103 protein-coding genes and 2 tRNA genes (1 of these 105 only partly in view) are annotated in these 115,343 nt (G+C 62.3%); 65 read left to right on the top strand and 40 right to left on the bottom strand.

The genetic code is table 11. The features are described from left to right. Positions 1–1,958, bottom strand: partial view of a hypothetical protein gene (locus VUN82_06485; GenBank protein ID XAS73484.1) — the 5' portion only. It extends 265 nt beyond the left edge of the window; 1,958 of the gene's 2,223 nt are visible here — the first part of the coding sequence; it begins with the start codon at positions 1,956–1,958; its stop codon lies beyond the left edge, outside the window. Positions 1,959–2,068: 110 nt separating this feature from the next. Between VUN82_06485 and VUN82_06490 the strand changes: the two genes are divergently transcribed. After that, positions 2,069–3,370, top strand: a complete 1,302-nt coding sequence (locus VUN82_06490) for a sugar ABC transporter substrate-binding protein (protein XAS73485.1) — start codon at positions 2,069–2,071, stop codon at positions 3,368–3,370. A 68-nt stretch (positions 3,371–3,438) separates the two neighbouring features. On the opposite strand, the gene VUN82_06495 is transcribed toward VUN82_06490, so the two are convergent. The 5 genes from VUN82_06495 to sdhC all read right to left on the bottom strand — a co-directional run bounded on the left by VUN82_06495 (position 3,439) and on the right by sdhC (position 7,836). Next, positions 3,439–4,212, bottom strand: coding sequence for an alpha/beta fold hydrolase (locus tag VUN82_06495; protein XAS73486.1), 774 nt, complete (start codon positions 4,210–4,212; stop codon positions 3,439–3,441). Between the two features lie 128 nt (positions 4,213–4,340). Then, positions 4,341–5,123 carry a succinate dehydrogenase iron-sulfur subunit gene (locus tag VUN82_06500; GenBank protein XAS73487.1) on the bottom strand — a complete coding sequence of 261 codons (783 nt, stop codon included), beginning with the start codon at positions 5,121–5,123 and terminating at the stop codon, positions 4,341–4,343. Then, positions 5,123–6,922, bottom strand: coding sequence for a succinate dehydrogenase flavoprotein subunit (gene sdhA, locus VUN82_06505; GenBank protein ID XAS73488.1), 1,800 nt, complete (start codon positions 6,920–6,922; stop codon positions 5,123–5,125). The genes VUN82_06500 and sdhA overlap by 1 nt, the downstream gene beginning before the upstream one ends. 98 nt (positions 6,923–7,020) lie before the next feature. Beyond that, positions 7,021–7,497: a succinate dehydrogenase hydrophobic membrane anchor subunit gene (locus tag VUN82_06510; GenBank protein ID XAS73489.1), complete on the bottom strand. Its 477-nt coding sequence runs from the start codon at positions 7,495–7,497 to the stop codon at positions 7,021–7,023. A 3-nt stretch (positions 7,498–7,500) separates the two neighbouring features. Further along, positions 7,501–7,836, bottom strand: a complete 336-nt coding sequence (gene sdhC / locus VUN82_06515; protein ID XAS74629.1) for a succinate dehydrogenase, cytochrome b556 subunit — start codon at positions 7,834–7,836, stop codon at positions 7,501–7,503. A 309-nt stretch (positions 7,837–8,145) separates the two neighbouring features. On the opposite strand from sdhC, the gene VUN82_06520 reads away from it, so the two are divergent. The 16 genes from VUN82_06520 to eno all read left to right on the top strand — a co-directional run bounded on the left by VUN82_06520 (position 8,146) and on the right by eno (position 24,961). After that, positions 8,146–9,279 (top strand): sugar phosphate nucleotidyltransferase, encoded by a 1,134-nt coding sequence (locus tag VUN82_06520; protein ID XAS73490.1) that lies wholly within the window; start codon positions 8,146–8,148, stop codon positions 9,277–9,279. Between the two features lie 108 nt (positions 9,280–9,387). Then, complete coding sequence (locus VUN82_06525) at positions 9,388–10,593, top strand: amidohydrolase (GenBank protein XAS73491.1); 1,206 nt, start codon at positions 9,388–9,390, stop codon at positions 10,591–10,593. 113 nt (positions 10,594–10,706) lie between these two features. Next, positions 10,707–11,141: a MarR family transcriptional regulator gene (locus VUN82_06530; GenBank protein XAS73492.1), complete on the top strand. Its 435-nt coding sequence runs from the start codon at positions 10,707–10,709 to the stop codon at positions 11,139–11,141. A gap of 55 nt (positions 11,142–11,196) precedes the next feature. Further along, on the top strand, positions 11,197–11,628 hold the full coding sequence (locus tag VUN82_06535; protein XAS73493.1) for an organic hydroperoxide resistance protein: 432 nt from the start codon (positions 11,197–11,199) through the stop codon (positions 11,626–11,628). Further along, a complete protein-coding gene (locus VUN82_06540) occupies positions 11,625–12,647 on the top strand; it encodes an NADP-dependent oxidoreductase (GenBank protein ID XAS73494.1) in 1,023 nt (340 codons plus the stop codon). The genes VUN82_06535 and VUN82_06540 overlap by 4 nt, the downstream gene beginning before the upstream one ends. A gap of 119 nt (positions 12,648–12,766) precedes the next feature. Next, entirely contained in the window at positions 12,767–14,017 is a 1,251-nt protein-coding gene (locus VUN82_06545; GenBank protein ID XAS74630.1) for a BMP family ABC transporter substrate-binding protein, read from the top strand. A gap of 183 nt (positions 14,018–14,200) precedes the next feature. Beyond that, positions 14,201–15,721 carry an ABC transporter ATP-binding protein gene (locus VUN82_06550; GenBank protein ID XAS73495.1) on the top strand — a complete coding sequence of 507 codons (1,521 nt, stop codon included), beginning with the start codon at positions 14,201–14,203 and terminating at the stop codon, positions 15,719–15,721. After that, positions 15,711–17,072, top strand: coding sequence for an ABC transporter permease (locus VUN82_06555; protein ID XAS73496.1), 1,362 nt, complete (start codon positions 15,711–15,713; stop codon positions 17,070–17,072). The genes VUN82_06550 and VUN82_06555 overlap by 11 nt, the downstream gene beginning before the upstream one ends. Continuing rightward, positions 17,069–18,358 carry an ABC transporter permease gene (locus VUN82_06560; GenBank protein ID XAS73497.1) on the top strand — a complete coding sequence of 430 codons (1,290 nt, stop codon included), beginning with the start codon at positions 17,069–17,071 and terminating at the stop codon, positions 18,356–18,358. The genes VUN82_06555 and VUN82_06560 overlap by 4 nt, the downstream gene beginning before the upstream one ends. 3 nt (positions 18,359–18,361) lie before the next feature. After that, the gene (locus VUN82_06565) at positions 18,362–18,766 is read left to right on the top strand and encodes a cytidine deaminase (protein XAS73498.1); all 405 of its coding nucleotides are present in this window, start codon (positions 18,362–18,364) and stop codon (positions 18,764–18,766) included. Beyond that, positions 18,763–20,073, top strand: a complete 1,311-nt coding sequence (locus VUN82_06570; GenBank protein XAS73499.1) for a thymidine phosphorylase — start codon at positions 18,763–18,765, stop codon at positions 20,071–20,073. The genes VUN82_06565 and VUN82_06570 overlap by 4 nt, the downstream gene beginning before the upstream one ends. An 11-nt stretch (positions 20,074–20,084) precedes the next feature. Beyond that, complete coding sequence (locus tag VUN82_06575; GenBank protein ID XAS73500.1) at positions 20,085–20,753, top strand: DedA family protein; 669 nt, start codon at positions 20,085–20,087, stop codon at positions 20,751–20,753. 193 nt (positions 20,754–20,946) lie between these two features. Beyond that, complete coding sequence (locus VUN82_06580; GenBank protein XAS74631.1) at positions 20,947–21,669, top strand: DedA family protein; 723 nt, start codon at positions 20,947–20,949, stop codon at positions 21,667–21,669. Positions 21,670–21,745: 76 nt separating this feature from the next. Then, positions 21,746–22,888, top strand: coding sequence for an adenosine deaminase (locus VUN82_06585; GenBank protein ID XAS73501.1), 1,143 nt, complete (start codon positions 21,746–21,748; stop codon positions 22,886–22,888). Beyond that, positions 22,866–23,564, top strand: coding sequence for a MazG nucleotide pyrophosphohydrolase domain-containing protein (locus VUN82_06590; GenBank protein XAS73502.1), 699 nt, complete (start codon positions 22,866–22,868; stop codon positions 23,562–23,564). Before VUN82_06585 ends, VUN82_06590 begins: the two co-directional genes overlap by 23 nt. Before the next feature lie 116 nt (positions 23,565–23,680). Beyond that, positions 23,681–24,961 carry a phosphopyruvate hydratase gene (gene eno, locus VUN82_06595; protein ID XAS73503.1) on the top strand — a complete coding sequence of 427 codons (1,281 nt, stop codon included), beginning with the start codon at positions 23,681–23,683 and terminating at the stop codon, positions 24,959–24,961. 167 nt (positions 24,962–25,128) lie between these two features. On the opposite strand, the gene VUN82_06600 is transcribed toward eno, so the two are convergent. Further along, the gene (locus VUN82_06600; GenBank protein XAS73504.1) at positions 25,129–25,500 is read right to left on the bottom strand and encodes a hypothetical protein; all 372 of its coding nucleotides are present in this window, start codon (positions 25,498–25,500) and stop codon (positions 25,129–25,131) included. On the opposite strand from VUN82_06600, the gene VUN82_06605 reads away from it, so the two are divergent. The 7 genes from VUN82_06605 (at position 25,499) to VUN82_06635 (ending at position 31,631) form a co-directional block, all read left to right on the top strand. Continuing rightward, a complete protein-coding gene (locus VUN82_06605; GenBank protein ID XAS73505.1) occupies positions 25,499–25,963 on the top strand; it encodes a septum formation initiator family protein in 465 nt (154 codons plus the stop codon). The genes VUN82_06600 and VUN82_06605 overlap by 2 nt on opposite strands. 68 nt (positions 25,964–26,031) lie before the next feature. Further along, positions 26,032–26,715, top strand: coding sequence for a DUF501 domain-containing protein (locus VUN82_06610; protein ID XAS74632.1), 684 nt, complete (start codon positions 26,032–26,034; stop codon positions 26,713–26,715). Then, a complete protein-coding gene (locus VUN82_06615) occupies positions 26,712–27,668 on the top strand; it encodes a Ppx/GppA phosphatase family protein (GenBank protein ID XAS73506.1) in 957 nt (318 codons plus the stop codon). Before VUN82_06610 ends, VUN82_06615 begins: the two co-directional genes overlap by 4 nt. Continuing rightward, positions 27,665–29,038: a S8 family serine peptidase gene (locus VUN82_06620; GenBank protein ID XAS73507.1), complete on the top strand. Its 1,374-nt coding sequence runs from the start codon at positions 27,665–27,667 to the stop codon at positions 29,036–29,038. The genes VUN82_06615 and VUN82_06620 overlap by 4 nt, the downstream gene beginning before the upstream one ends. Before the next feature lie 38 nt (positions 29,039–29,076). Continuing rightward, entirely contained in the window at positions 29,077–30,534 is a 1,458-nt protein-coding gene (locus VUN82_06625) for an FAD-dependent oxidoreductase (protein XAS73508.1), read from the top strand. Between the two features lie 64 nt (positions 30,535–30,598). Next, positions 30,599–31,519 carry an N-acetyltransferase gene (locus VUN82_06630; protein XAS73509.1) on the top strand — a complete coding sequence of 307 codons (921 nt, stop codon included), beginning with the start codon at positions 30,599–30,601 and terminating at the stop codon, positions 31,517–31,519. Positions 31,520–31,557: 38 nt separating this feature from the next. Next, positions 31,558–31,631, top strand: a tRNA-Leu gene (locus VUN82_06635). Positions 31,632–32,087: 456 nt separating this feature from the next. On the opposite strand, the gene VUN82_06640 is transcribed toward VUN82_06635, so the two are convergent. Beyond that, positions 32,088–32,405, bottom strand: coding sequence for a DUF6221 family protein (locus VUN82_06640; GenBank protein ID XAS73510.1), 318 nt, complete (start codon positions 32,403–32,405; stop codon positions 32,088–32,090). Between the two features lie 33 nt (positions 32,406–32,438). On the opposite strand from VUN82_06640, the gene VUN82_06645 reads away from it, so the two are divergent. After that, the gene (locus VUN82_06645) at positions 32,439–32,732 is read left to right on the top strand and encodes a hypothetical protein (GenBank protein ID XAS73511.1); all 294 of its coding nucleotides are present in this window, start codon (positions 32,439–32,441) and stop codon (positions 32,730–32,732) included. A 165-nt stretch (positions 32,733–32,897) separates the two neighbouring features. Here VUN82_06645 and VUN82_06650 read toward each other — a convergent pair whose 3' ends face one another. Further along, entirely contained in the window at positions 32,898–33,800 is a 903-nt protein-coding gene (locus VUN82_06650; GenBank protein ID XAS73512.1) for a hypothetical protein, read from the bottom strand. A 226-nt stretch (positions 33,801–34,026) separates the two neighbouring features. Here VUN82_06650 and VUN82_06655 point away from each other — a divergent pair, with 226 nt between their 5' ends. Both VUN82_06655 and VUN82_06660 read left to right on the top strand, forming a co-directional pair. Further along, positions 34,027–34,626, top strand: coding sequence for a hypothetical protein (locus VUN82_06655; protein ID XAS73513.1), 600 nt, complete (start codon positions 34,027–34,029; stop codon positions 34,624–34,626). Positions 34,627–35,029: 403 nt separating this feature from the next. Further along, positions 35,030–36,385: an ABC transporter substrate-binding protein gene (locus VUN82_06660; GenBank protein XAS73514.1), complete on the top strand. Its 1,356-nt coding sequence runs from the start codon at positions 35,030–35,032 to the stop codon at positions 36,383–36,385. Between the two features lie 190 nt (positions 36,386–36,575). Here the strand turns inward: VUN82_06660 and VUN82_06665 are convergent, their stop codons facing one another. From VUN82_06665 to VUN82_06680, 4 genes are all read right to left on the bottom strand, one after another. Continuing rightward, on the bottom strand, positions 36,576–37,346 hold the full coding sequence (locus VUN82_06665) for an ABC transporter ATP-binding protein (protein XAS73515.1): 771 nt from the start codon (positions 37,344–37,346) through the stop codon (positions 36,576–36,578). After that, positions 37,343–38,293 carry an ABC transporter ATP-binding protein gene (locus tag VUN82_06670; protein XAS74633.1) on the bottom strand — a complete coding sequence of 317 codons (951 nt, stop codon included), beginning with the start codon at positions 38,291–38,293 and terminating at the stop codon, positions 37,343–37,345. Before VUN82_06670 ends, VUN82_06665 begins: the two co-directional genes overlap by 4 nt. 119 nt (positions 38,294–38,412) lie before the next feature. Further along, positions 38,413–39,381, bottom strand: coding sequence for a branched-chain amino acid ABC transporter permease (locus VUN82_06675; GenBank protein XAS73516.1), 969 nt, complete (start codon positions 39,379–39,381; stop codon positions 38,413–38,415). Positions 39,382–39,390: 9 nt separating this feature from the next. Then, complete coding sequence (locus tag VUN82_06680; GenBank protein ID XAS73517.1) at positions 39,391–40,788, bottom strand: branched-chain amino acid ABC transporter permease; 1,398 nt, start codon at positions 40,786–40,788, stop codon at positions 39,391–39,393. Between the two features lie 277 nt (positions 40,789–41,065). Between VUN82_06680 and VUN82_06685 the strand changes: the two genes are divergently transcribed. After that, on the top strand, positions 41,066–41,989 hold the full coding sequence (locus VUN82_06685) for a Bax inhibitor-1/YccA family protein (GenBank protein ID XAS73518.1): 924 nt from the start codon (positions 41,066–41,068) through the stop codon (positions 41,987–41,989). Positions 41,990–42,086: 97 nt separating this feature from the next. On the opposite strand, the gene VUN82_06690 is transcribed toward VUN82_06685, so the two are convergent. The 3 genes from VUN82_06690 to galT are packed head-to-tail and all read right to left on the bottom strand — an operon-like array spanning position 42,087 to position 45,697. Further along, a complete protein-coding gene (locus VUN82_06690) occupies positions 42,087–43,325 on the bottom strand; it encodes an acetyl-CoA C-acetyltransferase (protein ID XAS73519.1) in 1,239 nt (412 codons plus the stop codon). A gap of 54 nt (positions 43,326–43,379) precedes the next feature. Beyond that, a complete protein-coding gene (gene galK / locus VUN82_06695) occupies positions 43,380–44,540 on the bottom strand; it encodes a galactokinase (protein XAS73520.1) in 1,161 nt (386 codons plus the stop codon). Further along, entirely contained in the window at positions 44,537–45,697 is a 1,161-nt protein-coding gene (gene galT / locus VUN82_06700; protein ID XAS73521.1) for a galactose-1-phosphate uridylyltransferase, read from the bottom strand. The genes galK and galT overlap by 4 nt, the downstream gene beginning before the upstream one ends. A 101-nt stretch (positions 45,698–45,798) precedes the next feature. Between galT and VUN82_06705 the strand changes: the two genes are divergently transcribed. Genes VUN82_06705 through VUN82_06720 form a run of 4 tightly spaced genes read left to right on the top strand, consistent with a single transcriptional unit; the run spans position 45,799 to position 49,956 of the window. Then, positions 45,799–46,749 carry an aldose 1-epimerase family protein gene (locus tag VUN82_06705; protein XAS73522.1) on the top strand — a complete coding sequence of 317 codons (951 nt, stop codon included), beginning with the start codon at positions 45,799–45,801 and terminating at the stop codon, positions 46,747–46,749. A 57-nt stretch (positions 46,750–46,806) separates the two neighbouring features. Further along, positions 46,807–48,087 carry an AI-2E family transporter gene (locus VUN82_06710; protein ID XAS73523.1) on the top strand — a complete coding sequence of 427 codons (1,281 nt, stop codon included), beginning with the start codon at positions 46,807–46,809 and terminating at the stop codon, positions 48,085–48,087. A 3-nt stretch (positions 48,088–48,090) separates the two neighbouring features. Further along, complete coding sequence (gene ilvA, locus VUN82_06715; protein XAS73524.1) at positions 48,091–49,329, top strand: threonine ammonia-lyase; 1,239 nt, start codon at positions 48,091–48,093, stop codon at positions 49,327–49,329. 12 nt (positions 49,330–49,341) lie between these two features. Continuing rightward, positions 49,342–49,956 (top strand): rhomboid family intramembrane serine protease, encoded by a 615-nt coding sequence (locus tag VUN82_06720; protein ID XAS73525.1) that lies wholly within the window; start codon positions 49,342–49,344, stop codon positions 49,954–49,956. A gap of 132 nt (positions 49,957–50,088) precedes the next feature. On the opposite strand, the gene greA is transcribed toward VUN82_06720, so the two are convergent. Next, positions 50,089–50,583: a transcription elongation factor GreA gene (gene greA / locus VUN82_06725; protein XAS73526.1), complete on the bottom strand. Its 495-nt coding sequence runs from the start codon at positions 50,581–50,583 to the stop codon at positions 50,089–50,091. A gap of 151 nt (positions 50,584–50,734) precedes the next feature. Next, positions 50,735–51,193, bottom strand: coding sequence for a DUF4307 domain-containing protein (locus VUN82_06730; protein XAS73527.1), 459 nt, complete (start codon positions 51,191–51,193; stop codon positions 50,735–50,737). A 77-nt stretch (positions 51,194–51,270) separates the two neighbouring features. Here VUN82_06730 and mca point away from each other — a divergent pair, with 77 nt between their 5' ends. The 3 genes from mca (at position 51,271) to VUN82_06745 (ending at position 54,722) form a co-directional block, all read left to right on the top strand. Further along, positions 51,271–52,176 (top strand): mycothiol conjugate amidase Mca, encoded by a 906-nt coding sequence (mca, locus tag VUN82_06735; GenBank protein XAS73528.1) that lies wholly within the window; start codon positions 51,271–51,273, stop codon positions 52,174–52,176. 109 nt (positions 52,177–52,285) lie between these two features. Then, positions 52,286–52,585 (top strand): hypothetical protein, encoded by a 300-nt coding sequence (locus VUN82_06740; protein XAS73529.1) that lies wholly within the window; start codon positions 52,286–52,288, stop codon positions 52,583–52,585. Beyond that, positions 52,563–54,722, top strand: a complete 2,160-nt coding sequence (locus VUN82_06745; GenBank protein ID XAS73530.1) for a thioredoxin domain-containing protein — start codon at positions 52,563–52,565, stop codon at positions 54,720–54,722. Before VUN82_06740 ends, VUN82_06745 begins: the two co-directional genes overlap by 23 nt. Here the strand turns inward: VUN82_06745 and VUN82_06750 are convergent. Continuing rightward, positions 54,715–55,356, bottom strand: a complete 642-nt coding sequence (locus VUN82_06750; protein XAS73531.1) for a hemolysin III family protein — start codon at positions 55,354–55,356, stop codon at positions 54,715–54,717. The two genes, VUN82_06745 and VUN82_06750, sit on opposite strands and share 8 nt — an antisense overlap. Positions 55,357–55,508: 152 nt before the next feature. Between VUN82_06750 and VUN82_06755 the strand changes: the two genes are divergently transcribed. Both VUN82_06755 and VUN82_06760 read left to right on the top strand, forming a co-directional pair. Continuing rightward, positions 55,509–56,270 (top strand): isoprenyl transferase, encoded by a 762-nt coding sequence (locus VUN82_06755; GenBank protein XAS73532.1) that lies wholly within the window; start codon positions 55,509–55,511, stop codon positions 56,268–56,270. 236 nt (positions 56,271–56,506) lie between these two features. Then, positions 56,507–57,901, top strand: a complete 1,395-nt coding sequence (locus VUN82_06760; protein ID XAS73533.1) for a PhoH family protein — start codon at positions 56,507–56,509, stop codon at positions 57,899–57,901. Between the two features lie 107 nt (positions 57,902–58,008). Here the strand turns inward: VUN82_06760 and VUN82_06765 are convergent, their stop codons facing one another. Further along, complete coding sequence (locus tag VUN82_06765) at positions 58,009–58,653, bottom strand: GNAT family protein (GenBank protein XAS73534.1); 645 nt, start codon at positions 58,651–58,653, stop codon at positions 58,009–58,011. Positions 58,654–58,728: 75 nt separating this feature from the next. Further along, positions 58,729–59,454 (bottom strand): hypothetical protein, encoded by a 726-nt coding sequence (locus tag VUN82_06770; protein ID XAS74634.1) that lies wholly within the window; start codon positions 59,452–59,454, stop codon positions 58,729–58,731. 155 nt (positions 59,455–59,609) lie between these two features. Here VUN82_06770 and VUN82_06775 point away from each other — a divergent pair, with 155 nt between their 5' ends. The 3 genes from VUN82_06775 (at position 59,610) to VUN82_06785 (ending at position 61,273) form a co-directional block, all read left to right on the top strand. Continuing rightward, entirely contained in the window at positions 59,610–60,155 is a 546-nt protein-coding gene (locus tag VUN82_06775) for an A24 family peptidase (GenBank protein ID XAS73535.1), read from the top strand. Positions 60,156–60,288: 133 nt separating this feature from the next. After that, positions 60,289–60,792 carry a hypothetical protein gene (locus tag VUN82_06780; GenBank protein XAS73536.1) on the top strand — a complete coding sequence of 168 codons (504 nt, stop codon included), beginning with the start codon at positions 60,289–60,291 and terminating at the stop codon, positions 60,790–60,792. Positions 60,793–60,796: 4 nt separating this feature from the next. Further along, positions 60,797–61,273 (top strand): NUDIX domain-containing protein, encoded by a 477-nt coding sequence (locus VUN82_06785; GenBank protein XAS73537.1) that lies wholly within the window; start codon positions 60,797–60,799, stop codon positions 61,271–61,273. 1 nt (position 61,274) lies between these two features. Here VUN82_06785 and VUN82_06790 read toward each other — a convergent pair whose 3' ends face one another. The 5 genes from VUN82_06790 to VUN82_06810 all read right to left on the bottom strand — a co-directional run bounded on the left by VUN82_06790 (position 61,275) and on the right by VUN82_06810 (position 66,611). After that, the gene (locus VUN82_06790) at positions 61,275–62,936 is read right to left on the bottom strand and encodes an MDR family MFS transporter (GenBank protein ID XAS73538.1); all 1,662 of its coding nucleotides are present in this window, start codon (positions 62,934–62,936) and stop codon (positions 61,275–61,277) included. Next, positions 62,933–63,601 (bottom strand): TetR/AcrR family transcriptional regulator, encoded by a 669-nt coding sequence (locus VUN82_06795; protein ID XAS73539.1) that lies wholly within the window; start codon positions 63,599–63,601, stop codon positions 62,933–62,935. Before VUN82_06795 ends, VUN82_06790 begins: the two co-directional genes overlap by 4 nt. A 140-nt stretch (positions 63,602–63,741) precedes the next feature. Continuing rightward, positions 63,742–65,169 (bottom strand): class II fumarate hydratase, encoded by a 1,428-nt coding sequence (locus VUN82_06800; GenBank protein ID XAS73540.1) that lies wholly within the window; start codon positions 65,167–65,169, stop codon positions 63,742–63,744. Positions 65,170–65,256: 87 nt separating this feature from the next. Next, positions 65,257–65,871, bottom strand: a complete 615-nt coding sequence (locus VUN82_06805) for a carbonic anhydrase (GenBank protein XAS73541.1) — start codon at positions 65,869–65,871, stop codon at positions 65,257–65,259. 56 nt (positions 65,872–65,927) lie between these two features. After that, a complete protein-coding gene (locus VUN82_06810; protein ID XAS73542.1) occupies positions 65,928–66,611 on the bottom strand; it encodes a DUF4245 domain-containing protein in 684 nt (227 codons plus the stop codon). Between the two features lie 201 nt (positions 66,612–66,812). Between VUN82_06810 and glpX the strand changes: the two genes are divergently transcribed. Continuing rightward, positions 66,813–67,835: a class II fructose-bisphosphatase gene (glpX, locus tag VUN82_06815; protein XAS74635.1), complete on the top strand. Its 1,023-nt coding sequence runs from the start codon at positions 66,813–66,815 to the stop codon at positions 67,833–67,835. Positions 67,836–68,570: 735 nt separating this feature from the next. On the opposite strand, the gene VUN82_06820 is transcribed toward glpX, so the two are convergent. Genes VUN82_06820 through VUN82_06840 form a run of 5 tightly spaced genes read right to left on the bottom strand, consistent with a single transcriptional unit; the run spans position 68,571 to position 74,164 of the window. After that, positions 68,571–69,506, bottom strand: a complete 936-nt coding sequence (locus VUN82_06820; GenBank protein ID XAS74636.1) for a peptidoglycan bridge formation glycyltransferase FemA/FemB family protein — start codon at positions 69,504–69,506, stop codon at positions 68,571–68,573. Positions 69,507–69,508: 2 nt separating this feature from the next. Beyond that, positions 69,509–70,759: a mannose-6-phosphate isomerase, class I gene (manA, locus tag VUN82_06825; GenBank protein ID XAS73543.1), complete on the bottom strand. Its 1,251-nt coding sequence runs from the start codon at positions 70,757–70,759 to the stop codon at positions 69,509–69,511. Between the two features lie 53 nt (positions 70,760–70,812). Next, positions 70,813–72,453, bottom strand: a complete 1,641-nt coding sequence (locus VUN82_06830; protein XAS73544.1) for an LCP family protein — start codon at positions 72,451–72,453, stop codon at positions 70,813–70,815. Positions 72,454–72,464: 11 nt separating this feature from the next. Continuing rightward, positions 72,465–73,028 carry a 5-(carboxyamino)imidazole ribonucleotide mutase gene (gene purE / locus VUN82_06835; GenBank protein ID XAS73545.1) on the bottom strand — a complete coding sequence of 188 codons (564 nt, stop codon included), beginning with the start codon at positions 73,026–73,028 and terminating at the stop codon, positions 72,465–72,467. Beyond that, a complete protein-coding gene (locus VUN82_06840; GenBank protein XAS74637.1) occupies positions 73,025–74,164 on the bottom strand; it encodes a 5-(carboxyamino)imidazole ribonucleotide synthase in 1,140 nt (379 codons plus the stop codon). Before VUN82_06840 ends, purE begins: the two co-directional genes overlap by 4 nt. A 228-nt stretch (positions 74,165–74,392) precedes the next feature. Between VUN82_06840 and VUN82_06845 the strand changes: the two genes are divergently transcribed. After that, positions 74,393–74,959 (top strand): GtrA family protein, encoded by a 567-nt coding sequence (locus VUN82_06845; GenBank protein ID XAS73546.1) that lies wholly within the window; start codon positions 74,393–74,395, stop codon positions 74,957–74,959. A 2-nt stretch (positions 74,960–74,961) separates the two neighbouring features. Here the strand turns inward: VUN82_06845 and VUN82_06850 are convergent, their stop codons facing one another. After that, a complete protein-coding gene (locus VUN82_06850; protein XAS73547.1) occupies positions 74,962–75,657 on the bottom strand; it encodes a TIGR03089 family protein in 696 nt (231 codons plus the stop codon). Positions 75,658–76,022: 365 nt separating this feature from the next. Here VUN82_06850 and VUN82_06855 point away from each other — a divergent pair, with 365 nt between their 5' ends. The 4 genes from VUN82_06855 (at position 76,023) to VUN82_06870 (ending at position 82,616) form a co-directional block, all read left to right on the top strand. Then, complete coding sequence (locus VUN82_06855) at positions 76,023–76,568, top strand: WhiB family transcriptional regulator (protein ID XAS73548.1); 546 nt, start codon at positions 76,023–76,025, stop codon at positions 76,566–76,568. Next, entirely contained in the window at positions 76,568–79,954 is a 3,387-nt protein-coding gene (locus tag VUN82_06860; protein XAS74638.1) for a glycosyltransferase, read from the top strand. Before VUN82_06855 ends, VUN82_06860 begins: the two co-directional genes overlap by 1 nt. Beyond that, positions 79,947–81,626 carry a DUF5719 family protein gene (locus VUN82_06865; GenBank protein ID XAS73549.1) on the top strand — a complete coding sequence of 560 codons (1,680 nt, stop codon included), beginning with the start codon at positions 79,947–79,949 and terminating at the stop codon, positions 81,624–81,626. Before VUN82_06860 ends, VUN82_06865 begins: the two co-directional genes overlap by 8 nt. A gap of 87 nt (positions 81,627–81,713) precedes the next feature. After that, positions 81,714–82,616: an IS982 family transposase gene (locus VUN82_06870; GenBank protein XAS73550.1), complete on the top strand. Its 903-nt coding sequence runs from the start codon at positions 81,714–81,716 to the stop codon at positions 82,614–82,616. A gap of 42 nt (positions 82,617–82,658) precedes the next feature. On the opposite strand, the gene VUN82_06875 is transcribed toward VUN82_06870, so the two are convergent. Continuing rightward, positions 82,659–83,177, bottom strand: coding sequence for a metallopeptidase family protein (locus VUN82_06875; protein XAS73551.1), 519 nt, complete (start codon positions 83,175–83,177; stop codon positions 82,659–82,661). Between the two features lie 111 nt (positions 83,178–83,288). Here VUN82_06875 and VUN82_06880 point away from each other — a divergent pair, with 111 nt between their 5' ends. The 5 genes from VUN82_06880 to VUN82_06900 all read left to right on the top strand — a co-directional run bounded on the left by VUN82_06880 (position 83,289) and on the right by VUN82_06900 (position 87,805). Continuing rightward, the gene (locus tag VUN82_06880; GenBank protein ID XAS73552.1) at positions 83,289–83,696 is read left to right on the top strand and encodes a DUF3499 domain-containing protein; all 408 of its coding nucleotides are present in this window, start codon (positions 83,289–83,291) and stop codon (positions 83,694–83,696) included. Between the two features lie 143 nt (positions 83,697–83,839). Next, positions 83,840–84,058, top strand: coding sequence for a Trm112 family protein (locus VUN82_06885; GenBank protein XAS73553.1), 219 nt, complete (start codon positions 83,840–83,842; stop codon positions 84,056–84,058). 46 nt (positions 84,059–84,104) lie between these two features. Beyond that, positions 84,105–85,583, top strand: coding sequence for an adenosylhomocysteinase (gene ahcY, locus VUN82_06890; GenBank protein ID XAS73554.1), 1,479 nt, complete (start codon positions 84,105–84,107; stop codon positions 85,581–85,583). A gap of 146 nt (positions 85,584–85,729) precedes the next feature. Then, positions 85,730–86,950: an Ig-like domain-containing protein gene (locus VUN82_06895; protein ID XAS73555.1), complete on the top strand. Its 1,221-nt coding sequence runs from the start codon at positions 85,730–85,732 to the stop codon at positions 86,948–86,950. A gap of 30 nt (positions 86,951–86,980) precedes the next feature. Then, positions 86,981–87,805, top strand: a complete 825-nt coding sequence (locus VUN82_06900) for a pentapeptide repeat-containing protein (GenBank protein ID XAS73556.1) — start codon at positions 86,981–86,983, stop codon at positions 87,803–87,805. A 108-nt stretch (positions 87,806–87,913) separates the two neighbouring features. On the opposite strand, the gene VUN82_06905 is transcribed toward VUN82_06900, so the two are convergent. Further along, on the bottom strand, positions 87,914–88,717 hold the full coding sequence (locus VUN82_06905) for an RDD family protein (GenBank protein ID XAS73557.1): 804 nt from the start codon (positions 88,715–88,717) through the stop codon (positions 87,914–87,916). 129 nt (positions 88,718–88,846) lie between these two features. Here VUN82_06905 and VUN82_06910 point away from each other — a divergent pair, with 129 nt between their 5' ends. Together VUN82_06910 and VUN82_06915 are read left to right on the top strand one after the other, a co-directional pair. Next, positions 88,847–89,842: a stage II sporulation protein M gene (locus VUN82_06910; GenBank protein XAS73558.1), complete on the top strand. Its 996-nt coding sequence runs from the start codon at positions 88,847–88,849 to the stop codon at positions 89,840–89,842. 154 nt (positions 89,843–89,996) lie between these two features. Further along, positions 89,997–91,103 carry a TIGR01906 family membrane protein gene (locus VUN82_06915; GenBank protein XAS73559.1) on the top strand — a complete coding sequence of 369 codons (1,107 nt, stop codon included), beginning with the start codon at positions 89,997–89,999 and terminating at the stop codon, positions 91,101–91,103. 11 nt (positions 91,104–91,114) lie between these two features. Here VUN82_06915 and VUN82_06920 read toward each other — a convergent pair whose 3' ends face one another. Beyond that, a complete protein-coding gene (locus VUN82_06920) occupies positions 91,115–92,947 on the bottom strand; it encodes an AMP-dependent synthetase/ligase (protein ID XAS73560.1) in 1,833 nt (610 codons plus the stop codon). A gap of 10 nt (positions 92,948–92,957) precedes the next feature. Then, a complete protein-coding gene (locus VUN82_06925) occupies positions 92,958–94,793 on the bottom strand; it encodes a phospholipid carrier-dependent glycosyltransferase (protein XAS73561.1) in 1,836 nt (611 codons plus the stop codon). Between the two features lie 163 nt (positions 94,794–94,956). On the opposite strand from VUN82_06925, the gene rsmI reads away from it, so the two are divergent. After that, on the top strand, positions 94,957–95,802 hold the full coding sequence (gene rsmI, locus VUN82_06930; GenBank protein XAS74639.1) for a 16S rRNA (cytidine(1402)-2'-O)-methyltransferase: 846 nt from the start codon (positions 94,957–94,959) through the stop codon (positions 95,800–95,802). Positions 95,803–95,962: 160 nt separating this feature from the next. After that, positions 95,963–97,444, top strand: coding sequence for an NAD-dependent succinate-semialdehyde dehydrogenase (locus VUN82_06935; GenBank protein ID XAS73562.1), 1,482 nt, complete (start codon positions 95,963–95,965; stop codon positions 97,442–97,444). Positions 97,445–97,575: 131 nt separating this feature from the next. Here VUN82_06935 and VUN82_06940 read toward each other — a convergent pair whose 3' ends face one another. From VUN82_06940 to VUN82_06950, 3 genes are read right to left on the bottom strand one after another with little or no spacing between them, the layout of a single operon-like run. Further along, positions 97,576–100,071, bottom strand: a complete 2,496-nt coding sequence (locus tag VUN82_06940) for a DUF3488 and transglutaminase-like domain-containing protein (protein ID XAS73563.1) — start codon at positions 100,069–100,071, stop codon at positions 97,576–97,578. Next, positions 100,068–101,621, bottom strand: coding sequence for a DUF58 domain-containing protein (locus VUN82_06945; protein XAS73564.1), 1,554 nt, complete (start codon positions 101,619–101,621; stop codon positions 100,068–100,070). The genes VUN82_06940 and VUN82_06945 overlap by 4 nt, the downstream gene beginning before the upstream one ends. Positions 101,622–101,633: 12 nt before the next feature. After that, positions 101,634–102,722 carry an AAA family ATPase gene (locus VUN82_06950; GenBank protein ID XAS73565.1) on the bottom strand — a complete coding sequence of 363 codons (1,089 nt, stop codon included), beginning with the start codon at positions 102,720–102,722 and terminating at the stop codon, positions 101,634–101,636. Positions 102,723–102,880: 158 nt separating this feature from the next. Here VUN82_06950 and VUN82_06955 point away from each other — a divergent pair, with 158 nt between their 5' ends. From VUN82_06955 to VUN82_06980, 6 genes are all read left to right on the top strand, one after another. After that, entirely contained in the window at positions 102,881–103,777 is an 897-nt protein-coding gene (locus VUN82_06955; protein ID XAS73566.1) for a TatD family hydrolase, read from the top strand. A 294-nt stretch (positions 103,778–104,071) separates the two neighbouring features. Next, positions 104,072–105,214: a transglycosylase family protein gene (locus VUN82_06960; GenBank protein XAS73567.1), complete on the top strand. Its 1,143-nt coding sequence runs from the start codon at positions 104,072–104,074 to the stop codon at positions 105,212–105,214. A gap of 26 nt (positions 105,215–105,240) precedes the next feature. Further along, positions 105,241–106,122: a 16S rRNA (adenine(1518)-N(6)/adenine(1519)-N(6))-dimethyltransferase RsmA gene (gene rsmA, locus VUN82_06965; GenBank protein XAS73568.1), complete on the top strand. Its 882-nt coding sequence runs from the start codon at positions 105,241–105,243 to the stop codon at positions 106,120–106,122. After that, positions 106,119–107,111, top strand: coding sequence for a 4-(cytidine 5'-diphospho)-2-C-methyl-D-erythritol kinase (locus tag VUN82_06970; protein XAS73569.1), 993 nt, complete (start codon positions 106,119–106,121; stop codon positions 107,109–107,111). The genes rsmA and VUN82_06970 overlap by 4 nt, the downstream gene beginning before the upstream one ends. A 36-nt stretch (positions 107,112–107,147) precedes the next feature. Further along, positions 107,148–108,977, top strand: coding sequence for an ABC-F family ATP-binding cassette domain-containing protein (locus VUN82_06975; protein ID XAS73570.1), 1,830 nt, complete (start codon positions 107,148–107,150; stop codon positions 108,975–108,977). Positions 108,978–109,316: 339 nt separating this feature from the next. Next, positions 109,317–110,533 (top strand): IS3 family transposase gene (locus VUN82_06980; protein ID XAS73571.1). Its coding sequence is split into 2 segments (ribosomal slippage): positions 109,317–109,581 and positions 109,581–110,533, totalling 1,218 coding nucleotides; the frame shifts between segments, so codons are not numbered across the junction. Between the two features lie 295 nt (positions 110,534–110,828). Here VUN82_06980 and VUN82_06985 read toward each other — a convergent pair. Next, positions 110,829–111,428 (bottom strand): TetR/AcrR family transcriptional regulator, encoded by a 600-nt coding sequence (locus tag VUN82_06985; protein XAS74640.1) that lies wholly within the window; start codon positions 111,426–111,428, stop codon positions 110,829–110,831. Between the two features lie 263 nt (positions 111,429–111,691). Here VUN82_06985 and VUN82_06990 point away from each other — a divergent pair. The 4 genes from VUN82_06990 (at position 111,692) to VUN82_07005 (ending at position 115,247) form a co-directional block, all read left to right on the top strand. Beyond that, a tRNA-Gln gene (locus VUN82_06990) sits at positions 111,692–111,763 on the top strand. Positions 111,764–111,887: 124 nt separating this feature from the next. After that, entirely contained in the window at positions 111,888–113,393 is a 1,506-nt protein-coding gene (gene glmU, locus VUN82_06995; protein ID XAS73572.1) for a bifunctional UDP-N-acetylglucosamine diphosphorylase/glucosamine-1-phosphate N-acetyltransferase GlmU, read from the top strand. Continuing rightward, a complete protein-coding gene (locus tag VUN82_07000) occupies positions 113,390–114,370 on the top strand; it encodes a ribose-phosphate diphosphokinase (protein ID XAS73573.1) in 981 nt (326 codons plus the stop codon). The genes glmU and VUN82_07000 overlap by 4 nt, the downstream gene beginning before the upstream one ends. Before the next feature lie 304 nt (positions 114,371–114,674). After that, positions 114,675–115,247, top strand: coding sequence for a 50S ribosomal protein L25/general stress protein Ctc (locus VUN82_07005; GenBank protein XAS73574.1), 573 nt, complete (start codon positions 114,675–114,677; stop codon positions 115,245–115,247). The last annotated feature ends 96 nt before the right edge of the window (positions 115,248–115,343 follow it).

Genomic DNA, 115,343 nt, shown 5'->3' on the forward strand with positions numbered 1-115,343 from the left:
GGGTAGTCCCAACCCCAGGTGCTGTCCCAATCCCAGTCCGCCAGGACATCCGACAGGGTGGCGCGCATGATGTCCGGATCAATCAAGTCCGTCCGAGGCAGGACGCCAAGCGCGCAAAGCATCGAAGGGTGGTCCGTGCGGATGGTGAAGGGCTCCACGTCGATCGCAGCGTAAACGCCGTCGATCACGCGTGGCGGCACCATACCATCTGCCACGTCGGACCATGCCTGCACAGGGTCCAGACCCAGCCGATCGCGCCAGGCAGTAGCGGTCCGCAGGCCCCACTGCCAGTAGGCCAACTCAAACGTGGGATTAGTGACTTTGGCCCGGATCGAGCCATAGCTTTCCTGTGCCGGAATCAAGGGCGGCCCCAACTCGAACCCACGCGACGTGGGATGTGCAAAGTCGGCCATGAAGGCCGCTGACTCAAACACGATCTCCGAAAATTCTTCCAACACCTCACGCCGGGGATTTGCCCGGTACACAAGCTCGGCCAAATGTATGGGGTGTGGCTGCTGCCAGATCAGGAATGTCCCGATGGGACTTGGGCTTTCCCTGCCGTCCGGTCCGATCTGCTTGGGCCAGCGGACGCCGTCGAATCCCTGGGCCTTTGCAGTTTGGCGGGATACTTCCAGGACACTCGAGTACCACCGTAGCGATGGCAAGAGCAGTTCCACACGGTTCCAAAGCGCAAAGTGCGCGGCATGCCACCAGTGCATCTCCAGGTGGAAGCGGCCACGCCAGGAGTTGCACACGAGTCCGGTTTCCTGCGGAGGTAGCGAACCTGAGCAATTGATCGCCGTCAGATACTGGGAAAGGACAATCCTTCGCTCCAATTCCTTGGCCCTGGGATCCTCGGTCGCATTGAGCTCGATCGCCCCGCCCGAGGACCAGAACCCAGGCCAATAGACCTCGGAAGCTGCGATCACGCTAAGGGCAGGTGAAAGCTCGACGCCGGTCCGGTCAGTGGCTGCATAGCTCACCGCGGGTGTGGTGGCTGTTCGCCTGTTGTTGCCTCGAGGGATACAGTCGCCATCTCCGGCGGAAAGGAATGCGATAGAGAAGTCCAACACCTCGTTGGTGTCCGGACCTCCGGCCGTAGCAGGAGCTACTTGGAGTTGGTGCTGTTCGGTCTGTTCCACTGTCAGGTTTTGGCCGGTGATGACAACCTGATAGCGGGCTTCGTCCAGCTCGCGGTGGACTGTCCATGTTTCGCAACGATCGTGCTCTTCAGACGTCGCCGGGCGGTCAAGCGAGGTGGTGTGGGCGTCCGGATTGTTCCAGTCAGCCGCGTCATGCCACGCCTCGGAGCCGTAGGGGAAACCGACGCCCACAACCAAGCCGGCACCAAGCGCCGTCGATTCCACGCGGAAGCCGAGCTCATCAGCGTCGGGGTGGCACGCCGTCGTGACCTTGACGGGGTGTCCGGCCAAGGTGAATCGGCTGGTCACCACTCCCGACCATAAATCGAGTGTTTGTTCGGTGTCGGTGATCTCCGCTTCAAGGATGGAGCGCACCGTGCCATTCTCCAGCCAGCGGAAGCCGATGCGCCCCAGGTCCAGCCGATGCTGGTTCGCCCGGAGCCAGGTCTCAGCGGGGGAGGTGTCAGTCTCGCGATCGTTGACGATGCCACCCACCATGTCCACGTAGGGCACTGGGCCACGGGGGGAATCGTAGAGGACGGTCGAGCCGGCCAGGTCGAAGGGCTGTGCGGGCGGCACCGAGTGCCAACCCCATTGTGACTGTGTTCCCAGAAGCGTGCCCGGTGGGAGGTCGTCACGGGCGCCCACGGGGTAGGTCCCGGGAAAAGTTTGCAATCCGGTGAGATCCAGTGTGAACGCGAATTCGCCATTGCCGACCGAAACAGGACTCCGTGGGTCAAGGCGTTCCTGGCGGACATTGTGGCGCTGGACAAGTGCCTTGCGGTCGATGGCTGGGGACTCGGACCTCTTGGGCACGGCGGACTCCTTAGTAGCTCAAATAGTTCATATCCCAAACTATTGACGAATATACACTGCCTTGATACGTTTCAGGAACCGTTTTCTTGAGCCTGAAAGAAGCTTACCCAATGACGCGTAGATCTCTCCGTACTATCCGGAAGTCAATAGCTTTCGTAGCAGCCGTCGGCATGCTGGGGCTCACCGCAGCCTGCTCCAGCCCCTCATCCAACCAGCCCGAAGACGGCCCCGTGGAAATCCGGTTCTCATGGTGGGGCAACGCCACCCGTGCCGAACTGACCAACAAGGCCATCAAGGAGTTCGAGGCTGCCAACCCCAACATCAAGGTCAAGCCGGAGTATGGCGACATAGGAGGCTACTTCGACAAGCTCGCTACCCAGGTGGCAGCAAACGACGCCCCCGATGTCATCACCATGGGCGGTGCCTACCCGGCCGAGTACGCCAATCGCGGGGCCCTGCTGGATCTGTCCAAGGTGGACGGCTCACTCGACCTCTCCAAAATGGATCAGGGAGCCTTGGAAAACGGGCAGGTCCAGGGCAAGCAGTACGGCGTCTCCACTGGTGCCAATGCCTTGGCCATCGTAGTGAACCCCGCTGTTTTCCAGGCTGCAGGCGTTGCCCTGCCGGACGACAGCAAGTGGTCCTGGGATGACTTCGCAAAGACCGCCGAAGACATCACAGCCAAGAGCCCCAAGGGAACATACGGCACAGCCACCGTCCTTACGCATGACTCGCTGGATGCCTTCGCCCGCCAACGTGGCAAGTCGCTGTACACTCAGGACGGCCAGCTGGGACTGGACAAGGAAACCGTGCAGGACTACTTCGACTTCTCGCTCAAGCTCAGCGAGTCAGGCGCTGCCCCCAGCGCTTCGGAAACCGTGGAGAAACTCAACGTCAGCACTGAACAGACACTTATGGGCATGGGGCAGGCCGGCATGATGCTCACTTGGTCCAACTCCCTGACCGCACTCAGCAAAGCCTCCGGCGCTGAGCTGAAGCTGCTGAAGTTGCCTGGCGAGACGCCCACGCCCGGCATCTGGCTGCAGTCATCGCAGTTCTACACCATCTCCGCGCGTAGCAAGCATACGGATGCCGCTGCCAAGCTGGTCAGCTTCCTGGTGAACAATGAGGCCGCAGCAAAGATCATCCAGAGCGACCGTGGCGTGCCCAGCAACTCCGGCATGCGTACGGCCATCAAGGATCTGCTCACGCCGCAGGGCAAGGCCGAGGCCGCCTACATCGACCAGATCGGGAAGATGGACTTCGCCCCTACGTTCATCGGTCCTACCGGTTCAACAGCAGTCTCCGAGATTACAGCTCGCATCAACACCGAAGTCCTTTTCAAGCGGCTGACCCCGGAGAAGGCCGCCGAACAGTGGCTTAGTGAGAGCAAGGCCGCCATCGGCAAATAGGACAACGCGGGGTCACTTGTGGTCCCTTCCAGAGGGAAACATGGGCCATAAGTGGCCCCGCGTTGGTTTTAGGCGTCGCGGACTTCCAGATAGGGATCCGCCCAGGCGCTGATAATGCGTGCCACCCGGGCGGCCTGTCCCTTGCCCGTCAGGAGGTGCTCACTGCCCTCAAGCGAAATGAAGCTGCGGGGATGCCGCGCTGTACGGAAGATCTCGCTGGCGTTGTCGATGCCCACGGTGTTGTCGGTGGGGGAGTGCATCACCATTAACGGTTTGTGGAGAGTGCGGATGCAGTCGCGCAGGTCAGCACGTTCTACGTCCTCCACAAAGTGCCTGCGGACCTCCATGGGGCGGCCGCCGAGGTCAACCACGGCGCTGCCGTCACGCAGGATGGAGTCAATCTCGGCGTCGAACATGTGCTCAACGTGCTTTGGCTCGTAAGGTGCGCCCACGGTCACCACGGCGTTGAGGTCAGGGATATCGCGCGCAGCGGCCAGCACAGCGGCGCCGCCAAAGGAGTGGCCCACCAGCAAGGAGACCGGCCTGTCCTGCTCCCGCATGAAGGCGGCGGCGAGGATGGTGTCAGCCACCTTGACGCTGAAAGATCCCGCGGACCATTCCCCGGCAGAACCACCCAGGCCAAGGTTGTCGAACCGGAGCATGCCAACACCCTGTTCCGCGAGCCCTTTGCAGATCCGGGAAGCAGCCGGGCTGTCCTTGCCCAGGGTCAGGCCGTGCGAGTATACGCCCCAGCCGCGGACAGGCCCCTCAGGCACGTCCACGATGCCGGCGAGGGCATCACCCGTGCTTCCGGTGAAAGTGATCTTCTCAGAGCGTGGCACTCTGGTCTCCTTGCTTTTGCGGCTACCGGCCGGGGCGAGGTAGGCCAAATGATCAACGACGACGGCGCCACGCACCAAAAGTGGTGGGCGGCGCCGTCGTCGTGTGGTTCCTTAGCGGGACCGGCGAACTAGATCTTGCGGGCCAGGATGGCCTGCTTGACCTCGGCGATTGCCTGGGTCACCTGGATGCCGCGGGGGCATGCTTCCGAGCAGTTGAAGGTGGTGCGGCAACGCCACACGCCTTCTTTGTCGTTCAGGATCTCCAGGCGCATGTCGCCTGCGTCGTCGCGGGAATCGAAGATGAAGCGGTGTGCGTTGACGATTGCGGCCGGACCAAAGTACTGGCCGTCGGTCCAGAAGACCGGGCAGGACGAGGTGCAGGCAGCACACAGGATGCACTTGGTGGTGTCGTCAAAGCGCTCACGGTCCTCAACGGACTGCAGGCGCTCCTTGGTGGGCTCGTGGCCCTTGTTGATCAGGAACGGCATGACTTCGCGGAAGGACTGGAAGAAGGGTTCCATGTCCACAATCAGGTCCTTCTCCACAGGGAGGCCCTTGATCGGCTCGACGGTGATGGGCTTGGTGGTGTCCAGGTCCTTCAGCAGCGTCTTGCAGGCGAGGCGGTTGCGACCGTTGATGCGCATGGCATCCGAACCACAGACACCGTGGGCGCAGGAGCGGCGGAAGGAAACGCTGCCGTCGATCTCCCACTTGACCTTGTGCAGGGCATCCAGAACGCGGTCCGTGCCGTACATGGTCAGTTTGTAGTCATCCCAGCGTGCTTCGTCCGAGATCTCCGGATCGTAGCGGCGTACGCGGAGCGTGATGTGGAAGGTGGGAATTTCACCGTCGCCCGCAACGCTTGCCGGGAGCTCGATCTTGGAAGCGGGCTCTGCCATTTCGGTCGTCATTAGTACTTACGCTCCATCGGCTCGTAACGGGTGAAGATGACGGGCTTCGTCTCAAGACGGATGCCCGCAACAGATTCCGCCGAGGAGTCGACGGTGACGGAAGAGTCCAGGTAGGCCATGGAGTGCTTCATGAACTTTTCGTCATTGCGGTCCGGGAAGTCTTCGCGGTAGTGGCCACCGCGCGACTCTTCACGGTGCAGCGCACCGACCGTCATGACCTTGGCCATGTCCAGCAGGAAGCCCAGCTCCACTGCTTCCAGGAGGTCCAGGTTGAAGCGCTTGCCCTTGTCCTGGACGGTGACGTTCTTGTACCGCTCTTCGAAGGAAGCGATGTCGCTAAGGACCTGCTCCAGGGATTCCTTGGTACGGAACACCTGCATGTTCGCATCCATGGTGTCCTGCAGTTCCTTGCGGATCTGGGCAACACGTTCGGTGCCGTTGCCGGTCAGCAGGCCGTTGAGGATGCCGCGGGTCATTGCCTCAGGGTCCTCGGGCAGCTCGACGTAGTCGGCTGTCTTGGAGTACTCCGCAGCGGCAATACCGGCGCGCTTGCCGAAGACGTTGATGTCCAGGAGCGAGTTGGTGCCGAGGCGGTTCGAGCCGTGCACGGAAACACAGGCAACTTCACCGGCTGCGTAGAGGCCCGGCACGATCGTGTCGTTGTCCTGCAGCACCTCGGTGGTGATGTTGGTGGGGATGCCGCCCATGGCGTAGTGCGCGGTGGGGAACACGGGGACAGGATCGGTGAACGGCTCCACACCCAGGTAGGTGCGCGCGAACTCCGTGATGTCCGGAAGCTTGGCCTCGATGTGGGCAGGCTCAAGGTGGGTCAGGTCCAGGAGCACGTAATCCTTGTTTGGACCACAACCACGGCCTTCACGCACTTCGTTCGCCATGGCGCGGGCCACGATGTCACGGGGTGCAAGGTCCTTGATGGTTGGGGCGTAACGCTCCATGAAGCGCTCACCCTCGGAGTTACGAAGGATGGCACCTTCACCACGTGCGCCCTCGGTGAGGAGGATGCCCAAGCCAGCGAGGCCAGTCGGGTGGAACTGGAAGAACTCCATGTCTTCCAGGGGGATGCCGCGGCGGAACGCGATGCCCATGCCGTCGCCCGTGAGGGTGTGGGCGTTGGAGGTCGTCTTGAAGACCTTGCCGGCACCACCGGAGGCGAACACCACGGACTTGGCCTGGAAAACGTGCAGTTCACCGGAAGCAAGATCGTAGGAGACCACGCCCGCTACACGCTTCTGCTTGTACGGGGTACCGTCTTCGCGCACCGCGTCTTCTTCGACGATCAGCAGGTCAAGGACGTAGTACTCGTTGTAGAACTCAACGTTGTGCTTGACGCAGTTTTGGTACAACGTCTGCAGGATCATGTGGCCCGTACGGTCGGCTGCATAGCAAGCACGGCGGACGGGAGCCTTGCCGTGGTCACGGGTGTGGCCACCGAAGCGTCGCTGGTCAATCCGGCCCTCGGGCGTGCGGTTGAACGGCAGACCCATCTTTTCCAGGTCCAGCACGGCGTCAATGGCTTCCTTCGCCATGACCTCGGCTGCGTCCTGGTCAACCAGGTAGTCGCCACCCTTGATCGTGTCAAAGGTGTGCCACTCCCAGTTGTCTTCTTCGACGTTGGCCAGTGCTGCACACATACCGCCCTGTGCTGCACCGGTGTGCGAGCGGGTGGGGTAGAGCTTGGTCAGTACCGCTGTGCGTGCGCGCTGACCGGATTCGATCGCGGCGCGCATGCCGGCGCCACCTGCACCGACAATGACGACGTCGTACTTATGGACCTGCATACCAGATGCTCTCTCTTTCAAAAATTCAGATGGTCGGCGGAGGCTGCTCCGCTACGTCAGGCGAACCGGTGGACTCAAAGGAGTCACCGGAAGCGCCGTTACGGGGCCGGGCAGAAGCCGCCAGGCAGCTGAACGCCGTCGACGACGGGGCACGGGTTGAACGTGAAGATCACCAGGGTGCCGAGAATGATGATGACAGCCGTGGCTGCATAGAGGACTACCTTGAGCCAGAAGCGCGTGGCGTCCTTTTCAGCGTAGTCGTTGATGATGGTGCGCACGCCGTTGGTTCCGTGCAGCATGGCAAGCCAGAGCATGGCGAGGTCCCAGAACTGCCAGAAGGGGTCCGCCCACTTACCGGCGACGAAACCGAAGTCGATGGCGTGGATACCCTCGCCCACCAGCAGGTTCACGAAGAGGTGGCCGAAGATCAGCACCACCAGGACGATGCCGGAGAGGCGCATGAAGAGCCAGGCGATCATCTCGAAGTTGCCACGGCTGGGGCCGGTGCGGTTGTATTTCGGAGCAATCTTGCCTGCACCGATTTTTCCGCTGCGGGGGGATTCGATCGTGGTCATGGTCTAGTGGCCTCCCAGCGCGAGGGAAAGGTGGCGGACAGCGAAGCCGGCGAACGTGACCAGCCACAGCGCAAGCACGATCCACAGCATTTGGCGCTGGTACTTCGCGCCCTTCTTCCAGAAGTCGATGGCGATCACACGCAGGCCGTTGAAGGCGTGGAAGATGATCGCGGCGACCAGGCCCGTTTCACCCAGGGCCATGACGGGGTTCTTGTAAGCACCAATGACGGCCGTGTAGGCCTCAGGGGACACGCGCACCAATGAGGTGTCCAACACATGGACCAACAAGAAGAAAAAGATCACTACACCGGTAATACGGTGTCCAACCCAGGACCACATGCCTTCACGGCCGCGGTACAAGGTGCCAGCTGGTTTTGTCGGCACTGATTAAACCTTCCTGCAACACAGCGGCGCTGGCATGGGATCCATGCGGGGGGAACGCCTGCTGCGAGAGCACTCGTAGCTCACGCCTAAATCTAGGCTTCGCTACCAGCTTATTCAATTTAGGACGCGCTTCTCTGGTTGTTAATTCCATGTTTCCTGCCCGTATTTACGCGATATTTGGGCAATTTCCCCTGCTTCATGAGACGAAGGCCACATGTGTGGCGGACTGCGGGGCTTTGCAGCCGCGTCCGATAAAGTGTTGCGGTGAGTACAGAAGACGCGACATTCCCGGAATCTCCATTGAACCGCTTCCACGCGGTTATTCCGGCGGGCGGTGTGGGGACCCGGCTGTGGCCACTCTCGCGTGCCGCTGCGCCCAAGTTCCTCCATGACCTGACCGGCTCCGGCAGCACGTTGTTGAGGGCCACCTATGACCGCCTTGAGCCGCTGGCCGGTGAGCGGGTGCTCGTTGTGACCGGCGAGGCACACCGTGCCGCTGTATGCCGGCAGCTCCCCGAAGTGGGCGATGACGAGCTGGTGCTCGAAAGCGAGCCCAAGGACTCCGGTGCTGCCATCGGCTTGGCCGCCGCGATTCTCCACCGCCGCGACCCGGAGACCATCATGGGTTCGTTCGCCGCAGACCAGGTGATCAGCCCCGACGATCTGTTCCAGGACACTGTGCGTGAGGCAATTTACACCGCTGCCACGGGCAAGATCGTTACCATTGGCATCAAGCCCACGCACCCCTCCACCGGCTTCGGCTACATCCGCTCCGGTGCAGCACTGAACGTGGAAGGTGCTCCGAACGCCCTTGCTGTGGCTGAGTTTGTTGAGAAGCCCAGCCAGGAAGTTGCCAACAAATATGTGGAGGCAGGGGACTACGTCTGGAACGCAGGCATGTTCGTTGCTCCCGTAGCGCTCATGCTCCAGCACCTCGAAGCGAACCAGCCGGAGCTGTTCAAGGGCCTTCAGGAAATCGCCGAAGCCTGGGACACGCCCCAGCGCGCTGAAGTTACCGCGCGTGTCTGGCCCACACTGCCCAAGATTGCGATCGACTACGCGGTTGCCGAGCCGGCAGCGGCAGCCGGCGATGTCGCCGTCGTGCCTGGTACATTCCGCTGGGACGACGTTGGTGACTTTGCGGCAATCGGCCGCCTGAACAATGCGGGCGACGTCGATGAAGTGACCGTTCTTGGCGAAGGTGCCCGCGTGTTTGCCGAGAACGCGAGCGGCGTAGTGGTTTCCGATACCAAGCGCGTGATCGCCCTTATCGGCATCAAAGACGTGGTCATCGTGGACACGCCCGACGCTCTCCTGGTTACCACTAAGGAACATGCCCAGTTGGTCAAGGGCACTGTTGATGCCCTCAAAGCCAGTGGCGATACGGACGTCCTGTAGCAATCCCTTATACCGTGAGCCACCTCTTTGGTTGTCCTGCGCCTGAACGCAGCGTAACCAAGAGGTGGCTTTCGTTCTTCGGAGGCCGTGGATGGCTAGAGTTGTGACGTGCGCAATTACACCACTGAAACCGAGCCCACCCCCGTCGTAAGTCCGTGGGTGGATGAGCTGCTGCCTGGACTCATCGATTTCAGGCGGGACCTCCATGCGCACCCTGAACTCTCCTTCAAGGAATTCCGCACCACGGACAAACTCGTGGAGCGGCTCGAAGCTGCCGGATTGCAGCCGCGTCGCCTTGAAGGCACCGGGCTCACGGTGGACATCGGAGAAGGTTCCATTGCCACTGCACTGCGTGGTGACATCGACGCCTTGCCCATCATCGAGGAAACGGGTCTGCCGTTCGCTTCGAAGAACCACGGCGTCACCCATGCCTGTGGACATGACGTTCATACCACCACCATGCTCGGCATTGCCTTGGTGCTGCAGCGGATGCATAAGAACACCCCGCTGGGCGGCACTGTCCGCATTATCTTCCAGCCGGCCGAGGAGACCATGCCCGGCGGTGCTTTGTCCTGCATCGAGCAGGGCGTGCTGGAAGGCGTTCCCCGTATCCTTGCGTTGCACTGTGATCCCAGGATCAACGTCGGCAAGATCGGCACCCGGATCGGGGCCATCACCTCGGCATCGGACACCATTAAGATCGAGCTCACGGGCCGCGGTGGCCACACATCCAGGCCGCACCTGACGGAAGACCTCGTCTTTGCCCTGGCGCAAATTGCGGTCAACGTGCCCGCCGTGCTCTCACGCCGCGTGGACGTCCGAAGCGGAGTGTCAGTGGTGTGGGGCCAGATCTCGGCAGGTTCCGCACCCAACGCCATTCCCGGCACTGGCTACATGGCGGGCACCATGCGCTGCCTTGACCGGGATGCCTGGCACAGCGCGGGCGAGTTGCTGGACGACGTCGTAAAGCAGGTTGCCGCTCCTTACGGCGTGGACGTGCACCTGGAGCACACGAGAGGCGTTCCTCCCGTGGTCAACTCGGAACACGAGACGGCCTTGATTGAAGCTGCGGCGCGTGCCGAACTCGGCGAGAACGCCGTAGTCCTGACGCCCCAGTCGATGGGTGGCGAAGACTTTGCCTGGTTCCTGGCCGACCTTCCGGGAGCCATGATGCGGCTCGGCACGCACACGCCTGGCGGCGAAGAATATGACCTTCACCGTGGCGACTTCATCGTGGATGAACGCGCCCTCGGCTACGCTATCCGGGTCCTCACTGCTGCCGCACTTCGAACGATCCGAGACCTCCAGGACTAAACCCAACTAAGGGACAGCACGTGTTCCACTGAGCACTCACTGGGACATGTATTGTCCCCTAGTTGGGCATAGTTAAGTTGTGCACAATTGAATTGTGCACTATCGTTTTATCCATGAGTGATGCACCCCGCCTCCGCCACCAGGTCTGCTTTGCGCTGTATTCGGCGTCCAAGGCCGCGACGGCGGTCTACCGCCCCGTGCTGGACGAGCTGGGTCTTACATATCCGCAGTACCTGGTGATGTTGGTCCTCTGGGAGCAGGAACCGCGCAGCGTGCGGGAACTTGGCGCCGAACTTGGGCTCGACTCCGGCACGTTGTCGCCTCTATTGAAGCGCCTTGAAGGGCTTGGGCTCGTTGAGCGCCATCGTTCCGTTGATGACGAACGACGGGTGGATGTCGTCCTGACCGACGCTGGCAGGGGGCTGAGCACCCGCGCCCAGGCCGTCCCCAAGCGCCTCGCTGATGCCGCCGGCCTCTCCACGGATGAGATTGAGCAGTTGCACGCGACGCTCGGCAAACTCACCGCGGCACTGCAGAAGTCACTCTGAGAATTTTTTCAAGCCACACATAAGCCCACTGATGTCCAAGAGAAAAGGAAGATTCGTGAAGACTCTCTACACTGCCGAGGCTTTGGCCTCCGGCGAAGGCCGCGATGGCAACGCCCGCACCAACGACGGCAAGCTCGACGTCGCCCTCGCCAGCCCGGTTGAGCTCGGAGGCAACGGCCAGGGCACCAACCCCGAGCAGTTGTTCGCCGCCGGCTACGCGGCATGCTTCCATTCCGCCCTGCGCCTGGTGGGCCGCAAGGAACGCGTTGACCTCAGCGATTCCGCCGTTGCCGCCAAGGTCCACTTCGGCGCATTCACTGACCGCGAGGGCTACGGCTTGGCCGCCGAGCTGGAGATCGCCCTGCCCGCCTTGGATCGCGAAAAGGCGGAAGAACTGATGGCCAAGGCGCACCAGATCTGCCCCTACTCCAACGCCACGCGCGGCAACATGGCCGTAGACCTCAAGCTCGTGGAGTTCGCAGCATGAGCGCCGCTACCAGCACGCCAGTGGAAACCCGCGAAATCCAGCTCGCGTCACGCCCGGTAGGACGCCCGTCGCCGGAGAACTTCCGGCTGGCCGCCTCCGGGCTGCCGGACCTTCAGGACGGCCAGGTCCTGGTCCGCAACCAGTTCATGTCCGTGGACCCCTATATGCGCGGACGCATGAACGACGTCAAGTCCTACTCGGCTCCTTTCCGCCTGGATGCAGCGCTCGACGGCGGTGCGGTAGGTGAGGTGATCGCGTCCAGGTCCGACGCGCACAAGGTGGGTGACGTCGTCGTACATCAACTGGGGTGGCGCGAGCATGCGGTGGTGGACGCGGCTGCGACAACCACGGTTCCAAGCGGCTTGGCACCCACGTCGGCGTTCCTTGGTGCCTTGGGCATGACGGGCCTGACCGCTTATGCGGGCCTGCTCAAGGTGGCCGAGTTCAAAGGAGGCGATGTCGTCTTCGTATCCGGTGCGGCCGGCGCTGTGGGATCCATGGTGGGCCAGATTGCCAAGGCATCCGGAGCCAGCAAGGTGATCGGCAGTGCCGGTTCTGCCGAAAAGGTCACCAGGCTGCTGGAGCTCGGTTTCGACGCCGCCTTCAATTACAACGATGGCCCGGTTCTTGATCAGTTGCGTGAGGCGGCGGGGGAGCGCGGCATCGATGTGTACTTCGACAATGTGGGCGGCAAGCACCTCGAAGCCGCTCTGGCCACGCTCACTGTGGGCGGGCGCGTTGCCATGTGCGGTGCCATTGCGCAATACAACTCCACCGAACCGCCGGCTGCACCGAGGAACCTGGCGCTGGCGATCGGCAAGCAGTTGACCTTGCGTGGATTCCTGGTGGGCGGTCAGCGTCAGCACGCCGCTGAGTTCGCCGAAAAGATGGCAGCTTGGTTGGCCGACGGGACCGTCCGCTACGACGAGACGATCGTGGACGGCCTGGAGAACGCACCGCAGGCATTCATTGATCTGCTGGACGGCGCCAACACCGGAAAGATGCTCGTCAGGCTCTGACGTTGGGGGTGGGCCGGGTGTGACTTGCGCACCCGGCTACTGCTTGGTAACAAAAGGTCAACAATCTGCCCTTGGGGACTCGATTGTGCTACCTGCGTGTGGTCCACGCCACTAGTGTTGTGGGTATCAAGGCGCTTCGGCGCAGTGCTGCGAACTTCAGTGAAAACAGAATTTCTGCCTCGGGTATTCGAAACGGACACTCATTGACCATCCGTCGTAGCGCGACTCACTTTCTTCCTGGAGGAAAATTGAAGAACCCACTGCGTGCCACCCTTAAGCGCGGTTCAATTAAGCGCGGTTCAATGGCCGGTATTGCAACTGCAGGGGCGGCAGCGCTCCTGCTCAGCGGCTGCGGACAAGCCCCTAACTCCGGTTCGGCCGGCCCCACCAAGAGCGACTACATCGGCTGCATTGTGTCCGACTCCGGCGGATTCGATGACCAGTCCTTTAACCAGTCCTCCTTCGAGGGTATGCAGAAGGCCGAAAAGGACCTTGGCATTACCATGAAGTCGGCTGAGTCCAAGGCCAACAGCGACTTCGAAACCAACCTCAACGGCATGGTTTCCGCTGGCTGCAATCTGACCGTCACGGTCGGCTTCCTCCTGGGCGATGCCACCAAGGCAGCAGCCCAGAAGAACACCGACAAGCACTTCGCGATCATTGACTTCTCGTACCAGGACCCCATCGCCAACGTGAAGCCAGTGGTCTATGACACCGCCCAGGCTGCCTACCTCGCAGGCTACGCTGCTGCGTCCGCAAGCAAGACCGGCAAGGTGGGAACCTTCGGCGGCATCAAGCTCCCAACGGTGACCATCTTCATGGACGGTTTCTATGACGGCGTCCAGGCCTACAACAAGGCCAAGGGCAAGTCCGTCCAGGTAATCGGCTGGGACAAGGCCACTCAGGATGGCTCGTTCACGGGCGACTTCGAGAAGCAGGACACCGGCAAGCAAATCACCAAGAACCTCCTGGACCAGGGTGCGGACATCGTCATGCCCGTGGCAGGCCCGGTGGGTAAGGGTGCAGGTGCAGCCCTCAAGGAAGCCAAGGCCGCCGGCAAGGACGTCAAGCTCATCTGGGTTGACTCCGATGGCTACCTCACTGCTCCTGAGTACAAGGACCTCATGCTGACCTCCGTGGTCAAGCAAATGGATGAGGCCGTCGAAACGGTGGTGAAGGACGACAAGGAAGGCAAGTTCAGCAACGAAGCCTATGTTGGCACCCTTGCCAACAAGGGTGTTGCCATTGCACCGTTCCACGACCTCGATTCCGCAGTCCCCGCCGAGACGAAGTCCGAGCTCGATGCCCTGAAGGCGGACATCGTGTCCGGCAAGCTGGTTGTTGAATCAGCGGCAAGCCCCAAGAAGTAACAATTCCTGGACGCGCCGCCAGTACCGAGTGCCGGTACTGGCGGCTCGTTTTTGCCCTGACCAGCGCCTATATTGCGGGCCGCAGCGCCTATCTTGCTGGCCCTCGCAAGAATAGGCTTCTGCTCAAAGCCAATGGCTTTGAGCAGTACAGCCGTCCCTCGGACTCAAAGAACGGTGGGAGTTGTGAAACTCGAATTGAAGGGGATCTCGAAAGCTTTCGGGACCTTCTACGCCAACCAAGACATCGACCTCGTGGTCGAATCCGGCCAGATCCATTGCCTCCTCGGCGAAAATGGCGCCGGAAAATCAACCCTCATGAACGTGCTGTACGGACTCTATGAACCGACGGCCGGACAAATCCTCGTTGACGACAAGACGGTCAACTTCCGGGGCCCGGGCGACGCCATGGCCGCCGGTATTGGCATGGTCCACCAGCATTTCATGCTGGTTCCCGTCTTCACTGTCGCCGAAAACGTGGCCCTGGGTGCAGAGCCGACATCGTTGGGTGGCGTCCTCAGCATCGATGAAACCCGGAAGAAAATCCGGGACATTTCAAAGAAGTACGGCTTCGACGTCGATCCCGACGCCCTGGTGGAGGACCTCCCCGTGGGCGTCCAGCAACGCGTCGAGATCATCAAGGCGTTGGTCCGGGAGGCCAAGGTGCTCATCCTGGACGAACCAACGGCAGTCCTGACGCCGCAGGAAACGGATGAGTTGCTGGACATCATGCGCCAGCTCAAGGCGGCCGGCACATCGGTCGTGTTCATTTCGCACAAGCTTCGCGAAGTGAAGGCCGTCTCCGACGTCATCACGGTAATCCGCCGCGGCAAAGTAGTAGGCGATGCTCCACCCACGGCCTCTGCCACGGAACTTGCCTCCATGATGGTGGGCCGCCCCGTGAGCCTGACCTTGGACAAAGCGGCAGCCCAGCCAAAGGAAACAACCTTCGTTGTGAAGGACCTGACAGTCCGCGCCCCCAATGGAACCAACGTGGTGGACGGCATCAGCTTCGACATCGCCCAAGGTGAGATCCTCGCCGTCGCGGGTGTCCAAGGCAACGGCCAGACGGAACTTACGGAAGCCATCCTCGGTATCCAGCCGCACGTCACGGGATCCGTGACGCTGGACGGCAAGCAGCTCCTGGGCCTGCCGGTCAAGGACGTGCTGCGCTCCGGCGTCGGCTTTGTCCCGGAAGACCGCACAGTGGACGGGCTGGTAGGCCCCTTTTCCGTTGCCGAGAACCTGGTGCTGGACCTTTACGACCAAGCACCGTTCGCTAGCGGCATCAGCATGAAGCCCGCCAAAGTGGCAGAAAATGCCGAAGCCAAGATCCAGGAGTTCGATATCAGGACGCCGTCGGCGGGAGCTGCGGCAGGAACCCTCTCCGGTGGCAACCAGCAAAAGGTGGTTATGGCCCGCGAGTTGTCCAGGCCATTGCGGCTGTTCATCGCAAGCCAGCCCACGCGCGGCGTGGATGTTGGCTCCATCGAGTTCCTGCATAAGCGCATAGTTGCGGAGCGGGACGTTGGAACACCCGTGATGATCATTTCCACGGAACTCGATGAAGTGATCGAACTCGCGGACAGGATCGCCGTGCTTTACAAGGGGAAGCTGGTGGGCATTGTCCCTGCCGGAACTCCCCGAGACACCCTCGGCCTGATGATGGCTGGCGTCGGCCCGGAAGGAGGCTCCCATGACGAGTAAGGACCAGACCCCCAGTAAGGACCAGACTCCCAGCAATGACCAGACCCCCGAGGAATCTGCCTCGGAAGTACGTGCGGCGGACGTCGCGCTGGACACCGCTGGCGGCACCTTGGAACCGTCCATCGTTCCCGTGTCGTCTCAGAGTGGGGACACCGGTCACCGGCAAGCCAGCACGATGCGCAAGATCGTCATGGGCAACGGCTTCGTGTCCGTCCTGGCGGTTATCGTGGCGCTGTTCCTGGGCGGTTTGCTCATTGCCAGTACGGACAAGAAGGTTTCCGAGAGCGCGGGTTATTTCTTCGCGCGGCCCAGCGATTTCCTGCTGGCGTTGTGGAATGCCATGACCAAGAGCTACGTCGCGTTGTTCCAGGGCTCGGTGTTCAACCCCCGCGAAGGTTTCATGCCCCTGCTTGAAACAATGACGGTAGCCACCCCACTGATCTGTGCAGGCCTCGGCGTTGCCTTGGCCTTCCGCGCCGGCCTGTTCAACATCGGCGCCCAAGGCCAGATCATCATCAGCGCAACGCTGGCTGCTTATGTTGGTTTCACCTGGCACTTGCCGTTCGGGCTCCACCTGCTGCTGGTCATCATCATGGGCGTCCTCGGCGGCGCTGCCTGGGGTGCGATAGTTGGCATCCTCAAAGCCCGGACAGGCGCGCACGAGGTCATCGTGACGATCATGCTGAACTACGTCGCGTTGTTCCTTTTGGACTTCCTCCTGAACACCGCCGCCTTCCGGCGCCCGGGGGACAACAGCCCCATCTCACCCCGGTTGGATGAGACTGCCACTTACCCTGTGCTCATTCCAGGTTCCCGGCTCCACCTGGGTTTCCTGGTGGCCGTCCTGCTGACATACGGCGTGTGGTGGATGCTGAACCGCTCCACCATTGGCTTTGAGTTCCGCGCAGTTGGTGCCAACCCAGTGGCCGCGCGCACGGCGGGCGTCAAGGTACCCCGCGCCACCATACTGGTGATGGCTTTTGCCGGTGCCCTCGCTGCCTTCGGTGGCGTTGCCCAGGTGGCCGGCACCGAAAAGGTATTGACGGGCGGTGTTGCAGCCCAGATTGGCTTCGACTCCATCACTGTTGCACTGCTTGGCCGAAGCACTCCATGGGGAACGTTCTTCGCGGGCCTGCTCTTCGGTGCTTTCCGGGCCGGTGCGGTTCAGATGCAGATCCAAACGGGAACGCCGATCGACATCGTGCTGGTGGTCCAGTCCCTGATCGTCCTGTTCATCGCGGCGCCGCCACTGATCAGGTCGGTTTTCCGGCTTGAGCCCAAGAAGAAGAACAAGACACCGAAGGCCGCTCGGAAAGCTGCCCTTGCCAACGCCACCGGAGGTGCCAAGTGAGCGCAACATCCACCGCGCCCCTAGCGGGAGCAACAGCATTACCGGGGCTGCGGCCATCCTTGAAGGTCCCGGTTTCGCTTGGCGTCCTGGCACTCATTGCCCTCGTGTTCTTCGGCCTCTTGGGTCCGGACCAGACAGCAGAAATGAAGATCAGCGATCCCGGCGACGCCTTTGCCGTCCCAGCGCTGGCGATTCCAGGCCAGGTAGGTGGCATCGTCCTGGCCATCGTGCTCCTGGCCATGGCCGCTTACTCGATCTACCTGTGGACACGGGGTGAGCGATCCCCGAAGTGGCTGCCGATCGCCTTCGCGGTGGTCTTCGTTTTCGCCTTGCTGGTATGGATTGTTGCCGGCGCACGGCAGCCGTCCATCTCCCTTGCCGGCCTCATTGCGGGTTCGGTTACCTTGGCTGTTCCCTTGGTTTTTGGCTCCCTTTCCGGCGTCCTGTGCGAGCGGGTGGGCGTGGTGAACATTGCCATTGAAGGCCAGCTGCTGGGCGGAGCTTTCACCGCCGCTTTGGTGGCAACGGTGACGGGCAGCCCGTACGTTGGCTTGATTGCTGCTGCAGTCGCCGGTGCCGCCGTGTCCATGGTCCTCGCGGTCTTCAGCATCAAATACCTCGTCAACCAGATCATTGTGGGCGTTGTGCTGAATGTGCTGGTGTCCGGTCTCACCGGCTTCCTGTTTGGCACAGTCATGGTGACCAACAAGGAGCAGTTCAACACCCCTGGCCGCCTGGATATCCTGCCGATTCCGCTGCTTTCGGACATTCCCATCATCGGGCCGATCCTGTTCAAGCAGTCCATCGCTGGCTACCTCATGTATGTGGCTGTAGCAGTGGTCTGGTTCGGCCTGTTCAAGACCCGTTGGGGCCTGCGTGTCCGCGCTGTCGGCGAGCATCCACAGGCTGCGGACACCCTGGGCATCAACGTCAACGCCACCCGCTTCTGGAACGTGACGCTGGGCGGTGCAATCGCCGGTATCGGTGGTGCCGTGTTTACGCTGGTGACCATCGACTCCTTCACCAAGGAAATCTCCGGTGGCCGTGGCTTCATTGCCCTGGCGGCCCTGATCTTTGGACGGTGGAACCCGATCGGTGCCTTCCTCGCCTCGCTGCTGTTCGGCTTTGCGTACAACCTGCAATCGATTCTGGGCATCATTGGTACCCCGGTGCCAAGCCAGTTCATGGCCATGCTGCCGTACCTGGTGACCATCTTCGCCGTCGCCGGTTTGGTGGGCAGGTCGCGGCCACCTGCCGCAAGCGGCATACCGTACGTGAAGGGTTGACGCATGCCAACGCTTGACGTCGATTGGCATGCACTGGAACAAGCTGCAGTAAAGGCCATGGAACGGGCCTATGCCCCGTATTCCAAGTTCCCGGTGGGGGCTGCGGCCCTCACCGAGGACGGCAGGATCGTTAGCGGCTGCAACGTGGAGAACGCCAGCTATGGCTTGACCCTCTGCGCTGAATGCGCCTTGGTGGGGCAGCTCCACATGACCGGTGGGGGCCGGATCGCGGCTTTCTACTGCGTCGATAGCCTGGGAAACGTCCTCATGCCCTGCGGGCGCTGCCGTCAGCTGCTCTACGAGTTCCGGGCGCCCGGCATGCAGCTCATGACAACGCAGGGAATCAAATCCATGGACCAAGTGCTGCCTGACGCCTTTGGTCCCGAAAACCTGGAGGAAACCACGTGAGAAGCACTGAAGCTTTCGACGCCGTTCAGATCATCTCCATCAAACGCGACAAAGGCACGCTCACTCCGGAACAGATCGATTGGACCATTGACGCCTATACGCGGGGTGTGATCGCCGAGGAGCAGATGGCGGCGTTGAACATGGCCATCTTGCTCAACGGCATGAACCGCGAGGAAATCTCACGCTGGACTTCGGCGATGATCGCCTCCGGGGAGCGGATGGACTTTTCCTCGCTGACAACGCCCGACGGCGGCCGGAAGCCTACCAGCGACAAACACTCCACCGGCGGGGTGGGGGATAAGATCACCCTCCCGTTGGCCCCGCTGGTGGCGGTCTTTGGCGTGGCCGTGCCGCAGCTGTCCGGCCGCGGGCTCGGCCACACCGGCGGCACTTTGGACAAGCTCGAAGCAATCCCCGGATGGCGTGCGAACCTGAGTAATGAGGAAATCATGGCCCAGCTCCAGGACGTCGGAGCGGTCATTTGCGCTGCCGGATCCGGTCTGGCACCGGCTGACAAGAAGCTCTATGCATTGCGTGACGTCACGGGAACGGTTGAAGCGATCCCGTTGATTGCTTCCTCGATCATGAGTAAGAAGATCGCAGAAGGCACCGGCTCGTTGGTACTGGACGTAAAGGTGGGTTCCGGCGCCTTCATGAAGGATGAGGCGCGGGCTCGTGAGTTGGCGGAGACCATGGTGGCCTTGGGCAAGGACGCGGGCGTTCACACGGTGGCTTTGATGACAGATATGTCCACGCCCCTGGGCCTCACAGCAGGGAACGCTATCGAGGTGGAGGAGTCTGTGGAGGTCCTTGCGGGCGGTGGTCCGGAAGACGTCGTCGAACTGACTGTCCGCTTGGCCAAGGAGATGCTGGCCGGTGCCGGCATTCACGATGCCGACCCCTCAGCAGCCCTCAAGGATGGCCGGGCCATGGACGTCTGGAACCGGATGATCGAAGCACAGGGCGGCGATCCGCGCGCCGCGTTGCCGGTGGCCAGGGAATCCGAGGTTGTCTACGCCCCGGCTGATGGCGTCCTGGTTGAACTGGATGCCCTTTCCGTGGGGGTTGCCGCGTGGCGCCTCGGAGCTGGCCGCGCCCGCAAGGAGGACAAAGTCCAGGCCGGAGCCGGTGTGCGGCTTCATGCCAAACCGGGCGCGCTGGTCAGGGCCGGCGAACCATTGATGACGCTCCTGACCGATACTCCTGAGAAGTTTGAGCGGGCCAAGGAAGCGTTGCAGGACGCCGTGGTGATTGCACCTGAGGGCTCACGACCGGCCCATCAGCTGATCATCGACAGGATCGCCTAGGCTTAGATCCCGTGCAGGCCATCAACGATTTCATCCTCGCCGCGGCCGAGCAGCCGTGGGTGTTGTTCCTTGTGTTGGCCTGCTGCCTGATCGACGGTTTCTTCCCACCAATCCCCAGCGAGTCCGTCGTGGTGGGCTTGAGTGCTGTCTCCGGCGGCGCAGGATCACCCAACGTGTGGCTGCTGGGGGTCATGGCTGCAATCGGCGCCTTCTCAGGTGACAACATTGCCTACCTGATAGGGCACCGTATCGGGGTCCAGCGTTGGCGTTGGATGCGTACGCAGCGCATGCAAGGAGCCTTCCGCTGGGCCGGTAAGGAACTCCGACGGCGGTCGGCCTCACTCATCATGGTGGCGCGCTTCATTCCCATCGGCCGGGTGGCAGTAAACCTCACAGCCGGTGCCACGCACTTCCATCACCGCCGCTTTGTAGCGCTGACTGCGATGTCCGCCATCCTGTGGGCCAGCTATTCAGTGGTCCTTGGGTACTTCTTTGGGGTCTGGTTCGAGCACAACCACCTGTTGGGTGCAGTGATTGCAATTGTGGTGGCAGTGATTCTGGGCATCATCATTGACCGCATCATCAGCAAGGTCAGGGGATCGGCGCCGCTGGACCGCAGCAACGTCGAAGACGCCACGAGTATTGCTGAGGAAGAAGCGCCGCCTCCACCCACGGTATGACACGAACCACGCCGGGAGATCAGCCCGGCGGTTGACGACGGAACGAGTACTCCACGCGTAGCGTTAACTGGGTGATCCCGAGGCTGGGGCGTAGCGAACGACGTCCCGGCCGTGGGACACTAAGAGCGACTTCTGTCACAGTGTCAAGTCATATTCGCCTAGGAGCTACCGCCGCGTGGAGTTTTTGAACCAAATGCTCGAGCATGCAGCCGGGCAGCCTTGGATTTACCCGGTACTCCTCGTCTTTTTCTTCATTGACGGATTTGCCACCATTCTTCCCAGTGAAACAGCCATTGTTGGGCTCTCGGCGCTGTCCCTTCACAACGGTCAGCCGAACCTTTGGATTCTGGGAGCCACGGCCTTGGTTGGTGCAATGGCCGGTGACAATATGGCGTACATGCTGGGCCGCAAGATCGGTTTGACGCGCTGGAAGTGGATGCGCCGCCCCAAGGTCCAGAAGATGTTCGCGTGGGCTCAGTACGAGCTCGACAAACGTGGGGCAGTCCTGATCTTTACTGCCCGCTACATTCCCTGGGGACGTGTGGCTGTTAACTACGTTGCCGGCCAGACGGGTTTCCGCCACAGGACATTCTTCTTCTTGGATGCCTTCGCCTGCGTCACGTGGGTTTGCTACTCCATCGGCATCGGCCTTCTCGCTGGCCAATGGGTGCACAACAACCCGCTGCTTGGCGTGGGCATTGCCGTGGCGTTCGCGGTGATCCTGGGCATTGTTGTGGACCACGTCCTTCGCTGGTGGCACAAGCACCTGGAAAAGAAGGATCTGGCTAAGAAGGATCAGGCTAAGAAGGATCAGGCCGCCGCTGCCGCTACAACAGCGAAGGCGCCAACGCCGGACCCCCAGGAGTTGACCCAAAAGGCTGTTGCCGGCGTCGACCTCTCCAAGCCTGCTGGCTAGGCTCCTGCCTTCCGCCGGCGACCACAGCGGGCGCCTGAAACGAGTCCATGGCGGCGGTGGGGATTACTCTTAGTACGTGACTGAGCCCATTGTTGACGCTGCCCCTGCCCTCGACTTCGATTTGAAGAGCCTTCCCAAGGTTTCCCTCCACGACCATTTGGACGGAGGACTGCGGCCTGCAACCATCATCGAACTGGCGCAGGCCGTCGGCCACACGCTGCCCTCCACTGATCCGGTTGCCCTGGGCGAATGGTTCCGCGAATCCGCCGATTCCGGTTCGCTGGTGCGCTACCTGGAAACGTTCGACCACACGGTTGCTGTGATGCAGACCAAGGAAGGCCTGTTCCGGGTCGCCAAGGAATTCGTGGAAGACCTTGCCGAGGACGGGGTCGTTTACGGTGAAGTCCGGTGGGCCCCCGAGCAGCACCTGCAGAAGGGCCTGACCCTGGATGAAGTAGTGGAAGCGGTCCAGGATGGCCTCGAAGCCGGCGTGGACGCGGCGGAAGAACGCGGCCAGCAGATCCAGGTAGGGCAACTCATCACTGCGATGCGCCACGCCGACCGCGGCCAGGAAATCGCGGAGCTCGCTGTTCGACACCGCGCCAACGGCGCTGTGGGCTTCGACATCGCAGGCGCGGAGGACGGCTTCCTGCCCTCCCGCTTCAAGGACGCCTTCACCTACCTTGCCGAGAACAACTTCCCGGCCACGGTCCACGCCGGTGAGGCCGCAGGCCTGGACAGCATCCAGTCGGCGCTCGTGGACGGACGCGCTCTGCGGCTTGGGCACGGAGTGCGTATTGCCGAGGACATCACGGTGGAATTTGAAGACAACTCCGACGACGACGGCGAGGACACCATCGGCATGGTGACACTCGGCGGCGTGGCCGCCTGGGTTCGCGACCGCGGAATTGCACTGGAAATCTGCCCGTCATCGAACCTCCAGACCGGCGCTATCTCCAGCTTCGGCGAAGGCATCGAGAGCCACCCATTGGACATGCTTTTCCAGCTCGGGTTCAACGTCACCATCAACACGGACAACAGGCTCATGAGCGGTGTCACGCTGACGGACGAGTTTGAGCTCCTGGTCGAGACCTTCGACTACGACCTCGATGATCTGCTCGAACTGACGCTGAACGCCGCAGAGGCCGCATTCCTGCCGCTGGACGAGCGTGAAGCTTTGGTCGAGTACATCAACGATGCCTACGCCAACCTCGGCTAACGAGTCCGACCCCGGGATTACGGAGCTGATCCGGACGATCGCCTCGTTGCGGGAGCACTGCCCTTGGATGGGTGCGCTGACGCATGAGTCCCTGGTGGAGTACTTGATCGAGGAAGCCTATGAGGTTGTGGACTCGATCGAGGCCGGGGATTCGCCGGTCAGGGACGAGGAGCTTCGCGGCGAGCTGGGCGACGTACTGCTTCAAGTAGTGCTTCACGCCCGGCTTGCCGAGGAGCGCGGCAGCTTTGACTTTGATGCCGTGGCCCACGGCATCCACGAGAAAATGGTCCGTCGCAATCCGCATGTGTTCAAGCCGGACGGTTCGCTGCAGGCAACGTTCCCCGCCACGGTCGAGGAAATCATCCTGAAGTGGGATGCCGTGAAGCGTGCTGAGAAGCCTGGCCGTGCCGATCCGTTCGAGGGAATCCCACCGCACCTGCCTGCCCTGGCGGGGGCGCAAAAGTCCCTGGACCGTGCTGCCCGTGCGGGTCTGTGGATCGACGCCCAAAGCCAGGCAACCGCCGTCGGGCTTCCTGCAATTCCAGACTCGGAAGAGGCGCTCGGTGAGCTGTTGCTCGCCGTCGTTGCCGGTGCCCGGGAGCAAGGGCTCGACGCCGAGCGTGCCCTCCGCGCAGCAGTTCGATCGTTTCAGAACGGGAAGGCCCAGCCTTCATGACGTGAGGAGTTTGAACCCGTTCCGTAACCTAAGCCACTCTCGACTACGCTAGTAGCGACGAGGACGTTGAGAATTTCCCTCCACATTCCTGTAATTTGCCCATAAGGAGCACATCCATGGCGCTTATCGATGCCATCCACGCCCGCGAAATCCTTGATTCCCGCGGAAACCCGACCGTAGAAGTTGAGGTCCTGCTTTCCGACGGCCAGATCGGCCGCGCAGCAGTTCCCTCCGGCGCCTCCACCGGCGAGCACGAAGCTGTTGAACTCCGCGACGGCGACAAAGGCCGTTACCTCGGCAAGGGTGTCCAGAAGGCCGTTGACGCGGTCATCGACGAGATCTCGCCGGCACTCATTGGTTTCGACGCAACGGACCAGCGCAGCATCGACCAGGCCATGATCGACCTCGACGGCACCCCGAACAAGAGCAAGCTCGGCGCCAACGCCATCCTGGGTGTTTCCCTGGCCGTTGCCAACGCAGCTGCTGCTTCCTCGGACCTGCCGCTGTACAAGTACCTCGGTGGCCCGAACGCACACGTCCTGCCGGTTCCGCTGATGAACATCCTCAACGGTGGCTCGCACGCCGACTCCGATGTTGACATCCAGGAATTCATGATCGCCCCGATCGGTGCCGAGACCTTCTCCGAAGGCCTGCGCTGGGGCGTTGAGGTCTACCACAACCTCAAGGCTGTCCTCCAGGAAAAGGGCCTCTCCACGGGCCTCGGTGACGAGGGTGGCTTCGCCCCCAACCTGCCGTCCAACCGCGCTGCACTGGACCTGATCCAGGAAGCCATCAAGAACGCCGGCTACACCCCGGGTTCGGACATCGCCCTTGCCCTGGACGTCGCATCCTCCGAGTTCTACAAGGACGGTGCTTACCAGTTCGAAGGCAAGGCACTGACCGCCTCGGAAATGAGCGCCTACTACGCCGAGCTCGTTGCCGACTACCCGCTGGTCTCCATTGAAGACCCGCTGGACGAGAACGACTGGGAAGGCTGGAAGACCCTCACCGACGCCATCGGTGACAAGGTCCAGCTGGTTGGCGATGACCTCTTCGTCACCAACCCGGTCCGCCTGCAGCAGGGAATCAGCGCCGCCACGGCCAACTCCCTGCTGGTCAAGGTCAACCAGATCGGTTCCCTGACCGAAACCCTGGACGCCGTTTCCCTGGCCCAGCGTTCCGGTTACACCACCATCACCTCGCACCGCTCCGGCGAAACCGAGGACACCACCATTGCTGACATCGCCGTTGCTACCAACGCTGGCCAGATCAAGACCGGTGCCCCGGCCCGCTCCGAGCGCGTCGCCAAGTACAACCAGCTCCTGCGCATCGAAGAAGAACTCGACGACGCCGCACGCTACGCCGGCCGCAGCGCGTTCCCGCGTTTCAAGGGCTAGCATTCCGCGAAAACAGCTGACCGGTGGCTATGGTGGAAAGACCATAGCCACCGGTTCTGTTTAACGCTTGCCTGCGGAACCACGGGCACAGCAGGACCTACGCAAGTCCCGCACACGTACGTTACGCGCAGGGCAAGCGCAGCAACCCGCCAGGCAAGCACCGGGCATTACAGGAGTGTCATGGCCACCCGTCGTCCAAAGGTTCCCAGGGCCAATGCCCTCGGAAGGCCAAACAGCGCAGGCCGGCCAAGCAGCACAGGTAGGCCAAGCAGCACAGGTAGGCCAAACAGCGCAGGTTCTGATGGCGGAGACGTCATCGAGGCTGAGTTCGGCGCCTCCCGCGGCTCTGCGGAATCCTCGACGCCGGCACCGGCCACCAAGAAACCCACGCCTCCCAAGCCCTCCGGCGGTGCCAAGACGGCAGCCAGCACCAGGACCGCAGGAAGTCCCAAGAGCCCAGGCAGCACCAAGAGCCCAGCCAGCACCAGGAGCCCGGCAACCAAGACCAGCCCCGCCGCGTCCATGAAAGCTTCGTCCATGAAAGCTTCGTCCACGAAAGCTTCGGACAAAGCCTCCGGCAACACCACCCGTGAAGCCCAGGACCTCGATCCCGTACCCGCCAAGGCGTTCTCGGGCAGGATGTTGGCGCTGGCCGTGGTCATGATTGCCATCACCATCATGCTTGCGCCCACGGTCCGGATTTTCCTGGAGAAGCGGGCTGAAATCTCCGCCCTGGAGGCCGAGATCGCCAGCAAGCGGGCAGAGCAGGCGGAGCTGAACAAGCAGCTTTCGCGGTGGCAGGATCCCAACTACGTGAAACAGCAGGCCCGCGACCGCATTAACATGGTTATGCCGGGTGAAACGGGTTACTGGGTATTTGGCGGGGAAGAAGCCGCCGGTACCCCTGGGGGCCGCACCGGCTCCGGATCATCCGCAAACCCGGCAAACCTGCCCTGGGTGGATGCGCTCTGGGAGTCAATCAGACGATCGGCAACAGACTAGACGCGGTGCCCGCCGCCGTCGTGTCCTTCCGGGACATGGCCAAAAGGGCAGGAAGGTTGGCAGCGCAAGTGGAAGAGAACACGGCAGCCGTGCCGCAGGAATCCCGCCAGCCATCAGCACACGACCTCGATGTCCTCAGCCGCCAGCTGGGCAGGCCGGTGCGGGACGTGGTGGAGATTCCCGCGCGCTGTGTATGTGGGAATCCGCTCGTCGCGGCCACTGCGCCCCGGCTTAGCAACGGAACTCCGTTTCCCACCACCTTCTACCTGACCCACCCGGTCATCACGTCCGCGGTGTCGCGGCTCGAAGCGGGCGGGTTGATGAACGAGATGAATGATCGGCTCACCGCGGATCAGGAACTTGCGGATGCGTATCACGGCGCCCATGAGTCCTACCTGCAGGCACGCAATGAGATCGCTGGGCGTTCCGGCACGGGGGCCGTGCCGGAAATCGATGGGATCTCCGCTGGTGGCATGCCCACCCGCGTTAAGTGCTTGCACGTCCTGGTTGGCCATTCCCTGGCCGCCGGTCCCGGGGTCAACCCGCTGGGTGATGAAGCGTTGGACGCAATCGCAGAGTGGTGGACCAAGGACCGTTGCTACTGCGATGGCGCCTGGGACACTGCAGGCGAGGCTCCTTCCAGGGACCTGAGCCGTCACGGTCCTCAAGGTCTGCCTGACATCGTGGGTCGCCCGGCACCGATCCGAAAGCCCAAGGCCGAGTCCGGCAGCGAATTGGTGGAGGACGCATGAGCCGCGTCGCCGCCATTGACTGCGGAACCAACTCCATCCGCCTCCTCATTGCCGATGCTTCGGCGAATGGGGCGCCCGGGCCGCTGACCGACGTCGTACGTGAAATGCGCGTGGTGCGGCTGGGACAAGGTGTGGATGCTACCGGAGAACTTGCTCCCGAGGCCTTGGAACGCACCTTCTCCGCCACAGCGGACTATGCAGCACTTATCCGTGAACACGGTGCCGCGCGCGTGCGCTTTGCTGCGACCTCGGCCACCCGCGACGCCCGGAATCGCCAGGTTTTCGTTGATGGAATCCGGGAGCTTCTTGGCGTGGAGCCTGAAGTTATCTCGGGTGATGAGGAAGCTGCGCTGTCCTTCGCAGGTGCAAGCAGCGTTTTGCCCGTTACCGGCGATGACGCCGTGCTGGTGGTTGACCTTGGTGGCGGCAGCACCGAATTCGTCCTCGGCGACGCCAGTGGCGTGATTGCCGCGCGTTCTGTCGACATTGGATGTGTTCGGCTGACGGAACGCCACCTTCGCAGCGACCCGCCTACGGCGGCGCAGATTGCAGCAGCAGAGGCCGACGTCGACGCCGCACTTGACCTTGCCGCGCAGACTGTTCCGCTTGACCGAGCCACGGTCGTGGTGGGCGTCGCGGGTTCCATCACCACCATCACTGCGCACGCCCTGGGCCTGAGCGAGTACCAGCCTGACCGGATCCACGGTGCCTACCTGGACATTGAAACCATCAGCGATGCGTGCACCAGCCTGCTGGAAATGACCCGCGACGAACGGGCGGTTCTTCCCTACATGCATCCAGGCCGTGTGGACGTCATCGGAGCTGGAGCCCTGGTGTGGCGGCGCATCCTGGGAAGGCTTGCCGCCGTGGGCAACGGTGCTATCAGCGGTGCAATTTCCAGCGAACACGACATCCTAGATGGGATTGCCCTGAGTATCGGGGACTCCGCATGACCCTGCGATACCATCGCCTGCTTTCTGCTGCCCTGGCCACGATGATGGCCGGGGGAGCACTGGCCGGTGCGCTGTCGACTGCCCCGGCAGCGACGGCGGACGCTTGGCGGGACAAGGAGTTCTGGCTCAAGGAATCGGGAATCACGAATGCCTGGCAGGTCTCCAAGGGAGCCGGTGTCAAGGTAGCCGTCATCGATAGCGGCATTGACGGGAACCACCCTGACCTCAAGGGCGTCGTGGTGGGCGGAACGGACGTTTCCGGAGCCGGCGCGCCCAACGGACAGAAGAGCATCGGCGCCAAGACGGAGCACGGAACCCTTGTGGCCACCATGCTGGCCGGGCGCGGACACATCACGCCCACAGCTTCCCCTTCGCCCTCAGCCTCGCCCACCGTTCCTCCCGCTGGGGGACCGGACGGAATTGTCGGCGTCGCGCCTGAAGCTGAGATCCTGGCGGTGTCCACCTGGCTGGGTTCACCGAACCCCGGAGGCAAGACGGACCAGGAACAGATTCCGGACGCCGTGCGGTGGGCTGTGGACAATGGCGCAAAGGTCATTAATATTTCCCTGGGCAGTACCTCACCGGTATGGCCGCAAAGTTGGGATGCGGCCTTCCTGTATGCCGAGCAAAAGGATGTGGTGATCGTCGCCGCCGCGGGGAACCGGGTGGGTGGCAACGTGCAGGTAGGAGCTCCCGCCACCATTCCCGGTGTACTCACCGTGGCAGGGCTCGACGGCGATGGCCGGGCCAGCGTCGACTCCTCCTCGCAGGGGATCAGCATCGGCGTTGCAGCACCGGCAGAAAACCTCCTTGGCGGGATGCCCGGAGGCGGATACGCCGAATGGGCTGGAACTTCCGGGTCCGCGCCCATTGTTTCCGGCGTGGCCGCACTCATCAGGTCCAAATGGCCGGAGATGAGTGCAAAGCAGGTCATCAATAGGATTGTGAGCACGGCCAAGGACGCCGGCGCCCCTGGCAAGGACCCGCTTTACGGCTACGGTGTGCTGAACGCAGAGGCAGCTCTGAAGGATGAGGTAGAGGCCACAAGCACCAACCCGCTCGGTTCGATCGCGGATTGGATTCGTGTCCACCGGCGGGGCGACTTCAGCACCCCGTCCCAGGCGCCCGTGGCCAGTCCTACCAGCGCGCCACCTACCTTGGCAGATCCAACTGTTCCAGTTGCCGCCACTCCGGCGCACGTGGACGACGCGCTTCCGGCCGCCGTCGTACTCGGCTTCGGCGGCATCTTCGCGGTGATCCTTGTGGGCGCATCCATTCAGTTGCGCAGGGTAGCGCGGCGGCCTTCGTCTACAGGGGAAGAGGCCGAAACGGGAACGCTGGAAGCGGTGGATCCACCCACCCGGAAGTAGCTAGTGAAGATTTTCACAAAGTGCTGTACTCTGGTTTCATGGCAACCACCCCAGAGCTCATTGACCGTCCCCGGGTTCTCGTCGTCGGCGGCGGCTACGTCGGCCTGTACGTAGCCCTTAAATTGCAGAAGAAGATCGCGAATGCAGGTGGCATCGTCACCGTCGTAGATCCACTGCCCTACATGACTTACCAGCCGTTCCTCCCTGAGGTCGCTGGTGGCAACATCGAGGCACGCCACGCCGTCGTCTCCCACCGTCAGCACCTCAAGCAGACGGAGCTCATCCAGGGCCGCGTCACCAGCATCGACCACGCAAACCGCACCGCGGTTGTGGCGCCTGCCAATGGTGAAGCTCCCTTCGAGATTCCGTACTTTGACGTCGTCATCGCAGCTGGTGCCATCACGCGCACCTTCCCGATCAAGGGCCTCGCTGACAAGGGCATCGGCCTGAAGACCATCGAGGAAGCCGTAGCGCTTCGCAACAAGGTGCTGGAGCGCATTGAAGCCGCTTCCATCATGACGGACCCCGCAGAGCGCGCCAAGGCCCTCACCTTCGTGGTTGTCGGTGGCGGTTTTGCCGGCATCGAATGCCTCACCGAAATGGAAGACCTCGCCCGTGCCGCGGTCAAGAACAACCCGCGTGTCCGCCAGGAAGAAGTCCGCTTCATCCTCGTTGAGGCCATGGGCCGCATCATGCCCGAGGTCACCGCATCCCAGGCCGAGTGGGTTGTAGAGCACCTACGTAGCCGCGATATCGAGGTCCTCCTCAACACCTCCCTGGACAGCGCCGAGGGCAACCTCAAGCTGATCAACCTCCCGGACAAGACGTCCGCCGGTGAAGTTGAGGCTGACACGCTCGTGTGGGCTGCCGGTGTGCAGGCCAACCCGATGATCCGCTCCACCGACTTCCCGCTGGAACCGCGCGGCCGTGTCCGGGTGCTCCCGGACCTCCGCATTGCCGGCGACGAAGGCATCGTGGAGAACGCCTGGGCAGCTGGCGATATCGCCGCTGTTCCGGACCTCACGGGCAAGGGCCTCCCGGACGGTACTTGCGTTCCGAACGCCCAGCACGCGCTCCGCCAGGCAAAGAAGCTCGCAAAGAACCTCTGGGCTTCCCGCTGGGACAAGCCGCTGCACGACTACAAGCACAAGAACCTTGGTGCCGTGGCCGGCTTCGGCGAGTGGAAGGGCGTTGCCAACATCAACCTGCTGGGCCGCATCGGCCTCAAGGGCGGCCTCGCCTGGCTGGCACACCGTGGCTACCACGGCATGGCGATGCCCACGGTTGAGCGCAAGTTCCGCGTGATCTTCGGCTGGATCCTGGCCTTCTTCGCAGGCCGCGACACCACGCAGCTGATTGACCTGGACAACCCGCGTGGCGCTTTCGTTGCAGCTGCCACCCCGGCCCCCAAGCCGGCTGCTGCACCTGCCCCCGCACCTGCTGTTACGGAAAAGCCTGCCGAGGACAAGACTCCGGTATCGGCTGACGCCAAGTAGTACACGTTCGACGACGGCTGCTCCCCTAAGGGGTGTGGCCGTCGTCGTCGTTTAAGCTGTAGCCATGCCCGGCGAAACTGATCTGAAGACCCTTCTGGCGTCACTGCATCCTGTCATCAGGGAGGGTAACTACGTGTACGCCCTCTGGCCGCATGGCAAGCCGCTGGAAGGCGACATCGAGGCCGCCGTCCGGGAGGCCGAGGGTTTGACTGTGGTCCTGCGACGGCGTGAGGCGGACAGGCTTGGCCTTTCCTACGATTTCGTGGCCGCCTGGATCACGCTGCAGATCCATTCCGCGTTGGAAGCGGTAGGGCTGACCGCAGCCGTGAGCGCGGCATTGACGCATGCAGGCATCAGCTGCAACGTCCTCGCCGGCTTTCACCATGACCACTTGCTGGTCCCCGTAGCGGACGCCGATCGCGCGCTGGACGTGTTGCGTTTGCTGTCCCGGGGAGTGGTACTGCGGACGGAGCGGCCAGAAGACCGCCCTGAAATCCTGGAACTGACGGCGCGGGCCTTCTCGGTGTCTCCAGTGACCGGTCAGCCCGTTGAGGGAACCCCTTTGGAAGTTGGCTTGCTGCGCGAGCTCTTCGAGTGCGATGAGTACATTCCAGAGTTGAGCATCGTTGCTGAGATTGGTGGGGACATCGTTGGCCACGCCATCAGCACGCGCGGCTGGATCGGCGACCTGGAACTCGTAGGGTTGGGTCCCATTGGCGTCCTTCCCCAGTTTCAGCGATGCGGCGTCGGTTCGGCCCTCATGCGTGAGTCCGCCGCGCGAGCCACCGCCGCAGGGGAGCCGGCCATAGCTTTGTTGGGCAGCCCGGTCTATTACCCGCGCTTCGGCTACGTGCCGGCCACGTCTCTGGGTGTTGAGCCGCCCGACGCTTCCTGGGGCGATCACTTCCAGCTGCTGCCCCTGCCGGGCTGGCCCGACGGCGTTCGGGGAACCTTTCGCTACGCGGCGCCATTCGAACGCGTGTAGCTGGGATACCCGTCTAGCTGGGATACCATGGTGCGGGCGCCCCAGTAGCCCAATTGGCAGAGGCAGCGGACTTAAAATCCGCGTGTTGTGGGTTCGAGTCCCACCTGGGGCACTGACGAAAAGGCCCTCGGTTCCCTTTGTTTGCAAGGGAACCGAGGGTGTTTGCGTTTAACTGGTTGGCCGCCAAGTGTTGGGCTTGGTTGCCATTTTGGTTGCCATTAGCTTTTTGGAGCGTGAAACCAGAGGTCCATGCTGCCGTCCGGCCAGTTGATTTCCCATACCTCGCCCCCGTAATCATCACGCTGTCCACGACGGTGCCAACTTGGCACTGCCCCTGCCCCCTGACGGGGCGCAGCTGGCAGCCCCCCAGGACCATCCACCGTTTCTGATCGGATCTCATCAACCATCACCCAACTCCCCTCGGTTAGAACTTCCAACGTATGTGACCGGGCAGACAAAAAGGCCCCGGCAGGAATGAATCCTGCCGGGGCCTTGATCTCTCCTACGACACGTTGTCGTGTCACTAATGGCTAGTGCAAAGCCACTTCCGTTACACATGCAAACCAGCCTACGCGCGCCACTCCGCGTCGTAGCCGGGATAGCGGGAATAGACCGATGCCATGGCCCTCAGCGTCGGGCACGGCCATTTGGCCGCAGGCCGCCCTAGTCCAAGATGCACGTTTCCCTGGTCGGTGCACGTCGCGCAGACCTTGTCCCAAGGGTCCTCGAACCGGTGTAGCCTCACGATGGCGGGCTTATCTTCACATTCCTTCAAGAGTCGGTTCTGCAGGACGTGTCCGATGGGCACGCCCAGCGATTCGGCGTTGCGGATGTTCTCCCCGTCTTCGGTGATGCAGGCTCTGAGGAACTCGGCGATGTCGGTCACGGACTAGATCTCCCACGCGCTCTCGTAGTCCGGGTGGTACCTGTAGACCAGAGCCATGACGGGCTGCTTGTCGCAGGGTTCGTTCGCCCGCTGGTGATCGCTGTCATTCAACAGTCCCGCTGGTCTCCTCGTCGGCAGTCCATCGTAGCGTTCTGCTTCTACGTGGTGGTTGCTGCGGTCACAGCATTGCTGGCCGGGATCTTCACCACAGCTGGCGTCATCGTCGCCATCCTGGTCATCTTTTGTCACGGCAGGCAACAGCTACAAACTGTTGTGGAAACCGACCGGCGTCGCCTCTGCGATTCAGGCAGCCACCCCGGTTGGTGAGAAGCAGGGCAGACACGAAGCAGGAACGCCGCCCGCAGGTTTCCATATCAACGGCGAAGGCAATCTCACCATCGATGGAACGGCCAAGATCATCGACGGCAAAACCCTGCTATAGCGAGAAGCCCCCATCCTCATTGTGAGGGTGGGGGACTTCCTGTGTTTGTCTTACGGGAGTTCTGCTTCACGGTTGTCAAGAGCGTTTTTGGCTGCGATCAGAAGTTCAGTCTCGTGGGCCCATTTTTCCAAGGATGCCAAGTTTCCGCGGCCCTCAACGAGGTCCTGAATCAAAGCTTCGCCGAGTTTCATATGCCCCCGATATCGGAGGAACGACTTAGGACCCACGTTCGACTCAAGGACACGCCTTGCAAACAGATCCATCAAGTTTTCCATCCGGAGGACAACACCTTCGTCCGGGTAAGTTTGAGTTATTGTTGGCGTCCCCACCCGCGATCCAGAATCCTCGGACTGTCCTCTGATTACGACGTCCAGCTTTCGTTCGATGTTCTCGACCATGCGGGCGAAGGCTTCTGCGGGGGTCCCCAGCTCCGATTCCGCTTTTTGGCGGTCCATTAGATCTCTGAAGGCAGTGGTTACAGGATTGAACATGTCCCGGAATCTCGAGTCTTCGGGCTCGTGCTCGGCCATCCTTCCTAGAGTCACGACCGCGGCTTCGACTTCCTCCCAGTCGAATCCATAGGTGATGACGCGCATGTCCTTGATATCGAAAGGCGGGCGGCCCTTGTCTCGCGTCATGGTGACGACCATCTTGCCCGCGGCGTGCGCGAGGGCGAGCTCGTACATCACGTTGGGATTCAGCCCGGTAATGTCTGCGACACAGAAATGCGAATCCAAGAGGCGCCGCAGCATGGCTTCCGTGATTGCATAGGGCGACACTTCCTCGTCTGCTCGCAGAATGACGTACTCCGGATCGGGCAGCGCCCGACGGACGATGTTGTTCAGGAAGCGGTCCGCGTTTTTTCTTTCAGGTGAGTCGGCTTCCCCAATTGGCGAGATAACGAAAACCTCTTTAGGGGTTGGCGCTTCCGCTTCCTGTGCTGACGTTGCCAAGTCGGGCCTCTCTAGTTCTCAGTGTTGGTTCGAATCACGATGGCCTTGCAGTCCTCGGGGATGAGAGCCCGGGCGTTTGCTAAGGCGCTCTCGTAGCCAGGCCCGACGGCGCTAACGCTGCCCTGCCCCGCTCGCCGTCGCTGTTCTCAATGGTCAGTGTTACTTCCACGCCCCTCATCATAGGATGACTGCGCTCGCATCATTTCGAAAACCCGGGGGAGTCACTATGGAACCAACGCAACGTCCACTCACGGCAGTCCTCGGAGAACCAGGGCAACGGGACTCCCAAGGGTTTGGTGGCAGCACCGTCGCAGCCACGCGGCCGATCACGATCACGGACGCCGAGGGCAAGGTCATCTACGAGAAGCGCACCGCTGACAACATCAAGTCCGCAGACAACCACGTCCGCAACGCCGGCTACCGAAGGATAGGGGAGTGGGCCAACGGCGAGGCTTCCGTGGAGCGGATCCCAGCCTCGGCCAAATGGAAGAAGGCAGGCATCGTCCTTGCCGTGCTGGCACTCGTTATCGCTGGCATCAGTACGTTCGTCGCCCGCTCCTATGCCAGGGCTCCAGAGGCGGCGCAGAGCAGCTGCCGCGAGGCCATTCAGGACAAACTCCCCTCGGGGTCGACGCCAAACTTCAAGAGCACGACGGTGAATAAAACATCGATCCAGAAGAACGGCGGATTCCTCTATCTGGTCACTGGTGAAATGCGCGCCTTGGACGTCGATGGGCAGGAACATGACAGCACTTACAAGTGCGAAAGCTACGTCGATAGCAGCGGTGGCGTCCACAAGGTGACAGCCGGTTGGACGTGGAAGTGACCGCGTGGTTTGGTTGCCATCTTGGTTGCCATTAGCGAAAACGTAGACGCATATAGGCGCACCTGCCCGCACTCAGCTTCCGCGTGATTCCGGGGTTTTTGCACCTACTCGCATGCCCTCGCAACACCTAGCCTCAGACTTAAAATCCGCGTGTTGTGGGTTCGAGTCCCACCTGGGGCACACATCGGAAGGGGAGGACGTTTCCTCCCCTTCCATTTGTCGGCCCTTCTTCAGAGACTTTTCCCAGCAGGCTCGTAGATTCCCCACAGGCAACGAGTGTTATAGGGATGTGACCTGAATCACTTATCTTCCCGGATCAATTGCACTAGTTTGAGTCTTAATCAGGAACACCTGAGTTATCGCATCAAAGGCAGTTCGCACCTTTCGATCGAGGAGACAACGAATGTTTGATCTTTCCCAAGCGGCGCCCCGAGCCGCCAAGCTTACAGCGCTTGGCATTGGGGTTGCCCTCCTGGCCACAGCTTGTGGTGGGTCCTCCACGCCGAGCCAGACCGGGTCCAGTTCCGCCGCCGCGGCAGGCATCTCCTGCCCGGCTCCGAGTGCAGGGGCGGGAGCCAGCAACAGCCAGGCTGCTACCAACACGGGACCCGTACCTCCCTCGACCACCACTACCTCCACTCCTCTGAAACTTGGATCGCTTCTGCCGACAACGGGGTCGCTCGCGTTCCTCGGCCCACCCGAAGTTGCTGGCGTCAACCTCGGTATCAAGGAAGTCAATGATGCTGGCGGCGTTCTCGGCGCTCCCGTTTCGGTGGTGCACCGTGACTCTGGTGACACCAAGACCGACATCGCAACCCAGTCCACCACCGCCCTCCTGGGCCAGGGCGTGAGCGCCATTATTGGGGCGGCCTCGTCCGGTGTTTCCAAGACGGTCATCAACCAGATCACAGGCGCAGGTGTGCTTCAGTTCTCCCCGGCAAATACGTCGCCCGACTTCACAACATGGGATGACAAGGGCCTCTACTGGCGCACGGCACCCTCCGACGTCCTGCAGGGCAAGGTTCTCGGCAACTACATGGCCACCTGCGGCGCTCAGACCGTCGGCATGATCGTCCTCAACGACGCGTACGGAACCGGCTTGCAGAAGAACGTTAAGGCGGCCTTTGAAGCTGCCGGCGGCAAGGTGGTAGCCGAGGAACTGTTCAATACCGGCGACACCCAATTCAGCAGCCAGGTGGACAAGGTCATTGCGGCAAAGCCCGACGCCATTGTCCTGATCACATTTGATGAAGCCAAGAGCATTATTCCACTTGTCACAGGCAAGGGGGCAAAGCCCGGACAGCTGTTCCTGGTTGATGGCAACACCACCGACTACAGCAAGGACTTCCAACCGGGCACGCTCACTGGCGCTCACGGAACATTCCCTGGCACTTTCGCGGCCGAATCGTTCACCAAGTCACTTCTTAGTGTGGATCCGGCTTTGAAGGACTTCACGTACGGCGGTGAGTCTTACGATGCAGTAAACCTGATTGCTCTCGCCGCTGAGGAAGCCAAGAGCACCAAGGGCGCTGATATCGCAGCCAAGCTCAAGGACGTATCGCAGGGTGGCGAGAAGTGCAACAACTTCGCCAGCTGCGTCACGTTGCTTCGTAACGGCAAGGACATCGACTACGACGGCCAGTCGGGTCCAATCACGTTCTCGGATGCGGGTGACCCGACGGAAGCCTATATCGGCATCTATCAATACACCAACGAGAATAAGCTAATGCCCGTGAAGGCGGAGTTCGGCAAGCTCTAAGCCAAGGCCCGGCTAGACCGCAACACAGAACAGGTCCCCTTCCTCTCCAGGAAGGGGACCTGTTCTGTGTTGTCGGGCTCGGTGTGCGTGCTTGAGGGCGGGTTTGGGGAGCAGAGTGGGCCCGCAACGGGCAGGGAACGGCTGAGGGCCCTGGGTATACCCAGAGCCCTCCGTGCGTGTAAAGCGGCTGCTAGACCTCGTCGGCCAGCGTCCCCAAGTACAACTGGATGACCTTGGGGTCCTTCATGAGCTCGCGTCCAGTGCCTGTGTAGGCGTCCTTCCCTTGGTCCAGGACGTAACCGCGGTCGCAGATCTGCAGGCAACGGCGGGCGTTCTGTTCCACCATGATGACTGAGACGCCGGCGCGGTTGATCTCGTGGACCCGAAGGAAGGTCTCGTCCTGCTTGACGGGGGAGAGACCCGCCGAAGGCTCATCGAGCAGGAGCACTGCAGGATCCATCATGAGTGCCCGCCCCATGGCGACCATCTGGCGTTCACCGCCTGAGAGGGAACCGGCTCGCTGGGCACGTCGCTTGGCCAGTTCGGGGAAGAGGCTGGCAACGAAGTCGAAGCGCTCGGCGAACGCCTTGGGCCGCTGGAACATGCCCATCTGGAGGTTCTCTTCGATGGTGAGCGTGGCGAACACGTTGTTGGTCTGGGGGACAAAGCCGACGCCCTGGGTGACAAGCTTGTTGGCCTTCAATCCTGTGAGATCCTGACCCCGGACTATTACAGTGCCGGAGTGGACCTTGACCAGGCCGAACATGGCCTTCAGCAGGGTGGATTTACCGGCGCCGTTGGGTCCAATAATACCGATCAATTCACCCTTGCGTGCCTCGATGGAGCAACCGTTGAGGATATTGACGCCAGGAATGTAGCCCGCCACCAGGTTGGTGACTTTGACGACCGAATCGCTGGCTGGGGCATCTGCCGAGGCGGGCATTGCGCTGGTGCTGCTCATTTCCCGTCCTCCTTCTTGGTTTCTACGATGTCGGACAGGATGCCTGCGTCTTCGGTTCCCACTACCGACTCTTCGTCGGCCTCAAGTTCTGCCTCGAGCACCTTGATGCCTTCTGCGTCGCCGAGGTCAACGTCGTGGTGCGCGCCAAGGTAAGCATCGATCACGGCGGGGTTCTTCATGACTTCCACGGGAGGGCCTTCGGCCACGATCTTTCCTTCTGCCATGACTACTACCCAGTCTGCGATGTGGCGCACCATGTTCATATCGTGCTCCACGAACAGGACCGTCATGCCTTCAGCCTTGAGGTTTTTGATGTGGTCCAGGAGGGACTGGGTCAGTGCGGGGTTCACGCCGGCCATGGGCTCGTCGAGCATGACGAGCTTGGGCTTCACCATGAGGGATCGTGCCATCTCCAGGAGCTTACGCTGGCCGCCGGAGAGGGAAGCGGCGTAGTCATCCCTCTTGGTGTCCAGCTTGAACTTCTCCAAGAGCACGTGTGCCTGTGCCGTGATCTCCTTCTCCCGGCCACCCCACATGCCCTTGAACAGGGCTTTGGAAAGACGCTCGCCCGGCTGGTCCGCTGCACCGAGCCGCATGTTTTCCATGACTGTCAGCTTGCCCATGACCTTGGTCAGCTGGAATGTCCGCACCATGCCCATGCGGGCCACTTTGTAGGACGAGACGCCGGCAATACTGTTTCCTTCGAACTGCCACTTGCCCGTGTTTGGCGTGTCGAAGCCGGTGAGCAAGTTGAACAGGGTGGTCTTGCCGGCACCGTTTGGCCCGATCAATGCGGTGATCTTGTGGCGGGGGATCTCCAGGTATTCCACGTCCACGGCGTTGATGCCGCCGAAGGAGCGGGTGACGTTTTCGGCCACGACGATCGGATCGCGCTTCTTGCAGCCAGGGGTATTTTCCCCGACCGCAATAGGACGCGAATCGGTCATGTAGTCGATGCCTGACTCGTCGCTTGGGATGGCGCGGTGGGCTGAGCCACCAGTGCCGGAAGGGGTAACGGGGTTGACTGGGTTGACTGGGTTGTTGCTGTTTGGTTCGTTGGTCTCACTCATGCGAAAGCAAGCTCCTTCTTATTGCCGAAGACGCCTTGCGGGCGGAAGATCATCAGGAGCATCAGTGCCACACCAACAAGGATGTAGCGCAGCTGGCCGGCCTGAACGGTGGTCAGCCAGGTGACGACTCCGGATTCGATGAGCCCATAAAGCAGGCTCTGCGTCAGCGAGAGCACTACCCAGAAGATCATGGCTCCGATCACCGGGCCCAGGACGGTGGCCATGCCACCGAGCAGGAGGCAGGTCCAAAGGAAGAACGTGAGCTCAGTGCCGTAGTTGGAGGGCTGGACGGCGCCGCGGGGGAGGGTGAAGATCATGCCGGCGAGGGCGCCCAGGATGCCACCAATAATGAGGGCCTGCATCTTGTAGGAATAGACATTCTTGCCGAGTGACCGCACCGCGTTCTCATCCTCGCGGATGCCCTTCAGGACGCGCCCCCAAGGGCTGCGCATCAGCAGCCAGACCAGCAGGCAGCAGATAATGACCAGGCCCCAACCCACAACCCGGATAAAGAAGTCACGGTTGTTCATTCCCATGTAGGACCCCTCAGGGAAGGGATTCATGGAGTAGAAGCCACCCTCGAATGCGGCCAGGCCGTTTGCCGAACCCGTGACGCTGGTGAGTTGGTTGGTAGTGACGACGTAGCGCACAATTTCCGCTGCTGCGATAGTGACGATAGCGAGGTAGTCCGCCCGCAGGCGCAGTGTTGGAATACCCAGGATGAACGCGAAGATTACCGAACACAGGACCGCGATAAGCAGGCCGATGAAGAACGGAGTTTTGAAAGTCAACGTGGAGATGGCGAAGCCGTAGGCGCCCACTGCCATGAAACCGGCCTGACCGAAGTTCAACAGGCCTGAGTAGCCGAAGTGTACGGCCAGGCCCAAAGCGGCAAGCGCGTAGGCCGCCGTCGTCGGGCTGAACAATTCGCCAAGGGCGCTGGAAAGAATAAATCCGAAGTCCATGGCCCGCTCCTAACCCACACGCTCACGCCGGCCGAGGATACCCTGCGGTCGGAACAGAAGAACAACAATCATGATGAACAAAGCGCCAACGTACTTGAGGTCGGCAGGGAGGCCAAAGACCGTGGTCAGCTCCACGAAGATTCCGACGACGATGGAGCCGAGCAGGGCGCCGAAGACGGTGCCCAGGCCACCGAGCGTCACGCCGGCGAAGATGAGCAGCAGGATTTGCGAGCCCATGTCGAACGTCACCCCGGGCCGGTAGTAGGCCCACAGGATGCCGCCGAGGGAAGCCAGGACGCCGCCAACGATCCATACGAGCCGGATGACCGAGTCGACGTCGATGCCCGAAGCCGCGGCCAGAGCCGGGTTGTCGGCCACCGCACGGGTTGCCTTACCAAGACGGGTCTTCAGCAGGACTATGCCGATCATGGCAATCACCACGGCACTGATCAACAGGGACCAGAGGTTGTTCGGAGAGATGGAAATGGGCCCGATCTGGACCTCGGCGCTTTGGGCTCCGGGCAGCTGTTGGGTGGCGCCGCCGAAGAAGAACTGGATGACGTAGCGGATAGCCAGGGCAAGGCCGATGCTGACAATCATCATGGGCACCAGGCCCGAGCCGCGCCGCCGCAAAGGCCGCCAGAGCCCGGCATCCTGGACATACCCGAAGAGCCCGCCGCCGATCAGCGACAGCAGGATGGCCAGCCAGAACGGCAACCCAAAACTGTTGAGCATGAAGACGAGCACGGCACCCATGGTCACCATCTCGCCGTGGGCGAAGTTGGTAAGGCCTGTGGTGCCGAAGATAAGGGACAGGCCGACGGAGGCAAGTGCCAGCAGCAGGCCGAAGCTCAGCCCGGCAACCAGGCGGTTGAGGAGGTTTTGGCCGAAGTCTTGTTGCTGGACGACGATGCCCTTACCGAAGGCGAAGATGACTGACAGGTTGGACGTCTGGCTGAAGGTGACATCGCGGGGGTTCTCCTGACCATCGGCAAGTTTGATGCCTTGGGGCAAGGTGGAGGTATCCAGCTCAACTCTGTACGTGCCTTGTGTGGGGACGCCTATGTTCCAGGCGCCGTTGGCTCCGGAAGTTGCTTCGCCCTCAAACCCGTTGCCCGAGGCCTTGATCTTCACGCCCGGTATGGGAGCACGGGCATCATCGCGGAGGAAGCCGCTGATATTGTCTTGGAAATTCGTTGGGGATGGCGAAGGCGAGGGGGTGGTTGCCTCCGCCGCGGGGGCGGCGATCAACAGAGTGGCAATGAGGGCTGCGAAGAACGCCCCCACGGCTCTCTGCAGTCCCTTGGACCGTCTCATGGACGGGTCGCGCAGTGTGCTTCTCAAAATGGAAACCTCCACAGTGGGGGTGGTCCCGGCTGCGCCATTGCAGCCGGTGCGAACGGTCATGGGGCTTGTGAACAGTTCTTGCCTAGCTGCCTCGATTGTGATCTAAGTCACCCATGTGTGGCCTATGTTACCGCTCAGTGCGGCTAAAAAATGCACAGCATAGAGGTCGGAAGATAGCGATCGGATAACAACTGTGAAGCTATAGGCAACAAGAATCTCCCACATTCGTGTCACGGTTGAGTTTCGTCTGGGTGAACAAGGGAACTTTCCCTGCCCTGGGCGCGTGGTAATTGGTACCGTGAATTATCACTTAGCCCTTTTCAGGAGGACACCCGCAATGGCACTTGGCGGAAACCCTATCTTCAACGGAAAGAATTTCCGTGGAGCCAAACAGGCACCGCCTGTTCCGCAAAATCCGTATTCCAACCAGTACGGCCAGCAGTTTAGCCAAGCACCTGGTCGCGCGCCTGGGCAGGTCCTCGACGCCGGGTCCACTTGGTCCGCTTCGCAGCAGAACATGACCAACGAACAACTGCAGCAGATGTACAACCAGCCTGCAGCAGGACCTGCCGACACCGGCCGGATGACCTACGACGACGTCATCATGAAGACCGTCGCCTGCCTTGTTGCCTTGGTCGTCGGCGCGGGCATCACGCTCTTTGTAGCACCGGCCCTGTCGAGCATGCTGATGATCGTCGGCGCGCTCGGGGGATTCGTCCTTGCCCTGGTCAATACCTTCAAGAAGCAGCCTTCGCCGGCACTGATTCTGGCATATGCGGGCCTTGAGGGACTCTTCCTCGGTGGCCTGACCCGGATACTTGACGGAATGTTCCCCGGCGTCGGCCTCCAGGCGGTCATCGGTACCTTGGCAGTCTTCGGCGTCACGCTGCTGCTCTTCAAGAGCGGCAAGGTCCGCGCCACACCCAAGATGGTGCGCTTCTTCATGATCGCCACCATCGGCTACGCCGTCTTTGCGCTGATCAACCTCGTCATGATGTGGACCGGTGCGGTTCAGGAACCGTTCGGCCTGCGCACAAGTATCACGATTGCAGGCATCCCGCTGGGTGTCTTCATTGGCATCCTGGCGATTGGCCTGGCAGCCTTCTCGCTCATCATGGACTTCACCAGCATCGAACAAGGCGTCCGTGCCGGCGCACCTGAGCGCTACTCCTGGATCGCTGCCTTCGGCCTGACCGTCACGCTGGTTTGGCTCTACGTCGAAATCATCCGGCTTCTGGCGATTTTGCGCGGCGACGACTAAGTCCGCCCAGGTTCAAGAAAAATGCCCCCGAATTACTTCGGGGGCATTTTTCTTTAAACGGGGACCTGGCTAAAACAGTGGCGTGGCCCAGCACACCTCAACTCAGGCGTTCGAAAACTACAGCCATTCCCTGGCCGCCTCCAACGCATAACGTGGCCAGGCCAAGGGTTCCGTCGCGTTCCTTCAAACCATTGAGGAGCGTGGTGGTCATGCGCGCTCCGGTCATACCGAAGGGGTGCCCCAGGGCAATGGCGCCACCGTGCACGTTGAGCTTCTGTGGGTCGATGCCAAGTTCACGGGCGCTCGCAACAACTTGGACGGCAAAGGCTTCGTTGAGCTCCACGAGGTCGATGTCGTCAATCGTCAGTCCTGCCAGTGCCAACGCCCGCCGCGTTGACTCAACTGGTCCCATGCCCATGAGTTCGGGTGACAGGGCGGAAACGGCGGTGGAGACAACTCGTGCCAACGGTTGAAGTCCAAGTTCGCGCGCGCGCGCGTCACTCATGACCAGGACGGCGGCGGCGCCGTCGTTCAGTGGGCACGCATTCCCCGCCGTCACTGTGCCTTGGGGCCGGAAGACGGGGTCCAGGGCGGATACAGCCTCCAAGGTCACTCCCGCGCGAGGAGAGTCGTCCCGGTCAACCAGGGTGCCGTCCTTGCGCATGTACGGTGTGATCTCTCGTGCGTAGAAACCCGAGGCAATGGCTGCTTCAGCGCGATTCTGGCTCAGCACGCCCCACTCGTCCTGCTCTGCCCGGCCGATTCCGTAGCTGGTGGCAACGTTCTCGGCTGTCTGGCCCATGGCGATATAGATATCGGGAAGCCTCCCGCCTAGCCGCGGATCCGTCCAGGGAATATTCGACGCCGCCCGGGCCGCTGTCCGCTGGGCTGCTGATTCGAAGAGTGGGTTGTGATTGCCGACGTCGGTCTGTCCGGCCCCTGCCCAATTCTGGTATCTCGAGACACTTTCCACTCCGGCCGATACGATCGCGCTTGCTTCACCGGCTTTGATGGCGTGGAATGCCATCCGCAGCGTTTGCAGGCTGGACGCGCAGAAACGGTTGATGGTAGCTGCCGGTACTCGGTCCAGACTTGCGAGGACGGCGACGACCCGGGCCATGTTGGAGCCCGCTTCGCCACTGGGTTCGGCGCAGCCCAACAGGATGTCATCAAGGCCGCCTCCATCTTCGGCGGCAGGATCGAAAGCGGGAACTTTCGCGAGTGCGGCCTGCACCATGGCAGTCGCAAGGTCGTCGGGACGCTCGTCCTTAAGGGAGCCTTTGAAGGCCCGGCCAATTGGACTTCTGGCAGTGGAAACGATGACAGCCTCAGTCATGGCCCCAGCTTACGCCCGGCATCTGGAGGGAAGACGGGCGTCAGCCGTGAAGGGTCAGGTCAGGCGAAGGGCCCCGGCTGCTGGAGTCACAGTGAAGATGTCAGGGGCGGTGAAACCGCTCTCGGCGAAGGAACGCACGACGGCGTGACGCACCTGTTGCTCCTGGCCTACAGGGGTCAGGGCGATGGCGGAGCCGCCGAAACCCCCGCCCGTCATGCGGGCACCAATCGCGCCGTTGGCCCGGGAGGTCTCCACGGCGAGGTCGAGCTCGGGGCAGGAGATCTCGAAGTCGTCGCGCATGGACACATGGCTGGCGTCCAACAAGGCGCCAATGCTGGCAGGGCCTTGGCTGGTGAGGATTTCCACGGTCTGGAGTACGCGGTCGTTTTCTGTGACCACGTGCCGGACCCTGCGAAGGGTTGTCTCATCCAGTAAGCCCGCGGCTTCCTCCAAGGATTCCACGCCGACGTCGCGCAGTGCTTTGACGCCGAGGATTTCGGCACCCAACTCGCAGGAGGCGCGCTTGGAGGCGTAACCGCCGTCGGCGTGTGAATGCGACACCTTCGTGTCGATGACCAGCAGGACCAGGCCCGATGCCTCGGCGTCGAAGGGGACAAGGTCAACGTGCTGATCCCGGCAATCCAGGAACACAGCATGACCCTTGGCTCCGCGCAGAGAAGCGGATTGATCCATGATGCCGGTGGGTGCGCCGACGAACACGTTCTCAGCACGCTGGGTGGCGAGCACCAAGTCCTCAGCGCCGAGACCTGCGCCGGTGAGGTCGTTGAGGGCAGAAATGACGGCACATTCAATCGCGTGGGAGGAAGAGAGGCCCGCGCCCAGCGGAACGTCCGAATCGAGCAGCAGGTCAAAGCCGGGCACGTCGATGCCACGCTCTTTCAGGGCCCAGGCAACGCCGAGGGGGTAGCGTGACCAGCCCTGGCCGGATCCCGGTTCCAGGCTTGAAAGGTCCGCTTCCACCAAGCCATGACCTCCGAACAGGGACAGCAGCCGCACCGTGGAGTCTGCACGGAGTCTGATGGCAACCTTGGCGGTCTTATCAATCGCGAACGGCAGGACGAATCCCTCGTTGTAATCCGTGTGTTCGCCGATCAGGTTCACGCGCCCCGGTGCCTGCCACACGCCGTCGGGACTCGAACCAAATGTCTCCTGAAAGCGGGCGGAAAGCACGCTGGTGTCAGTGGTGGTGGTCATGCTCGGGTGCCTTCCAGGGTGTCGGCCAACCGTGTGGCGTCGGTGGTTGCAGCGACGTCGCGGAGTTGCTCCGCCACGGCTTCCGGGGTGGTGTCATTGATAAACGCTCCCATGGCTGCTTCAGAGCCGGCCAGGTACTTGAGCTTATCGGCGGCGCGGCGCGGTGAGGTCAGCTGCAGGTGCAACTGCCCCGCCGGGCGCAGGATCGGGTCCAGGGGTGCCTGGTGCCACGCGGAGATGTACGGCATGGGGGTGGGGTAGAGCGCATCAAGCCGCTTCAGCAGGTCAAGGTAGACATGCGAGAGCTCGTCCCGTTCTTCGCCCGTCAGGGCCGCGAGGTCAGGGACGCTGCGGTGGGGGACCAGGTGGATCTCCAAGGGCCAGCGTGCGGCGAAGGGCACGTAGGCGCTGAAGTGCTTGGCTTCCAGAACCATCCGGCTGCCATCCTCGCGTTCTGCCTTCAGGAGGGACGCGCCAAGCGTTTCTTTCGCGTCGACGTCGTCGTAGTACTTGCGGGCAACCGCGCCGAGGGTGGCCGCCCGGGGCGTGACGTAGGGGTAGGCGTAAATCTGGCCGTGGGGGTGGTGCAGGGTGACTCCGATATCGGCGCCCCGGTTCTCAAACGGGAAGACCTGCTTGATGCCGGGCAGGGCGCTCAATGCTTCTGTGCGCTGTGCCCAGGCTTCTATGACGGTGCGGGCGCGGGTCTCTCCCAATTCCGCGAAGGATCCTGTGTGCTGGGGAGTAAAGGCCACAACTTCGCAGCGACCGAAGGCAGGCCCGGTGACGCCGTGGCCGGCGAATCCATGACCCGGGATCTGCGCGATGTCGCCCAGCGCAGGTCCCAGCGAGGGGAATCTGTTTTCAAACACCACGACGTCATAGTCGGAAGCCGGAATTTCCGAGGGATTCGCCGCTGTCGTGGGGCAGATAGGGCACTGGTCGGCCGGGGGGAGATGGGTGCGGCTTTGGCGGTGGGCGGCCACTGCTACCCATTCGCCGGACAGGGCGTCGTACCTGACCTCGCCGGGCTCGCCACGGGCCGGAAGCTCGCGGTGGTCCACCAGCGAGTCCGGTGTGCGCTCAGGAGTTCCGGGGTCATCAAAGTAGATCAACTCACGGTTGTCAGCGAGGCGGGTGCGGGTCATACGGCTCATGGGTCCATCATCCCACAAAGCAATCAAAAACGCATAGTTTCAAACAAAAGCTAACATCCCTCATTCGCTGGGAACGGGACGGCATGCAGTACGGTATTGCCATGTCTGCCTCTTCCCCATCTGCCCAAAGCCCGCTCGAATCAGCACCCCGACGCTTCGCCACCGGCCGCCAATTCGAGCTTCGCCGGGACGATGCGCTCGCCATCGTGACCGAGCTCGCGGCAGGTCTTCGGCTGTACTCCCGCGGAGGCGTCCAACTCACCGAAACTTACGGTGACGCCGAGATTCCGCCAGGCGCCACGGGCATCACCCTCGCCCCGTGGGCCAACCGGGTGGAGGATGGTGTCTGGTATCTCAACGGCAAAAAGCAGCAGCTCGATATCACCGAGGTCTCGCGCAACAACGCCAGCCACGGACTGCTCCGCAATGCCGGTTACGCCCTGGTGGACGAGTCTGAGTTCTCCGTGACCCTTGAAGCTACCGTCTTCCCACAGCATGGCTACCCCTTCCTTGTCCGTCACCTCGTTCAGTATGAGCTCGACGAAAACCTGGACCTTCGCGTCTCGCAGACGATGGTCAACGATTCACAAGATGCTGCTCCCGTCGTCCTTGGCGCCCACCCCTATCTCCGGCTGGGCGAGGTAGCCCCTGAAGATTTGGTCCTGACGGTCAAGGCAGCCACCCGCCTGGTCGCGGACGAACGATTGATTCCACGCAGCACCGCTGCCGTGGAGGGAGATTTTGACCTTTCTTCAGGTCGCGCAGTGGGCAGTTTGGACATCGACGTCGCCTTGACGGACCTGACGTTCGACGGCGGCGTGGCCCGCCATACGCTGACCGCGCCGGATGGGCGCAGCGTGTCACTTGAGCAAGACCAGAACTGCCAATATGTCCACGTGTTCGTCACGGACACCTTCCCTGGCCGATCAAAAGTAGTCGCCATAGAGCCCATGACCGGTCCAGCCAACGCCTTTAACAGCGGGGATGGTTTGCGTTGGCTTGCGCCAGGGGGGACGTTGACCATGACGTGGGGGATTACGGCCTCCCTCTAGGCCATGCGCGCGGCGGGCCGGTTTCCCATACGGGGCGGGCTGCGGAATTATGGGTTCATGACGCCGACACCTGACGCCAAATCACGTTCTGACCGACAAATTGCCCAAGACATTCCCTACGGAGTGCGCATTGCGGCTGCGTGGTCGTGGCGGCTGGGCCTGATCCTGCTGATGATCGGGGCCCTGGTCTGGTTGCTGGGCAAGGTCAGCTTCCTCATCATTCCGGTCATGGTCGCGGCACTGCTGGCCGGGCTCCTTTACCCAGTGGTGCTCTGGCTGCGCCAGCGGAATCTGCCCAACGGTGCGGCTGTGGCCATCACAGTGCTGGGTTTCATCGGGGTCATCGGGGGTGCCCTTGCGCTGGTCGGGAGGCAGCTGGTCTCAGGATTCGGGGAGCTTTGGACGGAGGCGCTGACGGGAATCCAGCAGATCCAGGACTGGCTCGCTGCCGGCCCCCTGCACCTGACGGCCGACCAAATTGACCAGTACATTTCAGACGGCGTCACGGCCCTGCAGGACAACAGCAGCACCATCCTCAGCGGTGCCCTGTCCTTTGGCAGCACGGCCGGACACTTTGCCGCCGGCCTGGTCCTGGCCCTGTTTATCCTGATCTTTTTCCTGCTGGAAGGCAGCCGCATATGGGCGTTCCTGGTCCGGCTTCTGCCCAAGACAGCCCGGAGGGCCGCTGATGGTGCCGGACGCCGCGGCTGGACCTCCATGGTCAGCTATGTTCGGATCCAGATGTTCGTTGCCTTCGTGGACGCCGTGGGCATCGGAGCCGGTGCCGCGATCATCCAGGTTCCGCTTGCGCTTCCACTTGCGGTCCTGGTGTTCATTGGTTCGTTTATTCCCGTGGTGGGTGCGCTTGTTACCGGTGCGATCGCCGTGCTGCTGGCCCTTGTGGCGAACGGACCCGTGAATGCGCTGATCATGCTGGCCATCGTCCTGCTTGTCCAGCAGCTTGAAAGTCATATCCTGCAGCCGCTGGTTATGGGTAAGGCTGTGGCGCTTCATCCCGTGGCAGTCATCCTTTCAGTAGCTGCCGGATCCTATCTCGCGGGCATCCCCGGCGCGCTGTTCGCAGTGCCGCTGCTCGCCGTAGTAAACACGGCGGTTCGCTACATTGCCGGCCGGACGTGGGAACATGATGAAGGATTGGGCGCGGCCGAGCTGCAGCCTGGAGCCGCGCCGTCGGAAGCTGGTGGTGACTCCAACTTCAAGGAAGTCCACCTTCCGGGAGCCGGATCCCGCAGCGGCAGCAGCGCCGTCGGCAAAACCAAGACCGCAGATAACACCTCCGTCCAGGAGCCTGCAGTTGACACCAACAAAGGAGAATAGTCAGTGAATACCCTCGATACCCTGCCCGTCACGCTGGACGATGTCCTCAAGGCGCAGGAGCTGCTCGAGGGCATTATTACCAAGACTCCGGTGGAGTCGTCCCGTGCGCTGGGCAGCCTCGTGGGCGGCAAAGTTTTCTTCAAATGCGAGAACCTGCAGCGTGCCGGATCCTTCAAGGTCCGCGGCGCGTACGTGCGGATGGCCCGCCTGACTGATGCCGAGAAGAAGCGCGGCGTGGTGGCTGCCTCTGCAGGCAACCACGCTCAGGGCGTAGCCGTAGCCGCGAAGAGCCTGGGCATCAACGCCCGCATTTATATGCCGCTCGGTGTCGCTCTGCCCAAGCTTGCAGCAACGCGCAGCCATGGTGCCGAAGTTATCCTGCACGGCCACAACGTGGATGAAGCACTGGCCGAAGCCCAGCGCTACGCCAACGAAACGGGCGCAGTCTTTGTGCACCCCTTTGACAACGTGGACGTCGTCGCGGGCCAGGGAACCATCGGGCTGGAGATCCTGGAACAGATCCCGGACGTAGACACCATCCTCATGGGCGTGGGCGGCGGAGGGCTTCTTGCCGGCGTCGCGGTGGCGATCAAGGCCAGGGCCAAAGAGCTCGGACGCGAGATCCGGGTCATCGGGGTACAGGCGGAAAACGCTGCTGCCTACCCTCCGTCCCTCGCTGCAGACGCCTTGGTGCCGCTCAAAAAGGTTTCCACCATGGCCGACGGCATCGCAGTGGGACGCCCAGGGCAGCTCCCCTTCAGCATCATCCGCGAGCTCGTGGACGATGTTGTGACTGTGAGCGAGGATTCCCTTGCCCGGGCCCTGATCTTCCTGCTGGAACGGGCCAAGATGGTCGTGGAGCCGGCAGGGGCCGTGGGAGTAGCCGCGCTGATGGATGGCAAAATCGAAAACCCGGGGAACACCGCCGTCGTGCTTTCCGGTGGCAACATCGATCCGATGCTGATGCTCAAAGTTATCCAGCGTGGCCTCTCGGCCGCGGGCCGGTTCATGACGGTTCGAATGATGCTGGATGACCGCCCGGGCTCACTGGCGACTATTGCCCGCATCATTGCCGAAAACGACGCCAACGTCACGGGCCTTGACCACACGCGCCTGGGCGGCTCCATCAGCATGGGCGACGTCTCCATCACCATAAACCTGGAAACGAAAGGCCACGAACACGGCGAACAGGTCCTCGGCGCCTTGAGGGCCGAAGGCTTCCAGCCGATCGTGGTGCACTGACGGGAGTAGCATATGGTGCTCGAAACGCCTGACGGATCCAAGGCCGAGGCCAAGGAGACACTCGCGGGCCGAGCCAAGGGTGGCCTGCTGTTCATGGGCAGCTTCGTGATCCTGCTGTATGTGATCGAGTTCCTGAACACGCTGATGAGGCACGGCCTTAACAGTACTTTTGGACTTCGATCCCGCAGCGTGGACGGCGTGCTGGACATCCTGACGTTCCCGCTGCTTCACGCGAACCTCAACCATTTGCTGTCCAACACCCTGCCCCTCATCATCTTCGGCTTCGTGGTTTTCCTGGCCGGTATCAGGGTCTTCCTCACAGCTTTGGCCTTCAGCTGGCTGGGTTCGGGCCTGACCGTGTGGCTTATCGGTGGGGGAGGCGTGACAGTGGGGGCGTCAGGGCTGGTGTTCGGATTTTTCGCGTTCCTGCTGGTCAGGGGCTTCTTCAACAGGAGCTGGTGGCAGATTCTGTTATCCGTGGTGCTCTTCATGGCGTACGGCAGCATCCTCTTCGGGGTGCTGCCAACCGTCATGGGCTTTATTTCGTGGCAGGCGCATCTGGGCGGGGCCATTGGGGGGATCATCGCGGCCATCCTGTTGCGTCCCAAACCCCAGCCCGCCACCTGACCCAAGTAGGTCGCAGCACTGCGCGTTATGAGCCCTCAAAACGCGCTCTGCTGCGACTTAGTTGGGCACGCACACGAAAAACGCCGGCCCACCCCGCGAAGGGGTGAACCGGCGTCGGGTTCTTGGCGCTGCTTAGGCGACGTACGGCTTGGCGGAAACGATCTCCACCGGAATTACCTTGCCGTTGGGGGCGGTGTAGCTGAGCTTGTCGCCCTCCTTGTGGCCGATGATGGAGGCACCCAGCGGAGACTTCTCGCTGAAGACATCGAGGTCGGAGTCGCCGGCGATCTCGCGTGAGCCGAGCAGGAATGTCTCTTCGTCCCCGGCGATGCGGGCAACAACCAACATGCCGGGCTCTACGATTCCGTCATCGGCAGGGGCTTCGCCAACCTGGGCATCGCGCAGGAGCGCGGTGAGCTGACGGATGCGGGCTTCAATCTTGCCCTGCTCTTCCTTGGCTGCGTGGTATCCGCCGTTTTCCTTGAGGTCGCCTTCTTGGCGGGCGGCTTCGATCTTCTGGACGATTTCCGCCCGGCCAGCGCCGGAAAGGTGGTCCAGCTCAGCCTTCAAGCGGTCGAAAGCTTCCTGGGTAAGCCAAGCTGCTGTGGCGCTGTTGGTGGTAGACACGGATTTCTCCTCTTGATCTGACAAAGCAAAGACCCCGCCGAGGTGGCCACTCGTGGAACTCAGTAACCAACTTAACGGGGTGAAGGTTTCATCCATTGTAGTAAATCCTCTGGACGAACCCAAACTGGTTGAGTTGTGGGTCACACGATTGTTATTTCCCGCTGTCCACGACCCAGCAATTATCCACTACGCCGGCGACCGCGGGGGACTCGGTTCTCAACACCGTGCGCTGGGCTGTTGTGCTCCCGCGATCGGCACCGTCCTTGGGCTCATTGGGGCCGATCACCACCACTTTCCAGCCCACCACTGCGAACTTGGAATCCATGGCCTTCACGGCGCATTTGGCAGTGGCTCCCGGGTATTTGGTGACTTGGTAGTCGACCTCTGCTTGGGTGCCATCGACAGTGCTGTAGCCGATGTCCTTGAAGGTCACCGGAGCCTGTGCAGAGGACGTTGCGACCCATGCCGCGAAGACAATTCCGAGGATCAGGGCCACGATGACGATGTTCCGCTTCGATGTGCGGGTCAAGCCGCGCTTTTGACCACCGTAGCGATTGGCTAGGCTGTTGCTTGCCGGTAGTTCGTTGGCCGATAGGTCCTCTGAAGTCACCTATCCAGTTTAGTGCGGATCCCGGCACCTCCTGCACAGTCCTGATTTTGCACCATCCATGAAAGAGGAGCCGTCAAGTGACAGCGTCCAGCAGTTCCGAGCGGCAGCTGCGGCTGCTCGCCGTCCACGCTCATCCGGACGATGAGTCCAGCAAGGGCGCGGCCACCATGGCGATGTATGCCGCTGCAGGGGTAGAGGTCATGGTCGCCACCTGCACTGATGGATCCCGGGGCGACATCCAGAACCCCGGCATGGTGGACGCTCCGCACCCCAAGCGCGACATGGCAGGTGCCCGCCGGTTGGAAATGGCCAATGCGGCGGCCGTGCTTGGTATCCGGCAGCGCTGGCTTGGCTTCGTTGACTCTGGCCTGCCCGAGGGCGATCCCCTTCCGCCTCTCCCGCCGGGATGCTTTGCCCTGCAGCCATTGGAACGCGCTACGGCTCCGCTGGTTCGTCTGGTCCGCGATTTCAAGCCCCATGTCATCATCAGCTACGACGAAAACGGCGGCTACCCCCACCCGGACCACATCATGGCCCACAAGGTTGCCGTGGAGGCGTTCGAGTCAGCGGGCGACGCCTCACGCTTTCCCGGAACAGGGGAGCCCTGGGCGCCCAGCAAGCTCTACTACGATCGCGCCTTCAGCCCCGAACGCTTCCGTGCACTGCACTTTGCGCTGGAAGAGGCCGGGCTGCAGTCGCCGTATGCTGAGCGGCTCGCGGCGTGGCTTGAAGCAGATGCCGAGGGCCACACTCCTCCTGCTCCCGCGCACCAGACCACCACGCAGGTGGACTGCGGCGACTTCTTCGAGGCGCGCGACGACGCTCTCCGGGCGCATCGGACGCAGATCGATCCCATGGGCTTCTTCTTTGCGGTCTCACCTGACTTGCAGCGTACGGCGTGGCCTTGGGAGGACTACACGCTGATCAAGTCCAGGGTGTCTACGGAGTTGCCGGAAAAGGACCTGTTTGCGGGGCTAAGATAGGTGTTGCCACCAGTTTCTATCGTTTGTAGAAATCGTCGGCGGCCATCGAACAGCCCAACTTCATGCTGAAGCCTGCCGACATGCATCAGCTCCCATAGAAGGTTTGAACGTGCACCACTTGATCCTCGCCTTGACCGTCAGTCCGTCGCCGGACCCCACCGGGACGCTGCGCCCTGGCCTGTCTGAGGACCAGGTGACGCCCGGGACCTGGGGCTTCGTCCTCACGGCCTTCGTCGTCATCCTCTCGACGTTCCTCATCGTGGACATGGTTCGCCGTATCCGCAGGGTTCGGTACCGTGCGCAGGTGGAGGAGGCACGCTTGGCCACAGAAGCCGGAACCCTTGATAATGCGGGCGGCGACGCCGGCACCACGGATGAGAACGGCGATGCCGCTCCCGGAAGCCGCTAGCCCGCGCGGAAACAACTGGCCCGGGGCGGCGAACGTCCTGGGTGCGGAGCCGTCTGCCTACCTGCGCCAACACGCAGCCAACCCGGTCTTCTGGCGTCCTTTCGGCGACGAAGCGTTTGCCCTTGCCACAGCCCGGGATGTCCCCGTGTTTCTCTCCATCGGCTATGCGGCATGTCATTGGTGCCATGTCATGGCCCATGAATCCTTTGAGGACCAGGAAACTGCGGATTACCTGAATGCCCACTTTGTGCCAGTCAAAGTGGACCGGGAAGAACGGCCGGACGTCGATTCTGTCTACATGACGGCGACGCAGGCCATCAGCGGTGAAGGCGGCTGGCCAATGTCCGTTTTCCTGACTCCGGAGGGCCTCGCCTTCCATGCGGGCACATATTTCCCGCCCGTTCCCTTGCCCGGCCGGCCGTCCTTCCGAAACGTGCTTGAAGCGGTCCACGAGGCGTGGGTTGAACGCCGCGAGGCTGTGGAGCAAAACGCCAGGGGACTGGCCGCGAACATAGCAAACGCCCAGCTGTCATCTGCCGTTCGGCTTGACGGCCCGCCCGAGGTACTTGATGCACAGCTGCTTTCGGATGCAGTAACGGTTTTGGCCCGGTCAGAAGACCCCGACGCCGGTGGGTTCGGCAGCGCCCCAAAGTTCCCGCCGTCGGCGGTGCTTGAGTTCCTCATCCGTCACGCAGCGGCACGGTCGGAGACATCGGAGGCCGCGCGTGACATGGCCGCACGCGCCCTGGCCGGAATGGCACGTTCGGCATTATGCGACCAAATCGACGGCGGTTTTGCCCGGTATTCGGTCACGGCGGATTGGTCCGTGCCACACTTCGAGAAAATGCTTTACGACAATGCCCAACTCCTGCGCGTCTACGCGCACTGGTCGCGTCTTGGAGGCCATGATGTGTTCCCGGCCGAGGAGGCGGCGGGGGTTGCGTCCAGGTGCGGGGATTGGATGCTGGCCTCGCTGGGGCTGCCCGCGGGTGGACTGGCTTCATCACTGGACGCGGATACCGTGGTGGACGGGGTGCACCATGAAGGTGCAGCGTACCTCTGGACGCCGGCATCCTTGCTGGAAGTCCTCGGCCCTGGTGACGCCGAGGAGGTTGCGCGCATGATGAATATTGGTGCGCAGGGGACCGTCTCGGAATTGGGTTCGCCTCTGCATCCGGGCCGGCCTCTGTCGGCTTCCGAAACCGCGCTTTGGCGCCGCGTCAGGCCATCACTCCTGGCCTCGCGCGATCTCCGGAACCAGCCTGCCAGGGACGAGAAAGTTGTGGCGGGTTGGAACGGGCTCGCGATCGCCGGGCTTGCCGAGGCCGGAGCGGTGCTGGACCGCCCGGACCTCGTCGCTGCAGCTGAGAACGTTGCCGAGTATCTCGAGAAGGTGCATTGGAGCGCCGAACACGGGCTGCTGGTCCGGGTCTCGCACGATTCCAGGGCGCGGGGGATCGGGGGACTCCTGGAAGACTACGCATTCTGTGCAGAGGGCCTGTTCTCGCTGTACGCCGTGACGGGAAAAAAGCGCTGGTACCGCCTGGCGGAACACATCATCCGGGCCGCCGAAGCGCGTTTTGTCGAGGACGGGCATCTCGCCGATTCGACCGGGGAATCTGCCCAGGTGTTCAACGCCCAAGGGCAGCGGGCTGCCCTTGATCCGTTCGACAATGCCGCGCCCAGCGGGGCAGCCGGATTTGCCGGAGTGCTGCTCACATATTCGGCTTACTCAGGGTCACACGCCCACCGACTCATGGCCGGGAATATCCTGGGCCTGCTTCCTTCGCTGGCCACACGCGCGCCCCGTGTTGCCGGTTGGCTCCTGGCCACGGCGCAAGCGGCGCTGGCAGGGCCGGTGGAGGCCGCCGTCGTTGGTCCCGATTCGCCACTGCTGAGCGAGTTGCACAGTGCGCTTCTGAAATCCGCCAGCCCGGGTATGGCGGTCGCGTTGCAAGAGAACGACGCCGTGTCCCCGGCTGGTGATGGCGAGGTCCCGTTGCTGCTTCATCGCACGGGTGCGCCTGATGGCTCGCCCCAAGTGTATTTGTGCCGGGATATGGTGTGCGAGATGCCGGTGGGGACCGTTGCGGACGTGCAATCAATGCTGGCGCGAATGAACTCCGGCGCTAGCTGAGGACAGCCATCATGATGGCGATGAAGTGGGCCGCGAACGCCAAGACGGTGAAGGCATGGAAGAGTTCGTGAAACCCGAAGTGTTGAACGCTGAAATTTGGCTTCTTGATGGCATAGAAGACCGCGCCTGCTATGTAGAGGGCGCCGCCCACGCAAATGAGCGTGGCAGAGGCGGCATTCGCTGTGAAGAACTGCGGAAGGTAAAAGAGCGCCCCGCAGCCCAGCGCAATATAAATCGGGACGTATAACCAACGCGGGGCGTCGGTCCAGAGAACCCGGAACAGCACGCCGGCAATGGCCGCGGACCAGATAATCCACAGCAACGTGACGGCCTGGGAACGCTCCAGAAGCGACCAAGCCAGCGGCGTATAGCTTCCGGCGATCACCAGCATGATGTTGGTGTGGTCCAGGCGCTTGAGCACCAGCCGGGTCTTCGGGGACCAATTTCCGCGGTGGTAAACGGCGCTGACGCCGAAAAGAAGGACGCCCGTTACCGCATAGATCGTGGAGGTGATCTTTCGGTCGGCTGTGGGGGCAAGTGACACCAGGACGATTCCGGCCGCGAGGGCGAAAGGGGCGGCGACGGCGTGGATCCAACCGCGCCATGCGGGCTTGATAGTGAGCAGCTCGGCCATCGTTAAAGAATAACCTACGCTTCAGTAAGTTACTGATCAGTAGCTCCCGCACGATGGGAGTTTGACTCTCGCTGCACCAGTGGGGCAGCTCGGGAAGGTAGCCTTGGAGGTGCGCCGTCGTCGTAAAAGTAAGGAAGTCAGGTGAGAGTCCGGTGGAGCTGCCCGGTTTCCTCTATGGCTACTACGAGCGCCAACTCCTTCGCTCCCTGAAGCAAGACCGCATCCCCAGGCACATCGGTGTCATGGTGGACGGCAACCGCAGATGGGCCCGCCAATTCAACGCGCCAACCAGTCAGGGACACCAGGCCGGGGCGGACAAAATCCACGAGTTCCTTGGCTGGTGCCAGGAGCTTGGCGTCAAAGTAGTGACGCTGTACATGCTCTCCACGGACAACATGAACCGCTCCGGCGAAGAGCTTGACCTGCTCATGGGCATCATCGCCAACACCATGGACCGGCTGGATGAAAACGAGGACGTCTCTGTGCACGCAATGGGCGCACCAGAGCTTCTCCCGGACTACCTGGCCGATCGCCTGAACAAGCTGACCGCCCGGACCCCGGTCCATGAAAAAATCCATGTGAACGTGGCAGTCGGCTATGGCGGGCGGCGTGAAATCGTCGACGCCGTGAAGGAACTCCTCCGCGATGCGGTCGCCAAAGGGCGGACTATGTCCGACGTCGCAGATGAACTTTCGGTGGACGACATCTCAAGGTTCCTTTACACGCGCGGCCAGCCGGATCCGGACCTTGTCATCCGAACTTCCGGTGAGCAGCGGCTCTCCGGATTCCTGATGTGGCAGAGCGCCTACAGCGAGTTCTACTTCTGCGAAGCCCTCTGGCCGGCGTTCCGCAAGGTTGATTTTCTGCGGGCGCTCCGGGACTATGCCGGACGCCAGCGTCGCTTCGGCTCCTAGGTGCGCTTCGGTTAACCAGGAATTAATCAGCTGGCAATGCGACTTGCCGACGCAGGTTTCGGAATTTTCTGTGAGTGGGATTACGTTAATCCCATCAGCAGGCAAAACCGCCCGCTGATCGGGGAGGCCAGTAGATGGAGCGAACTATCGCACCAGTTACATGGGAGGCCACGCCCGGCCTTCCGGCCGAGCCGCTTCACCATTAGGCCGGGCGACCGCCCGGGGCTGGAGTCGATGTGGCTATTTCTGAGCAACTGCCCACAATGGTTTCTGACGGGGAAAGTGCAGCTACCTCTCGCGCCAAACGGGTTTCATCGGGGGAACGGACAGCATCGTCTGCAGTGGGCCGCAGCTATGTGATCGATACATCCGTCTTGCTCTCAGACCCGCACGCACTGCTGCGCTTCGCTGAGCACGAAGTCATCGTTCCGATCGTGGTCATCAGCGAACTCGAAGGCAAACGCCACGATCCCGAACTAGGGTACTTTGCCCGCAAAGCCCTGCGGCTCCTGGATGACCTCCGAATCGAACACGGTGGACTGGACCACGCGATACCCATTGGTGCCGACGGAGGCATGCTCCGGGTAGAGATGAACCATATTTCCACAGAGGTCCTGCCCGCAGGCTTCCGTGGCGGCGACAACGACAGCCGCATTCTGGCCGTAGCCAAGAACCTGGCAAACGAGGGCCACAACGTCACCGTGGTGTCCAAGGACCTTCCCATGCGCGTCAAAGCCTCTGCCATGGGACTGCACGCCGATGAATACCGCAACGAACTCGTCAAGGATTCAGGCTGGACCGGCATAGCCGAAGTGGAAGCCAGCGAAGACGAGATCACGACTCTGTATGGCCATGAGCCCGTTTTCATCCCCGCCGCAGCGGAACTTCCCGTGAACACCGGGCTTGTCCTCTTGTCCAACCGCGGCTCGGCGCTCGGCCGCGTAGGGGCGGACAAGCAGGTCCGCCTCGTCAAGGGTGACCGTGACGTCTTCGGACTCCATGGCCGTTCGGCGGAACAACGGCTGGCCATCGATCTCCTCATGGATCCCGCAGTGGGCATTGTCTCCATCGGCGGGCGCGCTGGCACGGGCAAATCCGCACTGGCACTCTGTGCGGGCCTCGAGGCCGTCCTGGAGCGTCGCGAACACCGCAAGGTCATCGTCTTCCGTCCCCTCTACGCCGTAGGCGGCCAGGAACTGGGATACCTCCCCGGGTCTGAAGCGGAAAAGATGAACCCTTGGGCTCAAGCCGTTTTCGACACACTCGGCGCGTTGGTCAGCCAGGAAGTCGTGGAAGAAGTCATGGACCGCGGCATGCTCGAAGTCATGCCGCTCACCCACATCCGTGGACGCTCACTGCACGACGCCTTTGTCATCGTGGACGAGGCACAGTCCCTGGAGAAGAACGTCCTCCTGACCGTGATGAGCCGCATCGGCCAGAACTCCAAGATCGTGCTCACCCACGACGTCGCCCAGCGCGACAACCTCCGTGTTGGTCGGCACGACGGCGTGGCCGCCGTCGTCGAAACCCTCAAAGGTCATCCACTGTTTGGCCACATCACCCTCACCAGGTCCGAGCGGTCGCCGATTGCGGCCTTGGTGACGGAGCTGCTCGAAGGGGCCGAAATCTAACCCCATAGGTGCCGCGCCCGGCGAAGGCCAGACATCCTCTGCGTGCTAGCTCGTTCCTCGCTTTTGACGCACGCTGCCGGATGCCTGGCCTTCGCCTTCGTTCCACGTCACAGCCCCAGGTATGTTTTCAGCTCTTCGTGGCCTTGGGCTTTGAGGGTCCAGTTGGGGCGGTTGAAGGTTTCCGGGGTGAGGCGGACTCTTTGGACTTCTTCGACTTTGTCGCCCCAACCATCGCGGACGAGGCCGTTGAGTTCGTAGCCGAGGCTCAGGGAGACGCCCAGGGATTGCTTGTTCCATGAGGCCGCTTCGGACTCGGCCACTTCCGCCTCCAGATAGTCGAACGCATAGCTCACGACGGCGGCACGCATCTCCTTGCCGAAGCCTTGCCCTTGCGCGGACTGCTTGAGCCAAGAGCCCGTGCTGACTGTTTTGAGGGTGTTGAAGTTCTTGGCGCCGATGTCCTGGACACCCAGGAGGTCCTCGTTGTGCCAGACCCCGAGGAGAAGTGTCCAGGAGTCAGACGTGAATCCGGCCCTGCAGCGCCAGTACCACTGGGCCATGTTGGGTGCGAGCTCGTCGTCCGGGAGTTCTGCCCACGGGGTGCTGAACGGGCTCTTGCCGGGCTCGTGGACGCCGGAACGGGCTGCAGCGACGGCAGCCGGGATATCGGCGTCGAGAACTGGACGGAGGGTCAGTCGGGGAGTCGTGAGCGTGAGTCCGAAGGGCGGCCAGATTTCCGCGAGCGTGGTCATCGGTGCAGCTTAGCCCGGCCGTCGAGGGCATGCGAGTCACAGAGCTGATGACAGTCTTGGTGGATCGTGGGGATGTCAGGCTGCTGGGCCGATGTCCCAGGAGATATGGCGTCGAACGTCGGTCAGGTTCATTGACTCGGCAAGGAAGAGATCGTCCAGCATGTATTCGTCAACGGCCAGGATCTTCAGCCAATGACCCTTGCCTGCGGTATCGCCGTCCAGGCTTTGGCTGGCGACGCAGACCCCGGTCCCTGCATCCACCCTGATGAGCGTGCGTCCCGGATGGGCCAAAGGTTGGGAAGGATCCAAGGGCACGTAGGTTCGGCCACGGGTAACCACAGTTTCCAAGGCCAACCGTCCCTCATGGTCAACTTCCAGGGGCTCTTCCAGTGACACTGGATTGGAATCCGGGAACTCCAGCGGGACGGGCGCATTACCGGCAAGTTCCACCGGATCCAGTGCTGCAGCCAGCCGTCCGTTGCCAAAGGAGGGTTCACCGTAGGCCGCCTCAGGGCGCCTACGGACCAAGCCAGCGGCGTCATAAACCGGAGTGACGAGGTGCGCCGGAAGCAACCATGAGCGTCGCGTCGCACTGACGTAAAAGTCGTCGCGGGAATCGTTGATGCCCGTGGTGCTGTGCAGCAGCTTTCCGTCGGGAGTCTCCAGACGAAGCGCGCCGGGCCGCCTGAGCCATGCACTGACCATGTTGGCGCCAGTGCCAGGCCGTTCGAGGTATTCGAAACGAAGGCTGGTCCACTTCCATGGTGAAGAACGGCACAGATTGCGGAATGTGGAGGACAAGTCCTGCGCCTGCCCGCCATGCCCGTTAGCTGGCGCAAAACCAGACCCGAAGTCCGGTCCGAAACCTGATCCACCTGCACTGTAGCGCCCCATATCCACATTTTACCTACGCGTTCAACCCGGCCCCTGGACGAATTCGGGATAGCATCTGCAGGGTGATCCGACGACTCGCCGACCTCTGGGACGCCAGCCCACTGGGCTTCTGGCTGGTGGTTCTTGCCTGCGCGTACTTCGTAGTGATGGCGGTGCGCCTGACCATCATTGATGTCCGGAGCCATCTACTGCCGAACCGGATCGTCTTTCCCTCCTATGCGGTGGGTGGCGTCCTATTGTTGGCCGCTGCAGTGCTGGTGTTCGTTGGCGGCCCGGACGCTGGGCCGGATGCCTCGATGTTCGGTATCCCTGGACTCGGAGTGCTGGCCGGTGGCGGCGTGCTGTGGCTGTTCTACTTCCTGCTTCGCCTGGTCTATCCACCTGGTATGGGGTTCGGGGACGTGAAGCTGGCCGGGGTGCTTGGACTCTACCTCGGCTACCTTGGGTGGACCCATGTCTTCGCGGGCACCTTCGCTGCCTTTCTGCTCGGCGGATTGTGGAGCCTGGTGATCCTCGTGTCCAGGCGCGGCACGCTGGGTTCAGCCATCCCGTTCGGACCCTTCATGCTGGCAGGAGCCCTCGTGAGCATGGTGCTTTTACCTGCTTGAACCGTTCGGGCGGAGGCCGCCGGGGCCAACTGCGGCCGAACTGCAACGCCTCTGCGTATTCTGCGGTTCACCGGGCTGCGGCATGCTTAGCCCAGATGGTTTGATGCGCTCAAGACGCCTGGAGGGGGCTGCGGTGCAGGGAAGTAGTTTTTGGTCCGTACTGGGGGTCACCATGGCCTGCACTTTGCTGCTCTCCGGCTGCGCGCAATCGGGCAACGTTCCCGGTGCAACCCCGGGGGCCAGCATCCAACCGCTCACGACTCAGCAGCCGGAGCCCTTCTGCGAGGGCGGTCCGCTGGGTTGCTCCACTTTTACGTCGGTGCGCGGGAGCGATGCCACTGGAGACGTAGCGTGGCTCGGGACCCAACCGCTGCAGATCAGCTCTACGCATGTTAACGGGGAGTGGACCCTGCTGGTGAAGACACCGTGCAACGTGCTCAATGTGGAAGTCTCGGTCCAGGACGATGTCTGGGCAATGCGTTCCATGGTCGCCTCCGCCATGGGCCGCCGGGAGCTTGAGGGCAGCTACGAGGGCTGGACCGTCAAGCTCTTTGAGCAGCCTGTTCACTGGAATCTCGACGACGGCGTGCTCACGTTGAGCAACTCACAGGCCACGATCGAATTGAAGGAAAGCTAACGCCATGGGCGCACCGGAATTTATCCTCAAGCTTCGGGAGAAGATCGGGAATGACCCGCTCTGGTTGCCGGCGGTCAGGGGAGTGGTTTTCGACGACGATGGCCGGGTGCTGCTCTGCCAAAGGGCCGACAATCACCACTGGACGGTGATCACGGGCATCCTTGAGCCAGGCGAGCATCCGGCTCCCGGGCTGGTCAGGGAAATTTTCGAGGAAACTGCGGTTGTGGCCGAAACTGAGCGGATCATCGCCGTCGGGGTTGTAGGTCCGGTGACCTTTCCGAATGGCGACATCTGCGACTTTCTGGACATCACCTTCCGCTGCAGATACGTCTCCGGCGATGCTCAAGTAAACGATGACGAATCGATCGACGTTGGCTGGTTCGGCCTGGATGAACTGCCTGACATGAGCGAAGGAAACCTTCAAGCCATCAGGCTTGCCACGGAGCCCGAAGGCCCCGTGGCGTACCAGGTGGAGGACTAAGCTATTTGGCGCTTGCGTCAGCCGGTGCCCGCCGGGGGTCTTGTCCCTCGGCAGAGGCCACAGCCGCTTCCAGGCGTTCGGCTTCGAGGCGTTCAGCCTCTGCACCTCCGATGGCCTCGCCCCGCGCCACCATGCCGGCAGTGTCCGAGAGAGGGATCTGCTTGAGCGTGATGGCCAGCAACAATGCGATGGCGATGAACGGAACCAAGTACCAGAACACGGGCGCCAGCGAGTTGGCGTAGGCGTTGACGATCGCATCCCGAAGCTGCTCAGGCAGTTGGGCCAAGGCCTGTGGATCCAGCGTGCTGGTGGACTGCGAGGCCTGCTCGGCAGATGCACCTGCCCCGGTAAAAGCGTTGGTCAAGGATTCAGCAAGGCGGTTGGTGAAGATGGAACCGAACACGGCGACACCCAACGACGCACCCACCTCGCGGAAGTAGTTGTTGGTGCTGGTGGCCGTGCCAATCTGGTCTGCCGGAACGGAATTCTGGACCACCAGGACGATCACCTGCATGATCAGGCCAAGGCCTGCGCCGAAGATGAAGAGCTGGACACAGATGACCCAGATCGGAGTTTCAGCCGTCAGGGTGGTCAGCCACAACATGGCCGCGATGGTCAGTGAGGCACCAAGGATCGGGTACATCTTATACTTGCCGGTCTTGGAGATGCGGATGCCGGAGTAGATGGACGTTCCCATCAGGCCAACCATCATCGGCACCATGAGCAGACCGGACTCTGCGGCGGAGGTCCCGGAGGACATCTGCAGGAAGGTAGGTACGAAGGCGATCGCCGCGAACATTCCCAGGCCCAGCGTGAAGCCAATGGCCGTTGCGTTGATGAAGATGGGGTTCTTGAACAGGCTCAGTGGAATGATGGGGTCCTCGGCGCGCCGTTCAACCATCACGAAGGCAAATGCCGCCAGAACCATACCTGCTCCGAAAGCCCACGTGAGTGGGGAATCCCAGCCTTCATCCTTCTTGCCGCCGAAATCGGTGAAGAAGATGAGGCAGGTGGTGGCTGCGGAAAGGAAGAGGACACCCAGGATGTCGATCTTCTTCTCAGCCTTCTTGTTCGGCAACGTCAGGGCGAACCATGCCGTGATAAAGGCTGCGATGCCGATGGGGATGTTGATGTAGAAGGCCCATTCCCAGGTCAGGTGATCAACGAAGAATCCGCCCAGCAGCGGACCAGCCACGGCTGACAGGCCAAAGATAGCGCCCAAAGGACCCATGTATTTGCCGCGCTCTTTAGCCGGGACGACGTCAGCAATGATGGCCTGCGAGAGAATCATCAAGCCACCGCCGCCGAGGCCCTGGATGGCGCGGAAGATCACGAAGCCCCAGAAATCCGTGGCGAACGCACAACCCACGGACGCGAGCGTAAACAAGGCGATGGCTACGAGGAACAGGTTGCGCCGGCCCAAGATGTCACCGAACTTGCCGTAGATCGGCATGACGATGGTGGTGGCCAGAAGGTAGGCCGTCGTGATCCAGGCCTGGTGCTCCACCCCGCCCAGCTTGCCCACAATGGTGGGCATTGCAGTGGAAACGATGGTTTGGTCGAGGCTGGACAGGAGCATGCCTGCGATCAGCGCCGAGAAAATGATCCAGATCCTTTTCTGGGTCAACAGCAGCGGCTCGGCTGCCTTGGAAAGGGTACTCATGCGTGATCCTTCGGGGTTTCTGCAGATGTGGTGTCCAGCGGTTGGGCAAAGAGTTTTTGGGCTGCTGCGAGGTTTTGACGAAGCAGTTCGCGGTAGGGGCGGACGTTGTCCTCGGAGAAGAACTGCTGCGCGGTCTTCTTTGAGACAGCTCCGAAGACGGCTGCTGCCATGACGATTTCGGGGTGCCCGGGTGAAAGGCCCTCACGGTCCGCTATGAGTTCGGCGAATTGCCGCTCACGGGCTTCGCCTTCAAGCGTCATGCGGCCAAGGAGTTGGGGCTCGGCTTTGATGGCGGCGATGAGCTGGTGGACCTCGGACCGGCTGATTGCCGAACGCTCCATGATGGTCAATGTGAGCTGGTACAAGGCGGCGAGCAAAGTGCTCGAGATGCTGTCTGCGTTCTGTACCGGCCCATGATTGAAGTCTTCGATGGCGTCCTGGGGGAGTTCGTCCGAGAAGGCCCCGATCACCGCGTCTTCCTTGGAGTGGAAGTAGTTGAAGAACGTTCGCCGCGAGATATCCGATTCTTCGCAGACCTGTTCCACGGTGTATCCGTTCAGCCCGCGTTCTGCGGTCAAGGAACGGGCGACGGCGGTAATCGCCGAACGTGTGGCGGCCCGCTTGCGCTCACGGAGGCCGCCGTCGATATTTGCACTATTGGTCACAAAGTAAAGTTTTGCACTCTTTTATAGAAAGTGCAAAATTTGTAGAGCTTAGGCGCGCGGAGCCTTACGCAAACTCCCGGGCACGCCGACGGCCGGCACCTTTCGTGCGAAAGGTACCGGCCGCCGTCGTGCTTTAAGTATTAGTTCTTGTGAGCCGGGGACGTCATGGTGGTGACGTCGAGAGCCTTGTCGAGCTCTGCCTCGGTGACCTTGCCTTCGCCCTCGCCGACGAAGCCAAGCTTCTCTGTGGCCTGGCGGATGGTCAGGCCCTCCTTGACGGCAATCTTCGCGATCTTCGCGGCGTTCTCGTAGCCGATGAACTTGTTCAACGGGGTCACGATCGAGGGGGAAGCCTCGGCCAGGAAGCGGGCGCGCTCAACGTTGGCGGTGATGCCATCGATCATCTTGTCGGCCATGACGCGGCTGGTGTTGGCCAGCAGGCGGACGGACTCCAACAGATTGGCGGCCATGACAGGGATGCCGACGTTCAATTCGAAGGCGCCGTTGGTCCCGGACCAGGCGATCGCGGTGTCGTTGCCGATAACCTGCGCGCACACCATGATGGAGGCTTCGCAGATGACGGGGTTGACCTTGCCCGGCATGATCGAGGAGCCCGGCTGAAGGTCCGGGATGGCGATTTCGCCCAGGCCCGTGTTGGGGCCGGAGCCCATCCAGCGGAGGTCGTTGTTGATCTTCATGAAGGAGATCGCGATGTTGCGCAGCTGGCTGGAACCCTCGATGAGGCCGTCGCGGTTTGCCTGAGCTTCGAAGTGGTCGCGGGCCTCGGTCAGCGGCAGCCCGGTGTCGGCTGCGAGCAGTTCGATGACGCGCTCCGGGAAGCCGGCAGGAGTGTTGATGCCGGTGCCAACAGCCGTGCCACCAAGGGGGACCTCCGCGACGCGGGGGAGTGCTGCGTTGATGCGCTCAATGCCGTAACGGACCTGGGCGGCGTAGCCACCGAACTCCTGGCCGAGCATCACCGGCGTGGCATCCATGAGGTGCGTGCGGCCGGACTTGACGACGTCCTTGAACTCCTCGGCCTTACGGTCCAAGGATGCTGCCAGGTATTCCAGGGCGGGGATCAGGTCATTGATCAGGGCCGAGGTGGCGGCAACGTGGACGGATGTGGGGAACACGTCGTTGGAGGACTGCGAAGCGTTCACGTGGTCGTTGGGGTGGACCACTTTGTCGCTGCCCGCAGCTGCGAGGGCACGTGAAGCGAGCTCTGCGATGACCTCGTTGGTGTTCATGTTGGAGGAAGTGCCCGAGCCGGTCTGGAAGACGTCAATCGGGAAGTCGCCGTCGTACTTGCCCGTTGCCACCTCATCGGCAGCTGCGGCGATGGCCTCGGCGAGCTCACCATCGAGCACCCCCAGTTCGGCGTTCGCCAGTGCAGCGGCCTTCTTGACGCGTGCAAGGGCTTCGATGTGAGTGCGCTCAAGCGTCTTGCCGGAGATGGGGAAGTTCTCCACAGCACGCTGCGTCTGGGCGCGGTACAGGGCGTTCACGGGGACGCGAACTTCGCCCATCGTGTCATGTTCAATACGGAACTCAGTGGTGGAAGTCATGGGGCTAGCTTAGGGCGATTGGGTGCCGCATCGAAAACCCGGAATGGAGTGCTACGTGCTCCGGCACGAAGGCCGGAGCACGGTCCACTAAAGCTTGCCGATCCCGGAAACGAGGGCCGCACGGCCTTCATCGAGCTTGTAGGACAAGCCCACCACAGCCACTCGGCCTTCGTCGATGGCGTCCGAAATCACACGCGAGCTGTCGGCCAGCCGCGCTGAGGTTTGCTTGACGTGCTCCACCACCATGTCGTTCACGTCTTCCTGTTCGTTGCGCAGGGAGGTCAGTACGGACGGGGTGATGCGTTCCACGAGGTCGCGGATGAACCCTGCAGGCATCTCGCCGGTTTCCACGGCGGCCTTGGTAGCCGTCACGGCTCCGCAGCTGTCGTGGCCAAGGATGACTATCAACGGAACGCCGAGCTCGGCAATGCTGTACTCAAGGGAACCGAGGACGGCGTCGTCGATCACCTGGCCGGCAGTACGCACCACAAAGGCGTCGCCCAAGCCGAGATCGAAGATGATCTCTGCGGCGAGACGGGAGTCGGAGCAGCCAAAGATGACGGCGAAGGGGTTCTGGTTCTCGATGAGTGACGAGCGCCGGGACGCGTCCTGGTTGGGGTGCAGGGATTCGCCGGCGACAAAGCGTTCGTTGCCCTCTTGGAGGCGGCGCCAGGCAAGGGCGGGAGTCAGATAAGTAGGCACCTGATTACTTTACGGCCCGGAGGTGGCGTGCCGTAAAACTGTTGCGCCGCGTGTGCTTATGAGGACGGCGCTGCAGATTCTGACGCTGCAGCGGCTTGGTCCGCAGACTTAACCACGGCGGCGGCGAGCGTGGCGAACTCTGCAAGGTTGGCCGTGCCGCTCAGGATGATAGTGGTTCCGCGGTAGTTGAGAACCATGCTGCGCTTGTCCTTGCCGGAATCGTGGAGCTCCCAATCCTGGCCACCGGCGTTACGGGTGCCGGTTACTGGCATGTTGCCGGTCTGCTGCAGCACCCATGTGGGATTCGCCTTGGTGGTCTGGGTGAGGCCGATGAAGGCCTCCTTGGGAGTCAGGTAACCAACTTCCCACGTGGGCACGCCCGTTCCCGTGCCGGATTCCCAGCGGGCGTAATTCGGCTTGAATGTGTCGCCGGTTTCCGGCGTGACAGGTGTGAATCCCGCCACATCGGCAGCGTTGCGGGCTATGGAAGCAACGTCAACGGCCGGCCGAAAGCCCTCACCCTTCGGAGCGGGGTTCATCAACACAATAGGAAGGAATGCCAGGACACACAGCACCAGGGCAATGATCATGCCAATGACAGAGGCATTGGCCCGCTTGGCGGCTTTTGCCGGAATGACGGGTTTATAAGGGGCATCCATGGCATCCGGGGCGCTGTTGGGGGTTGCCTCTGCGGCCTTGGGCTGGTTGCCGGCAGCGGGCTTGTCCTGCGTTTCACTCACCCCTCCATAGTCCCTCATCCCGGCTGTGAACACACAACCGGGAACCTCACCGCAGGAATTGCCGGCCGTGGTCATCCAGCGACTCCAAACGCATGCGGCGACTATGATCGTTCATAGAGGGACCCCAGGTTGCCTCGTGCAACCGTGTTCCGGTCCCGTGAATCGTCACTCGAAGAAGAGGTTCAAGTGTCTCCTGCACCAATGACCCAGCAGTATTCCACGATTTCGCCGTCGCTCGCCGTCGGCACCGACGAACCCGACCGCAACCTGGCGCTGGAACTCGTCCGTGTCACCGAGGCCGCGGCAATTGCCGGTGGCCACTGGGTAGGTTTCGGCGACAAGAACAAGGCAGACGGCGCCGCCGTCGACGCCATGCGTTCGTTCCTTCACACCGTCCACTTCAATGGCGTCGTGGTCATCGGTGAAGGCGAAAAAGACGAAGCCCCCATGTTGTTCAATGGCGAGCAGGTTGGTGACGGCACCGGTCCCGAGTGCGATGTCGCCGTGGACCCCATCGACGGAACCCGCCTGACCGCCCTCGGCATCAACAACGCCCTTGCCGTCCTGGCAGTTGCCGAACGCGGCTCCATGTTCGATCCGTCCGCGGTCTTCTACATGGAAAAGCTCGTCACAGGCCCTGAAGCTGCCGACATGGTGGACCTGCGCCTGCCCGTGAAGCAGAACCTGCACCTGATCGCCAAAGCCAAGGGCGTCAAGGTCAACCAGCTCAACGTCATGATCCTGGACCGCGACCGGCACCGCCCGCTCGTGGAAGAAATCCGCGAAGCCGGTGCACGCACCAAATTCATCATGGACGGCGACGTCGCAGGTGCCATCGCCGCAGCCCGGTCCGGAACCGGCGTCGACGCGCTGATGGGCATCGGTGGAACCCCGGAAGGCATCGTTGCCGCCTGCGCCATCAAGTCCCTCGGCGGTGTTATCCAAGGCCGCCTGTGGCCCACGTCGGACGACGAGAAGCAGAAAGCGATCGACGCCGGACACGACCTCGACCGCGTCCTCTCCACCAACGACCTCGTCACCTCGGACAACTGCTACTTCGCGGCCACCGGCATCACCGACGGCGACCTCCTCCGCGGCGTTCGCTACTCGAAGGACCGCGTACTGACGCAGTCCATCGTGATGCGTTCCAAGTCCGGCACCGTTCGGTTCGTTGATGCTGAGCACCACGCATCCAAGTGGGAGACGTACGCGCGCAAGCCGTAACCCCTCCCTGCTTGTCGCGCCTTGAGCGCGAAAAAGCGCCCCATCGCTCTGCGGCTATCTCCTCGTACCTCGTCGATTTGATGCCGCTGACGCGATAGGGCGCTTTTTCGCTGTCTGGGTGCGTTTGCGCCAGCCGGCTCCGGTTGCGCGCGATTTTTTTGGGGGGTGGTGACACCTGAGCTCGATTTCGCTGCGCAAATGGAGTGGGGACGCGCGGATTTGGGTGTCGGGGGTCTGTTGGTGAGTCACCCGGGATGATGCCTGTCGGCAGCCGGGGCACGAGGTGCGCTTCCGCGTTAGGTTCGACGGCGGCGCTCGGGCGAGTGCCGCCGTCGTGCTTTCCGGGGTGGGCGGCCGCCGTGGGTGTGCCGTCGCCACCTACTTTGATCCTGCAGGCCGTCCGACATGCCGTCATTCCGGGCGTGTCGCAGTGAGTGTTGACTCAAAGAGGGTCATGACGGTACGCGGCCCTGGCCGTTGCCGGGTCGCCGGGGAAGGTGCATGTGGTCAGCCGGGGCACGAGGTGCGCGTCCGGGTTAGGTTCGACGGCGGCGCTCGGGCGAGTGCCGCCGTCGTGCTTTCCGGGGTGGGCGGCCCCTGTGGTTGTGCCGTCGCGACCTACTTTGAGGCTGTACGTGGTCCGACACGCCGGGATGGCCGGCGTGTCACCGCGTCGGCGGCGTCAAAGTGGGTGGTGGAGGTACGCGTTCCTTGTGTTGACTTGGGGGAACTGGCCTAGCGGAGTTTGTCGCGGAGTTTTCTGGCCAGTTGGTAGGCGCCGTAGCGGAGTTTGTTCACTGGGAGGTCCCAGGTGCCGGGGTAGGCTACTTCGCGACCACCGAAGGATTTCTTGAAGGACGTGAAGCCCGCCCATTTGTGGTCCGGCTGGTCTTCAGGGGCCACGCCCCAGAGATCCACCTGCTTCAGGCCCTTCTCCTTGGCATCTGCCATGAGAGTGACCAGGAGCGGAATGCCGGCACTGAGCTTGCGGTGGGTGTCATCCAGGGCGGCATGGGCATAGGTTCGCGTGTCCGAGGAATCGTAAGTGAAAGCTGCAGCGATCGGCTCGCCCTCGAGTTCGGCTATGAACAGCGTTCCGGCGCCGGACGGTAGCAAAGATTCAGCCACCTGGGTGAGGTACTCATCGCTTTGTGGCTTGAAGCCGTTGCGTGCTGCCGTCAGGTGGAGGAAATGCAGGAGAACTTTGATGTCCGCAGGATCCTGGGACGCGCGGAACGTCACGCCCTTCTTGTGGATGTTGCGGTAGAGGTTCCGGTTGGTCGGCTTCATTGCGGCAAGAACGTCCTTGAAATCGCCCTCAAGGTCCACGATCCAACTCAACTCCGGCTGTAGGTTGACGGGTGCCGGCTGCAGGCCGCGGGAACGAAGGAGCGCATCGGCCTCGGATGCTGTGAAGCCGGCTGATACAGGTTCCATGCGCACGAAGACAGCACGTTCCTTCTTCGCCAATTCCACCAAGGCCGCCGTCGCGGCGTCGAAGGCGTCCACGGACTTTGCCACAGGCCCATAAGGGGCGTAGATGACTTTGCCGGCCGGGTTCTTTTCCTCTATCGCGAGGAAGCTCCATCCGGGACCTGACTGCTCGTGGACCCGGCGGCCGAGCGAGCGCTGGACGGCAGCCCAAGCGGGGGTCTGCAGAAAGAAGTCCACGCTCACTTACCCAATCCTGTGGTCACGGCGAAGGCAATACTCGTTTCGGTGGCGCCTTGCACAGGATGAACATTCACTGGGTTTTCTACCTCAGGGATGAAGGCGGCGCCGCCTCGCTGCAGCGGGAGGTCGCTCTTGGGCGAGTCGAGCACCACGGAACCGGCAACAACCACGACGACGGCGGGACCGGACTGTGCCAGCGGCACCGGTTCGGCACCCGGGCCAAGTTCGATCCGTTGGAGCTGAAACTCCTTGAACGGCGGGCGGTATAGTTCCTGGCCGAACTCCGTGCCGCTGGCTTCAACGTGGGGCACACCCATCGATTCGAAGCGGATGGTCTTGATCAGTTCCGGGACGTCCACATGCTTGGGGGTGAGTCCGCCGCGCAGCACATTGTCCGAGGAAGCCATGACTTCTACGCCCAGACCGTGAAGGTAGGCGTGGATGTTGCCGGCCGGCAGGTACACGGCCTCGCCCGGCTGCAGGGAAAGGTGGTTGAGGAGCAGGGAAATGAGCACACCAGGATCGTCGGGGAAGGCCTCGTTGATTCCGAGCATCGCCGCCAGCGCATCCTGGTGCGGCTCTTGGGGAGCACCTGCACGCAGGACGGCCTCTACCTCGTGAATGGCATCCGAGACCTCGCTGCCGCCCTCGATCAGGCGTGTGAAGGCAGCTTTGAGGGCTTTGGATTCATTGGGCAGGCTGAGGTCGGAAATTACGCCGCTGATGATTGCGGGGACCTCCACCGCGGCGGAGTCCAGCACTTTGGCAAGGTGCTCAAAAACACCTTTGGCTGCTGCAGGGGAGCGGAACCCACACAATGCCCGGAACGGCGTGAGTGCAAAAATCATCTCCGGCTTGTGGTTATCGTCCCGGTAGTTGCGTTCGGAGGAATCAGCGGGGATCCCTGCGGCATTCTCGCGGGCGAAGCCTTCGCGTGCTTGTTCCAAGCTAGGGTGCACCTGCAAAGAAAGTGGCTGCTCTGCGGCCAGAATCTTGGTAAGGAAGGGAAGCCGGGGCCCGAACTCGGCAAGGCTGTCGGCTCCCAGGAAATGGGTAGGATCCGAGGCGATCAGTGCGTCAAGTGGTTGCGTGACCCCATTTGGATGAATGGCTGTGGACGGGGAATCAGGGTGGGCGCCGATCCACATTTCTGCCTCCGGACCACCTGACGCGGGCCGCCCCAGCAAGCCGGCAATCGCCGTCGTCGAACCCCACGCGTAGGGTCGCAAAACATTCTCAATCTGGTACACGAAGGAAAGTCCTTATCGTCGCGCTGAACGTGAGGTGGTGGTGCTGCTGCGGGCTACAGCGGGGCGCATTGCCCATTGGTTGCCACGAGATCCCGGATGCCTTGCTCGTCGCCCTGGGCCTTGAGGCCGTTGAGCAGTTCTTCCGTGATGGGCGTACCGTCCGGCGTGGTGGTCACCGGCGTGAAGTCCGAGGACGACGGCGAGGGCTGCTGGCCCGCGGGCATAGCGGCCGGGAAGCTGCCGGGGACTGGGCCCGCTGCCGCGACATTGGAACCCACACTGCCGTTGTTGGACACCATGGAGTCATCGGCCTTGGGGCTGTTCTGGGAGGTCAGCAGTTCCTGGACCTTGGAGTGAATCAGGTCGAAATCCGGCACCGTGGAGAACGATGCATCGAAATCGGGAGGGCCAATAGTGAGGCGCTTGACCGGTTGGCCCTTGGACTTCAAGGCAAGGTCCACGAAGCTTCCGAGCTGCGCGGAGGAGATGTTGGATTCCACCACCTTTGTGCCTGCGTTGGCGATGTCCTCGAACTTGGTCAGCAACGTGCCGGGGTCCAGCTGCTTGAGCATGGCCTGCTGTACACATTGCTGGCGCGCAATACGGGCGTAGTCGTCAACGAATTCACGGGAACGGCCGTACCAGAGGGCGTGGAAGCCGTCCAAGTGTTGGTCGCCGGCAGGGATCCAGCCATCGGGCATGCCGTGGATCCCGTTGGCCTCGTCAGTGACAGGACCACTGATAGGTACCCAGCCGCCAGCCTTGATGCGGATGCCGCCCATGGCGTCGATGAGCTTGGCGAACCCGTCCATATCCACCAGCACATAGGCCTGCACCGTGATACCCAAGGTCCCGGACACCGCTTCCAGTGTTGCCTGGGCGCCAGGATCGGCAACGCCCGGGTACAGGTCCTTGTGATTGTTGGTGACCTCGGTGTTGACGGCGTTGATGAGGCATTCATCGCCGCAGTTATAGCCGTCGGGGTAGATCTTCCGCATGGGGGATCCCTCACTGAACTGTGCGTTCTGGAGGTTCCTGGGTACGGAAATGATGGCACTTTCACCTGTTTTGGCGTCAACACTGATGACCGACAGGCTGTCCGGACGCCGACCCGTGCGGTCGTCACCGGCGTCGCCGCCCATCATCAGGAAGTTGTAGCGGCCATCTACAGGATCGATGGCAGGGCCCGCGTTGAAGATGCTGCCAATCGCGTTGCGGCTGACGTTCAACACGTAGGCAAGGTAGCCCAATGACCCGCTGGCCACAACTGTCGTTACTGCAAGGACGACGGCAATGATGGGCCGCATCCCGGGCGCCAGCAGGTTGGGCCGGATGATCCGCAAGGTGTTCAGGAACAGGTAGGCCCAGCCCAAAGCCAAAGCAACGAGGACAACGATGATGAACAGCGAGCCCACGGGATGAGTGACGATGCTGAGCAGCATGCTCCGGTTCACCAGGGCAATCAAGAGCGTCAGCAAAGCCAGCGCCCACACAGTGAGTGTGATGCGAAGGGCGAGGCGGCCCAGCTTGCGGTCACCTGCCACGATTTGGGCACTGCCGGGGATGAAGAGGGTGAGGAGGACCAGCACGAAGGCGCGTTTGGTCCGCACCGGGGCGCTGGCCCCGGATGGATAGCGGACTGGATCAGTCAGGGCGGCGCCGGACTGATTTGGGTTCTTGTGCATGGTGGTCATCCGCTGCCGTCCTAGTGGCTGCTCCGGGCGGAAGCATTTGCTGGGGAAAAGACCTCTTCAACCTTATGGCGCAGGTTTTCGCCCTTCTTGGTGGCGACGTCGTTCAACTCCTGGGCGAATTTGAGCAAGTCTTCGCGAAGGCGGTCTGCGAGTTCGTCTGTGCCGGAGGCGAGCATCCGTACAGCAAGGAGTCCTGCGTTGCGGGCACCGGCGATGGAGACAGTGGCAACCGGAACTCCGGCAGGCATTTGAACGATGGACAACAGTGAGTCCATGCCGTCCAGTGTCTTCAATGGAACCGGGACGCCGATGACAGGCAGGGGAGTGACCGAAGCCAACATTCCAGGAAGGTGGGCGGCCCCGCCTGCTCCGGCGATGATGACGCGAAGGCCGCGCTCGTGCGCAGTCTGGCCATAGCGGATCATCTCAGTGGGCATGCGGTGCGCCGAGACGACGTCCGCTTCAAAGGGGATGCCGAACTCAGCCAAGGCGTCCGCGGCGGCTTCCATGACAGGCCAGTCGGAGTCGGAGCCCATCACGAGACCTACGAGCGGGGCTGTTGATGCTGATGTCATTCGGTCTCCTCGTGGGTGGTCTGTGCGGGCATCCGGCCGTCACGGATGATGTTGGCTACTGCCGTGGCGCGTTGGCGGATGGAATCTACCTCCGAGGTAGATGTGCCAGCCAGATTGACATGCCCGATCTTCCGCCCCGCCCGTACGGACTTGCCGTAGCAGTGCACCTTTGCTGCCGGTTCGTAAGCCAAGGCCATGGGGAAGGCTTCGAAGAGGTTCTGGTTATCCCCACCCAGGAAATTCTTCATGACAAATACCGGCGCCACAGCATCCGTGGCGCCCAGCGGCAGGTCCAGCACCGCACGCAGATGCTGTTCGAATTGGCTGGTGATGGATCCGTCCTGCGTCCAATGGCCTGTGTTGTGGGGGCGCATGGCGAGTTCGTTGATGAGGAAGCCCGCGCCAACCCCAGGGGTTTCAAAGAGCTCGGCAGCCATGACACCCGTAACACCGAGTTCGTTGGCGATCCGAAGTGCAGCCCCCTCGGCTGCGGCGGCAACTTCGAGTGGAATGTTCTGTGCGGGGGCGATAACTTCGTCGCACACACCGTCTACCTGAATGGTGTGAACTACCGGCCAGGCGCGTGATTCACCACTTGGTGTGCGGGCTACAAGGGCGGAGAGCTCGCGGCTGAAGTCCACCTTGGCTTCGGCAAGCAGGGGGCTCATGGCCTGGAACCAGTCCGCAGTACCAGCTGCGTCATCGGCGGAGTCAACAATGCGGACGCCCTTGCCGTCGTAGCCGCCGCGCGGCGTCTTCAGCACCACAGGCCAGCCGATCTTGTCGCCGAAGGCCACCAGTTCTTCTACTGAATCAACGGCGGCCCACTCCGGGTTGGGCAGCCCGAGGCGATCGATGGCCGCGCGCATCACCAGCTTGTCCTGCGCATTTACCAAGGCATCAGGTCCTGGCTGCACATTCACGCCGGCGTCGATCAAGGCACGCAGATGTTGTGTAGGAACGTGTTCGTGATCGAAGGTCAGGACGTCCACGCCCTTGGAGAACTCAAGCAGAGCGTCCAGGTCTTTGTAGTCGCCAATGGGGGCGTTGGCCACAGCGGGGACAGCCGAAACGTCCTCGCCCTCAGCCAAAACGCGTAGTTCGAAGCCTAGAGCGGTAGCAGGCGGGGCCATCATGCGTGCGAGCTGGCCGCCGCCAACAACACCAATTACTGGAAAAGTCACAAGGTTCAGCCTACCGAACCAGCGGCCGGAACACTGATTCAGCCGCTGTAACGTCACCATCTCGATGTGGTGCAGGCCCCCGTATCGGCGTTCTCACAGGGGACTCAAAGGGAACGGTTGGAAATGGGCGCTAAAATGGATGTGGCCCATCGGCCCACTTTTCAACGGCCATGGAGGGTCATGATCACCACACTTGCAGATCGCATCCGCGGACTTGCCTCGCTTTTTTGGCGCGAGGTAGCAAAGTTCGGCGCCGTAGGCGGTGTTGCTTTTGTCATTGACTCGGCAGTTTACATCTGGCTGTTTTCCGGCCCGATGCACGGAAGCGAAGTCTGGGCGAAGGCCATTGCGACGATCGTTGCAAGCGTGTTCTCCTGGGTAGCCAACCGCTTCTGGACCTTCCGTCACCGCAAACAGGCCAACGTGGTCCGTGAAGCCGTTCTGTTTGCCGTCATGAACTTCGTCGGGCTGCTGATTGCCTCCGGTTGCGTGTGGTTCGCCAAGTACGTGCTGGACTTGAATGACAAGCCATCGCTGTTTATCGCAGGAAGCGTCGTGGGACTCGTCCTGGGCACTATTTTCCGGTTCTTCGCATACCGCTTTTGGGTCTTCAACGAAGAGTTGGATGCCGAGCCGGCCTACTCTCACGACCACGAGATCCTGGAGCTCCATCACAAGGAGAAGTCAGCTGCGGAGGCGGGCAGCGGAGGACCTTCAACCGGCGAGCTGCCCTCCATCAAGAACTGATCTCAGGATCGGCTAACGCGCTCATTCTCAAGCAGGTGCCCGGTCACTTCCAGATCGGGATGCACCAGTACCACTGAGCCGTCTTCTTTCCACGCGCCCAACGCCGCTGCCAGCCCCGGCTCCAAACCGTCGGACGCCCGAACCAGCAGCCGGACACCGGGTTCTTGGGGTGCAGCGAATCCGTCCAGAAGGCTGTCATGTGTGTGGCCCGCGCTGCCGCGGACGGCCGGAAGGCTGGCTTCTGGTTCGCTGTGTGCCATGAAGACGTCACCGTGGGACCGTACTTCCGCGGCATAGTCCACGACGCCGGGTGGCAAGTCGCCGGGCCACCGCATCGCAAGTGCCGCGAGCGGCACGGCGACGACCGCCTCGAAGCCGGCCCCGGCGCCGTCGTCGGGAGTGTCTGTTACCAGCAGGTCAGCGGTGGTGCCGTCGAAGACCACCTCCATGCCCAACTGCCAGGCGGCAAGTGCCCACACAAAGGATTTCCAGTGTGCGGGAAGGTCCAACCGGATAGCCTTGCCCGGCTCGGCGTCCAGTTCGTCCTGCAGCAGGTTGCTGGTCTTGGCAACCCAGTTGTCCAAGACCCGCCCGGAGAGCTCCACGCGCTCGGAATCGGGGCCGTACCACGTCAGCCTCGGGGAGGTGGAATGGCCGGATCGCAGGGTGGTCATCAGGTTCGCTGCCGGGATGCTCATGGATCAATCCTGCCACGGTGGGGCCGCCGCCCCACGGGGAAATGTGAAATGCGACACACCTCCGTTAAGTCCAATCGATGGACATCCGGGCGTGGTCTTGGGAATTCCGCGGAATGTCAGGAATTGTTCATGCAAAGTGATGCGGGGCTTCCGTTTTTCCTCCAACCAGTCGCGCCACGGCGGAAAACGTTGGGCGTGGCGCATCCCACGTTTCTACAGATTCTTGATTATTATCCCGGCGCGGCTTGACTGGCGGGTAGTTACACGCGTGTAATTAGTAATCAACGCCGCTGCACAGATTCCCGGAACAACACCGGGGATCGGAAATACATCCAAGCAGCGGCTGCAAAATCAGGAGGGACGCCATGGGGCAAGCGTTGCGTATCCAGGAAGATGCAGTCGTCGCAGAACATGCGTCGGTGAAATACCGTTCGCGGGAGGTACCAGGGGACTGGTACGTGGACCCGGCGGATCCGGAAGCGGCAGACCGATACAACCAGAACGTGCAGCAGTCGTTGGAGGATCAGGCAACTGCCCTCCTCGCTGCACACGAGGCGTTGATTGGCGACCTGCCTGCCGGGCCGGACGAAGATGTGGACGACCCTCCGATGGAGTTGCGTCGTCCTCAGGAAACCCCAGGACAGCCGGTGTGGATCGGACTGCCGAGCCAAGGCGACTTCGATGACGAGGGCGAACTCGGTTGGCAGACAGACGCCCTGTGCGCCCAGACGGATCCGGAAGCATTCTTCCCCGAAAAGGGCGGGTCAACGAGGGATGCGAAGAAGGTCTGCGGAGCGTGCAACGTCCGTTCTCAGTGCCTTGAGTACGCCCTCGCAAACGACGAACGATTCGGCATCTGGGGCGGGCTCTCCGAGCGCGAACGTCGCCGGCTAAGGAAGCGGGCAGTCTAATTCTTAAGGAAGTACACGTTACCGCCGTCGTGGTTTCCCACGACGGCGGGAACTATCTCCCCAGGACCTTGGCGGCACTGTCGGACCAGACGCGTTCGGCAGATGCCGCCATTGGCATTGATACAGGATCCACTGACAACTCCCTCGACTTGCTCCGGGCGGCCTTGGGGCAAGCAAACGTCACCAAGTACGTCCAGCCAAAGTCTGGCTTTGGTGCCGCTGTCCAGGCGGGCCTGGACGAGCTTGCACCCAACGATGGAGCCGAAGACGCTGAAGCGGCCGGTGCTGTCCAATGGATCTGGCTCCTTCACGACGACGCCGCTCCTGCTCCTGACGCCTTGGCCGAGCTTCTCCACGCCGTGGAACGGACCACTTCGGTAACTGTTGCCGGCTGCAAGCAGCTTGGGTGGCACGATGACCGTCATGTGGTGGACGTTGGCTTGTCCACCAGCCGTTGGGCCGAACGCCTCACACTGATCGACGCCGACGAAGTGGACCAAGGGCAATACGATGCCCGCTCTGACACGTTCGCGGTGAACTCTGCCGGCATGTTGATCCGCAGGGACGTTTGGGAGCAGTTGCAGGGTTTTGACCCTGCCTTGCCGGGCAGTGGAGACGACGTCGATTTCTGCTGGCGCAACTGGCTTGCCGGTAACCGCGTGGTGGTGGTGCCAAGCGCGCGCATGTTCCACGTGGAGCACCGGCCGCACGGTCTGGGTACGTCCTCCGCAGCACGCAAAGCACAAATTCACATGCGCCTCAAACACGCGCCGTGGTGGAACCTGCCGTTCCAGGCTGTGGGGGCGCTCTTGGGCGCACTCGTCCGTCTGGTGCTGAGTGTTTTGGTCAAGGAACCGGGCTACGGATTCTCCCAGTTCACGGCCACCGTCGCCGGCTTGGTGCGGCCCCTCGCTATTGCAAGAGGCCGCCGGATTGCCGCGAAGACCCGCCGCTTGCACCGTTCGGTGGTCCGGGGCCTCCAAGCGTCGTCGCGCGAAGTCCGTGCCAACAGGCGTTCCCTGCTGGAGGCCATCCGCCCCAGCGAGGAAACTACTGTGGCCTCGGATCTTCTCGCCCCCGAACCCAGCGGCGATGCCTCTGACGATTTCGCAGCGCTGGCAACCAACGAACGCGGATGGGTTGGCACCGGCGCAGTTGCTGCCGCCCTCATCGCGTTCGCCGCTTCTTTCATTGGGCTCTTCGGCCTCCTTCGCACGGGAACTGTGGCGGGGGGAGGGCTCCTCCCATTGTCCGAGTCACCCTCCGATATCTGGGACAACGCCTCCACGTGGTGGATTTCCCTCGGTGCGGGACTGCCCGGGCACGCCGATCCCTTCGCTTACGTGTTGTGGCTCCTTTCCCTGTTTGGCGGTGGCGATGGCAACTCGGCAACAGTGTGGTTGCTGATCCTGGCCATGCCACTCTCTGCAATCGGTGCCTGGTTCGCTGCAGGGGCTTTGACCACCCGGCGCCGGTTCCGGATTGTTGCCGCTCTTGCCTGGTCCGGGGCGCCTGCACTGCTGGTTGCCATAAACCAGGGCAGGCCAGGTGCTTTGGTGGCCCACGTCCTGATGCCGTTGCTGATGCTGGCGCTAATACGTGCCTCGGGTTCGGCGATAGGCCGTGCCCATGCCACACTGATACCTTTCACGCGTCGCCCGGCCCTCGTGCTCGGTAAACCGGGCATTAACGGCACGCCGTCCTGGACCGCCGCGGCGGCTGCGGGCTTGGCTATGGCTGCGATCACTGCATCGGCACCGTCCCTCTTGGGGCCCATTACGGTGGTCGTCGTCTTGGCAGCCGTGGTGCTCGGACCGCGGGGCAAGACACTCTGGTGGTCGCTTTTGCCCAGCGCCGCACTGTTCATTCCCTATGGAATTTCGGTACTTGACCGCCCCCGGTCCTTGCTGGCCGATCCGGGCTTGCCACTCAGTTTCGACGCGGCCCCACTGTGGCAACAGTTCCTGGGCCAGCCCCTGGCGTTCGAAATGGACGGCGGCCTCACAGGTCTTGGGATGTTCGGGCCTGGCGCTGTGCCCTGGGCTCTGTTGCTTGCTCTGCTGGTCAGCGTGCCAGTACTTCTCCTGGCTGTCGCAGCACTGTTCCTTCCTGGTAAGCGCACCGTCCTGGCACGCGTCTTCTGGTTGGCCGCGCTGGCTACCTTGGCCAGCAGTTGGCTGATGGGCCACGTGGCCACAGGCGTCAACAACAATGTGATTGTTGGTCCCTTCACCGGACCGGCGGTTTCAGCGGCGGGCATCCTGCTGCTCGGTGCGGCGTTGCTCGGCGCCGATAAAATCTTCGCCGTTCCCACCAGGACGACTGATGCCGCCCGTTGGAAGTCGCCCTTGCGGCGCGTAGCTTCGGGCGTGGCACTGGCTCTCCTCGTCTGTGGACCGTTGGCCGGGATGGTGGCATGGGCAGGACAAAACGTCCTGCAGCCCTCATCCGAGGGCCCAACGGCTACCCAAACCGCTGACGCCACACCGTCAGAGGCCAGTAAGAAACCATCTTTGGGCTCGGCCCGCCAAGTGTGGCCGGTGGATAACGACACCTTGCCAGCCACCGCCGTCGACCGCGGAGAGGGACCCGAACGTACGCGGACGTTGGTTATCACCAGCGGCGAGCAGGGTGCCTTTACGTCCTCGCTGATGCGTGGTGCAGGGACTACGCTGGACAACTTGTCCACCATCGCTTCGGCCAGGACCATTATTGGGGCGCCGGGTCGCGAAGAGATTGCTGCCGACGACGCCGCTACCGCCTCCCTCCGCAGGGCAGTGGCCACCATTGTGGCGAGCACAGGGGTGGACCCCCGCAATGATTTGGAGCAGCTCGGCGCCGGTTTCGTGGTGCTCAAGGCCGCTGATGACGCGGCCCAGCTGACCGCCAGCAGGATCGACGCCGTCCCGGGCCTTGTTGCTGTTGGACAAACCGACGCCGGGTGGTTGTGGCGCGTAACCCCGCGGAATTCCGCTGCCGCCACCGCCGCAGACACCACGCACAGGGTGCGCATTCTCAACGCCCAAGGTGAGGCCATCGGCTCTCTGCCCTCAGCTGAGGTGTCCGTTGACGCAGCGGTGCCCGCGGGTGACGAGGGCCGCCGGGTGGTTCTGGCTGAACGGTCCGATCCCGGCTGGCGTGCTTGGATGGATGGGCGACAGCTGAAGTCGGCCACCTCCGGATGGGCCCAGGCTTTCGAACTTCCGGCCAACGGAGGCAACCTGGAAATCCGGTACACCAACCCTTGGGGTCTTTGGTTCGGGATCCTGCAGGCCGTCGTGTTCGGATTGACCGTGCTGCTGGCAGTTCCGATGCCCGCCCGCCGCTCGCGAACCGGCATGTCGAGGGATGAAGTCTCCCTCCGTAAGGAGTACAGCAGTGTCTGAGGACCCAAAGAAGCAGGCGGACGATGACGGGACGCGCAGTTCCACCAAAGATGCACGCAACTCCGCCAAGGATGCCCGCAGTTCCAACAAGGGCGCCCGCAGTTCCAACAAGGGGATCATCACAGGGGTCTTGTCAGCAGCAGTGATCCTGGCGGCGGGAGGCGGAGCAGTCGCGGCCACCTCGATGGTTCCAGCGCCCTCTGGCGGCTCTGCAGTGGACGTCCGGCAAGCCGATGTTCCTGCGGGCCGCTCCCTGGGCGTTTGCCCGGAACCCGCGCGCCTTGTCACGGGAACCGATGTGGACACTGATGCTGAGTTCAGCCCGGTTTCCACCACAGCCACCAGTGCGCTTAACGCACTGGTCCTGAGCAATCCCGCAGGCACCATTCCGGGCAGTAAAGTGATGTCGCTGGCAGGGGACGCAGTTGCGGAAATTGCCAAGACCCCCACGAGCACACCATCGCCCACTTCCGGTCCACCGGTTTTGGCGGCAGCGGCTGCATCCATCAGCCCTGTGACCGCACCTACCGTGGTGGCTGCTGACCCGATCGGAAACGAACAAGCCTCCTTGGCCGCGAACCTGAGCTATTCAGCCAAGGACGGCGACCTCCGCGGCCTTGCGGCGGCTCCGTGTCAGCAACCCGGAAACGACGCTTGGCTTTTGGGTGCGGACACCGCGCTTGGCCGGACGGCGGTCCTGAACCTCAGCAATGCATCGGAAACGCCCGCAACCGTCAACCTGGACCTCTTTGGCGCCCAGGGACAGATCCAGGCGCCTGGCGCACGGGGTCTTTTGGTGGCTCCAGGGACAACGCGCGCGGTAAACCTTGCCGGCCTTGCCCCCGGCGAATCCCAACTGGCAGTGCACGTACGCAGCTCGGGCGGACCCGTCGCAGGGACCATCCAGCAGAGCGTGCTGCGTGGACTTGTGCCGGGTGGGGTGGAGTTCCTGTCCCCAGGTTCCGGGCCGTCCAATCTCCAGGTGATGGCCGGCGTCGACATTCAGGATGCAGCAGCGATCAAGGCGCTGGGCAGCAAATCGGGCTTCGCCGATGCTGTTCCCGCGCTTCAAATAGCCGTACCTGGGTCCACGGACGCCGTGGTTCAAGTCCGGCTGTACGGCGCCAACGGTGAGCGCCAGCTCCCCAACGGGGGAGTAGTCACCGTCAAAGGCGGCACCGTAGCTACGTTGGACCTCGACGGCGTTCCTGCCGGCAGCTACACCGTGAGCGCAAGTTCCGACGTCGCGTTCGTAGCTGCTACCCGGATTGCACGGGGGGCTAAAGCGGAGGAACCAACGGATTTCGCTTGGTCGCCGTCCTCGGCCCGCCTGGGAAGCCAGCATCTGGTCGCAGTGCCCCGTGACGGGCAGAGCTTCTTCAGCTTCGGTGTCCCGGAGGGACGGGCAACTGTCAGCTATGCACCGGTGACAGCCGATGGGAAGGTGGGCAAGTCCGTGGACGTGGACATGTCCGGGGGCACAACATCTCTGATCGAACTTCCAGCAAAATCCGGACAGGCAGTGGTTGCCGGGTACGTGGTTTCAGCATCAGGGGACCCTGTGTATGGGGCACTTGTCCTGGGTAGGCAGGACCGCGCCGACGTCTCAGTTCTGGGCATCCAGGATGCTGCTGCGGGGCTCGAAAAAGTTCCCGTGACAGTGGGCTACTAGGCGTTAAGGCCACTAGATGACTAAGTCCTATTGCCGTGGCGGGCGCGGGAGCTTTTAAAGTAAGGCGGAGAGTGTTAAGCCGAGTTTGTGAACACGCAACTAAACACTCTCCTGACCACACTTTACGTCTATTTGGATGACCATGTGCTGCCGGACCTGGGTGTGTCCAGGGCTCGCCGGCCGGGCCGGAAACCGGTGCTGAGCGACGCTGAGCTGCTCTGCCTGGCCGTGGCACAGCACCTGCTCGGCTTCTCCTCGGAGACCAGGTGGATCCGTTATTCACGGATCCACCTGTCCGGCATGTTCCCGGGCATTCCGCACCAATCCGGCTATAACAAGCGTCTCCGGGCCGCGGGCCCTGTGATCGCGGCCGCCATCACCGCGCTGGCACGGGACACCCCGTCCTGGCACGAGGTCCTGCGCCTGGTCGATTCCACCCCCGTGCCGTGCGGCATGTCCCGGGAAACCGTCAAACGCTCCGACCTGTCCGGGCACGCCGGCTACGGCTACTGTGCCTCCCACTCCCGGTTCTTCTGGGGCCTGCGTCTCTACCTGATCAGCACCCCTGAAGGCATGCCCGTGATCTGGGGCCTGGCGAACCCGAAGATCGGTGAACGCGAGGTCACCCAGGCCCTACTCGAACACGACCACCACCTCATCCGGGCCGGGCAGGTCATCCTCGGGGACAAAGGCTTCGCCGGCCGCGACTTCGAACGGTTCATCACCGAGGACCTCGGCGCGCACCTGATCCGCCCGGACCGCAAGGACGAGAAACCCCGCTTCGGCAAACTCGGCGGCATCCGACAATGGATTGAATCCGTCTTCGACACCCTCAAGGGCCAACTCGGCCTCGAAGAACACGGCGGACGGACCATGGCCGGCGTCTACGCCCGGGTAGCTGCCAGACTCCTCGCCCTTGCCGCAGGCATCTGGCACAACTGGCGCATCAACGCGCCCCGCAAACGCTCACTCATCGCCTACGACCACTAAATCCAATAGGACTTAATCATCTAGGCGTTAGGGGTACCCACGCTACTGGTAACGACGCCGGTACACAGGATCCAGCGTCTCTGGTGGTACGCCGAGCATTTCCGCGGTGTACTCCACCACGACGTCGTGGACGAGGTCCTGCAGCTCTTCCCGTGTTCCGGCAGTCTGTTCCACCACACGGCGGTACACAGTGATCATCGGTGCTTCGCCGCGGCTGCCGGGAGTGTAGGAACCCATGGGAGCTGCCGTACCTTCGGCGACCAATTGCTCCAGGTTCGGCGGGATTTCGTCGACGGCGAAGAGCACGCCATCCAACTGCTTGCCCCACATATCCTGGAGGCGTTCGGCTGAGTCCAGCACCATGTCGTCGAAACGCTCGGCACGGGTCCGGAAGCCGGGAAGACTGGGGAGCATGAGTTCCCCACGCAGTCCTCTGCCGTGACGGTTTCTCCGGCGCCGCCGGAAACCACGGACATCCGCGCCGGTGTGTTCCTTTGCCTGATCGCCTTCGGCGTCAGTCCACCGGATTGTGAAGCCAGGAACATGTGGCTGTGACTGCATATATCGACTTTAGTCCCGAGGAACCGCCAACGCGACATCATGGCGAACAGCGCGCCGTGACCGGCGCAGACTGCAGCTTCCGGGCGGGCACGGCCAGCCAATGCGCAGAGTATGGGCCAAAGGGCGCTAATCTGGGATGTTGTGGGTGCTATTCGTCAGTGTTCAAGGTCCGCCTGCCGCCAATCCGCGGTGGCTACTTTGACGTACGTGTATGCCGAGTCCACAGCGGTCCTCGGCCCGCTGGCCACGTACGCCGAACCGCATGCGTACGATCTTTGCGCCCAGCATGCGGAATCCCTTACGGTTCCACGGGGCTGGGAAGTCCTTCGCCTGGCTATGCCAACAACACCTCCGGAGCCTGGCCCGGATGACTTGCTGGCACTCGCCAACGCCGTGCGGGAAGCCGCCTCAGCGGCAACGGACACCCCACCCCGTACCAGTCGGCCGCATGTCGAGCCGCCCGCCATGGTTGAAGGTACGCGCCGTGGCCACTTGCGGATTCTGCGCGAACCGTCCTAAGTCCGTTCTGGCTGAGCCAACAGCGGCAACCCCGGACTCAAATCGTCGTCGGCTCCTTGGGGGATGGTCGTGCGCTGTAGGCTGGAATCTGCAGATAAATCCGCCAGCGGCGCCACACCCGCGCCATCCAGGGAGCATCATTCATGCCAAAGGTCAGTCCTGAACTGTTGTCCATCCTGCGCTGCCCCGTGACGGGCTCACCGCTGGTCCAGGAGGGTGAGGAGCTTGTTTCAACGGCTGCCGCCGAGAACGGTGAAAAGGTCCGTTACGCGATCGAGGACGGCATTCCCTTGCTTCTGCCCCCGGAACTGCTTGCTGCCTCCAACGCCGCAAGTTCCGGCCAGCACCACGCCAAAGCCTGACGTACTTCCAGAACAGCAATCCGCACGGTACACCTAAAGGACTTCCATGACTTTCGACTACAAAGTGGCTGACATTTCCCTTGCCGAGGCAGGCCGCCACCAGATCCGTCTCGCCGAGCACGAAATGCCAGGGCTCATGTCCCTTCGTGCTGAGTTCGGCCCCTCGCAGCCGCTCAAGGGCGCCCGCATCGCCGGTTCGCTGCACATGACGGTCCAGACAGCCGTCCTCATTGAAACCCTCACCGCCCTGGGTGCCGAGGTCCGTTGGGCTTCGTGCAACATTTTCTCCACCCAGGACGAAGCCGCTGCCGCCGTCGTCGTCGGCAAAGGCACGCCGGAGGATCCGCAAGGCGTTCCCGTCTTCGCCTGGAAGGGCGAGACCCTCGAGGAATACTGGTGGACCGCTGAGCAGATCCTCACCTGGCCGGGAGCGGACGAAAACCCGGAGCTGGGTCCCAACATGATTCTGGACGACGGCGGTGACGCCACCTTGCTGCTGCACAAGGGCGTCGATTTCGAGGCAGCAGGTGCTGTTCCCGCAGCCACCGAGGAAGATCCTGAAGAGTACGTCCTCATCCTGGACCTCCTTCGCCGGACCCTGGCCGCGGACCCGCAGAAGTGGACGCGCGTGGCAGCCCGGATCCAGGGCGTCACGGAAGAAACCACCACTGGCGTGCACCGGCTGTACCAGCTCGCGGAACAGGGCAAGTTGCTGTTCCCGGCCATCAACGTCAACGATTCCGTCACCAAGAGCAAGTTCGACAACAAATACGGCATCCGCCACTCGCTGCCGGACGGCATCAACCGTGCAACGGACGTCCTCATGGGCGGCAAGGTTGCCGTGGTTTGTGGCTATGGTGACGTCGGTAAGGGTGCGGCAGAAGCACTGCGCGGCCAGGGTTCGCGCGTTGTAGTCACGGAGATCGACCCCATTTGTGCCTTGCAAGCGGCAATGGACGGCTACCAGGTGGCCAAGCTGGAATCTGTCCTCGCTCAGGGTGACATCTTCATCACCACCACCGGCAACAAGGACGTCATCATGGCCGAGCACATGCTGGGCATGAAGAACAAGGCCATTGTGGGCAACATCGGCCACTTCGATAACGAGATCGACATCGCCGGGCTTGCCAAGGTTCCCGGCGTAAAGAAGGTGGAGATCAAACCGCAGGTTCACGAGTGGGTCTTCGATGCCGGCTCCGACTCCGAGCGGTCAATCATCGTTCTGTCTGAAGGCAGGCTCCTGAACCTGGGCAACGCAACGGGCCACCCGTCCTTCGTGATGAGCAACTCGTTCACCAACCAGACGATCGCGCAGATTGAACTCTGGACCAAGAAGGACCAGCCGGCAGGGGAACGCGAATACCAGAAGCAGGTCTACGTCCTGCCCAAGATTTTGGACGAAAAGGTGGCACGCCTGCACCTGGATGCGCTTGGCGTGGAGTTGACGGAACTGAGCAAGGACCAGGCGGACTACCTGGACCTGGATGTTGCAGGCCCCTACAAGCCGGAGCACTACCGCTACTAAGCCAAGTTCAGTTTGCGGTGGCAGTAACCACAAACAGGTAGCCTCAAGCCCGCAGTGAAAGGCCGGACACGTGACCAGCGTGGCCGGCCTTTCGGCTAGAATTGGGTGTTCAGTATTGCTTGCCGGGGGACAGGAAGACAGGAACCATGACGGAAGTCGCCAAACGGAAAACGGGCAAGATCCTTGCCATTGCAGGGGTCTGCGCGGCCCTCGTCCTGGGCGGTATTGGCGTTGCCACCGTTCCTGGATTGCTGGCCGGTGCCACCCCGAACGGCGTGGGAACAACCCAATCCACTCCGACGCCAGAGGCTAAACCCGTGGAGTTGGGCATCACACCGCTGGACGGCGCTGTGGAATGGAATCCAGTGGTTGGCCCCCAGATCAAGGCCGTCAACGGTAAGGTCAAGGACGTAGTTTTGGCGCCAGTTGACGGCGGTACACCTGTGCAGGGGAAGACCAGCGCGGACGGCAGCACGTGGACAACCCTTGAGGTCCTGAAGTTCAAGACCCAGTACAGCTATTCCTTCACCATTGTGGACACTGCAGGTAAGGAAACCAAGAAGACGCAGACCTTCACCACGGTTTCTGCTGCCTACGAAGCCGACGCTTCCATTTATCCGCGCAACGGCACAGTTGCTGGCTCGGGCCAGCCGATCGAAATCAACTTCAGTGAACCTGTGGTTGACAAGGCCGCGATGGAAAAGCGCGTTGCCATCACTGTTTCATCGGGCCAGCCAGTCGCGTGGCATTGGTACTCGGACAAGAAGGTCCGCATTCGCCCGGAGGCATTCTGGGCGTCGGGAACCACGGTCACAGTGGATATGAAGCTCCTGGGCGTCGATTTCGGCAACAACATGATTGGAAATGGCGATGTTGTTTCCACTTTCACTACTGGGCCGCAGCGCGTGGCTGTAGTGGATGACAACACCAAGACCATGAACGTGTATTTCGACGGCCAATTGATGCACACCGCGCCCGTATCGCTTGGCGGAGAAGACTGGCTTTCGCCCACCGGCTACGCCGTGATCCTGGAGCAGGAACGCAAATCCAACTTCAACGCTGGAAGCATCGGCCTCAAACCCGGGGACAAAGGCTACTACGCTCCTATGGTCGTGGATTATGCCAACCGCCTCACCTGGTCCGGCGTCTATGTCCATCAGGCCCTGGAGTCCGCTTGGGGCGCCATTGGACGCGTGAACGTCTCCCACGGCTGCGTTGGGTTGCTGCCAGACGACGCCGCATGGTTCTTCAACAACATGAAAACCGGCGACGTCGTGCAGATCCTGAATACCGGTGCGCCAGCTGTGGAGCCCTTGGAGGGCTTCGGCGACTGGAACATCCCTTGGGCCAGCTACGCCCAGCGGTAGCCGCCATTTCCAGCCGGGGACACAATTGCTGTGACTATTCCGCCAACCCTTCGCCCGGACTGCGGCAATTGCTTCGCCCTCTGCTGCACCGCCCTTGGCTTTGCCCGCTCGGCTGATTTCGCGATCGATAAACCGGCTGCTTCGGCCTGCCCGAACATGGCCAGCGACTTTTCCTGCACCATCCATCAACGGTTGCGGCCCCGCGGATTCAGCGGATGTACCGTCTTTGACTGCTTCGGCGCAGGCCAAGTGGTTTCCCAACGCACGTTTGGGGGTACGAGTTGGATCCAGGACCCAGCGTCCAAGTCCTCGATGTTCGTTGTCTTCAAGGTGGTCAAGCAACTGCACGAAATGTTGTGGTACTTGTCCGAAGCTGAGCAACGCGCTTTCGATCCGGAGCTGGCCGCCACCGCCCGCCGGCTGTCCACAGATATTGAAACCACATCCCAAGGCGAGGCATCCGCAGTCCTGGCTGCCGACGTCGGACATTTACATGCTGAAGTGCGTGCCCTGCTGATGGAGGTCAGCGAGGAGGTGCGCGCTTCATATGGGGCTGAGGGCCGTGAAATGCCCGACGGCGGACTCCACCCGGGTGCCGACCTCATGGGCGCCAATCTGGCAAGGAGACGACTATGCGGCTCGGACCTCCGCGGTGCCTACCTGATACGGGCAAACCTGGAGCGCAGTGACTTAACCGCCGTGGACCTCCTCGGCGCGGATTTGCGAGATTCCCGTCTCCACGGCGCCAACCTCTCCAGGTCCCTCTACCTGACCCAACCGCAAATCAACGCCGCCCAAGGAAACCCCGAAACGCGCCTACCCGAAAGACTCACGACGCCGGCGCACTGGCACTAAGAAGGGCGGCGAAAGGCTGGGGGTCGGGGTCCGGCAGCGTGCGTCCAAGCGAGGAACGAGCGAGCACGCAGAGGACGGCGGCCTCCGGCCGGAAGCGCCGGCGTTGTCTCAGCCCTGTGTAAACGGCAGCTTGCGCAGCCTTTCGCCGATGGCGGCGTTGCGCTGTTCCGCTGTGCGGAGGCGGACAAGTTCGCGGTTGCGTCGCTCGCCGAGGACCGCCCCTATGTAGTCTTCGGGGATCGTTCCCGCTGGCGGTGGCGGCGCAACGTAGTTTGCCAGCTCGGAGGCCAGCGCTGCAGCCATCCTGGCGCGTGAGGATGGTGCCATGAGGTATGCCTGCTGAACGAAGGTTCCGGCCCGGCGGGCTGTGGCGTCGGGGATCCGGCCAATGTCCGCCATGGCTACCCACGGTTGGAGGTAAGGGGGAGCGCCGGGAAAGATCCTCGGCTCGGAGGGCACGCGCTGCCGCAGCGAGTATGTGCCGGCCACGACGTCGCCGAGGCGCTTGGACTTGTCGTTGAAAAGTGCCACGCCGATAGCGAGGCCACCGAAGGTCATGTAAATCTCGAGGAACCCCAACATCCCACGGATGACCGCGTGCCGGAACCTGATGGATCCGCCGTCGTCCCGGACCACGCGCAGGCCCGCGGCCAGTTTCCCCAGTGAGCGGCCGCGGGTGAGTGTCTCCACAGTGACGGGAACGATGACGAAGGAGAAGACCACACAGGCCAGGATCATGGCCCGGACCGCGGCTTCATCGAGGTCCCGGGCGGCGGAGAGGACCAGGACGATGAGGAGGATCAACATGAGGACGTTGGCAATGACGTCCAGAATGAGCCCCAGAGCGCGGGCGGCGAAGGACGCCGGGCGCAACTCCAGGACCACTGCCTCGCCTGTGATGATTGAACTCAAGTCCGCCCCCGGTGCGTAGCAATCGCGGCGGGCGCATCAAGTACCCGCATCAACGAGTCTAGCCGCGCCCATCCCGACAGACAGGGATAGGGCAGACAGGGACTGGGCAGACAGGGATAGGGTGGTGCCGTGGACATCGATGCCTTTTCGGCCGTGCATGGGAACAAATGGTCGCGGCTCACTTTTCTGGCCCATAAGCGGCGGCTCACTGGGTCTGAAGCCGACGAATTGCTGCGCCTGTACCAGACTGTCTCCGCACATCTGTCACTCATCCGCTCGGTGGCTCCCGAGACGTCCTTGTCCTCATCACTGTCTGCCGCACTTGCCCAAGCTCGAACCAGGTTCACCGGGGCACGTTCGAACTTCATGGAAGACCTCGCCCGCTTCTTTGTCATCGCCCTGCCCGCGGCGTTCTACAGACTCCGATGGCTGACGGTGTGGTGTGGGGTCTTCTTCATGCTGGTGAGTGGCGCGTACGCACTTTGGATCGGGACGTCGCCTGAGGCGCTGCGAGCTGCATTTGGCAGCGATGACAGGGTGCGTCAGTACATTGAAGACGATTTCATCGACTACTACTCGGAGAACCCGGCCGCGTCCTTTGCCGGCGCGGTGTGGACCAATAACGCCTGGATTTCCGCTCAAGCCGTTGCGTTCGGAATTACGGGATTTTGGGTGCCCATGATTCTCTTCCTCAACGCCCAAGGCGTTGGCGCGGCTGCCGGTGTGTTTGCCTCTGCGGGAAAATTGGATGTCTTCTTCAGTTACATCCTTCCCCACGGACTCATGGAACTTACCGCAGTTTTCATCGCCTGCGCAGCCGGGCTGAAAATTTTTTGGTCAATGGTCCGGCCCGGACCCAGGACGCGGATGCAGGCCGTCGCCGACGAAGGGCGTTCCCTCATCACGGTTGCCCTCGGGCTGGTCTTGGTACTTCTCATTTCGGGCGTGGTGGAAGCATTCGTGACACCAAGCCCCTTGCCGGTTTGGATGAAGATCGCGATCGGGGCACTGGTCCTGGCAGCTTATTGGACGTACACCCTGGTTCTGGGTGGACGTTCATTCCGTTCGGGCGCCACTGGCGACCTCGACAGCCATGACGCCGGCTACCGGGGGATTGCGGTCTAGGCGAACATGCCCGCACCTTACAGTTGGGTTTCGATCTTGCTCTACGCGGGGTGGCTCCTCGTCTCCGCCCAAACCCGGACTGTAGGCTCGAATTCAGACAAGAGTGCCGGCAGCATGGTTACGCCGGTGGGATGCCTACGGAAGTGAAACCGCTGTGAGTGACAAGAGCCGAAAACCACAAGATCCGGAGACGGACGTCCATGAGGACCCCGACGAGCCGGCCTTTGACTGGATGAAGCCCACCGCGCCGGGTGGTTCTTCTGCTGCTCCCTCAGGCCAGGTCCCGGTTCAGCCGGAGAGCCGCGCTGACCGGAAGGCTGCCGAGTCCGCGGACGCGGAGCCGCCGCTATTCGCTGAGACGGTGGCCGATGCGCCCACAAGTCGCCAACCCTCGCACTATTCCGAACCTTTGCCGACGTCGGCCCTTCAGGTTCGTCCGCCGGAGGACGAGGTTGCCAGGCGCAATGCAGAACGCGAGCAGGCAGCGAAGGTCAAGCCAATGGGCCCCAGGATTTTCCAGGTACTGCTCGCGGTCTTCTTCCCTGTGATCCTCCTGGTGCTGGCTGTCCGGGCAGTGACCAGCCCCCTGTTCCTCTGGGTTGAATACAACCGGCCGGGTTTCCCGGGAGACGGGTACGGGTTCAGCACGGACGATCGCATGACTTATGGCTCCTACGCTGTGGACTACTTGAGCAACTGGTCGGGGCCACGGTATTTGGGTGGCTTGGTCAACCAGGACGGCGCCAAGCTTTTCAAAGACAGCGAAGTCGCGCACATGGCGGACGTGAAGATGGTCATTCTGACATCCTTTGGTGCCGGCCTGTTGCTCATTCTTCTGAGCATCATCGCCATTGCCTACTTGCGTAAGCGCAGTGAAGGTGGCGTTCGGCGTGGGCTCTTCGCCGGCTCCATCGTCACTTTGGTCATCATCATTGGCCTTGCAGTGTTGGCAGCCCTGAGCTGGCAGCAGTTCTTCACCGAGTTCCACCGGATCTTCTTCGCCAATGGCACCTGGACCTTCTCCCTGGAAGACACGCTCATCCGTCTCTTCCCGGGACAGTTCTGGGTGGATGCCGGAATCGTCATTGGGGCGCTCGTGTTCCTGGCGGCAACGGTCACCTTCATCCTCACCTGGCCCACGCGGCGTCGCCGGGGTTTGGACTCAAAGTCAGCGGCCGAAGAAGAAGCATCCTCAACAGAGATCGACGACGACGGCGAGGCGGAAGGTCTCCGTAAGGACACCAACGACACCGTCGCATAACCACCGAGCCGCTACTTTTCGTAAAGCTTTTCCACCAACGACGAGAAGTCCTTAACCACAACGGCCCGCTTCAGCTTGAGCGAGGGCGTCAGGTGACCGGACTCGACGCTGAGATCTGCAGTGATAAAGCCAAACTTACGGATCGATTCAGCGGACGAAACCAGGGTGTTCGCTTCGTCCACGGCGGACTGAACTGCTGCACGGACGCGCTCGTCCTTCGCGGCTTCACTGGGGGAAATGGCGTTACGCTTGTTCTCGGCGCACCAGTCTGCGAGTCCTTCGGGATCCAGTGCCACCAGCGCTGCGACGAACGGCTTGCCGTCGCCCACCACCACGGCCTGTCCCACGAGCCGGTGCTCCCGCAGTTTCTCCTCAAGTGGAGCGGGAGCGACGTTCTTGCCGCCAGCGGTGACCAACAGGTCTTTCTTCCTGCCGGTGATAGTCAGGAACCCGTCGGCGTCGAGCTCGCCCAGGTCTCCTGTGCGGAAGAAGCCGTCCACGAAGGCCTCAGCGGTGGCGGCCTCATTCCGGTGATAGCCCTTGAAGACGCCGATTCCCTTGACCAACACCTCCCCATCCTGTCCCACGCGGATGGTGGTGCCGGGCAACGGTATGCCAACAGTCCCTATTCGGGACATGCTTGGCGTGTTGACGGTGCAGGGTGCAGTGGTTTCGGTCAGGCCATAGCCCTCAAGGACCGGGATTCCCGCGCCGTGGAAGAAGTGGTTCTCCCGGAGGCTAAGGGGGCTGGCTCCGGACACGGTGTAGCCGACGGCCCCGCCGAAGACCTCCCGCACCTTGGGGTAGAGGAGTTTGTTGAATGCCGAGTGCTTGAGACCAAGGAACCAGCCCGGACCGGGCCCCTGCCCGCGGGCGGCGAGGTCCACCGCCGTCGAATATTCCACGGCGGTGGCGGACGCAGCGGCGAACAGTCCGGACTTGCCTGACATGGCGGCTTTGTGTCCGGCCCCGGCGTAGACCTTTTCGAAGATCCGGGGAACTGCGAGCAGGAAGGTGGGTTTGAAAGCTCCCAGGTCCGCCATGAGACCGTTGGCACCTGGGCTGTGCCCCAAGGTGACGCCTGCGGTGAGGCAGACCACCTGGACTGCCCTCGCCAGGACATGTGCCAGCGGTAGGAACATCAGCGTTCGCGCGCCGTGCTGCATCAACAGTTCGGGAAGGAACGGGATCACGTTCCGGGCAACCAACACGAAGTTGCCATGGGTGATTTCGCAGCCCTTGGGTTTGCCGGTTGTGCCGGAGGTGTAGACGATCGAGGCGACATCGGACAGGTTGGCGGCGCTGCGCTGGCGCTCAAGTTCGGCATCCATAATGCCAATTCCGACGGCGGCGAGGCTGGTCAGGTTGGGGGCCTCGCCGTCGTGCTCCATACGGATGATCGTCACGGGGTCCTCACCCAAGGCTGTCGACTTCTCAACCAGGCCGCGAAGAAGGTCTGCCTTGGAGGTGTCCTCCACAAAGATGCGCCGGGCGCCGGAATCGGCAAGGATCCACTCGATCTGGCTTGCCGAAGACGTTTCATAGATGGGCACGGTAACTCCGCCAGCCATCCAGATGGCGAAGTCCACCAAGGTCCATTCGAAACTTGAACGGGACAGCACAGCTACAGGATCGCCGGGGTTGACGCCTCCTGCGATGAGGCCCTTGGCCAGGGCCTGCACGTCCGCGAGGAAGCGCGCAGCGGGAACGTTCAGCCAGCCATTGGCTGTCTTATGGGCGTACAGGTTGCCGAACGGGTCCTTGGCGCATCGTTCCAGAAGGAGGTCGGTCACGTTGGTATTCTCGTCGGCCTCGACCAGAAGCTCCGTGCTTGCCTCCCTCACGATCTTCCTCCTAGATCCACGATGGCATCCACATTCTCATCCGCCATTCCTGGTAGCTGATGACTTCGGCGGTCAGCACAGGATAGAAAAAAGCTGTGGCCAGTACGGCCAACACCACAATCAAGCCCACGACGTAAAGTCCGGATCTCCGCCGCCAGGGAGGATCGCTGCTGCGACCCAACACCAGCCCCAGAACGTACGTCAGGGCCAGCACCAGGAACGGTTCAAAGGAAACTGCGTAGAAAATGAACATCGTGCGTTCCGGGTACATGAACCACGGCAGGTATCCGGCCGCGACTCCAGCCAGGATGGCCCCGGCCCGCCAATCCCGCCTGCCGGCCCACCAGAAGAGCAGGATCACCAGGGCTATGGTGCCGCCCCACCACACAATGGGGTTGCCTACGGGCAGGATGGCCGAGGAACAGGTCTCGGCAAGGCAGCCCGCAGTTCCCTGCTTCGGCGATTGGTAATAGAACGAGGTTGGCCTGCCCATGACCAGCCAGGTCCAGGGGCTGGACTCGTAGGGGTGGTCGGCACTGAGGCCCTGATGGAACTTGTAGGCCTCAAGGTGGTAATGCGCCAGAGAACGCACGGAATTGGGCAGCCAATCCCACCCGGGCGCGGGATTGGTGGCCGCCCACTGGCGGTAGTAGGCATCCTTGGAGAGGAACCAGCCGGTCCACGTGGCCACGTAGGTGGCTGCCGCAATCGGGACAATGGTCAGGAAAGCCGGCAGGCCATCCTTCATGAGCGCTGCACTGGGCCAGCTGCGGATCCCGGCGATGCGGCGGGCGCTCATGTCCCAGAAGACAGTCAACAGGCCGAAAGCCGCGACGAAAAACAGCGCAGACCATTTGGTGCCTACGGCCAGGCCGAGGCAAATGCCAGCAACAAGTCGCCACCATCGCATGCCCAGCCAGGGGCCGGCCAACAGCTGCGCTGCGGAAGGCCTGCCATCGGGCGAAGCAGCCGCCCGGGCGGCGAGCCTGGACGCAAGGCGACGCCGGCCGTCGTCGCGGTCCAACAACAGCGCGCCAAAGGCGGCAAGGATCCAGAACGCGAGGAAGATGTCCAGCAGGGAGGTTCGCGACAACACCAGATGGTGGCCGTCAACGGCGAGCAGCAAGCCGGCCACCGCGCCAAGGGTGTGGGAACGGAAGAGCTTCAGCGCGATGAGCGAGAGCAGGAAGACCGTGAGCGTCCCGGTCAAGGCGGCACCGAAACGCCAGCCGAACGGATTGTCAGCCCCAAACAACCACATACCAAAGGCGATCATCCATTTCCCGACCGGAGGATGAACTACGTACTCCGGGGTGTTGAGCAGGATGTCAGGATGGCCGGCGTTGAAGGAATCGTTGGCATTGGCCGGCCAGCTGCGTTCGTATCCGCTGACGAGGTACGAATAGGCGTCCTTGACGTAATACGTTTCGTCGAACACCAGGCTGTGTGGGACCTCAAGACGGAAGAAACGCAGGATTCCGCCGACAACAGCCGTGATGGTGGGAATCAACCAGAACCATAAACGCAACGACGGCGGGTAGTCCCGCCAGGTTTGGATCACCCCGATCAACCGCGACTTCAGGGCGTCTTCTGTATAGGCCGTGGTGGGGCTGGCGATCCAGGGGTGGCCTGCCAGCCGGCGTCCCAGAGCCGGTCTGGTGTTCCTGCTGCGGTCGCTAGCAGCGTGCTGTCCGGAAGGAGGGCGCCAGGACTTGCTCGTCTTGGTCATTGTTGTCCTGGTGGTCTCTTCCGCGCCGTTGGTTGCCGCCACGTCCGTGGCTCCGGAACGTAACGCCGAGGCTGCGGGGGTTCCGGAATCGGTGGTGGGAACGGGGGACTGGCTCACCCGCCCATGCTACCTTTCCATTCTTACTGCGGCGTTGAGGTGCGCGCGGCATTAGGCTTGGCAGGTGGAAGAACAGCGCAGCATCCCGGACGAAGCCCCCTTTGACGATGCATCGGCGGTTGATGAACCGGCGGTTGATGAACCGGACGCCGGTGCCGCCGCGATCCCAACGGCAGCGAGTGGCAGGATTGTGCTTGCTGCTACTCCAATAGGCAACGTGGGCGATGCATCGTCCCGCTTGATTGAGCTCCTGGCGACCTCGGACATCGTTGCCGCGGAGGACACCCGCCGCCTGCATCGGCTGGTCCAGGCCTTGGGCGTGGAGGTGTCCGGGCGCGTCATCAGCTATCACGAACACAATGAGGTAGCCAAGACCGGTGAGCTGCTGGACTACGTGCGGGCCGGCAAAACCATCCTGATGGTCAGCGACGCCGGAATGCCGGCCGTCTCGGACCCCGGCTTCCGCTTGGTGGAAGGCGCTGTAGCGGCTGGCCTGACTGTCACTGCCGTTCCGGGACCTTCCGCCGTGCTGACAGCCCTTGCACTATCCGGGCTGCCCACAGACCGCTTTTGCTTCGAGGGCTTCCTGCCACGGAAGTCGGGGGAGCGGAATTCCCGTCTGGCAGACTTGGCTGACGAGCGCCGCACCATGGTCTTCTTCGAGGCACCGCACCGGCTCGAAGTGATGCTTCGGGCACTGCACGAGCGCTTCGGGGCAGAACGGCGGGTTGCTGTTTGCCGTGAACTGACCAAAACCTATGAGGAAGTGATCCGCGGAACGCTGCGCGAGCTCCTGGAATGGGCGGAAAATAACGACGTTCGCGGTGAAATTGCCGTGGTTGTGGGTGGTGCTCCCGAGCAGGCCCCCAGCAAACCCGAAGACCATGTGGCTGCCGTGAACGAGCTGATCTCCCAGGGAATCCGGCTGAAGGAAGCCGTTGCCGCCGTGGCGGATGATGCCCGTGTCAGTAAGCGGGAGCTGTATTCCGCGGTGCTTGCAGCCCGCTGACCCTCCCTGTGCAGATGCACAATTTGGCGAGCGTATGGCAGTGCGTGAAGGCGTAGACACTGCTTCTTGCATGGCAGTAGCGTGGCAGTAATTCAAGCCAATTCTGGCAAGGAACCCTAGTGGTGCAACCCTCCAATGCACCCAAGACGAAGGAGTCGCCATGACTGTCACGGTTGAACGCGAAAGCGAACTGCTGGCTTCCGTCCCCACCGGCCTGCTGATCAACGGTCAGTGGCGCCCGGCGGGATCCGGAAAGACCTTTGATGTTGAGGACCCGGCTACGGGCAAGGTCCTGCTCAGCATCTCCGACGCCGGTGCTGAAGACGGTGCCGCGGCGCTCGACGCCGCCGCTGCCGCCCAGGCTGACTGGGCACGCACTGCGCCCCGTGAACGTGGCGAGATCCTGCGCCGTGCCTTCGAACTGGTCACCGAGCGCGCCGAGGACTTCGCCCTGCTCATGACCCTCGAAATGGGCAAGCCGCTGGCAGAAGCCCGCGGCGAGGTCACGTACGGTGCCGAGTTCCTGCGCTGGTTCTCCGAAGAAGCCGTCCGTGTTTCGGGCCGCTATTCTGCTGCACCGGACGGCAAGAACCGCCTGCTCGTGCAGAAGAAGCCGGTTGGGCCCTGCCTGCTCATCACGCCGTGGAACTTCCCGCTGGCAATGGCAACCCGCAAGGTAGCCCCCGCCGTCGCCGCTGGCTGCACCATGGTGCTCAAGCCGGCAAACCTTACCCCGCTGACCAGCCTGCTCTTCGCCCAGGTCATGCAGGAAGCCGGACTTCCCGCAGGTGTCCTGAACGTCATCCAGACCTCAACTGCCGGTGCTGTCACGGGCCCGTTGATCAAGGATGACCGTCTCCGCAAGATCTCCTTCACGGGCTCCACGCCGGTAGGCCAGGCCCTGATTCGCGAAGCCGCTGACAAGGTCCTGCGCACGTCCATGGAACTGGGCGGCAACGCACCATTCGTCGTCTTCGAGGACGCCGACCTGGACAAGGCCGTTGAAGGCGCCATCGCAGCCAAGATGCGCAATATGGGCGAGGCCTGCACTGCAGCAAACCGCTTCATCGTGCACGAGTCCATCGCTGACTCCTTTGCCGAGAAGTTCGCCGCGAAGATCGGCTCCCTCACCACGGCGCGCGGTACTGACCCGGAGTCCAAGGTTGGTCCGCTGATCGACGGCAAGGCCCGCGATGGTGTTCACGCCCTCGTCACCGAAGCTGTAGCAGGAGGTGCCACAGCAGTGACCGGTGGCGCCGCCGTCGACGGTCCCGGCTACTTCTACCAACCCACTGTGCTGAAGAACGTCGCCGCCGACTCCCGTATCCTCCAGGAAGAAATCTTCGGACCTGTGGCCCCGATCGTCACGTTCTCCACCGAAGACGACGCCATCCGCCTGGCCAACAACACCGAATACGGCCTGGTTGCCTACGTCTTCACGAAGGACCTCAACCGTGGCCTCCGCGTCAGCGAAAAGCTCGAGACCGGCATGCTCGGCCTCAACGCCGGTGTCATCTCCAACGCCGCTGCACCGTTCGGTGGCGTCAAGCAGTCCGGCCTGGGCCGCGAAGGCGGCTCCGAAGGCATCGAAGAGTACCTCTACACCCAGTACGTAGGTATCGCTGACCCTTACGCCGACTAGGTCCCTGGGTCCCGTCCACCGCTCTCGCAACAAGAACGGTAGAGACAAGCAAAGGGCTCGACGCCGGAACCATAAGTTCCGGAGTCGGGCCCTTTGCTGTTCGCGGGCGAGCCGTTGTGGTGTTTGCGGTCTTAGCGGCGTTGCGGAAGAAGTCCCTTGACTGCGCGGCCGGATCTGGCAATCCCTCGCCCCGTCCGCCGGAACAGGGACCCCACAGCGCGGAAGGGGGCGCCGAGTGCGTGGAACCAGCGGCGCATGAGCGACGGCGGCAGCCAGTTGGCGCGGAAGCGAACCAGCCAGCTGGTATTGTTCCGCAACGATTCACGCACGACGGCGATCCTGGCCGCCGCCGGCGAGGCGGCCTCCATCGGGCGACCATAACGTTGCCGTTCGAAGTCCGCGGTGAGTGAAGCGACGGCGGCATGAGCGGCGTCGTCGAGACCTCCGGCCTCACCCAGAATGGAACTTGAACGGAGCCGTGCGGAAAAGTGCCTTGGCGTCTCGCTGGGCGTGGACGGCACCCCATAATCCGTGGCGAGGTCCTGCAACTCTGCCCATGCGAGGGCAGCGGAATCATGGTGACCCCGTGATGCCCGATCCGCTGGTTCCTTGGGATTTAGCCGGCGGCGTCGCAAGATTACCCTGCTCAGCCTCGGCGAGCCAAGGAAAGCCGCGAGCAACAGCACTGACGAAATCGTGGCAATAACCGTTGGCAGGGGGTCACTTGGAGCAGAGCCGGCAGTTTGCGCGTCGCCTCCCGGCAGCGGAACAGTGGTCGGAGGAGGCGTCACTGCGGTGCCTGGAACGTCCTTCTCGTCAGCATTGGTGCTCAGGCCGCCCGGGACTGAGGACTCGGTGGCATACTCCGGAACAACGCCGCGCGATGGGGTCGGCTCAAAGGGTACCCACCCGAGTCCTTCAAAATAGAGCTCGGGCCATGCATGGGCGTCACGGGCGTCTACCTCATACTCCGGGAACGATCCCTGACCTACCAAGGCGACAGTTTCGCCCGTAAGCCGGCCGGGGGCGTATCCCACTGCGATGCGGCTGGGGATGCCCTCCACTCGGGCCATGACCGCCATGGCGGAGGCGAAGTGGACGCAATAGCCGCTCTTGACCGCCAGGAAGTCCGCCAGCACCGACAGCCCGTTGCCGTCATAGCCGTTTTGGACCGGAGCCTGAAGGGAGTACGTGAATTCACTGGAGCGCAAGTATTTCTGGATGGCCAGCGCCTTGGCGTAGTTGTTGCCTGCTGAAGACGTCACTTGCTCCGCAGTCTGGCGCACAATGCTTGGCAGGTTCCCTGGAACGCGGAGGAAATCCTCCGAAATGGACTTTGGCTTACCCGTGGCCTGGGACAGTGCCTGTGCCGTGATCTTGGGTGCGGCCGAGAAGACCACATACCGTTGTGCCAGTGTGCTGGTCTCGGTGCTCATGATGCTCAGGGTGGCTGGATCCCAGGTCCAACGGCCGTTCAGCCCGTTAACGGAGACGGGGGCGAACGGTGCCGGTAAGTAAGGGCTGGTGAACAAACCCGCGTTGATGGACGTTACCGCATTCACGACTTCTCCCTGGATGGAGTAGCCCGGCTCTATCCGGTCCACCCCGCTCCGCCTTGACGCGGAGCGGTCATCGGGAGCCCAGGTTTCGCCGTCGAAGTGGTCAATGGTGACGGACCTCAGGTAAGTGGCGGCGCTGGAACTAGTGGAGTACGTGATGCGTCCTGCCCCCGTGGGACTCCGCAGGCTGTTACCCAGGGTGATCATCGGATTCAGGCCATTCGAGGTACCCCAGGGGCTCAGCCGCGAACCTTGCGGGAAGGTGCCGGTTTCAAACCCTGGAATGGCCAATGGAACAACCAACGCCAAACCCAGTGCCAGTGCGCCCGTCACCAGGGAGCGCCTGATCTGGCCGGAACTTCGTGGTGCTCCGGACTGCAGCCTCGCATCAGGCGCGAACCAATGGCTGCAACCAAGAATGAGCAGATATCCCACGGTGGCCCCAACGAATCCTGCGACACCTACGCTTTGCGGCTTGATGGTTGCCGGAACCACCATGACGGCGAGGAGGCCGATTCCACTGGCCGCCGGCATCGATAGCGGCACGGCCAGAGCGTCAATCAGGATCACCAGCAGTCCCAGGCAGGCGCAGGTGACGAAGACAATCCCAGCGTTGGGTGCCACTGGAGCGCTCTCCGACACAACAGTCTCTGCGGCGCGCTTGATGAGCCGGCCTACCGCGGTAAACGTCCCGGTGGTGGGGACAAAGCCCAGGAAGCTGTCCTGCCGGCAGAAAGTGAAACTGAGTATCCCGGCCAACGCGGCCAAGGAGCCCAACGTGGTAAGCAGAGGCTGGATCCGGAGGGTCCGGAGGATGGCCAGCGTCAGGGCCACAGCCACAACCGTGGTGATCAGGGGCATGAACCAGGCCCAACCCCTGAACACTCCATTCAGTGATAGAGCCGCACCGAGAACGGCCACGGCCACCGAACCGGCCATGATCCACGGGTAGAGGCCGGGCGGCTGGGCCCGCTGTGGGGGAGGAGTGGGGGCGTCTCCGCCGGCCCCCTGTTGCGGTAGGCCTCGCGGGTACGTTGCGGGGGACCCACGATGGGACGTGGCGGTCATCGTGGCACCGCCGCTCCGCGCCGTACGTCCATTGCCGCACTGGCGGCTAGGACTATTCCGCCTTCGTCGAAGCCGGACCAGGCTGCCGTCAGTGGTGTCTTGGACGTGACGGAGACAGCTTTCCAGCCGCCTTGCCTCAAGGTTTCCAGGACATCGTCCTTGTTGCGGGAGTCATGGTTGCGGGAGTCCGGGTTGCGGGACTCGTTATTGCTTTGAGGGTCCGTAACTACTATCGCGAAGGCGTTGGCGCCATAGCCGGCCGCTGGAGCAAGGGCCTTGGCCTCGGCCAGGGTCAGGTTGCCAAGCAAGGCAAGGAGCGGGCCGCGCAAACGATGTGCGGCGAGCTTGTCCATCAGGCGGTCGTCGAAGACGGAATCAACGTTTTCCTGGCCCGGTACCTCCGATGCCCCATTTAGACGGTGAACCGTAGAACCAGAGGGTTCAGGGGAGCGCTGTTCATGCTCCGGACTACTTTCTCCCGTGCGGTGGTGTTCAGCCCTGTGGTGGTCAACCCAGTGGTGTTTTGGTCCGCTCAATTCAATGGCGGCCAAGCCTTCGGCAATGGCATGAAGGCCGGCGACGCCACTGAACTCTTCCACGCCCGGGTCCGGTGCCGACGGCGAGCGAATGAAGGCCGGGCTACCGAAGGCGTCCAGGACGCGCAGCGAGTAGTTCCGTTCGGCCAAGTGCGCGCTGATGGACATCGCCGCTGTTACAACCCACTCAAAATTCGGGCTGGTCACGAGGTCGGAGTCGTCGTCGTGCGAGCTGAAAACCGAGCTACTGCCGGAGGCGAAGGCCGCGAAACGTTGGTCAAGGATGATGGTGGCTTCCGGAGTGGTGACCGATTCCTCCTGGCGGACCATGAGCTGTCCGTGCCGCGCCGTGGCGGGCCAGTGGACGCGGCGCATGGGATCCCCATGCCGGTATTCGCGCGTCATGATGTCGTCGTCGCTGGGGTTCGCCCTGATACGGGTGGCCGTTACGCCATCGTTCCCACGCGCCCCGGCGAGTCCCGTTACGGGAAGTTCGACGGCGGCCGGCGTCACGGTGAGGAGGTCGCCGTCGTCGATGGCATGACGCCGCAACGACAAGCCGAAGGGGTCGCTGAACTCGGCAGTAACAGGACCTATACGGAACTGTCCCCGCTTGCCGGACCGCAGATGGTATTCGTAGCGGCTGGTGCCGCCTGTTGCAGTCCGCGCCGGGAAGCGGAAAGCCGGCGGATCGCCGAACCGTGGAGGCAATTGTTCCTCCATGATCACGTGGCCTGTGGAGAACGTGGACCTGGCAACAGCCAGGCGAACGGTGGTGGCGGTGGACGTTTCCACGGTGGAGGGATTGAATTCCCGGTACACCTGGAACTTGGGTTTCAACACCCGCACACCGGCCAGGGCAACCAAGGGAAGGATCAACAAAAATACGGCCAGAGTCAGGAGATCACGCCTGCCCATGATGTACGCACATACAAGCGAGAGGACCCCGGCGGCGAGCAATCCCCATCCGCGGCTGGTGAACAAATGCTTGGGGAGCCGATCCACGAGTGCCATGCCCGCTGTCTCCTATGCGCTTTGCTTGTCCCTGCGCCACGCGCCAGGCGGCTCCTGGGCGACCGGGAGGGAAGCGAGGATGCCACGCAGGACGGTTTGGGGAGTATCGCCGGAACTCGCGGCCTTCCGGTCCAGGATGATGCGGTGGGCGAGTACCGATTCGACCACGTCCACGACGTCGTCGGGAAGAACAAAATCGCGTCCATCCAAAGCTGCCGTAGCCTTCGCGGCGCGCAGCAACTGCAGCAAGGACCGCGGACTGGCGCCGAGTCGAAGGCGGGCACTTTCACGGGTGGCCCGGCCAATGGCAACCGTGTATTCCTTGATGGCCGTGGACACGTAAACCTGCTGGACGGCTGCAATCATGGCTGCCACATCGGCCGCTGTGACCACCGGGGTTACGTTGATCAAAGGAGAGGACGCCTGATGCGTTTCCAGCATCTCGATCTCGGCATCCCTGTCCGGATAGCCCATGGAAATCCTGGCCATGAAGCGGTCGCGCTGGGCCTCGGGCAGTGGATAGGTGCCCTCCATTTCGATGGGATTCTGCGTTGCCACCACCATGAAAGGCAATCCCAGCTGGTACGAATGCCCGTCCACCGTCACCTGATGCTCTTCCATGCACTCCAGGAGCGCGGACTGGGTCTTGGCCGAGGCGCGGTTGATTTCGTCGCCGATCACGATGTTTGCGAACACGGCACCCGGCCGGAACTCGAACTGCCGCGAAGACTGATTGTAGATGGACACGCCCGTCACATCAGAGGGCAAAAGGTCCGGGGTGAACTGGATACGGGACACTGTGCAGTCCACGGTCCGGGCCAGTGTCTTTGCCAGCAGGGTCTTGCCAACCCCGGGCACATCCTCCAGCAGGAGATGGCCCTGGGCCAGGAGAACCGTCAGTGCAAGCTTTGCTGCATCTGCCTTGCCATCGATGACCTTGCTGATGGATGCCAGGATGCGCTCGCTGGCATCGTGGAAACGTTCCGCGTCCATGACCTGCGGCTTGTGTCCGTTGAGCGCCGCGGCGTCCCGGGGCAGCGCACTGTACGCCTCGCCCTGAAGTCGGGTAGGTTCAACGGTGACTTGTCGCTTGGACTCCATGGATTGCCCTTCAGCCGTGGCCAACGCCGGTGTCGGCCGTCTGTCCGTTCCAGACTACCCAGACTTTGGCCGTCCCTGACATAGTGCTCCGGGAATTTATGTGCCAACTGGAATTTGTCTCCAAGCATGGGGGACCGCGGTCCGATTAAGGTGGGAACATGTGCAATTCCCTCGCCCCCGCTCCCTACCGCGCGTCCTCTGATGCAACAGAAGCATCGGATTCCCGCAAAGAGTACCCGCCAGCCCCGGAACCGCTTCCCGTCCCTGTGATGGACAACCACACCCACTTGGACTTCCGGCACGGTTTGATCGAAGTCGGCGTTGGGGATGCCATGGATGCCGCCGAAGCTGTTGGTGTCCAAGGGGCGATCCAGGTTGGCTGCGACCTGGAATCCTCGCGCTTCACGGTACAAGCTGTCCAGGCCGATGCCCGCCTGCTGGGAGCCGTTGCCATCCACCCCAACGACGCACCCGCCTACGCGGGGCGGGGGGAACTGGAATCGGCGCTGGCAGAGATCGAGGAACTGGCCCGCCACCCACGGATCCGTGCCATCGGCGAGACAGGATTGGACTTCTTCCGAACCCACGGTGAGGGCCTGACACATCAGCGGTATTCCTTCCGGAGGCACATCGACATCGCCAAGCGGCTTGGCCTCACGCTGCAGATCCACGACCGCGACGCCCACGATGACGTGGTGCAGGTGCTGAACGAGGAAGGCGCCCCTGAGCGGGTGGTTTTCCACTGCTTCTCCGGCGACGAGGAACTGGCCCGCATCTGCAATGACAATGGCTGGTACATGTCCTTTGCAGGGACTATGACGTTCAAGAATGCGGGCAACCTCAGGGCAGCGTTGGCTATTGCCGAGCCCAGCCGGATTCTGGTGGAAACAGATTCGCCATTCCTCACGCCACACCCGTACCGTGGCCGGCCAAATGCGAGTTACATGGTGCCATACACCGTTCGCTCGATGGCGGAAGTGACAGAAGATGACCTTTCGGAACTTTGCGCCAGGCTTGCTCAAAATACCGTAAATGCCTACGGATCGTGGGGCTGAAACGGGCTGTTCGAACCCCACTGGGACTGACGGCGATGAATACCCGGTATGTAGAATTCTTGGTCCGTTTATAACGGATCGGTTACTGTGTACAACAAGTAGCCGGGGTCGGGGAAGGCCTTCGGACAACTGGCCCGGATCCGTCCGGGCTCTTTAGTTGAATGTATTTGGCGGCGCAGATGCCGGCAGCAGAGGGTGGGACCAGGCTTTTTTGCCTGGCCCCTCAGTTTTGCGGCTGGCATTGTTTTTTGCGCTTTTCCCCGTGCCCGGATGGTCTGAGAGTTATGGGCAATCGTGATCAAGTTCTTCACAACGGATGGCAAGTTCAGCTTTCTCAAAGTCGGTGCCCAGTTGCTGGTTGTTGTAGCACTGGTGGTCGGTGTAGTCGCCTTCGTCGGCAACAACAAGACAATCACCCTGAATGTTGACGGCAAGGTGAGCTCCATCCAGACCTTCGGCGGCACAGTTGACCAGGTGGTCAAAGCAGCCAAGGTCGAGTTGAAGGACGCAGACCGTGTTTCACCGGACCTTGATACCCAGGTGGAAAACGGCTCGGTGGTCAATATCAACCTCGCCAAGGCCGTCTCCATCGAATTGGACGGCGCCCGCAAGACCGTCAACACCAACGCGCCGGACGTCGCCGGCTTGGTGAGTGAACTGGGAGTCGCTAGCTCCTCCGAAATCTCCCAGCCGAAGGACGCCTCCCTGGCTGTTACCGGCTCCTTCGTTTCCATCTCCACGCCCAAGACGATCAGCTTGGTAGCTGACGGCAAGGACACCAGCACCACCACGACGGCGCCCGACGTCGCCACCGTCCTGAAGGACGCCGGAGTCACCTTGGGTGCCAGCGACCGCGTCTCCCAGCCCGGCAACGCACCGGTCATCCAGGACATGGTGATCAAGGTCTCCCGGGTGGACACCAGCAAGACCGCCGACGCCACTGAGGAAGTGCCGTTCGAAAGCGTCAGCACCGATAGTGCCGATCTCTACAAGGGCGACGAAAAAGTGACCCAAAAGGGCGTTGCAGGTTCCGTTGTGAAGACGTTCAAGCTGGTCCTGGTGGATGGCCGGGAAGCTTCCCGCACCCTTGTATCCAGCAATGTCACCACCCAGCCCGTCACCGAAAAGATCGCGGTCGGAACCAAGGCCCGCCCCGTCGCTGCCAAGGCTGCCACGTCCAGTGGTCCCACCGGCGCCCCGAACGAAGCCATGTGGGACAGGATCGCCCAGTGTGAGTCCGGCGGAAACTGGTCCATCAACTCCGGCAACGGATACTACGGCGGACTGCAGTTCTCCAGCCCCACGTGGTTGGCCAATGGCGGCGGCGCCTACGCCCCCACCGCCAACCTTGCGACCAAAGCACAGCAGATTGATATCGCCAACCGCCTCTACGCCAGGAACGGCCTCAGCGACTGGGGCTGCGCGCACGCAGCCTGACCCCGCACAGGCGATACGATACCTAGGTGACTGAACCGAATTCCGAACCCTCCGCCGTCGTGCCTTTGATGGGCGCCACAGATATCCGACGGTTAGCCGAGGAAATCGGTGTCCGCCCCACCAAGACGTTGGGCCAGAACTTTGTCATTGACGGTAATACGATCCGCAGGATTGTCTCAGCCGCCAATATCGACGCCGGGGAAACCGTCCTTGAGGTGGGTCCAGGTCTGGGCTCCCTGACGCTTGGCCTGCTGGACGCGGCGCGCACTGTTGTTGCAGTCGAAATCGATCCCGTGCTCGCCAGGAAGCTCCCCGAAACTGTTCGTGCATGGCGGCCCGAGTCTGAAGAAAACTTCCACCTGGTCCTCTCGGACGCCATGAGGGTGACGGAACTGCCAGTGCAACCGACAGCACTGGTGGCCAACCTCCCGTATAACGTGGCCGTCCCCGTGGTGCTTCACTTGCTGCAACACTTCCCGAGCCTGCAGCATGGCCTGGTCATGGTGCAGGATGAGGTCGCAGACCGCCTGGCAGCAACTCCCGGTAGCAAGATCTACGGCGTGCCCTCGGTCAAGGCTGCCTGGTACGGGCACATGCGCAAGGCCGGCGTGATCGGCATGAACGTGTTTTGGCCTGCTCCAAAGATCCACTCAGGACTCGTTGCCTTTACCCGTCATGACCCACCCGCCACCCACGCCACCCGGGAGCAAGTGTTTGCTGTCATTGACGCCGCGTTTGCCCAGCGTCGTAAGACCCTCCGTGCAGCGTTGGCTGGATGGGCAGGCAGTGCGGCAGAGGCCGAACGGTGCCTCGTCGCCGCAGGCGTTGATCCCACAGCCCGGGGCGAGGTCCTGGACATCGCTGCCTACGTCCGGATTGCCGAAGCCCGCCACCCAGCGGACGCATGAGTCCGAACACCCGCAAACCCAGCGGCCTGCCATACGCAGGCGATCGCTTCCATGCCCGAACGGTCCGGGTCAAAGCGCCCGGGAAGATCAACGTTTCCCTGAGCGTTGGTCCGTTGCGCCCTGACGGCTACCACTCCGTGGCAAGCGTCTACCTGGCCGTTTCCTTGTACGAGGAAGTGGCGGCCACCAGCACCGAAGCTGAGGGAATTACCGTCAGCATCAGCCCCAAAAGCACGCTGGACCTGGACGGCGTCGACATTCCCCTGGACGAAAGCAACTTGGCCTACAAGGCCGCAGCCATCATGGCAGAGCTGTCCGAGAAACCAACCGGCGTCCACCTTGAAATCACCAAACGCGTGCCGGTTGCCGGAGGTATGGGTGGGGGCTCCGCCGACGCCGCCGCTACGTTGCTTGCCTGCGATGCCCTGTGGAACAGCGGCCTTTCCCGCGAGGAACTTGCCCACCTGGCAGCCGAACTGGGCGCGGACGTTCCGTTCTCGCTCCTGGGCGGGACCGCCGTCGGACTCGGTGTTGGCGACAAATTGTCACCCGCGCTTGCGAAGGCACAAATGGACTGGGTGCTGGTATTTGCCGACTATGGCCTCTCCACGCCAGACGTTTTCCACACGCTGGACGGACTTCGCGACTCCGAGGGCGTGGAAATCCCCGAACCCGTAGACGTTGACCCCACAATCCTCCAGGCCCTGCGCCACGGAGATCCCGAGGCCCTCAGCCGGGTGCTGATCAATGACCTCCAGCGGGCATCCATCGCCCTGGCCCCACAGCTCCGGGACACCATCGGCCTGGGCGAAGCTCGCGGCGCCCTGGCAGGCATGGTGTCCGGATCCGGGCCCACCATCGCACTGCTTGCCAGGGACTCGGTGTCCGCCAGCGTCCTCGCTGAAGAGCTGACCCATCGAGGCCACACAGCAGTCGCCGTCCACGGACCCGTGCCCGGCGCCCGGATCATCTCCGATACCCTCCTTTAGTAGCTCCCGCATTCCAGCAGTAGAAAGTAGTACCCATTGGCCCACCTGCTTGGCGGCGAAAACCTCACCGTTTCGTTCGCGACCCGCACTGTCCTCGACGGCGTCACCCTCGGTTTGGAGGATGGCGACCGCATCGGCATGGTCGGCCGCAACGGTGACGGAAAATCAACCCTCATGCGTTTGCTCGCCTTGCGCTCGACGCCCGACTCCGGCCGCGTCACCAAACGCGGGGACGTCAACGTCGGCTACCTCGACCAAGGCGACGTGCTCGACGGCGACCTGACAGTCGGCGCTGCAATTGTCGGCGACCGCGCGGACCACGAATGGGCGGCCAACCCCAAGATCCGCGAAGTCATGGGCGGGCTGGTAGGGGACGTCGATTGGCACGCCAACGTCCATGCCCTCTCAGGCGGGCAGAAGCGCCGTGTCGCGCTGGCCAAGCTCCTCATTGAAGACCACGACGTCATCATGCTGGACGAACCCACCAACCACCTCGACGTCGAGGGCGTCGCCTGGCTGGCAAAGCACCTCAAGACCCGCTGGCGCGCCAACCAAGGCGCGTTCCTGGTGGTCACCCACGATCGCTGGTTCCTTGACGAAGTTTGCAACTACACGTGGGAAGTCCACGACGCGATGGTGGACATGTTCGACGGCGGATACGCCGCCTACGTTTTGGCGCGCGCCGAGCGCGACCGGACGGCCGCCGTCGTCGAAGGTAAACGCCAGCAGCTCGTCAAAAAGGAACTGGCCTGGCTCAGGCGCGGCGCCCCGGCCCGGACTGCCAAGCCCAAGTTCCGGATCGAAGCCGCCAACGACCTCATTGCAGACGTACCGGATCCCCGGGACTCCGTAGCGCTCAGCAAGATGGCCACCGCGCGGCTGGGCAAGGATGTGCTGGACCTCGAGAACGTGACCCTTGATTTTGTCGACGGGGCGGACGGGCAGAAACTCTTCGACAACATCACCCTGCGGCTCGCCCCTGGCGAACGACTTGGTTTGGTGGGCGTCAACGGGGCTGGCAAGTCCACGCTGCTCAAGCTTCTCAACGGCGAAATCCAGCCCACGTCAGGGAAAGTCAAACGCGGCAAAACCGTGGTCACCGCCGTGCTCACCCAGGACGTGAAGGAGCTCGACGACGTCTCGGATCTGCGCGTCATTGAGGTCATCGAGCGGGAAAAGCGGTCCTTCAGCGTAGGCGGTAAGGAATTCACCGCCGGCCAGCTCGTGGAGCAGCTCGGGTTCACCAAGGAAAAGCAGTGGACACCCGTCAGCGACCTCTCCGGTGGTGAACGCCGTCGACTCCAACTCCTGCGCCTGCTGGTAGGGGAGCCCAACGTACTCATGCTCGACGAGCCCACCAACGACCTCGATACTGACACCCTGGCCGCCGTCGAAGACGTCCTGGACGGTTGGCCCGGCACGCTGGTTGTGGTGAGCCACGACAGGTACCTCCTGGAACGCGTCACGGACAACCAGATGGCCCTCCTTGGCGATGCCAAACTCCGCGGCTTGCCCGGCGGTGTGGACCAATACCTCGAACTGCGCGAGGCGGCACTTGCTTCCGGCGCCGTTGGCGGCGGCTCGGGTGCTCCCACTTCTGCGAGTGGCGGTGCTTCTGCACCCGTTGCTTCAGGCGCCAGCGAAGCCGAAAAGCGTGAAGCCCGCAAGGACCTCAACAGGATCGACCGCCAACTCGGCAAGATCGCACAGCAGGAGGAAAAGCTCCACACCCAAATGGCCGCGAAGTCCGAATCCGGCGACTTCGACGCGCTGGGCGAACTCAACGCAAAGCTCCAGGAACTCCTGGACGAGAAAGAAGGCCTGGAGCTCGAATGGCTCGAGGCCGCCGAAATCCTCGGCGAGTAGTTTCGTAGCGCGGGGCCGGCTGTAAACATCCTCTGCGTGCTGCTCCTTCGTCGCTTTGACGCACGCTGCCGGATGTTTACAGCCGCCGATGCTGCCCGCCGTCGGTTCAGATGCGGCGGGGGTTGGGGGTTATTGGGCTGGTTCGTACCCCGCTTTGACGCACGCTTCCGGATACCCGCCGCCCCGCCTCTGAACGTTCTCTCACATCCCACAGGTTTCTGACCGACGTTCTCTCACGTCGTGCCCATTTTTGACCGACGTTCTCTCACGTCCTGCGTTTTTTTGACCGACTGCGGTCGTATGGTTTTGTGAGACAGCTTGATGGGAGCTTCAGTTCAGATGACCACGCCCAGAAGAAAATACGATGCCGCTTTCCGTGAGGATGCTGTGCGGCTTGTTTTGTCCACGAACCGGTCGGTGAAACAGGTCGCCGAGGAGATCGGGGTGAAGGAAAGCACGCTGGGGAACTGGCTGCACAGGCATCGAGAGAGCCACCAGGGCGCCGCGCCGGTCCTGCCTGAAGAACGGGGGCCGGTGCCGTGGGACGAGCACCGGAAGGCACTGGCCGAAAATGAGCGGTTGAAGGCCGAGGTCGAGTTCCTGGGAAAAGTCAGCGCCTTCTTTGCCGCGAAGCAAAAGTAGAGGACTTCTACGAGTTCATCGAAGCGGAGAAGGCCAACTATTCCGTGGTGTGGCTGTGCCGGGCGTTGAAGGTCTCCCGGGCCTCGTTCTACCGGTGGCGCGCCCCTGCCGGGCCCTCACCGCGTGCCGTGCGGCATGAGGATCTGGTCACCGCGGTTACCGGCCTGTACGAGAAGGAAAATGGCCGTGCCGGCCGTGACCAGCTGACGCTTTTGCTCAACGCGGCCGGGACCAAGGTCTCCGCCCCCACCGTCGGGGCGATCATGCGAGAAAAGGGCCTGCGGGCCATCCGAACCCGGGCCTGGAAGAGGACCACGGTCCAGGACCCGCAAGCCAAGACCGCCCACATCGAGAACCACATGCTCGATGAACAGGGCAAACGCGACTTCACCTCCGCAGTGCCCGGGACCCGTCTGGTCGGAGACATCACCTACCTGCGCACCGGCGAGGGCTGGCTTTATCTGGCCACCGTCATCGACCTGTTTTCGGGCATGGTCATCGGCTGGTCCATGGCTGCCCACATGCGGGCAAGCCTGTGCACCGCAGCCCTGCAGATGGCACGGAACCACGGCCGTTTCGCCGAGCATGGTGTGGTGTTCCACTCCGACCGTGGCACCCAATACACCTCTGACGAATTCCAAGAATGGTGCGGCCAGAACGGGGTCACCCAGTCCATGGGCAAGGTCGGGGTGTGCTGGGACAACGCGGTCGCCGAGAACTTCTTCTCCCACCTCAAAACCGAGTTCTACCACCACCACGGATTCGGCTCCAGACTCGCAGCCCGGACCGGAGTGATGGACTACATCGAAGGCTGGTACAACCGCCGCCGTCCCAACCGCAGGGCCGGCGGCATCCCACCGGCCGCCGCCCACGAAAACCACCACAACCGCGCCCAGGAACCCCTGGCCGCCTAACACCAACGAAACTGTCTCAAAAACTTGACGAGCGCAGACGTTCTCTCACGTCGTGCCAGTTTTTGGCGGATGCTCTTTCATTTCCCGCACAGGGCCTGCCTCTGCCAACCCCTGGATCCACCGTTTATCCGACACTCCCCAGGCCAGCGACGAGAGTCCGACCGCAGCGGCCCCGGGTGGGGATGTGAGAGAGCGGGGGGAGACGGGTGGGGATGTGAGAGAAGGATGGGGAAACGGGTGGGGATGTGAGAGAGCGGTGGGAAAAACGGCGCAGGATGTGAGAGAGGGATGGGGGTCAGCCGTCGGAGCGGAGCTCGGGCTCCTTCTGCAGCCCCGTCAGTCCGTTCCAGGCCAGGTTCACCAGGTGAGCTGCCACCGCGCGTTTGTCCGGCTCACGGCTGTCCAGCCACCATTGGCCTGTCATCGCGACCATTCCCACGAGCATCTGAGCGTACATAGCGCCGTCGGCAGCGCTGAATCCGCGGCGGGCGAATTCATCCGAGAGCAGGTGTTCCACCCGGGCGGTGACGTGGGAGAGCAACGTGGAGAAGGCGCCTTCGGGTTGTGAGGGCGGTGCGTCGCGCATGAGGATCCGGAAGCCGTCGGTGCGGTCTTCGATGTAGCCAAGGAGTGCAAGTGCTGCGCGCTCCACCAGGACGCGGGGTTTGGCCTCCGTGCTCAGTGCCTCGGTGATGGAGTCCAGGAGGATCCGGAATTCGGTTTCGACAACCTGCCGGTAGAGGCCCTCCTTGGACCCAAAGTGCTCGTAGATCACGGGCTTGGAGACGCCCGCACTGGCGGCAATTTCTTCAATTGTGGTGCCGTCAAGGCCCTTGGCTGCGAAGAGCGCCCGGCCAATGCCGATGAGCTGGGAGCGGCGCTGTTGTCCCGTCATCCGCAACCGTACAGGGCGGTCTCCCAGAGGCTCGAGGCCGGCTGCGGGCCGGGAAAGTTCAGTGCGCTTGCTCACGTGTCCATCATGCCCTAACCCGCCGCGCGGCTGGTCCGGAAGCGCCGTAACAGGGCATCTGGAGACCCGTCGCAGCGGGTCAAGTCGCGAACCATGCAAAGGTCATGGCAAACTAGATTCTTGTGTGTGCATCCCGGTGATCCGGGAAACCGTCAGGCCCTGCCGCCTGGGGGTGCAAGCATGCGCGGTCCGCTCTGGTGTAATGGCAGCACCCCGGCCTTTGGAGCCGTGGAGTATAGGTTCGAATCCTATGGGCGGAACGGTCGGAAAATGCGCTCCACTCTGTACCTGGAACAGCTCGAACGGTGCCTGGGTCCATAGTTGGAATGGCAGCATTCCGAAGCCGGGTTACCCGGGACAAAACCGAGCAAGGAGAGCCAGTACGTGAGCCCCGAAACCACCGGTCCCGCAGCAGTCATCGTCTTGGCTGCAGGTGCCGGAACGCGAATGAAGTCGCGGACTCCCAAAATTCTCCACGAAATCGGCGGCCTCTCCATGGTGGGTCACGCCCTCCTCGCCGCCCGTTCCATCAAGCCTTTGAAGCTGGCCCTTGTTGTCCGGCACGAGCGCGATCGCGTCGCAGAACACGTCTCCGCGCTGGATCCGGAAGCCGTGATCGTTGACCAGGACGAGATCCCCGGCACGGGACGCGCTGTGGAGGTTGCCCTCACGGCCCTCGACGCTGAAGCCGAGCTCACCGGCACTGTGGTTGTCACCTACGGAGATGTGCCCCTGCTGACCGGCGAATTGCTGGGCGAGCTCGTGGCCACGCATGAAGCCCAGGGCAACGCCGTTACAGTGCTCACTGCCGTTTTGGACGACGCCTCGGGTTACGGCCGCATCCTTCGCGCCGAAGACGGCACAGTCACCGGCATCCGCGAGCACAAGGATGCAAGCGAAGCCGAGCACACCATCCTTGAGGTCAACTCGGGTATTTACGCCTTCGACGCCGCTGTGCTGCGGAATGCGCTGACGCGGGTCACCACTGACAACGCGCAGGGCGAGATGTACCTCACCGATGTCCTCGGCTTGGCGCGCGACGCCGGTGGCCGGGTTGCCGCCGTCGTCACCCAGGACCGCTGGCAGGTTGAGGGCGCCAACGACCGCATCCAGCTTTCCGCGCTCGGCGCCGAGCTGAATCGCCGCATCGTCGAGTCCTGGATGCGGGCGGGCGTGACCGTGGTGGATCCCTCCACCACCTGGATCGACTCCACGGTGAGGCTCGATGAAGACGTCCGCTTGCTGCCCAATACGCAACTGCACGGTTCCACCACTGTGGCGAGGGACGCCGTCGTGGGTCCCGATACAACGCTGACCGATGTCAACGTTGGCGAAGGCGCCAAAGTGACCCGCACGCATGGCTCAGGTTCCACTATCGGCGCCAAAGCAAGCGTTGGACCGTTTACCTACCTCCGCCCCGGCACGGTACTGGGGGAGACGGGCAAGATCGGCGCCTTCTACGAAACCAAGAACGTGACCATCGGCCGCGGTTCCAAGCTGTCCCATCTCGGCTACGCAGGTGACGCTGAAATCGGCGAGGACACCAACATCGGCTGTGGCAACATCACCGCGAATTACGACGGCGAGAAGAAGCACCGCACGGTGATCGGCTCGGGCGTGCGCACGGGTTCAAACACCGTCTTTGTAGCGCCAGTGACCGTGGGTGATGGCGCCTACAGCGGCGCCGGTGCCGTCGTCCGCAAGGACGTCCCGCCGGGAGCCCTCGCCCTTAGCCTGGCCGCACAACGAAACGTCGAAGGTTGGGTGCAAGACAACCGCCCGGGCACTGTCTCCGCGAAGCTGGCGCAGGCCGCGCAGGACTCCCTGCTGACCCCCGCCCCCACATCCTCACAATCTCCAGCAACCACAGAAGAGGGCAAACAGGCATGAGCGAAATTACCGCACACGGCGAGAAGAAATTGATTCTCGCCGCCGGAAGGGCACATCCGGAGCTGGCGCAGGAAATCGCGAAGGAGCTGGAGACCGAGCTCCTGCCCATCGACGCCTACGACTTCGCCAATGGGGAAATCTATGTCCGTTCAGCCGAGAGCGTGCGCGGCACGGATGCCTTCGTCATCCAGGCACACCCGGCCCCGCTGAACAACTGGCTTATGGAGCAGTTGATCATGATCGACTCCCTCAAGCGCGCCTCTGCCAAGAGGATTACGGTTGTTTCACCGTTCTACCCGTACTCCCGCCAGGACAAGAAGGGCCGCGGCCGCGAGCCCATTTCCGCCCGCCTGGTAGCGGACCTGTACAAGACCGCCGGTGCGGACCGCATCATGTCCGTGGACCTGCACACCTCCCAGATCCAGGGCTTCTTCGATGGCCCCGTTGACCACCTGATGGCGATCCCGCTGCTTGCCGACTACATTCGCACCAAGGTGGAGGCGGACAACATCACTGTTGTTTCGCCGGACACCGGCCGCGTCCGCGTGGCCGAACAGTGGGCGGAACGACTGGGCGGTGCCCCGCTGGCATTCGTTCACAAGAGCCGCGACCTCACGGTGCCCAACCAGGCCGTCTCCAAGACCGTTGTTGGCCAGGTTGAAGGCCGCACCTGCGTGCTTATTGACGACATGATCGACACCGGTGGAACCATCTCCGGCGCCGTCCAGGTCCTTAAGAACGCCGGCGCCAAGGATGTCATCATCGCTTGCACGCACGCCGTTTTCTCGGATCCGGCAGCGCAGCGCCTCGCTGATTCCGGCGCACGCGAAGTTGTTGTCACCAACACCCTGCCCATCCCGGCAGAGAAGCGCTTCCCGCAGCTCACGGTGCTGTCCATCGCACCGTTGATCGCGCGCGCCATTCGTGAAGTGTTCGACGACGGGTCGGTCACCAGCCTCTTCGACGGCAAAGCCTGACGCCGGACGACTGACGTGACGGGTCATCCGCCGCCTCCGGGCGTGTGGGTGGCCCGTTTTCAGTAATGAAGGTATCCGCTGGTAAACTCTTGGGGATACCTTGGCGAGGGAGAGCACATCCGGTGCGCGTTTTGAACCGGAATTGCGGGTCTCCGTTATCGACTGGGTCTGCATCTCCTTCGACACAGGCGGGCTTTGCTGCTGGACAGCAACGATCGCCGGGCGTAGAAGGTCCACAGACCTCCGCCCTTGCTGATCGACTTGTCCGGAATTTCCCGGACGCCACAGTAATCAAGGAGTACACATGTCTGAGCAGAAGCTCACCGCAGAACTGCGCACGGAATTCGGCAAGGGTTTTGCCCGCCGTGCACGCATGGCCGGCCAGATCCCGGCTGTCATCTACGGCCACGGCGCAGAGCCGATCCACATCAACCTGCCCGGCCGCGCCACCACGCTGGCTGTCCGCGTTTCCAACGCCCTGCTGGCGATCGACGTCGACGGCGAGCAGCACCTGACGCTCGTCAAGGACATCCAGCGCGACCCGGTTAAGCAGATCATCGAGCACGTTGACCTCCAGACCGTCCAGGCCGGCGAGAAGGTTACCGTTGACATCGCCATCCACGTTTCCGGTGAAGTTGCTCCGGGTGCTGTTGCCAGCCTCGAAGCCACCACGGTTTCCCTTGAGGCCGAGGCAACCCACGTGCCTACCGCCGTCGAGGTTGACATCGAAGGCCGTAAGGCTGGGGAGAACATCCACGCATCGGACCTCGTCCTGCCGAAGGGTTCCACCCTGCTCACTGAAGGTGACACCCTGGTGGTCCGTATCTCCGAGACCGCTTCTGAAGCTGAAGAAGAAACCACGGCAGCAGCTGAGTAGTCTTTGACTATTTGAGGCAAACGCCTTTTGAGTGGCCGGGTACCCCTTGGGTCCCGGCCACTTTCTTCTTCCGTCCCACGCAAACTCCGGGACCCC

The sequence above is a fragment of the Micrococcaceae bacterium Sec5.1 genome (assembly GCA_039636795.1).
Classification (GTDB): Bacteria; Actinomycetota; Actinomycetes; order Actinomycetales; family Micrococcaceae; genus Arthrobacter.

Bases quoted from the DNA above. Each gene is read 5' to 3' on its own strand.
- VUN82_06940 (XAS73563.1), bottom strand. From the start codon at position 100,071: ATGACCGCCACGTCCCATCGTGGGTCCCCCGCAACGTACCCGCGAGGC.
- VUN82_06955 (XAS73566.1), top strand. From the start codon at position 102,881: ATGTGCAATTCCCTCGCCCCCGCTCCCTACCGCGCGTCCTCTGATGCA.
- sdhA (XAS73488.1), bottom strand. From the start codon at position 6,922: ATGCAGGTCCATAAGTACGACGTCGTCATTGTCGGTGCAGGTGGCGCC.
- VUN82_06785 (XAS73537.1), top strand. From the start codon at position 60,797: ATGGGCGCACCGGAATTTATCCTCAAGCTTCGGGAGAAGATCGGGAAT.
- VUN82_06630 (XAS73509.1), top strand. From the start codon at position 30,599: ATGCCCGGCGAAACTGATCTGAAGACCCTTCTGGCGTCACTGCATCCT.
- VUN82_06500 (XAS73487.1), bottom strand. From the start codon at position 5,123: ATGACGACCGAAATGGCAGAGCCCGCTTCCAAGATCGAGCTCCCGGCA.
- VUN82_06830 (XAS73544.1), bottom strand. From the start codon at position 72,453: ATGACCACCATGCACAAGAACCCAAATCAGTCCGGCGCCGCCCTGACT.
- VUN82_06745 (XAS73530.1), top strand. From the start codon at position 52,563: ATGCCGCTCCCGGAAGCCGCTAGCCCGCGCGGAAACAACTGGCCCGGG.
- VUN82_06625 (XAS73508.1), top strand. From the start codon at position 29,077: ATGGCAACCACCCCAGAGCTCATTGACCGTCCCCGGGTTCTCGTCGTC.
- eno (XAS73503.1), top strand. From the start codon at position 23,681: ATGGCGCTTATCGATGCCATCCACGCCCGCGAAATCCTTGATTCCCGC.
- VUN82_06600 (XAS73504.1), bottom strand. From the start codon at position 25,500: ATGGACGAAGCTTTCATGGACGCGGCGGGGCTGGTCTTGGTTGCCGGG.
- VUN82_06620 (XAS73507.1), top strand. From the start codon at position 27,665: ATGACCCTGCGATACCATCGCCTGCTTTCTGCTGCCCTGGCCACGATG.
- VUN82_07000 (XAS73573.1), top strand. From the start codon at position 113,390: ATGAGCGAAATTACCGCACACGGCGAGAAGAAATTGATTCTCGCCGCC.
- VUN82_06670 (XAS74633.1), bottom strand. From the start codon at position 38,293: ATGACCGATTCGCGTCCTATTGCGGTCGGGGAAAATACCCCTGGCTGC.
- VUN82_06590 (XAS73502.1), top strand. From the start codon at position 22,866: ATGCCTACGCCAACCTCGGCTAACGAGTCCGACCCCGGGATTACGGAG.
- glpX (XAS74635.1), top strand. From the start codon at position 66,813: ATGACCCAGCAGTATTCCACGATTTCGCCGTCGCTCGCCGTCGGCACC.
- VUN82_06880 (XAS73552.1), top strand. From the start codon at position 83,289: ATGGGCCAAAGGGCGCTAATCTGGGATGTTGTGGGTGCTATTCGTCAG.
- VUN82_06540 (XAS73494.1), top strand. From the start codon at position 11,625: ATGAGCGCCGCTACCAGCACGCCAGTGGAAACCCGCGAAATCCAGCTC.
- VUN82_06875 (XAS73551.1), bottom strand. From the start codon at position 83,177: ATGCAGTCACAGCCACATGTTCCTGGCTTCACAATCCGGTGGACTGAC.
- VUN82_06945 (XAS73564.1), bottom strand. From the start codon at position 101,621: ATGGCACTCGTGGATCGGCTCCCCAAGCATTTGTTCACCAGCCGCGGA.
- VUN82_06680 (XAS73517.1), bottom strand. From the start codon at position 40,788: ATGACCGTTCGCACCGGCTGCAATGGCGCAGCCGGGACCACCCCCACT.
- VUN82_06750 (XAS73531.1), bottom strand. From the start codon at position 55,356: ATGGCCGAGCTGCTCACTATCAAGCCCGCATGGCGCGGTTGGATCCAC.
- VUN82_06950 (XAS73565.1), bottom strand. From the start codon at position 102,722: ATGGAGTCCAAGCGACAAGTCACCGTTGAACCTACCCGACTTCAGGGC.
- VUN82_06705 (XAS73522.1), top strand. From the start codon at position 45,799: ATGTCTGCCTCTTCCCCATCTGCCCAAAGCCCGCTCGAATCAGCACCC.
- VUN82_06855 (XAS73548.1), top strand. From the start codon at position 76,023: ATGGGGCAAGCGTTGCGTATCCAGGAAGATGCAGTCGTCGCAGAACAT.
- VUN82_06530 (XAS73492.1), top strand. From the start codon at position 10,707: ATGAGTGATGCACCCCGCCTCCGCCACCAGGTCTGCTTTGCGCTGTAT.
- VUN82_06555 (XAS73496.1), top strand. From the start codon at position 15,711: ATGACGAGTAAGGACCAGACCCCCAGTAAGGACCAGACTCCCAGCAAT.
- VUN82_06660 (XAS73514.1), top strand. From the start codon at position 35,030: ATGTTTGATCTTTCCCAAGCGGCGCCCCGAGCCGCCAAGCTTACAGCG.
- VUN82_07005 (XAS73574.1), top strand. From the start codon at position 114,675: ATGTCTGAGCAGAAGCTCACCGCAGAACTGCGCACGGAATTCGGCAAG.
- VUN82_06690 (XAS73519.1), bottom strand. From the start codon at position 43,325: ATGACTGAGGCTGTCATCGTTTCCACTGCCAGAAGTCCAATTGGCCGG.
- VUN82_06685 (XAS73518.1), top strand. From the start codon at position 41,066: ATGGCACTTGGCGGAAACCCTATCTTCAACGGAAAGAATTTCCGTGGA.
- VUN82_06510 (XAS73489.1), bottom strand. From the start codon at position 7,497: ATGACCACGATCGAATCCCCCCGCAGCGGAAAAATCGGTGCAGGCAAG.
- galK (XAS73520.1), bottom strand. From the start codon at position 44,540: ATGACCACCACCACTGACACCAGCGTGCTTTCCGCCCGCTTTCAGGAG.
- VUN82_06665 (XAS73515.1), bottom strand. From the start codon at position 37,346: ATGAGCAGCACCAGCGCAATGCCCGCCTCGGCAGATGCCCCAGCCAGC.
- VUN82_06845 (XAS73546.1), top strand. From the start codon at position 74,393: ATGATCACCACACTTGCAGATCGCATCCGCGGACTTGCCTCGCTTTTT.
- VUN82_06800 (XAS73540.1), bottom strand. From the start codon at position 65,169: ATGACTTCCACCACTGAGTTCCGTATTGAACATGACACGATGGGCGAA.
- VUN82_06605 (XAS73505.1), top strand. From the start codon at position 25,499: ATGAAAGCTTCGTCCACGAAAGCTTCGGACAAAGCCTCCGGCAACACC.
- purE (XAS73545.1), bottom strand. From the start codon at position 73,028: ATGACATCAGCATCAACAGCCCCGCTCGTAGGTCTCGTGATGGGCTCC.
- VUN82_06720 (XAS73525.1), top strand. From the start codon at position 49,342: ATGGTGCTCGAAACGCCTGACGGATCCAAGGCCGAGGCCAAGGAGACA.
- sdhC (XAS74629.1), bottom strand. From the start codon at position 7,836: ATGTGGTCCTGGGTTGGACACCGTATTACCGGTGTAGTGATCTTTTTC.
- VUN82_06790 (XAS73538.1), bottom strand. From the start codon at position 62,936: ATGAGTACCCTTTCCAAGGCAGCCGAGCCGCTGCTGTTGACCCAGAAA.
- VUN82_06885 (XAS73553.1), top strand. From the start codon at position 83,840: ATGCCAAAGGTCAGTCCTGAACTGTTGTCCATCCTGCGCTGCCCCGTG.
- VUN82_06655 (XAS73513.1), top strand. From the start codon at position 34,027: ATGGAACCAACGCAACGTCCACTCACGGCAGTCCTCGGAGAACCAGGG.
- VUN82_06565 (XAS73498.1), top strand. From the start codon at position 18,362: ATGCCAACGCTTGACGTCGATTGGCATGCACTGGAACAAGCTGCAGTA.
- galT (XAS73521.1), bottom strand. From the start codon at position 45,697: ATGAGCCGTATGACCCGCACCCGCCTCGCTGACAACCGTGAGTTGATC.
- VUN82_06985 (XAS74640.1), bottom strand. From the start codon at position 111,428: ATGACGGGACAACAGCGCCGCTCCCAGCTCATCGGCATTGGCCGGGCG.
- ahcY (XAS73554.1), top strand. From the start codon at position 84,105: ATGACTTTCGACTACAAAGTGGCTGACATTTCCCTTGCCGAGGCAGGC.
- VUN82_06765 (XAS73534.1), bottom strand. From the start codon at position 58,653: ATGACCACGCTCGCGGAAATCTGGCCGCCCTTCGGACTCACGCTCACG.
- VUN82_06970 (XAS73569.1), top strand. From the start codon at position 106,119: ATGAGTCCGAACACCCGCAAACCCAGCGGCCTGCCATACGCAGGCGAT.
- VUN82_06615 (XAS73506.1), top strand. From the start codon at position 26,712: ATGAGCCGCGTCGCCGCCATTGACTGCGGAACCAACTCCATCCGCCTC.
- VUN82_06675 (XAS73516.1), bottom strand. From the start codon at position 39,381: ATGGACTTCGGATTTATTCTTTCCAGCGCCCTTGGCGAATTGTTCAGC.
- VUN82_06580 (XAS74631.1), top strand. From the start codon at position 20,947: ATGCTCGAGCATGCAGCCGGGCAGCCTTGGATTTACCCGGTACTCCTC.
- VUN82_06895 (XAS73555.1), top strand. From the start codon at position 85,730: ATGACGGAAGTCGCCAAACGGAAAACGGGCAAGATCCTTGCCATTGCA.
- VUN82_06490 (XAS73485.1), top strand. From the start codon at position 2,069: ATGACGCGTAGATCTCTCCGTACTATCCGGAAGTCAATAGCTTTCGTA.
- VUN82_06935 (XAS73562.1), top strand. From the start codon at position 95,963: ATGACTGTCACGGTTGAACGCGAAAGCGAACTGCTGGCTTCCGTCCCC.
- VUN82_06850 (XAS73547.1), bottom strand. From the start codon at position 75,657: ATGAGCATCCCGGCAGCGAACCTGATGACCACCCTGCGATCCGGCCAT.
- VUN82_06840 (XAS74637.1), bottom strand. From the start codon at position 74,164: ATGATGGCCCCGCCTGCTACCGCTCTAGGCTTCGAACTACGCGTTTTG.
- VUN82_06710 (XAS73523.1), top strand. From the start codon at position 46,807: ATGACGCCGACACCTGACGCCAAATCACGTTCTGACCGACAAATTGCC.